This window comes from Paenibacillus oryzisoli, assembly GCF_001653565.1.
Classification (GTDB): domain Bacteria; phylum Bacillota; class Bacilli; order Paenibacillales; family NBRC-103111; genus Paenibacillus_E; species Paenibacillus_E oryzisoli.
Map to the genome: position 1 here is coordinate 1 of NZ_LYPB01000083.1, position 115,343 is coordinate 115,343.

A 115,343-nucleotide genomic window follows, 5' to 3' on the forward strand; every position below is an offset into this window, starting at 1 on the left:
CCTAGCTACAAAGGTGGCCTGGCCCCTCCCTTGGTTGGACTTTCACCAACTAGATAATGCGTGCCTCTGGGCACGCCACAACACAAAAGAGCTTGCCGCAGCAAGCTCCCTCTCATTCATATCTCTTCCACTATCTCTTCCACTATCTTCTCCGCTACCTTACCAAGGCCGTTTCCCGCCGCCGAGCTTTGTCAGAACACCATCGTACGCCGCGTCATACGCTTCGAAGATTTTCGCCGCAATCGGGGAGGCCCCGTAGCGTCCGAAACCGCCTTCCGGTACAACGACCGCTACGGCCAGCTTGGGATTTTCCACTGGTGCAAAGGCAATCAGTACGGCATTCTCAACTCTTCCGCCAGCTACATCCTGCGTGGATGTTCCTGTTTTACGGGCGACATTGAAAGGTAATTCGTCAATGCCTTGTGCACCACTTTTCATTCCGTGAATGATCGTATTCCAGTCTGCTTGTGAGAACTCTTTGGATGAATCTTCTAGAACCTCAGGCTCAACGGTTTTCACGAGATTGCCTTGATAATCCCGTATTTCTTCGACAAAGAGGGGTTTCATCCGTTTCCCGCGGCTAGCAAGCGTTGCCGTATATTGCGCAAGTTGCAAAGTAGTCGTTTTCTCATTCTGTCCCCAGGATGCATAAACCATCGCCGACTGATAACTGTCCGTCTTCGCATTGCTGATAAAGTCATTGGACCCCACGATTTCGCCGGGCAGTCCGCTTCCCGTTTTCACACCCATACCGAACTTAGCTAGATATTCTGCCCACTTGGCTGTCACATTGGGATTTTCCCTGCCGTATTTGTTCCAGAATGGAATCCCTACCATCGCGGACATATACGTATTGGAAGAATTCTCAATCGCAGATGATGCGTTTAAGCTGCCATAAGCGTGTTTGTCAGAGTTCGAAATGGCGCTCTTCCCATCCCTACCAAAGGTGAACGTACCTGAATCATAATAAGTCTGCCCTGCTGTAAACAACTTCTCTTTCAAACCTATTAATACGGATAACGGCTTAATCGTTGATCCCATGAAAACAATGGAAGATGGATGCTTTGCATTCTCTTTGGCATCGGGGTATTTGGCTTTGGCTGTCGTAATCGTGCCATTCTGTATGTAAGACTCGATTTCCTTATAAGTAGCTGTTGCCATCCCACCGGTCCATGCGTTCGCATCGTAATCCGGGTAATTTGCCATCGTGATGACACGTCCAGTGTCCACTTCCATCGCTACCGCGAAGCCTGAGGAGGCCTTCACCCCATATTTCAAGTACGCATCATTCGCATTAGACGGTGAACGGAGATATTGAATATGATCATGCAGCATTTTCTCCGTCGCCTTCTGAACGTCCTTATTTATCGACAGATACAGGTTATTCCCCTTAATTGGAGCTGTAACTTCGGCTCTTCCAATGATTTTCATCGCGGCATTCACGGGATACTTCTTACTGCCATTCTTGCCGCGCAGCTCATCCTGATACATCCGTTCGATCCCATCGAAGCCGACATTCTCATTACTTAAATATTCTTCACTATTCGGATTATCCTTATAGATTTTTTTCGCTGTCTCGGTTGAAAATGCATTCGTATACCCAACTAATTGCGTAGCAATTGTCGTCTTGTCGTCTTCCACCTCATAGGTGCGGATGCTTTCTTCCGTTACTTCCAGCCCTTTGAATTCATCCCGGTGTTCCAGTAAATACGCTATTTCTGCATTAGATAAATCCGCTTTAATACGGCGTGGTACGGAATAATAGCTCGGGTCTTTCACTGGTTTTTTATTAATGTCATAGCCCAAGTCCATTGCAAGGACAATCTCTTCCGTTGTAGGACTGACAGTATTCGGTTTCGCAAACTTGTCAAATATTTCGCTCTTAATGCGTTTAGCCAAATCAATATTCGTATCTTTATCCTGTCCTGGTTCAATACGGAAAAATAAGGACTGTACAGGAATGGTATACGCTAGAGGGGATCTTGTAGAATCATAAATATTGCCGCGAATCGGGGCGATCTTGTTCGTTGTATTCGTATTGGTATTCTCTGCGGCCTTCAGATCCTTGGCTTGAACGAATTGAAGAATCGCTAACCGCACGATTAGCACTGAAAACAATAAGAAGGTGACGAAGAAAAATATATTGATCCGAAACGAAAAGTGCCGTTTTTTAGTAATTTCTTTTTTCTTCGGATCATCCATAATGGATGACTTCATGCGGATTCATATCCTTTCTTACTCTCACTTAGGTCGTACTTCACCGGCCACCAACAGGCGCTTGAAACAATTCAAGCAAGGAGCGTATGCCTTCTCCCGTGTGATACGGGTATCGAATAATACGAATGGCATCAATGCCAACTTGATTAGGGGCCCAAATATCATTCGTCTCATGATCCCCGATATACAGTACATCACTTGCATCAACATCCGCCATCTGTAAAGCAAGCTGAAAAATAGCGGGATCAGGCTTCTCTAAACCAACTTCAGTGGATACAAGTACGGGGTCAAAATAATGCAATACCCCTTTGTCAGCGAGAATGGCTTTCAATGTAGGCGCAAAATTAGAAATAATGCCAATGCGGAAGCCTCGTGTCTTCAGCTCTTCCAGAAATGGCTTTACGTCATCAAATAAATCATAATACTCCGGTGCTGTGAAAATTTCATATAACTCATGACAGCAATTAAAGATTTCTTCCTCGGTCCAATCTTCATGAACGCCTAGCTTATGCAGAACATAGTGGTATAGGTTAACCCAGAATTCACGATCTGACTCAGGGCTGCACACCACGAAGTTATCTTTTTTTTCAACATAATAAAATAGACGAAATGCTTCTGTAAAAAGTTCATTAATATGATCTTCATCCCGATCAACTGCGCGCAGTTGCAAGTATTGTTTCAATATCGTTTGAGCTGCTGGAATCGTAACTAACGTATCTCCTGCATCTAAATAAATCATCTTATACGCATGTAACTCTCTTGGCATATTTTCTCCTTTAAACGTCCCTCACATGTGTTTGATCAAAATTCGGCGGATTGAACCAATTGGCTCCACTTGCCACCCAAGTTGAATCCAGAGGTACCCACTTATCTGTTTCTTTCAGATATACTTCATTCCAAGCATGCGGGCCATACCCACCCTGTCCATCGTAGCCTAGACCTGTGACAACCTTCACATCAAGTCCAATGGATCTAGCCATTTGCGCGTATAACCTTGAATAGTCAATACAAACGCCTTCTTTGGTATTAAACGTATCCTCTGGTGTTTGTTCCTTCCAAATACGCTGCTCTTCATATAGCTTCACTTTATTCCAATCATATTGGACTCGGGTTCCGACCCAACTGTATAGCAATTTAGCTCTCTCTTCGTCTGTGGTAGCATTCGCCGTAATTTCTTTGGCTGCATCTGAAATGTTACCTGGGATTTTTGCATCAAGGACTTCATATTTCCGTTGCAAAATATTGGTGAATTCTTGTTCAACAGCACGCGTGAATACAGGTGCCTTCTCCGCTATGAAATCACCTGTGAAGGGTGAAATCACTTCTTGAGCTCCTTTTTGATACATATGCGAGGATTCAATATAAGGGGTTAGCATCGAGTGAGGGAACAAGGAGACATATATAAATAAAATCGCGATCAGCATAAGCGCTCTAGCAAATCCAGCAACAGATCCAATAGCCCCGCCTGAAACCGAGCTCAAGACGGAATGACTCCGTTTGGGCATGGCAAACCGTTCAGCTAACCAACGCCCTAACACTAAATCAACCAAGTGATTCAACATTTGTTTGATAATCACATAGCCAAAAATAAATAAAACACCAAATCGGAGTAACGGAAAATCACGCAAGCTAGTAATGACGGTATAATAAGCTTGTTTTAACGCACTTATGTCTACCGTCGGAATCTGCACGTTCTGATCTTTCAACCATATTTGAATCCAAGGTGAAATCAATTGCACACCTTTCCATGCTATAACCATGGAAAGGATGGCAAGTACCGCTTCCACCAACATAGCCACGAAATGCCTGGCTGAACCAGAGCCGCCACGGAAAAATCCTTGCAATACAGACGTTGCAATCGTGAGAACGATCAAGATGGATATAAAATTGATTGAGGTTGTTTGAAACCACGCGTTATCCGTCATGTGTACTCACCTTCCTTTGATAGGCTAGCCCAGCTAATGACTAGGCATTTGTCTTGGCTTGCTCGATGAATGCTTTCACGGCAGCATTGGCATTCATCTTGAATGTTTTTCCTAGAAAAGTAACTTGAACCTCTTCGGAACCTGCTTTTCCTTCCACTTGCAAGCTTTTCGTCGTAATCAAAAAGGAACCGTCCGGGTTAGCCTTGAATTTCGCTTCTTTGGCTTCGGAAGTCAAGGCACTAACGGCCTTATCTTTGATGTCATCACTGACTTGCGAAATAACAGTTGTCCCAATATCTTTTATTTTATCCTTATAACTCGCTCCATAAACGATAAGTGCCCCAACGATAACAAGGACTACGAGCCATTTCACCACCGTTTTTACAATTCCAATCACAATAAATAAAACGATGATAGCTCCTACAATTAAATACCAACGATCCTGAGCAAACGAAATCCACTGATCCATCTATAACCCCTCCTCATAATCCAAAAGTCCCTTCCTATCATACTACATGGACTCCTTAATCTTCATCTCTTTTTTTCCTTAACTGTGCTAGTTTCTCCTCAATTTCTTTGGTCTTATCTATGCTTTTTCCAGTCCTGCGATACGATTGTCTTAATCGGAAAACAAGAAAAATGCCAACAGCTGCCAAAAGTATAAAAACGATAGGATCCATGGGTCCTCCCTGTTTCGAATTTGTGTCATTTGTCCCGAACGGTCATATCCTTAGGACGAGCGGCGTAAAACTTAAGAAGAGATGAAACTAAAGGATCGAGGTGGGAAAACTGTGAGAACAGCCATATGGTTGTACTTATTTATGTTTGTTGCATTTTTTGACCTACACGCGCAATACCCAATTTTGTCCCCATTCGCCTTATCGCTGGGAGCAGCTCCTTCATTTATCGGGCTCATCATGGGCGTATATTCGCTCACTCATCTTCCAGGCAATCTCATTGCAGGCTATGGTGTAGACAAATACGGCAGTAAACTGTTCATTGTCTTTAGTTTAATTGTAGCAGGGATCATCTTACTATTTCAATCCAACGTGAGAGATCCGTGGCATCTACTCTACATTCGTTCCATCAGTGGATTTGTACTAGCTTTCCTATCCCCTGCTTGTTTAACTTTATTAGCTCGCATTGCTCGTGATCGTATTCATCAAAGCAAGCTCATGGCAGGCAACGGTCTCGTTCATACCCTGGCATCTGTGGTTTCACCTGCGGCAGGCGCTGTCTTAGTGGCCAAAATAGGCTTTACAACTGCTTTCTCCGTGTTAGGCTGGATCCTGATTATCACAGGTATTCTTGCCATTTTCGGTGTCAAAGAGAAAGAAATGCTCTCTCACAAAGCGGACAAGTTGAGCTCTAAAACCGTCTTAGACTCGCACGGTCACCATGCCCCTCCGGAAATTAAAGAGGGTGATGATGAGGGTGTTTCTATTCCTTGGCTCTTCTTCCTCATTCCCATGGCCCTCTCTTGCTCCCAGGGGATTCTGTTCTTCGAACTGCCCTTAATGAAATCGGCACGGGAATCCATTCTTACTTCTGGTGTATTTTTCACCTTAGTCAGTTTAGGAGCACTACTCAGTATTTCTTTCTGGTTTTTGAATAAAATATCACCATTTCTACGGACAATCGGCGGGAGTATCGGACTTGCCGCAGTATTCTTCGGATTAGCCATCCAGTGGCCCATTCCATTAACCGTATCCCTTTTCTTAATCGGTATGGCCAAAGGTGTCATTTATCCCGCGCTTGCCGCTTTACTTGCCAGTATTACTAGCAGCTCTCGATATGGTCGTGTGTTCTCACTGCTTTCGATTTCTTATTCGGTCGGTGCCTTTATTGGTCCGATGATGGCCGGTCAACTTCGCGATCATATTTCCTCTTATTTCATTGCATTCTTCATTCTCATGTTAGCCCTGTCACTATTGCCGTTTCGTACGTTCAAATCACCTATGTTAACTTCATAATTTCGCTTCTCTAACAAAGGCTTGATGTTGTCAGGCCTTTTTTCATGTGTCACACGCTGTAAATCCTTGTCATTTCCCAGGAAATATTGCACCTTCGCATGACTTGGATCGCTGCTCCAAACGGGGTATACTACTCTAAAAGGAGTGAGGGTGATTCCATGTCCATTGCCATAATTGTTGAAGGAAAAAATGATAGAAGTCGCTTGAAGCGAGTCGTGGATGATACCGTCATCATTCATTGTACCTTCGGCACGCCAAGTTCCCTTACACTTGACTCGTTGCGCAAAAAAGTAGGCGATCTGCCTGTATACATATTCACCGATAACGATGCATCCGGCAAAAAGATCCGTTATTTGCTCCGCGATACATTTCCGGACGCCGAACACATCTATACTCGTAAGGGTTATGCAGGTGTAGAAGGAACGCCTGAAGAATATCTCATCGGGCAATTAGAAAAAGCAGGACTGGACGCATATATTGTCTACCCTGCGCCCAACCCTGCTTATGAATAATCTGATATTACTTCCCTTTGGATAGGGTAACAACATCCTTGACGATATGTGCGGCATCCAACTCTGGATTGCTTGCATCATAGTAATTTCTTAGTTGCCCTTTCGGATCCACTAACAAGATCGCATTGGAATGTGAGAAATTGCCGTCCTTCTCTTTGATCACCATGATACCGAAGTCCTCAGCAAGCTTATGTACCTTCGCTTCCTCACCTCGGAGGAATGTCCATCCGCCTGGAACCGGCTTCGATTCGAAGCGATTTCCGAAGGCCTTTAACACTTCAGCCGTATCCCTTACTGGGTCCACAGTTATCGATAGAATTTCCGCTTTGGATCCCAGTAAATCCTTTTTCTTCAATTCATCCTGTATCTGCGAAAGTAAGAAACTTGTTGGCAAGCATACATCCGGACAGAAGGAATAGAAGAAATAGACGAGTCTCACTTTACCTTCCATATCTTTCGAGGTAACCGTTTTGCCATCTAAGTCCTGAAGTTGAAACGAAGGCGCCGCCTTCATGGCTGTTAATCTTTCATCCGGCTTACTGCCGTTCGACACTAATTTATAAGCGAAGGATGCAATCATCGCAATTAAAATCGCAGCAATCGCTAGCTTAAACCAGTTTTTCTCCAAAAACGTCCCCATCGTTTTCGTCCCCCAAACTAAAATTTCGCTGTCGTATCAATGACCATCAAGAACGACAACAGCGTTAAATATAAAAGGGAGAACAAGAACATGCGCTTTGCCCATACAATTTCCGCTTCCCCAGTTGCTTTGAACCCTTTGACACTCATGAATACCCACGTTAATCCAAGTATTGTAGATACAATCAAGAAAATTGTTCCTACGTAACCATATGCCGTCAACATCACCGTAACGGGTACTAATAGAACGACATAACGAACCATACTAATTTTAGTAACGAAAGTACCTTTGACTACCGGCAGTAATGGGAAGCCCGCTGCACGATACTCTTCCATGCGGCGAATACCAAGCGCCCAGAAATGCGGTGGCTGCCATAAGAACAAGAAGAGGAAGATCAAGATTGCTCCTAAATCTACTGTACCACTAACTGCACAATATCCGATGACCGGCGGTGTCGCACCTGAGAACGCACCAACGAATGTACTCCACACGGAAGTCCTTTTGAACCATGCTGTATAGAGCCACACATATAAAAACAATCCGAGTAAACCGATCAGCGTTGCTAGTGGTGATTGCGCTCCGAAATATAGAACACCTAAACCAATAGTCCCCAATATGATGCCGTAGCCAAGTACGAAATTCGCGGTAAGTCTTCCGCTAGGGAGTGCTCTATTCTGCGTGCGCTCCATCTTGGCATCCATCTCACGGTCCAAGTAATTGTTCAATACGGTACCACCAGCCATTACCAATGCTGTTCCCAACATGGTCATAATCAGATGAATCCAGTCTACATCCCACTTCGCAGCTAACCAATATCCAGCAAAAGCTGTCATCAGATTGGAATAAATAATACCCGGTTTCACCAGTGTGTAAAACTCTTTCAGGGTCACAGGTTCTGCTGAACTTCTTTTTAAGCTGGCATCTATAGAATCTGTTCCGGCGGAATCTTGTGATGATCCTTTCGAAACGGTTTCGTAGGTGACTTGATTATCCATGTTAAATTGACCTCCTCTATGTTAAATTTCCGATTCTACATCTTAATGAACATTCCCATCATACCAACCCCTACAGCATTTGACAATGAAGCACAGGCAGTTGTCATCATATTGTCGATTCTCCCTTCCAGTATGCGTGGAAAATGCGCTTACCATTCGATGCCATTTCGGAATATGTGGAAAAATTGTAAATCGTACTCAATCAACTTATTGCAGGAATCCTCATTATCCTGGTTTCTTCGGTCAATTCAAACAATTTTTATCGATAGAGCCGGTAACCTCCATAAAGCTTTCTATCGCCATTATCCCATTGGCTCAGAATAGCAGCTTCGAGAATCCTGAGCCAATGGGATAGTGCCCATAAGCTTCAGCTTGAACATATGCCCCGGTCCCAACCCCAGCCGCACGCAATAAATAGAAAGAGGAGACAGGTCATAACCTGCCTCCTCTTTCTATTTATTCACTAGCAATGGCGTTACATCAAATAAGCTCAGCCGGATTTGATGCCACGCCTTCGTCAGAACATCTTGCAGCTCCCAAGCATGCTTGCCCATGACAGTCACCACCAGCCCATGCTTATACGTTAAACTGGCTCCCATACGAACCCGGCCATCTTCCAGTTGACTTAATTTGTCGACCAGGGTTTCAAGGTGACGTGGCACAAGCCGGTCAGAGAAAATAAACAGACTACCCATATGCGTTTCATCTTCCCAGCAACCTGGTGAAGTCAGCTTCATGATCGCGGGTTCAATTCGCTGGTTTTGGTAGAAAATCAACTCACCTTCATACCATACCTTCATCCGGTTCATATACCGCGTATAGTGAAATATTTCCCCCCGCTGCGTGCGGCCAGGGCAGAGGATATCAGAGAAAATCAATGCTGATCCTCTTGATAGATACGCTTCTGTTTCTGCGAATAAAACTGCGTCCTTATACAGCATTAAAGGTTCAGGCACATACTCTAGCAGCGCGTCGACTTCAAGTCGAAGTATCTGATGCTGCGTGCTTCCCTGAGCTTCAGTCGAAGGATGAACTTTCGTGAACGACTGGTTTGTTAGAAAAACACGTGCGCCCTCTTCAAGGCGCACGTTAATTTCATAATGATCACCGGCCATCAGGCCAGGTGAGCAATCCATCATATAGACGCCAAGTTGATCCAAGGGGGCGGCCCCTTCTGTTAACGTTTCGTTCTCGTAACGAAACGTTTTGGCTATTTTGAGCGGGGAGGCATGATATTTGTGTACGAGCCGTGTGATTCCGCTGCGCACTGCAAATTGTGCAGATATCTCCCCAGTCAGCTTAGGCATGGCTGTACTCCGTCTCCACCCAAGTCACGATATCATCTAGCCCAGTACCACCCATTAAGTTGGAGAAGATATATGGTCGTTCACCGCGCATCTTTTTCGTATCGGAATCCATGACTTCCAGAGAGGCACCGACATAAGGAGCAAGATCGATTTTGTTAATGATCAACATATCCGAACGCATGATGCCAGGACCGCCTTTGCGAGGAATTTTCTCTCCTTGGGCCACGTCTATGATATAGATGAAGCGATCCACAAGCTCTGGACTGAAAGCAGCCGCCAAATTATCGCCGCCACTTTCAATGAAAATAATATCGAGGTTCTCAAATCGCTGCTCTAGCTCCTCAATCGCTTCGAAATTCATTGAAGCATCCTCACGGATTGCTGTATGCGGACATCCACCTGTCTCTACTCCGATGATTCTCTCCTCTGGCAGAGCCTCAGAACTAATTAGAATGCGCGCATCTTCCTTCGTATAAATATCGTTAGTAATCACAGCGATACTATAGCGGTCGTTCAGCTTTCTTGCCAAGCGCTCTACAAGCGCGGTTTTACCTGAACCTACGGGACCGCCGATCCCAATTCGCATAGGACGCGTCCGATCTACAGATGGCTTCTCCCATTGATGGTGATGATGATGACCGTTACCTTGACACATTGTCATTCCTCCTCAGATATATTGAAATGTCATTAGGACATAAATAACCGTGAATATAATGTTTCATGCTGCATCATCGCAAGATCAGCCGACGGAGAATTCGTGCAGGCTTCCATAGGATCGAGCTGTGAAACACGTTGCCATTCACTTCCTGTCAGTGGAACGAGCTTCGCAAGCAACATCTGACCTTGTGTCTGTCCAATGGACATCAGTCTGAGCGCACTATTGATACACGTCATGATACAGGTATATAGATAGCCTTCAGCAGCTTGGTTCAACGGAACGCCCAGATGGTAGCTCACCCAACCATGAACAACGGGATGATTAGAGCTGCATCTCCCCGCACTAACTTCATCATCGAGCGGCTGCCAATTCAGCTCCGGATACAGCGAACGCGATAATTGGAGCAGTCTGCGCCCCATTTTCTGAACGCCGCTCCGCGACTCACTCCCTACCCGCTGCACATGCAGCATATGGTCGAGTTCCCACAGCTTCTCCAGCTCCCCTTGAGGAATGTGCAGATAAGCCGCTTTGATCACCATGGCATCCGAGGATGCCCAACTGCACGCAAGCATCGACCGAATATAGGCTTCCAGTTCAGAGATTGTCGTCAATCTCCCTTGTTGAACGAGCGTTTCCAATCCAAATGAATGTGAAAACCCACCAATCGGAAGCGCCGAATCCAACAGCTGCTGATAGGCTAACCAATGGAACGGAGGATGTTCTGCTGCCCTCAATGCCCTCACCTCGATCGGACTTTCTTCTACGCTACCTAAAATAAAAAGTACAACTGAGCCATTGGCAATTCCGTCGCAGGCTCACAAGTCACGGCTTCCCCATCAACCTTAACCTCGTAGGTTTCCGGATTCACTTCTATAGAAGGAGTTTCATGGTTATGAATCATATCTCGCTTCGAAATGCTCCTGCATCCCTTCACGGGCTCAATCCGCTTCTGCAATCCGAATCGTTCACCGATTCCATTGTCATACGCTGCCTGAGAAACGAAAGTAATCGAACTTTGCGTTACCGCTTTCCCAAATGCAGCGAACATCGGTCTACCGAAAACAGGCTGCGGTGTTGGAATAGAGGCGTTCGGGTCACCCATTTGCGCATACGCGATGCTGCCACCTTTGAGAACGAGATCCGGCTTTACACCGAAAAACATCGGACTCCAAACCACCAAATCTGCAAACTTGCCTGGCTCAATCGACCCGACAAGATGCGAAATACCGTGAGTAATGGCTGGATTGATGGTATATTTCGCGATATAGCGTTTAATTCGGAAATTATCATGTTCTTCCGTATCGGGGGCTAGCGATCCGCGTTGTTTTTTCATTTTATCCGCCGTTTGCCACGTTCGAATTATGACCTCGCCAACTCGCCCCATCGCTTGGGAATCGGAGCTCAGCATACTGAACACCCCTAGGTCATGCAAAATATCCTCTGCTGCAATCGTCTCAGGACGAATCCGAGAATCTGCGAAAGCGACATCCTCTGGAATTCGGCTATCCAAGTGATGGCACACCATCAACATATCCAAATGTTCTTCGATTGTGTTAATCGTGTACGGACGAGTCGGATTGGTCGAGGAGGGTAAGACATTCATCTCAGCGGCCGCTCGAATAATATCCGGTGCATGACCGCCGCCCGCTCCCTCGGTATGGTACGTATGAATGGTACGTCCCTTGATCGCGGCAAGCGTATCTTCAAGAAATCCCGCTTCATTTAAAGTATCCGTATGAATCGCCACTTGCACGTCATAACGATCTGCCGCTTCCAAACACATGTTGATTGCTGCAGGTGTTGTTCCCCAATCTTCATGAAGCTTTAAGCCAATAGCGCCTGCTTCAATTTGTTCCGTCAGAGGTTCCAAGAAGGAAGCGTTCCCTTTGCTGGTAAAGCCCAGATTCATCGGAAATGCTTCGGCTGCCTCCAACATCCGCTGCATGTGCCATGCACCTGGTGTACAAGTTGTGGCATTGGTCCCCGTTGCCGGCCCCGTCCCCCCGCCGATCATCGTCGTCACACCAGAGGAAAGCGCGGTTTCAATTTGCTGCGGACAAATAAAATGGATATGCGCGTCGATGCCGCCAGCCGTTACGATTTTACCCTCACCCGCGATAACTTCGGTGCTTGCACCTACGATCATATTCGGATGCACGCCATCCATAATATCCGGGTTACCTGCTTTGCCAATGGCAACAATATGACCATCCCGAATACCTATATCGCCTTTGACAATGCCCCAATGGTCAATAATGACAGCATTTGTTATTAAGGTATCTAGTATACCCTGTGCACGAGTCGCTCCGCTGGATTGCCCCATGCCGTCACGGATGACTTTCCCCCCGCCAAATTTACATTCATCCCCATATACGGTGTAGTCATGTTCAATTTGCGCCCAGAGCTCCGTATCAGCTAATCGGATGGCATCACCCGTCGTGGGGCCGAACATGAGTGCATAGTTCTTACGATCTATTCGACTCATCGAACATCCCCTCCCAGACCTGCCATCTTGCTCTCGTTTCTTCCGGCATTTTATCTTTCTCCGCCAAACCTTGACTCAAATTATTCAGCCCATAAGATAGTTTCGCTCCACCTAATTCAACAAGTTGAACGGGTTTCTGCTCACCAGGCTCGAAACGGACAGCTGTTCCCGCTGGAATGTCCAGCCGCATCCCAAAGGCTAACTCTCGTGCGAAATCCAAACCCCGATTAACTTCAAAGAAATGAAAATGCGACCCCACTTGAACTGGTCGATCTCCTGTATTCGTAACAATGATTTCTATTGTCTGTCTGTTGGCGTTCATTTCTATATACCCTTTGGCTGTTCGATATTCACCGGGAACCATGGAAGCGCCCCTCTCATGATTAATTAAGTAATTGGTTCATGCACAGTAACTAATTTGGTGCCATCAGGAAACGTTGCTTCCACTTGCACCTCATGAATCATGTGAGGTACACCCTCCATTACCTGATCTGCCCTCAATATTGTGGTACCCAACGCCATGAGCTGTGCAACCGTCAAGCCATCCCTAGCTCCCTCCATAATTTCGGAAGTCAGTAGCGCCATACTTTCTGGATAATTCAGCTTTAATCCTCTGGCGAGCCTTCGTCTAGCTAAGTCAGCAGCTACGGTGATGAGTAACTTCTCTTTCTCTCTTTCCGTTAAATGCACGAATCTCACCTCTTCGAAATCCGAATAATGGTTATCCTTTACACTCATTATATTCGTGTATTTCATGATTGTAAATCACAAATGTCATATTTACTTACATGTAAAACTAAAATTTTCACCTTATCCATCGTATTTTATGTGATTTTCACAATGCCTTTGTTTGAATTTGTGCGTTTTTACCAAAAAAATCTATTTTAGTGTCACATATATTGACATTAACTTGTATCGCCATTTATCATAAGCCGTGTAATCCAAATCTTGTAAGGCAAGGGAGTGGGACGTGAATGAGAGAGATAAGAAACAAGGGTAAGCTTACAGTTGCACTAAGTATGGCTTTGATGTTAGTAGCGGCCGGCTGTGCGAAGACAGAAACTACCACCTCAACAACGACTGCACCTGTAGCTGGGGCAACATCAGGCGACACCGTACCCGTGGGTATACTTCACTCACTAACAGGTACAATGTCCATCAGCGAGGTATCCGTACGAGATGCTGAGCTCATGGCGATTGACGAAATTAATGCAGCTGGGGGACTATTAGGCAAAAAGATTAAACCCGTGATCGAAGACGGGGCATCGGATTGGCCAACTTTTGCAGAGAAGACAAAGAAGCTCCTGCAAAAAGACAGCGTAGTAACGATTTTCGGTTGTTGGACATCGGCTAGCCGTAAAGCCGTCCTACCGGTCGTCGAGCAAAACAAAGGATTATTGTGGTATCCGGTTCAGTATGAAGGCGTAGAATCATCACCAAACATTTTCTACATCGGCGCAACAACGAATCAACAAATCATCCCCGCAGTCACATGGCTCCTGCAAAACAAAGGCAAGAAATTCTTCCTCCTTGGTTCTGATTATGTCTTCCCTAGAACAGCCAACAAGATCATTAAAGAACAGTTGAAAGCAGATGGGGGAACTTTGCTTGCGGAAGAATACACACCGCTTGGACACACTGACTACAATACAATCATCAGTAAGATCAAAAAGGAAAAGCCAGACGTTGTCTTCAACACATTGAACGGTGATAGTAACGTCGCCTTCTTCAAGCAACTGAAAGATGCAGGCATTACATCCAAAGATCTAACAACCATGTCCGTGAGTATTGCCGAAGAAGAAGTTCGCGGTATCGGTGCTTCTGTTCTTGATGGTCACTACACTGCTTGGAATTACTATCAAACAACAGATACACCTGAAAACAAAAAGTTCGTTGAGGCTTACAAAGCCAAATACGGCAAGGACCGTGTAACGGATGATCCGATTGAAGCTGGGTACACAGCTGTGTATCTGTGGGCTGAAGCTGTGAAGAAAGCTGGTTCCTTTGACGTAGAGAAAGTAAAAGCAGCAGCCAAAGGCATCGAGTGGAATTCACCTGAAGGTAAGGTCACGATTGATGGTGAGAATCAACATATTTACAAAACAGCACGTATCGGCCAAATTGCAGCAGATGGTCAAATCAAAGAAATTTGGAATTCAGGTAAAGCACTCAAACCCGATCCATTCCTCAAAACATACCCTTGGGGCGCAGAAGTAACGAAATAATTCATACCGCTGCAAGTTGGTACTCAGAAACCAGGACTGCCTCACCGCAGTCCTGGATTTCATTATTTTACTCCGGGTTCTGAAAGGAGAGGTCTTCATGAGTTTGCTGCTGCTTCAAATATTTAACGGACTCAGCTTAAGCTCCATTCTGCTTCTGATTGCTATCGGTCTCGCCATCACCTTTGGTCTCATGAACGTTATGAATATGGCGCATGGCGAATTTATTATGATTGGTGCTTATATGGCCTACCTCGTGCAGAAAGGATTCCAATCCTATTTGCCTGCCTCTGCTTTCGGCTGGTATTTCGTCGTATCACTCGGCGTAGCCTTTGTTGTCGCTTTTGCCATAGGGTGGCTGCTCGAAGTTGTGCTCATCCGCTTCATGTACGGCAGACCGTTGGACAGTTTATTAGCTACCTGGGGTGTCTCCCTTGCCTTGCAACAAATTGCGCGATCCATCTTCGGCGCTCCGAATGTCGCTGTGAAAGCACCGCAATGGTTAGAAGGCGGCTGGCATGTAACGGCAGACCTGATCCTTCCATATAAGAGACTGTTCATCATTGGACTTGTAGCCTTATGCATCTTGATCATCTATCTATATCTCTACCACTCTGCTGGTGGAAGACGTATGAGAGCCGTTATGCAGAATCGCCAAATGGCTTCATGCTTAGGAATATCCACGCGTAGAGTCGATGCGCAATCTTTTGCTTTCGGTTCCGCTATGGCAGGTATCGCTGGTTGTGCGCTCTCTTTACTTGGACCCATCGGTCCCACCATTGGGACCTACTATATTGTAGATGCCTTCATGGTCGTCGTACTTGGCGGGATCGGCAAGCTAATCGGTACCGTAGCTGGGGCACTTGGCATCGGTGTTTTCAATACGGCATTGGAGTATACAACCAGTGCTACGCTCGGTAAGGTGCTTGTGTTTACACTCATTATCGCCTTCCTACAATGGAAACCAATGGGACTTGTAACGATGCGTTCGAGATCCTTAGATTGAAGAAAGGATGTGACTTCCATCTATGCTTTTGGCCAAACAATCTAAGCTCAAATTAACGATCTATGGGATCTGTCTACTTCTTATTGCGCTTGCCCCCCTATTCTTGTCTGACTTTCGTTTATCCTTACTCGGCAAATTCCTGGCTTATGCCATTATCGCGATCGGAATAGATTTAATATGGGGATATACCGGTATTCTAAGCTTGGGCCATGGTGTTTATTTCGGGCTCGGAGCATATTGTATGGCCATGCACTTGAAGCTGGCTTCCACGCCTAATCAATTGCCTGATTTCATGTCCTGGAGTGGGGTCAAAAGCTTGCCATGGTTCTGGATGCCGTTCCACAGTCCAGCAGCCGCATTCCTATTAGCGCTCATTGTACCGATGATCGTCGCCTTCATCCTTGGCTATTTCACGTTCCGCAATCGGATCAAGGGTGCATTCTTCTCCATTTTGTCCCAAGCCTTAGTCATCATTACTGTGACACTCTTCGTTGGGCAGCAAGGGTATACAGGCGGAACGAATGGATTGACGAACTTCACGTCCTTTCTCGGTCTGAATCTGCAATTACAATCAACCAAACTGTTGTTCTTCTACCTCACCTTAGCTGTTGTACTCGTTGTATTAATCCTAAGCACCATGCTCGTTAGCAGCCGCCTCGGCAACATTCTGACTGCTATCCGCGATGGTGAGAATCGGGTTCGCTTCATCGGTTATAATCCCGTTACGTATAAGGTGTTCATCTACTGCCTATCCGCGGGGTTGGCTGGACTTGCCGGCGTACTCTTCGTACTTCAAGAGGGGATCATCTCCCCTGCACAAATGGGTATCGTACCCTCGATTGAAATGGTGCTATGGGTAGCCATCGGTGGTCGTTCAACAATTGGCGGCGCTGTTCTAGGGGCATTAGTTACGAATGCAGCTAAAACAACCTTCAGCGAAGCCTATCCGGCTTGGTGGCCCATCATGATGGGCGCCATGTTTATCATCGTCGTACTGCTGCTTCCGAAGGGAATCGTCGGCACACTGACCCCTTATTTCTCCAATTGGAAAAGAAACAGAACTCAGCATCCGAAACCCATCTCTACCACGCAAGAAGTTATAGAAACATGACCGCACTTATGCAAACCGGAAAGGGGAACATTTCAATGCTAGGACAATTAGCGAAACAACAACCGACAACTGACGAGACCATCCTGAGCGTCAAAGGACTTGAGGTGAACTTCGACGGTTTCAAAGCCTTGCGTAACCTAGACTTCTCGCTACAACAAGGTGAACTCCGCTTCCTTATCGGTCCTAATGGCGCTGGTAAAACAACGCTGCTTGATGTCATTTGCGGCAAAGTAAAGCCATCCCAAGGACACGTCATATTCAAGGATTCGATTGATCTCACCAAACACCAGGAGCACCAAATTGCCCAGCTTGGGATTGGCCGCAAATTCCAAGCGCCGACTGTTTTCTCCACGTTAACGGTGTTTGAGAATTTGGCGCTGTCCATGAAACAACAGCGCGGCCTCCTCAGCGCGCTATGGGCCAAAACTACAAATGAACAAAGAGAACGACTTCAAGTCAGGCTCGACATGATTGGTCTGACAAGCAAAGTCAAAGAACGTGCAGGCTCCCTCTCTCATGGAGAGAAGCAATGGCTTGAGATCGGCATGCTGCTGATGCAAGAGCCTGATCTCTTGCTGCTCGACGAACCTGCTGCTGGCATGACGGATAGGGAAACAGAGAAGACGGGCGAACTGCTGCATGAAATAGCAGCCAATCAAACCATTATCGTCGTCGAGCACGATATGGCCTTCGTTCGCCAATTCGCAAGAATGGTAACGGTTCTCCATGAAGGAACCGTCCTGCGCGAGGGAACCATGCAAGACATCCAGAACGACGACAAAGTAGCGGAAGTCTATCTCGGAAGGAGAGTTGAACGCGGTGCTTAAATTACAAGGCATAGAATCTGGCTATGGCGAAAGCATGGTCATCCGTAACGTCAACCTCGAAGTAAGACCTGGTCAAATCGTTTGCCTAATGGGCCGCAACGGGGTTGGGAAATCAACTCTAATGAAGAGTATTATGGGGCTCATTAAACCTCGTTCCGGTTCCATCCACTACATGGACGCAGATCTCACTTCATCTTCACCAGATCGCCGCGCCAAGTCGGGGATTGGCTATGTACCGCAAGGCAGGGAAATATTTCCCCAGCTCACTGTCGAGGAAAACCTTTTACTAGGCTTAGAAGCTTCATCCGATCGCCGCAAGAAACTACCAGACACGATCTTCGATACGTTTCCTGTCCTACGTCAAATGCTCCACCGTAAAGGTGGAGACCTCAGTGGCGGTCAGCAGCAGCAATTAGCCATCGCAAGGGCATTGGCCCCTGGACCCCAACTGTTGCTTCTAGATGAACCTATGGAGGGGATTCAGCCATCTATCGTCATGGAGATTGAGGCCATCATTGAAACGATTAAACGCAATCGAGAGATTGCCGTTCTTCTAGTAGAGCAAAGCTTAGAATTTGCTACAAGCATCGCTGATTACTACTATGTACTCGACCGCGGCACAATTGCAGCGGAAGGAAAAGATGCGCTTCTGAGCGAAGACCTCGTCCGTAAACATTTGACGGTATGATCGAACGCCTTCTTATCCTCCTAATCGAATGAAGCTGACTTCCTTGACCTAAGAACAAAGGTTCAAGTAAGAATCAGCTTCTTTCTTCTGTTTGAAAAAAAAGTTAAAACTGGACGTCACAAAATGGATAGGATAACATGTCATATAGATAGGATCGATTATTGCGGGAAGGCATATCGAGCACCTAGCCTTTTAAAGGAAAAGGAGGGGAACCTGTATGTCCAAAATATTAATCATCGAAGACGACTTAAGTATCGGTGAAATGATGTCTATTTACTTATACGAAGATGGCTATGAAGTGAAACGAGCAGAGAACGGCCGACAAGGCGAGGTCTTATTCCGGGATTTTCAACCTGATATGATTATTCTTGATCTTATGCTGCCTGATATGGACGGCATCCAACTATGCACAACCATTCGTCAAACTTCCACCATACCCATCTTGATGGTATCTGCCAAGAACGAAGTTTCGGATCGTGTGAAGGGCCTTCAGACAGGCGCAGATGATTATTTGTGCAAACCCTTTTCGATGAGAGAGCTATCAGCCAGAATACAAGCCTTGCTTCGACGTTCCAACGCCTACCCACCACTGGTCCCACCGCCATCCGATGCGCTTAATCCAGAAGGGATTCACTTAGATTTAGACAAGCGTTGTCTATATGTAAGCGGCAAGAGTATCGAGACAACCTTCTCTGAATACGAAATCATGAAGCTATTCTGGCAAAATCAAGGCAGGGTTTACAGTCGAGAAGAATTGTTAAATCGTGTTCGGGGTTTTGATTCCCAAGTAACAGAGCGTGCAATCGATGTACATATCGCCAACCTTCGCAAGAAAATCGAGGATGATCCCAAAGAACCCAAGCACGTTAAGACCGTGTGGGGTGTCGGTTATAAATTTCTACTGTGATAAAGCTCCTTCGGGAGCTTTTTTTGTTTTGCAAAAATGCCCACAAAATTCGTCACCAAATAGGCAGAAGCACAATATGATGATTATGGAAAATGACCTTTTGGATCGTTACATCACATTACATGAAGGAAGCTTTCGTATGGAAAGCTCAAGGAGGAAATTATCATTATGTTGAATAACCCTTACAAAATAGGTAATCAAGCAATGCCGCAAATGCAATATGGCACTCCCTATCCGGCTTACCCTGTTCCAACTGCAATTACGAATAAGATTGTTCCCCAAACGCCAGCCGGATCTGTCCTCACACCCCCAGGAAGTGGATTACAAACAGGCGTGAATATACCGGGAATGCCAGCACTCGAAGAATCCTATATCGAAAATATTCTTCGTTTGAACCTTGGTAAAATGGCAACCATCTACATGACATATGAAAACAACTCTGAGTGGAACGCCAAAATTTTCAAAGGAAGATTAGAAGCTGCAGGCCGTGATCATATTATTATCAGCGATCCTGTTACCGGCATGCGTTTCCTTCTACTTATGGTGAACTTGGATTACATTACATTTGATGAAGAACTTAATTATACCTACCCCTTCCGAGGCGGAGCAATCTCTAGATAATGACTGAATTGCAAACAAAAACCCGTTGCTCTGATAGAGCAGCGGTTTTTTTGTTTAAGAATACTTAATGGGCGAGAAATGCCACATGTGCAATTTTGAGATGCCGCCTTTGATCCATTGCTCCCAGTCGCCATACTGCCCATCTCGTAATCGCTCAATATTCAATCGTTCCTCCTTCATGCTCAGATAGTCTTCATACGTTACATCATGCCAAATTTCTACATAAAGTCCTTCTTGATCAGTTCCCTCCAACAGCTCCAAACGCCCTTCCCGTAGCTGTTGGCTTTGCATATAGATGAGAAAAGAAGCTCGAAATTCAGATTTTATGGCATACTCTACAAAAACTTTAGACATTTTTAGATCTCCTTCTGATTTATTTTTTGCTCTAAAATGGTAAACTAAGAGTAAGTTGTAAATTTGACCCCTCAGCTCAGATACAGAACAAACCATGTGTACAGAACACTTAGGAGGATAACCAGTTGGATACAGGCACTCATCTTGTCATTGGCTTAGGATTAGCAGGGCTTTCACAAATTGATCCTAGCATTTCCGCAAATACTGCTGCAACAACTGCTGTTTTCATTGGAACTGTCGTCGGCTCTCAAATTCCCGATATTGACGGACTGCTGCGATTCAAGGGCAATGCCCTTTATATTCGCAATCATCGCGGTCGCTCACATTCTTTGCCTGCCCTCCCCTTATGGACGTTGTTGATCACTGGTGCACTTGCGCCGTTTTTCCATGGCATATCCTTCCTTCATCTCGCGATGTGGATCGGTATCGCGGTTTGTGTTCATGTGTTCACTGACTGTTTCAACACGTATGGTACGCAGGCCATTCGACCCTTTTCGCAAAAATGGGTATCCTGGAACATCATTCACATCTTCGACCCATTCATATTCACAAGTCACATCGCCGCGATCTTCATGTGGTCCTTTGATCTAGCGAAACCGCAGCTAATTTTCCCAACCTTATACGGCTTACTTGCGCTGTATTACATCTGGCGGACGCTTGACCATGCTATCATTGAAAAAGGTCTCTATCGTAAAGATGCCACTTACCAACCGGGTGATAAATATACCCTTATTGTAACATTCAATCTCTATGTCTGGAATGTAGTGAAAGAGCGCGCAGACGGGGCCTACCAGCTAGGCGAGCTCAAAAACGGCAAGCTGAAATGGCTGGACACCGTCACCAGCTCTAACCATCCTGCCGTCGAGATTTCCAAGCAGCACGAAGACATCCAAGCTTTGCTCTATTTCTCTTCTTTCACTTGTGCTGAAGTCAAAGAGCATCGGTGGGGCTATGAAGTGAGGTGGGCAGATGTCCGTTATCGCCATCGCAAACAGTTCCCGTTCGTCGGCGTCATTCGCATGGATCGTAATTTCCAAACGCTTGATTCATATGTGGGCTGGGTGAACGATACGAAGCTTGAGAAGAAACTGAAAGTTGATCTGTATTGATAATCTTTGCGGTTTTGAAATTGGCCCTTGCTTAGCTGCAAGGGCCTTTATACTATGCTTGGCGTCACGCTCACCTGGCTGAACGCACCAAAACCCAGGAGCTATTTAGGCTCCTGGGCTTTCTTATTACATAATTCGGGTATGCTAGTACGAAGACTAGTTTCTAATTAACGGAAATTAGAACCAGATTGCCCCGCTAGCGTTTGCTCGGCGATTTGCACCAACCGGCGAGTAATTGCTCCACCGATAGACCCAGTGTCGCGAGTTGCCATGTTTCCATAGTAACCATCTTGAGGAATTTGAATGCCCAGCTCTTGAGCTACCTCATATTTCAATTGATCTAGAGCTTGAGAGGATTGAGGAACGACTAGAGAGTTGCTGTTGTTGTTACGAGATGCCATCAGGATCGAACTCCTTTCAGTCAGCTATAATCTTTGATGTATTTGCAAGCTTGCAAAGATAGTATGTGGAGGAAATGAATTTATATGCACAGCGCTCAAAAAAGTTTAATATAAGAAGATGTCATGAACTTCAAGAAAGTAGGTCGCTTATATGAGTAAACCGCTTGCACTCCTATTCGCAGTTGTTGGAACGCTGCTGCTCGCTAGTATTTCCCTATTCATTGCTCTGCGCGAGCCTTGGATGGTACTCCTCTTTACCTTCATTTCGTTAGGCTTTATCGGTTACGGTTTCGCAATGAAAGCCAAGATGCGTCGGAAAAACAAGCCTTCCGAATGAACAAAAAGCTCAAATCCCCAATCATTGGGATTTGAGCTTTTTGTATGTGTACCGCTATGCTTAGCGAACAATAAAGCCCATCCGCTTCTTTACTTCGAGCAGCGTTTGATTCGCCACTTCAGCAGCCTCATCCGCACCCCTTTTCAAAATGTCAAAAATCGCTCCAGAACTGCGAATCTCACGATAACGTTGCTGAATCGGCTCCAGAACAGAAACAATCTGTTCGGCCAGTTCCTTTTTGAAAGGACCATAACCTTGCCCCTCATATCTAGCCTCGATCTCCGCTAAACTCATCTCCGCAAAGTGGGAGTAAATCGACATTAAGTTACTGACCTCAGGTTTGTTCTGAGGGTCATACTTCACCTCACGCCCAGAATCCGTAACAGCACGACTTAACTTCTTACGAATAACATCTGGCTCGTCAAGCATTGCGATGTAACTGCCGGCATTTGGACTGCTTTTGCTCATCTTCTTGGAAGCGTCATCGAGTGACATAATGCGTGCGCCCACTTCAGGCATATACGGCTGCGGCATGACAAACATGTCACCAAAACGGTTATTAAAACGGTTAGCCAAATCACGCGTGAGCTCCAAATGCTGTTTCTGATCGTCTCCAACAGGAATAAGATCTGCGTTATATAACAAAATGTCTGCAGCCATTAGTGATGGATACGTAAATAGCCCTGCACCTACGGATTCCTTGCCATCTGACTTATCTTTGAATTGTGTCATGCGCTCAAGCTCGCCCATATGCGTCAGCGTCGTCATAATCCAGCCCAGCTCTGCATGGGCGTGAACATGCGACTGCAGGAAGACAGAAGCTTTATTCGGGTCAAGACCCGAAGCGATGTATAGCGATGCGATGGATTCGGTTTGTTCCCGTAGCGCGGCTGGGTCCTGCGGTACTGTGATCGCATGCATATCGACTACCATGAAATAACAACGATGCAGTTCTTGCAGCTTCACAAAGTTGCGAAGCGCCCCAATATAATTCCCAATCGTCAGCTGACCGCTGGATTGCATACCTGATAATACACGTTTCATTCGAAAAACCTCCAATTCGTATAAGTAAAAAAAGACAACAAAAAGGCCTCCCTCCGCAAGGGACGAGAGACCGTGGTACCACCCTAATTTGTCTACTTGCCTAACCATAAGTTAAGCGCATTGTAAACCTTCAGGCTCTGATAACGGAGAGCTACCGTTTAGCGTAATTAACTGTGGTTGCAGTCCGGCCTAGGTTCCGGTGATTGGACACAGTGTTCAGCCTCAAGCTCAAGGATCCATTCGGTTTGCTTGTTTCACCGGTTCGCACCAACCACCGGCTCTCTGAGAAACGGGAGACAAACGTACTTGTTCCTATCATCGCAATTGATTTCCTATTATTATACACCCTTAAGTATCAATGTCAATCAAGGACATTGTCCTAGATAGCCCAGCATGTACATAGGATAGTTACATACCAATTCCTTCGGCAAAGGGGTGTCATAGCATTGTCCTCGACTTTATACCGGTGGAGCCTTCCCGTCTCCACGGTGATTTGCATGTTACTCTTGTTTCTAATCGTTACAACAAGACAACTCCCCCCTATGGGGATGGTCATGGAACCTATCAGCCATATTTTCATGGCTTTCATGGACATCTTCTTAGATGCGCTTCCATTCATGATTCTCGGCGTACTGTTATCAACAATCGTTGAGAACTTCATTCCTGAAGGGGTTATTGCGCGACTGACTCCCAAACACCCGCTCGGTGGCGTCTTATTCGCCTGTGTGCTGGGAATTATGTTCCCTCTCTGTGAGTGCGGTATGATTCCTTTCGTTCGCAGGCTGATGCGCAAAGGTATGCCCGTCTACATCGCAGTCATTTTCATCCTAGTGGGGCCTATCCTTAATCCTATCGTCTTTGCTTCGACGTGGATGGCTTTCCGCGGCAACCCAGCCATGGCTTATTCTCGTATGGGTCTCACCTTCATCGTTGCGCTAGTCATCGGCTTCTTGCTCACCCGTTTCCTCAAAAGCAACCCCTTGCGGCATCCGATTGAGCCTGCAACAGCCAATTTAACACATGGCCATAAACACGCGCATGGAAGTCAACACATCGAAACGCATGATCATCATCACAACCACGATCACAAGCTCGATCATAGTCATGATCATGATCATGGCCATACTCATACGCATGATCATCATGGACATGACCATCATGGTCACAATCACGTCCACGGAGGCAGCAGGCTCATGACCATGGTCAGCCATGGCTCCTCCGAGTTGTTCGAGATGAGCAAGTATTTGATGCTAGGCGCCCTGTTGACCGCATTGATACAGACATTCGTGGCACAGGACAGCCTGAGCGCCATCGGCCAAGGCGCCTTCGTCTCCCATGTATTCATGATGGGCTTCGCCTACCTGCTCTCACTATGCTCAACCACAGATGCCTTCGTCGCAGTCTCCTTCGCCAAGTCATTCTCACCTGGCTCTCTGCTCGCCTTCCTAGTATTCGGCCCCATGATCGATGTAAAGAGCACACTGATGATGCTATCTATCTTTAAAGCACGATTTGTATTAACGCTTTCCATTGCTGTTGCGATAATAGTTCTGAGCGGCTCGCTTCTGTTTATGCACTTTTTTCTGGCTTAAACGGTGTTGATAGTCTTGGAATGAATTCTATGGCCACTATCCCTTTCGCTCAGGTTGTTGTCTCCAACGTGCTAAACTGAGCTTAGGGGATAGTGATGATAGGGTAACTCATCAGGAAACGATACCTCTCCCTCACCGCTTCTTTCTCCCCACCTACTGAACTGAGCTTAGGGGATAGTGATGATAGGGTACTCATCAGGAAACGATACCTTTCCCTCACCGCTTATCTCCCCCCACCTACTGAACTGAGCTTAGGGGATAGTGATGATAGGAAATCTTTTTTAATTGTAGCCTGTATTTGCACAAAAAGCCCTACCCGAACAAGTCGGATAGGGCTTTATCTTATGACCAATTAGATTTTCAAAATAGCGCCGGCGCTAGCGTTTGTTACCATTTTCGTATAACGAGCTAGGTAACCAGAAGTAATCTTCTGTTGGAATCCTGCCCATGACTCACGACGTTTAGCAAACTCTTCATCGCTGATTTGCAATTCGATTTTGCGTCCATCCATGTCTACGTCAATGATGTCACCATCATGTACGAAAGCAAGTGGTCCACCTTCCGCAGCTTCAGGGGACATGTGACCTAGTGAGATACCGCGGGAAGCTCCAGAGAAACGTCCATCCGTAATCAAGGCTACTTTCGCGCCTAGACCCATACCTACGATTTGGGATGTTGGTGCCAACATTTCTGGCATACCAGGTCCACCCTTCGGTCCTTCATAACGAATGACAACAACGTGTCCTTCTTTTACTTTACCGTTCGCGATACCGTATAGAGCTTCGTCTTGGGAGTCGAAACAGATCGCTGGGCCTACGTGACGTCCGCCAACGGACTTGTCAACAGCACCGACTTTTACGATACTGCCTTCTGGCGCCAAATTACCGAATAGAACAGCTAATCCGCCGCGCTCACTGTGAGGGTTCGTAAGTGGACGAATCACGTCAAAGTTCTGAATTTCACGACCAGCCACGTTCTCGCGAAGTGTTTGTGCTGTAACGGATAGACAGTCACCGTTGAAAGCACCTGGTTTTTTGAGCAACTCATTGATTACTGCACTCACACCACCAGCTAAATGCACATCTTCAATGTGGTAGTCGGAAGCTGGTGCGATTTTCGCAAGGTGAGGAACGCGCTCTGCTACTTCATTAATACGGGCAATCGGGTACTCGATACCTGCTTCTGCCGCGATAGCCAATGTGTGAAGAACCGTGTTCGTGGATCCACCCATCGCCATATCCAAAGCAAATGCGTTATCAATCGCATCAATCGTTACGATATCACGCGGCTTGATGTCTTTCTCGATCAGAACCATCAATTGCTTCGCGCAATCTTTAACGAATTGCTTGCGCTCTTCTGCAACAGCAAGAATGGTTCCGTTACCTGGCATAGCAAGTCCAAGACCTTCAGCTAAACAGTTCATGGAGTTCGCTGTGAACATACCAGAGCATGATCCACATGTAGGACAACCATATTGTTCAAGCTCTTCCAGACCCGCTTCATCCAATTTGCCCGCTTGGAAAGCTCCAACGCCTTCAAATACGGAAGAAAGGGAAATGGATTTACCATTTTTATCTTTACCAGCTTTCATCGGTCCACCACTTACTAACATCGTAGGGATGTTAACGCGGAGAGCACCCATGATCATACCCGGTGTAATTTTGTCACAGTTAGGAATACAAACCATGCCATCAAACCAGTGCGCGTTAACCACAGTTTCCAAGGAATCCGCAATAATCTCACGGCTTGGCAAGGAATAACGCATCCCGATATGACCCATGGCAATACCATCGTCAACCCCAATAGTGTTGAACTCAAAAGGAACACCGCCAGCTTCGCGGATCGCTTCTTTCACGAGCTTACCAAATTCTTGTAAATGGACATGTCCAGGAATAATGTCTATATAAGAGTTACAAACCGCAATAAACGGCTTGCCGAAATCTTCCTCTTTAACGCCGGCTGCACGTAGTAAGCTACGGTGTGGAGCGCGGTCGAAACCTTTTTTAATCATGTCACTGCGCTGTTTTGGATGTGCCATATTATATTCCTCCTAGAATTCATATCTGTTATGAAAAGAATGAAACTATCATACCACACTTCTCGCAATTTTTCTCCCTTTAGTGTGATAACGCATCAAAGTAAGTTCGGTATAGTTTTTACAATAATCAACTTGTCACATTCATCGACTTACTTCCTACCGAAGTCAGCCTTAATCTCGCCCCATTTTTTCGTGTCCCATTTGGCGATTTTATTCGTATACGAATTCGTATGCAGCCATTTCAAGGCGCGATCCACTAAAGTCCATATTTCCGCCGTAGACGCATCTCGCACTAAATTAGTAGATACTTCCTTCTTCCGAATCCAACTTAGTGCTGTAACCGAATCCGTATAAATCGTTTGTTTACTTCCTTTTTTCTGGAGGTAAGCTAGAGCATGTACGATGGCTAGGAACTCGCCAAGGTTATTCGTTCCCTTAGATATCGGTCCTTGGTAAAAAATGATTTCACCCGTCCGCGTATCAACGCCCTTGTACTCCACGATTCCTGGATTTCCCGAACAACCTACATCCACTGAAATACTGTCATAATCTACCTCAGGCGCCGACTCAGGCGTCGCTGATTTTTTAGCAGCACCTTGTGTTCCGCCGGTACCTTTTGCCGCAAAATTGAGTGACTTCTGCCACCCTTTCTCAAGTGCTTGACGAGCTTCCCCTTCGGATTCATAAGATTTGAACTTCGCTTGTGGATAGCCATTCGTTTGTGCTTGGCATTCTGCCCAGGAGCGGTACACACCTGGCTTGTGCCCAACCCAAACCACATAAAACTTCGATGCAGCCATATTATTCACTCCGTAATGTAAGTTGTAATTGCTTAACCAGCTCTTCGACGACTCTCACCGTATCCTGAAAATATGGACGGTAATCCAAATCTGCAACGAATCGCAAATAGGTTTCCCCAATGTCCACAAGTTGTTCGCGATAGACGCGAATCGGGATAACATGTGTCTCTAGTTCACGATACGAACCGTTTGTTCGTTCTTCTACAGAAGACAGCTCCAGCTGCTCCCCAGGCAAATGCCGAACAACGAAGGAGAAGCCTCTGCACTCTGGGTCACCGCATCCGCACACAAAGAAGGGCATCCGCTCCCATTGATCAGCAGGGGCAAACCGGTTTGGTGCTGTGTCATGCAGCGCACTGTGTAACAATGCAGGCAGACCAACATCAATGCATAAAGGTTCTTCAATAATCAGACTATCTTCCACAGACATATGAACATCCGCTTGAATGATTTGCAAATCTTTATCTAGGGACCAACCCTTAATTGCTAGTTCAAACATGCCCTCTCCCCGCTTTCCTGACGTCCATTTCTCCATTATAACAAAGTCGTATCAATCCTGCTTTTACCCTTTTAACAAAAGGATTAAATTTCCATAAAAAAGCATGAGTAATATTTACAAAACTGTTCATACTACCTATTACTGGAGGTGATATCAGATGGCTACAGGACAATCTCGCAGCAGTAACTCCTTAGTAGTTCCTCAAGCTTCATCAGCCCTAGACCAATTGAAGTATGAAGTTGCTCAAGAATTGGGCATCCAAATTCCTCAAGATGGCTACTACGGTTATATGACGTCTTATGACACAGGTTCTATCGGAGGCAGCATTACGCGTCGTCTCGTTCAAATTGCTGAGCAACAACTTGCTGGTTCAAGCAATAAATTCAGCAGATAATTTCGCTCCAAAATACTTAAGCAACAAAAGGGCCTTCATCCGGATAATACTCGGAGAAAGCCCTTTTTTTCAATCTATTTGATGTCGTAGATTTTGTACAAATCATCCAACATGATGTTGGCTGATCGAACGCCACCGCCTGTATTCCAAGTAGCGTCATTCACTTTAACTAATTTATTTTCTTTCACGACTTTTAAATTTTTCCAAAGCGGATCATTCATCCACTCTTGCTCTTGTTTATTTCCTTTGCCATCACCGGTTTCATACGTAAAATAGAACACACGGTCTGCGGCATCCAGCTCAGTTAAACGTTCTTTCGTAATGTCTTCGAATGATTTCTCGTTACTTTTGGCATCCGAGCGAGCGAAGCCTAGCTGTTTGAAGACAACACCTGAGAACATATCATCATAATAAAATCTCGTTTTACCACCCATAAACCGGATGACTGCTATTTTTTCTTTCAGCTTATCGCCTGCTTTGGCTTTGAAATCATTGATTCGTTTATCGAAATCAGCGATGACTTTATCGCCTTCTGCCTTCTTATTTACCGCGTCTGCATACAGACTGAAGTTGTTTTTCCATTCACCACGCAGCGTTTCGGAGAAAACGGTTGGCGCAATGGCTTTCAATTGCTCATACACTTTCTCTTGGCGGAGCTTATTACCAATAATTAAATCGGGTTTCAACGATGCAATAACTTCCAAGTTCGGCTGACCTTCAACACCAAGGGTAGTCACACCTTGCATGTCCGCTTTAAAATGATCATACCAAGGATTACCATAAAAGGATTCAACAGCGCCAACCGGCTTAATTCCTAGAGCAAGCAAAGCTTCTGTTCCTTCATTTGTTAAAATAACAACACGTTTAGGATTAGCAGGTACTGCTGTTTCTCCCATAGCGTGCTTAATTGTACGAGGTGCATCCGATTTCGCTGTTTCTTGTGGTGCTGCGGATCCAGTCGTAGTTGATTCTGATTTCGCTCCACAAGCTGTTACAACCATGCTCAATACGAATAAACATGCAATAAGAGCCCATGTTCTTCCTAATGTGCGACGTTTTTTACTTACCATTCTGTACGTGTTCCCCCTTAGTTGACTATGAACATGATAACGATTCTCACTACCTTGCACATAATACTAGATTATTAGTAGATTTGTCAATGTTTTTGATAATGATTCTCATAATCGTTGACTTCAACTTCGGTAAACTTTAAAATAAACGGAGCGAGAAAGCAGGAAGGAAGCAGACAACCATCATGCGTACATCAACAACAGAACGACTCTCTCATTTTTACAAAAGTATCGGATTACTAGCGGCCGTTTGTGTACTCATCGCATTAATTCTCAGCAGTGTCCGGTTCGGCCTCAAAACGTACTCTTGGGATCAAATAACCACCTCCTTTGATCCTTCTGATAAACCCACAAATGAATCCATTATCATTCAAACTGTGCGAATACCTAGAGCCTTGATTGCCGCTCTTGTTGGCGGAAGCTTAGCCGTCGCAGGTGCCCTGATGCAAGCCATGACTCGAAATCCACTCGCTTCACCCAGTATTTTTGGAATTAATTCTGGTGCAGCATTTGCTATTGTTATAGCTGTTAGCTTTTTCAATGTATCCAGCCTCACGCAATTCACTTGGATTGCTTTTCTAGGGGCTGCCGTGAGCGCTACCTTGGTCTATGGGCTTGGATCGCTAGGACGCGACGGTTTAACACCGATGAAAATCACACTCGCAGGTGCTGCGATGACAGCTTTTTTCGCTTCACTCACACAGGGAATATTGCTAGGTAATGGCAAAGCCTTCGAACAAGTACTCTACTGGCTTGTAGGCTCTGTCGAAGGGCGGACAATGGCTATGCTGCAATCTGTGTATCCCTATATGCTGCTTGCTTGGATCGGTGCGCTCCTGCTATCCCCCCACATCAATGTCTTATCCATGGGAGATGATATTGCCAAAGGATTAGGACAACAGACCGTGTACATCAAACTAATCACAGCACTTATCATTATTATTCTTGCTGGCGGCTCTGTAGCTGTTGCAGGCCCAATTGTGTTCGTCGGCCTTATGATCCCGCATATAGTTCGCTTTCTTGTCGGGATTGACTACCGATGGGTAATTCCATATTGTGCTGTGCTAGGTGGCATACTGCTAGTTAGCGCTGACATTGGCGCTCGCTTCATTATAATGCCGAAGGAAGTTCATGTCGGTGTCATGACCGCAATCCTAGGTGTTCCTTTCTTTATCTACATAGCACGTAAAGGAGGACTCCTAAAATGAGTACTTCTAAGCGAGATATTATGATTCGAAGTAAACGTTACTCTTTTTTAATTAGCAAAAAAGCCATTATCATTACACTATCTCTATTGCTTGCCCTCATCCTCATGATGATTATTAGCACAGGTGTTGGTAGCATTACGATCAAACCTTTGAATGTCATAAAGGCTGTATTCGGCTATGGCACAGATTCAAGTACGATGATCGTTCGTACATTGCGTTTGCCTCGTGTTATCGTAGCTGTGCTAATCGGCGCATCTTTGGGCGTAGCTGGCGCTATTCTACAAGGGATTGTGCGAAACCCGCTCACATCACCAGACACGATTGGAACAACAGGCGGTGCAACGCTTGGCGCTGTATCTTTCTTCTTTTTTTTCTCAGATAAACTCAGTATTCATTGGCTGCCAGTCGCAGCTATTCTAGGGGCATTCCTTGCAACCCTGCTGGTGTACCTCTTCTCGTGGAAAAATGGCATTACGCCACTGCGACTTGTCCTCATTGGGACGGGACTTACTGCTGCAATGAGTGCAGTATCTTATCTCATGATGCTTACTGGTCCAATTGTACTAGCTCAGCAATCTCTAACATTCATGACTGGCAGTATCTATGGCGTATCTTGGGCCAAAGCGGTTTATCCCTTGCTCCCTTGGGTTGCAGTACTAATTCCTGTTATCTTCTTTTATGCGCGGCACATCACTATCCAATCACTTGGTGAGGATATTGCACAAAGTGTAGGCAGCCAAGTACAGCGCCAACGGTTTCTATTAATCATGCTTAGTGTTGCATTAGCCGGGGCTGCTGTCGCCTTTGGCGGTGCTATTAGTTTCATTGGGCTTATGGCTCCACATATATCACGTAAACTTGTCGGTCCTAGCTTCGGCTCCTTAATTCCTGTATCTGCACTCACCGGCTCTCTGCTGTTGCTGGTCGCGGACTTATGTGGTCGTTCCCTATTCAAACCACACGATATCCCAGCAGGCGTTTTCACAGCAGCCATTGGCGCACCTATTTTCATCTACGTCCTATACCGCAGTAGAAATCGCGGATAATTAGCATTTGCACGAAAAAGGAGAACGAGCTAATGACAACCTCAGATCAAGCACTCGAAGCCCAGTTGCTTCAATTGACATATGGCGATGCAACCATTTTCCAAAGTTTAAATCTGACCATCCCTAAAGGTAAAATAACAGTATTTATCGGCAGTAATGGCTGTGGCAAATCTACGCTGCTGCGCTCACTTGCTCGGCTCATGAAGCCTACTTCAGGGAATATTTTATTGAACGGCCATGAGATCGCTAAGCTCTCTACCAAAGAAGTTGCAAGACGAATGGCGATCTTGCCTCAAGGGCCAACAGCCCCAGAAGGTCTCACCGTCAGACAACTTGTCAAACAAGGACGCTACCCTTACCAAAGCTGGTTGCAGCAATGGTCTGAGGAAGATGAGCGCAAAGTGTTAAAGGCACTCGAGCTTACCGATATGAAGGAATTTGCTGATCGCACTGTGGACTCACTTTCTGGCGGGCAACGTCAGCGCGCTTGGATTGCCATGACCCTAGCGCAAGATACGCCTACTCTTCTGCTCGATGAACCGACCACCTATCTCGATCTTACACATCAAATTGAGGTATTGGACTTATTATTTGAACTGAACGAGAGAGAACAGCGCACCATTGTCATGGTTCTGCATGACATTAATCTAGCTTGTCGCTATGCGCACCATATTGTTAGTATTCAAAAAGGCACCATTTATGCCGAAGGCAAGCCAGAGGATATCGTCAATGCATCTTTGTTACGTGACGTGTTTGCTATGGATTGCCAAGTTACAACCGACCCTATCTTTGGCACACCGATGTGCATCCCCTACGGCAAAGGTCGTAAATTGTTAAGAAAAGAACCCCAGTCACAATTGTGATCGGGGTTCTTCTTCCACGAAATATGAAGGGTATAAGTGCTAAATCGTTCTTGCGAATGTAGCCATATTGTAATTGCTTTCGAACATGATGCTAATGGAAATAACATTCTTCCTTACCGCGAAGTCGAACATGATTTCCCCATGCGTCCAGCTCTTCTTGCGCTTCAGTGACTCGATTGCCATCTGACGAAAAGTTTGAAATTGTAGTTCAGTCAACCCCGCGTTAGTAACTGCTGGCAATACACCATCTGAGCTTTCAAAAGGCAAATGTTTAATGCCAAATTTGCCAATGTCATTGTTGCGAATATGAACAAAAACTGTACCTGAGTTCACATGGGAAAGCTCATCTTTAATCTTACGAAATACCACATCAATTTGTCTCGCGAGTGTCAACTGTTCCAATTTTGTATTACTCCTCCTTAAATTACGCTTATTTACTAATTATGTTAATTTTTGTGACTGTAGACCTATTATACCTAGTCATTTTACATAATTCAACAGTTTATTTCCAATATTTTAACAATTCTCCATATTCTTTATATTCACTTAATATAATTTCCAATTTTCTTGTAAATACCGAACGATTGTTGTCGAAAAACTGTAGAATGTTTCCATGTTCGGTGATATAATTTTCAAATACACCTATTATTTTTCTCCATAAGTAAACAAATTTTGCAGAGGAGTCGGTCGGATTGGAACAAATCTCATCCTTATCGTTCAGAAAGAAACTACAACTTGGTTGTTTTGCACTAATTGGTTTAAACTCGCTTTTCATGTTAATTGTAACTTTCGCCTCAGACTGGAACCGCTTACTTGGCATAATTTTCCTGGTTATCATTCTAGCTGGAAGCTTTCCCTTCATCCGTTGGTTTGAAGGTCAACTTACAGAACCCATCGATGGTATTTCCCGGATTGCCCTTAACATCTCCAAAGGCGACTTCTCTCAAAAGGTAGAAATCACATCTGACGATTCACTCGGTCAACTGGGCCAATCCTTCAATAAGATGATTGACAAGCTCCGCGATATTTTACGTGATACAGGATCGATATCCAAACAAGTTTTCCAAACAAGCCGTGATATCTATGTGAAGAATGAAAACTTTCGCAATGTTCTTGAGCAGGTGAGTATTTCGGCCCATGAGCTTGCTGCTGGTGCGGGACAAATCTCCGAGGAGATTTCCGGTGTATCCATCACTTCCAAGGATATTGAAGTGAAAATCGTCAATTACGCTGGATCAGCTAAAGAAATGAAAAACCGTTCCGATCTAATGATGACACTTGTTGAAAAAGGCCGCACTTCGGTGGAGAGCCAAGGCGTCGGTATGAAGCGAAATGTAGAAGTAACGAAACAAGTATCTGATACCATCGACATGCTAGCTCGCCAAGCTGCTGGGATTACGAGCGTTACGCGCTCCATTTCCGAAATTGCTGAGCAAACTAACTTGTTGTCGCTTAACGCTTCCATCGAGGCTGCTAGGGCTGGTGAACATGGCCGCGGTTTCGCTGTCGTAGCACAAGAAGTTCGTAAGCTTGCCGAAGAATCCACTTCCCTCACACGCGAAGTTTTCGGATTCGTTAAGAGCATTGAACAAGGCATTCAAGATGCAATTCGCAGCATTGGCGTCAATGAAGATGTCGTTAAGAAACAAACGGTCCTCATCGATCAAACTGAAATTGTATTCGCTGAGATTGTTGGCAGCGTTGGCTTCATTTCAGAGGAAATTACTCGATTCGCAGAAGAAAGTGAAAGCATGCTTCAAAGTTCTGGGCAAATCTCTGCTGCGATGGAAAATATTTCAGCGATTACAGAAGAGTCCGCGGCTGGTACGCAAGAGGTATCCGCATCGATGAATGAGCAAATTTCAACCGTTCAGGGCATCGTCTCACAAGCGGAAGAAATGACGCGGGTCGTGACCCAGTTGCAACAAACCATTCAAATCTTTAAGCTTTAAGTTTTGATGTGGAATTGAAAAAGGACCGTCAGATGTGACGGTCCTTTTTCGTTTACGTGAAAATTGAATTACTTATATTCAATCGGGATGTCTTTGTAGGCGCCGTTCTACAGTGAGATAGTCGAATTTTTCGACTATCTCACCCTCGCTGGCGCCAACTTACGACTCATTCAATCCCTTATTTTACACACGTACCTTCGATTCAGTTAATTCCATGAATTGCTTCACATCTTGCGCGGCCATGTCGACAGCGCTTTGCCAGAAATCCGGCTGCGTGAGATCCACGCCTAGATGCTTCTGAGCGAGCTCCTCTACGTTCATGCTTCCTGTATCTCGAAGCAATGAGATGTACTTGTCTTCGAAGGATGCACCTTCCTGCACAGCTCTTGCATAGATGCCAGCACTGAACATGTACCCGAACGTATAAGGGAAATTGTAGAATGGCACATCTGTCGCATAGAAATGCAGCTTAGCCGCCCAGAAATGCGGATGATAGCTGCTCAAGGCATCCTTGTATGCGAGCTTCTGAGCATCGACCATGAGCTCATTCAAGCGCTCCACACTAACTAAGCCTTGACTGCGTTCCGCGTAGAAGTTCGTCTCAAAAATAAACCGCGCATGAATGTTCATGAAGAACGCGATCGCTCTTTGGATTTTATCCTCGAGCAACACTATGCGCTCATCATCCGTCGAAGCACTTTTCACAACTGCATCGGCAACGATCATCTCCGCAAACGTAGACGCCGTTTCTGCCACGTTCATGGCATACTCCTGCGCAAGCGCTGGCATATCCGTCATCACATGCTGATGATAACCATGTCCTAGCTCATGAGCAAGCGTAGAGACGTTATTCAGCGTCCCGCCATACGTCATGAATATACGTGTCTCACCCGCTAGCGGGAATGAGGTACAGAAGCCGCCAGGGCGCTTGCCAGGGCGATCCTCCGCTTCAATCCAGCGCTTCTCGAAAGCTTCCTCAGAGAAGGCAGCAAGCTTCGGACTAAACTGCTTGAATTGCTCTATGATTAGACTTGCACCATCGTCATAGGAGATCTTCTTAGAGGAATCCCCAAGCGGTGCGTCCACATCTACCCAAGCCAGCTTATCGACGCCAAGCAGCTTCGCTTTTCGATTTAGATACTCCACGAATAGTCCCTTATTGCGGTCAATAACGTCCCACATCACGTTCAAAGTCTTTTCTTCCATGCGGTTGATGGCTAGTGGTTCTTTATGTATGCTTTTCCAGCCTCTTGCCTTATAAACCTGAAGACGGAAGCCAGCTAGATGATTTAATGCTTCTGCACAGTATTCTTCTTTATCCGTCCATGCCTGTTCCCATTTATCAAATAGGTCTAAACGTTCTTCACGATTCTCCGTATGCAGCTTATTGAAAGCTTGACCTGCGGATAATTCTACCTGCTTACCGTCAACTTCAACAGCCATACTGAATTGACCTACGGTCGAATTATACAAATCGCTCCACCCATGATAACCGTCAACGGCCAAATCATTAATCAAAGCTTCTTGCTCTGGCGGAAGTTTCTCCTTCGCCAGTGCGCGACGTTCATCGAGTGAGAAAGCGATAGCTTGAAGCGGCTCTTGTTGTAACAAGGCTGCCCAAACCTGATCGGGAACCCCCGTCAGAATTTGATCAAAGTGAGTAAGGGAAGATAAATGCTCCGCATACAGGCTTTTGACTTGTCCGCTTAACACAGGTGCCTTCTTATCCTTCTGGTTGTCCGCTTGCAAACACCCCACGAATGAATCCGCCTCGTGAATGTGCATCACATTATGCTGAAGCAATTCAATCAATTGTGCCAGCGCCGAGGTATCCTCAACACTTTGCGGAGAAGCTGTACGACGTACTTGCTCTTGAAAAGCGGCAATCGACTCCTGAAGTTCCTTCAAGTGTGTAGCGAATGCAGGAGAATCACTTCCTCCAGGGAAAAATGTTTCAAGATTCCATGTTTGATTGAGAGGTAATGTTAACAATGTGATCACCTTTCCTTTCCACTTTTAATTAAATCATATCCCACTGCTTTCGCCAACTATCCGCATCTTCCTCATTGCTTCTCTTCACAAAGTATGATTCAATTATGTATAGTTCCTTCGGACTAAATCGGAACAGGATGGGTGATTTCTCAAATGAAACCGTTACAAATTTCTCCTGAAACAGCTGTTAAGTTAGCGGAGCAGCTTAAAGTACCATTAGAACATCTCATGCATATGCCACAACATATTCTTCTACAGAAATTAGCAGAGCTCGCGAAAAGCACATCGTCAGACACGAGCGAATCGGAATCGAAGTAACTCTTGATCCCTTTTGCCAACACTTGGCCTTACGACATTATCATGAAGGACATTTACGTGGCCCAATGTCCATTCTGTCTAAGTTCCAATGTCTTGCTGCCGCTCAGAATTCATGAGCTTGAGTCCATACACGAGGGTAAGAAGAAACTGCTTGTCTTCCCTTGTTGTCATAACAAGTTGACGCTCGTGGATACAGATCGAGATTATTTACTAGCGGACACGGCGGTACGAAATAAACATAATTCATAGTTCATTGCAAGGAGCAAACGAACCTTTATGAATGAGTACCTCATTCCTTTGACAAGCGCATGTACCTTAGTGACTTTAAATTATTTGGCCTTGAAAGTTCATAGCAAGATGTTAATTGATTCGCACGAACACTTATTCGCCTCGTTGCTTACGGGATTAGCCAGCATCACCATGATGCTGGTTCCACTCCCAGAAACATTCGGCCTGATTGATCTGCGCTCGTTACCCATCTTCATGGCTGGGTTGCGATATGGACTGCCTGTAGCCCTCTTCTCAACGCTATTGCCTGCTGGTTCTAGTCTAATCTCTCAAGAAAGCCAAGCCTGGTTCATCATCGCACAAGACCTCATTGCCCCAGCCTTCATTAGCTCCTTTTTCCATAACAAAGAATATCGAAATGGCTTCATGGACATCCCTATTCGCATTGCGCTTCAAATATGTGGATTCGTTTTCATTATGCGTATACTTACCCACAGTTTTCTCGAACGCAGTTTATCTTGGTCTTATACCCTTGATCAATTGTTCATGTTTATGATTACATCCGCCACCCTCTTCATGATTATTATTATGGTGAATGACGAGAACAATAATTGGCGACTGCAGCGCAAGCTCGAAATGCAAGCGAATCAAGATGGGTTAACGAAGCTGCCCAACTTAAGAAGCTTTATGCCCATCGCTCAGAGTACCCTACATAAGCGTAAAATATCTATCATGATGATTGATCTCGATAACTTCAAACTATATAACGATCGATTCGGACATTTAGAAGGCGATCAGTTGCTTCAAGAAATTAGCTCTGTACTACGTCAATTAATTCATGAGCAAGATTATCTAGCTAGGTATGGGGGGGAAGAATTCATCCTGCTTTGTACCGAAACAGATCCTGCTCGCGTCCTTAGCTACGGCCAAACATTATGTGCCTCCATTGCAGAATTATTTCTCTACAAAAAAAATGGCTTGGAAGCCGCTCCCATCTCCATATCTATCGGGATCTCAACTGCTGACTCTCCACGCATGGATCTTAAAACACTCATTTCGGAAGCTGATCACGCCCTATATCAATCCAAGCATACTGGCAAAAACCGTCCCACATTGTTCAAGCATCCACAGGGAATTGCACAAAAAATGAACGCTTAACCATCCCGGTCAAAAACCGTTTTATGGCTAAGCGTTCATTGGGGTGTAGTACCCATCTATTCGCAATTACGTAGCTTGCTTCATCTCATCCGGCAACTCTAGACGCATAGCCAGCATATCTTCTCGCGTTGTGACCCATTGTTCACGACTTGCCCTAATCATCCCAGCATCCATAATCTTACGATCATTAATGACCCGAGAGAACCATTTAACAGCCTCTTGGAAACGTTTTAATCTCCGGTTCAGCTCGCCTAGTAGATACATAAGCTTCGCATTATTCAGATCCATGCCTTCGGTTTCGAATACATTCACATAGGCATCTAACGCAAATGCAAGAAAACGTTCTTCTTGCTCCCAGTCGCCTTTGTCCCGGTAATGCCAAGCCAAATGATGCAATAAACCAGCAACAACACGTGACTTCTCGTTTTTAATTTGAGCGCTTAAAAGCGCCAGCTTAAAGCACTGAATCGAATCTTCCCACGTTCTCTCCCTGCAATAATCCCGCATCGACCAGTTCTGAGCTACTTTTTCGTGGAACATGGCTCGTTCTCCCGGAGTCCATCGATCCGAGAAGTTCTCCGTATGCGCATACCCGCAAAAAGGACAGATCCGCACAACGTAGAAATCAGGATTAATATCCTTATAGTAAAGACAGAAATCCGCATCTGTTCTGCTTGCCTTCTTGAAGCTAGGTCGAACCTTCTTCGTCTTAAATGTATTGGTACAGTAGGTGCATGTTACTGATATCTCATATAAGGGTTCGACCACTTGAAATCCCGCCTTTTCCCTAATTCAGGTAGTAGGAAGAACGGACTAGTCTTCCTCAGGTGTGTTGATGAAATGATACGCAGAACCTCTAAGCCGTTCTATAAGAAAAGCCTGTAAATCATCCGGCATGCCGATGTCTGCCATTGCTTCTGTCATACAAGATAACCATGCATCCGCACGCTCTCTTGTAATCGGGAAAGGCATGTGCCTAGCTCGCATCATCGGATGACCATGGCGATCGGAATACAAAGTTGGGCCACCGAAAAATTGAGTCAGGAACAACGTTTGTTTCTCTATAACTGGATCTATGTTAGCTGGAAAAAGCGGCGAAAGTAACGGGTGCTGCTGTACTTTCGGATAGAAGGCCTCTACCAAACGACTTACCGTTTCCGCCCCCCCCATTAACTCAAATATCGTTCTGTTTTTGCTCTCTGACATACAAAGAAACCTCGCAATTCGTATTCAATAGTTCTCTAAATCCTCGTCCCCTGCTTGCATGAGCGTTTCTCGAATGACAAACACGAACATACAGACAACCAATCCGGCAATGACACCTGTCATTTGAATCACTCCCGACGTATAGGATTTAAGTTTTACTAGTTCTATTTTACCATAAAAACAAGGACTGAACAGTCCATAGTTTAAAATAAACAGACACATAGTCCTACTTCAGTGTGCATGTTTATCTACTTACTATGCCAATAAATTCGGGACGGTATGTATGTCCAAGCTTATTCATATAGTTGAGTAAGAGGAGGTATCCACCGTTTATGCCGAAACAAAACTTCACCCCAGCCTTACTTCTGTCATTTGTTACAATAGCCATCCTTGTATGTTTAGTCCTATTCCCGCATGACGGGTTTGGGGCCGCTTTGCGCGGCGTTTCCATTTGGTGGGATGTACTCTTCCCAGCCCTATTCCCATTCTTCGTCATTTCCGAAATTATGCTCGGCTTCGGGATTGTTCATTTCTTCGGTACACTGCTTGATCCGATGATGCGCCCTGTCTTCCGAATCCCTGGGATTGGCGGATTCGTGATGGCGATGGGTTTTGCCGCTGGATACCCTGTAGCGGCTAAGTTAACTGCACAGCTCTGGGAACAGAAGCTGGTCAACCGGGAAGAAGGTGAACGTCTTGTCGCCTTCACAACGAGTTCAGACCCCATATTTCTGATCGGAGCCGTTTCGATCGGATTTTTCCACGACGCCACCTTAGCTTTTATTTTGGCCATTGCCCACTATGGAGGCTCGTTTATAATTGGTCTCATCATGCGATTTCACGGCAGGAAAGCCCTGCCTACGCCTGGGCCAACTAGGGAGAGGGGATCTATATGGAAACAAGCCTTCCAGACGATGCATAACGCGAGATTACAGGATGGAAGATCATTAGGTATCTTATTAAGTGAATCGATTCTCCATTCTCTCCGCTTAATGTTCGTTGTAGGTGGACTTGTTGTCTTCTTCTCTGTCGTTCTAGAGGTACTTACCTCTGCTCAGGTAATGAATGTGTTCTACCTGTTGATTACTTCCCTCTTATCCATCACAGGATTACCTCACGAGCTCTCGCAAGCGGTCATGAATGGGTTATTCGAAGTCACACTTGGCGCAAAAGCTGCAGGAGGTGCTCCCGCTTCGCTTGCCCTTTCCAGTAAAGTAGCAATAGGCGCCTTCATTCTTTCCTGGGCCGGCATGTCCGTCCATGCTCAAATTGTTAGCTTGTTAAGCCATACGAATATGCGCTATCTCCCTTTTCTATTTGCCCGCCTCCTTCATGGCATTCTCTCTGCGGCTATTGTTCTCCTGATTTGGGAGCCTATGCAGCAATTTCGAAGTCAACAGGCTGTATTCTTGCCGCAGTACGAAGCAAACTCACCCGTATTGAGCTATCTCCAACTTATTTTCCCGATAAGTGCGATGGTCTTTGTTGGTGCTTTTGCTGTCATCATGAGTCTCTATCTTGCATATTCCTTACTTAGACTGGTGTATGAAAAGGTTGGTGGAACAAGATAATATGGGAAACTACGATCATGTTTATAAAGGGAGAGAATATTCAGATATGTTAGCAGCTGACCCCCAAGAGGCCAAAGCTTTACCACAGGCGATTGAGCGACTTCGCGAGCTATCTTATAATTTATGGTTCAGTTGGAACTATGATGCGCTGCAGCTTTTTGAAAGCATGGACCCTGGCCGTTGGAAAGCCCTCGGTCACAATCCCGTTCGACTGCTCCATGAACTAGAGGCTCCTCAGCTTGAAGCATTAAGCCAGAACGCTGATTTCGTCGAGCGCTATCGCCAAGTCATGTTAAGATTCGATACGTATATGAATGAACCCGGTTGGTATTCAAACAACTATGCTGCCGGAGATGATGTGCAAATTGCTTATTTCTCTGCTGAGTTTGGTTTTCATGAATCGCTTCCGATTTATTCGGGCGGGCTTGGCATTCTTGCCGGCGATCACATCAAATCTTCGAGTGACCTAGGCATACCACTTTCAGGTGTGGGCTTACTCTATAAGAAAGGCTATTTCACGCAAAAAATCGATGCGAACGGCAGTCAGCAAAGCGAATTATTCCCCTATGATTTTGAGCAATTACCCATTCGTCCTGTACTTCAAAATAACGAGCAGCTCACCGTTTCACTTGATATCTCCGGCCGCCAAATCACCCTCTTGGTTTGGGCTGCTAAGGTAGGACGCAATCTCGTCTTTTTACTGGATACCGATCATCAAGCCAATAATGACGGAGATAAAGCTTTGACCGCGCAGCTGTATGGCGGGAATCAAGATATGCGGATTGCCCAAGAAATGGTGCTGGGCATCGGTGGAGTCAAGGTACTTCGAGCGCTCGGCATCTACCCGAATGTGTACCATATTAATGAAGGTCACGCAGCTTTCCTGACGTTAGAACGGCTGAAAGAACTGCTTCACTTGGGTCTTCCTTTTCATGTTGCGGTAGAGACTGTTCGCTCTGCCACCGTTTTTACGACCCATACGCCTGTTCCAGCGGGTCACGATACATTCTCCACTCAGATGGTGGAACACTATCTCGGTCATCTTTTGGGCGAGCTGCCTCAGCATAGACAAAGCATTCTTTCATTAGGACTTGATCATAAGTCTGGTCAATTCAATATGACTCATTTGGCGATGAATACGGCAGGACTGCGAAATGGTGTCAGCAAGCTGCATGGGCAGGTTTCACGCGAAATGTTCAAAGAATTCCATGGTCATATTGATGCCGGTGAGGTTCCCATCAGTTCGATCACGAACGGTGTTCATTTGGACACCTGGACCGCCCCTGCTTGGAAGGAACTGTTTGATCGATTCCTCCCTGGCACATGGCGTGAGGAGCAGTCTAACGAGCACCAATGGGCGCAAATCGAGGTTATTCCGAGCGAATCCATTTGGAAGGTTCATCAGCATTTAAAAGAAGATTTAGTGCGTTATGCACGGAATAATCTCATGGAGCAACGCAGGCGTAACGGTGAATCCGAAGAACGGATTGAAGAAGTTCGGCAGTATTTAAACCCTAAAGCCCTTACAATTGGGTTCGCCAGACGCTTCGCCACCTATAAACGAGCCAATCTCATTTTCAATGATTTGTATCGTCTCAAGAAGCTAGTCAACGATCCCGAGCGACCTGTGCAATTTATTTTTGCAGGCAAAGCCCACCCTGCTGATTACCCCGGCCAAGATCTCATTCGAGAGATTTACCGTATTTCTCAGTTAAAAGAGTTTCTAGGTAAAGTCGTTATTCTCGAGAATTATGATATCAACATGGCCCGCTATCTCGTTCAAGGCGTCGATGTCTGGTTAAATAATCCCCGCAGACCTCTTGAGGCAAGCGGTACCAGCGGCCAGAAAGCGGCCATGAATGGCGTTCTTAATTTCAGTGTCCTTGATGGTTGGTGGGAGGAAGGCTACGACGGCAACAACGGCTGGGCTATCGGATCCACAGGAGCCGCGGACTGGGCCGCACAAGAGAAGGAAAATACGAAAGCGATTTATCACCTTCTGGAGAATGAGATTATCCCTCTATACTACAATCAAGGTGAGATTCCTCATCAATGGATTGGACGCATGAAGCGATCCGTTCAATCGCTCAGCCCGGTCTATAACACGCACCGAATGGTGCAGGACTATACGAATCTTTCGTATGTACCAACAGCCAAACGTGCTCGTCTTTTTGTAGCAGATCATTATGATGTGGCGACCAAAGTTGCCGATTACAAGCAGTTCATCCGCAGCAACTGGCATCAGGTTCGAATTGTAAATATTGAGGACCATGCCGATAAATCGACTTCCGACCTTCCCTTAGATGAGATTCAGCCCTCTACGAAAGAAATCTCGGCGCAAATCCATTTCGGCCCTATTTGGCCGCAGGATACGGCAGTAGAAGTCATTTATTATGCAGAAAATGGCGAAACGTGGGAGCAGAAAATCGTCCTCATGGCTCCCATCGGGGAACTTATTGAGCAATCCCAGCATTTTCAAGCCACCATTCCAGCCCATCTTGTTCATGGGCCACACTTCTCAATTCGTGTACGCCCCATCTCAATCAACTTTGCGCATTCGTTTGAACTCTCACTCGTTACCAGCACCTTAACTTCATAATGAGAAAACTTCTACCGAAGCCATTTAATGATGAGCGATATAGGAAAGCGGTTTTCGGTATCGAAAACTTAACTTTCCTATGTGGAAAAATTGGATAACCTCTGTTAAAGCCCCGTTTGGGGCTTTTCTTATTGACTTAGATAAATTATGATGAGAAGAGAATTTACAGGATGTATAGGCAGATGTGAATGTAAATCTAACGACTTGGTGATGCTATGGATTGGAATAAGGTACTAGAATTGGCTTCTTTTTCGCCAAATCAGGATTGTCATATTATCATTGTTGGCGAATGTAAAGATGGACAACCTTTCTGTTTTGAAGATAACTTTGCCCTCGACAAAATAAGTGAAGATTCGATAACCGTATGTCTTGAACAATTAGGCGTTTACCCTTTCGACAAACTCGAACATGTTTCTTTCGTTGAATTTTCTTTCAAAGATGGTGCCATTTTATATTACGCTTATGTCGATTTGCTTGGGCTTGAACTCAAAAAGACAGTCTGTTTCCTGACATTATCCCTTCCTGAAGAAATCTTTCAGCATCAAAACCGCAGACATCCACGTGCTAAGCTTACACTGCGCACACCGATCACACTGCGCGTCGCTGGTATACGAAGCTTATCTGCCCAGAAGGGTGTTGCTTTTACAGGACAACTCCTCGATATTAGTGTTGGCGGATTATCATTTGTTACATCCAACCGACTCTTCTTTCCCTTGATTTTGGAGTTCAGCTTCATTCTCCCGAATGTCTCTCAACCTATGACTGTCTATGGTGAAATTGTACGAGTTACGCATTTCAGCAACGACAGCTATCGGGTTGCCGCAGAATTCCGGTATACTCCTGAATCCATTCTCCAAGAAATTGATGCTTTCTGCTCCAATTATTAAGAAATAATTGTATGAGTACTCAGACCACGCTTACGAAGAAAGTTTCGCTAATGAACAACTCTTAGGAGGAACAAGTTTGAAATATAACGTCATTGAACGAGGCGATGACATTTCCAAGGAGCTGACCGAACGCTTCCACGCTCTCGCCGCTAAGCAAGGCATGCCCAGAGATGAAGATCGTCCCGATATCGTCCTGTCCATTGGTGGGGATGGTACGATGCTCCAAGCATTTCATAAGTATGTCGACAAATTGGATCATATCGCTTTCGTTGGGATCCATACGGGGCATCTTGGATTTTTCGCAGATTGGAAGCCAAATGAGTTAGATCACCTAGCATCACTCATGTTCAATGTCGCTACACCAGAGGAGCTGCACGTCGTGCGCTATCCTGTTGTCGAAATTGAAATTACGACGGACAAAGGTGTGGAAACACATCTTGCACTTAACGAGTTTACGATTCGCGGGATCGAGGTATCACTAGTCGCAAGACTCCACGTCAACGATGAGATGTTCGAAATGTTCCGCGGTGATGGTATTTGCATCTCTTCTCCCGCAGGCAGTACCGCGTACAACAAGAGCTTGGGCGGCGCTATGGTCCATCCGTCCCTTGAAGCTATTCAAATTGCCGAGATCGCATCGATTAATAATCGCGTGTACCGCACATTGGGTTCATCGATGATTTTACCGAAGCATCACCACTGTGACATCTATCCGAAGGCCCAGCAGAATATGCTGCTGTCCTTGGATCATAAATATATGCAGCGTGCCGATGTCGTTTCCATTCGCTGCCGTGTTGCTTCTCATGTCAAAGTGAAATTTGCTCGGTTCCGCCCATTTCCATTCTGGAATCGCGTTCGCGAGGCCTTTGTTGGGCTTGAAGTCAAATAGGGCCTTGAACAACATAACGCCATCTGCGCTCCATACTTACTGGAGTTCAGATGGCGTTATTTTATTTCCTAAATTGCTTAGACTGTAGTTGAACTGATGACTTCCGCTGGTGTTTGCTGTTTAGGTGCATTTACTTTCTCGATAATAAAGTAAGCACAGCCGAAGTTGCAGTACTCGTTCAAGTAATCTTGAAGAGCTGCGATGGAGGATTCTTTGGTCGCCTTCGGGTGGATTTCTTTGAAAAAACCCCTTAGCCGCAATTGACTGTATCCCCAATCTCCTACGATATAATCGTATCGCTCCAATACTTCGCTGAAGCGTTCCTTGAACACCTCAAAATTCCAACCATTTTTGTGGTCAGTTACAAGCTCATATGTTTTATTGGCAATATGAATCATGGTGGTAGGAAGCTCTCCTTTCTATGATCCGTTCAATGAATGCTAAACGCTAGATGCTGCTTTCACCTGTTCGTGCGCATGATAGGAACTACGTACTAGCGGGCCTGATTCCACATGCTTAAAGCCCCGTTTCATGCCCTCTTCCTTCAACATGGCGAACTGTTCAGGTGTATAATATTTGGAGACAGATAAATGTGTCGTAGACGGTTGTAAATATTGGCCGATTGTCATAATATCACAATCCACTTTACGCAGGTCCTCCATCGTTTGAAGCAACTCGTCCCACTCTTCCCCTACACCAATCATGACACTAGATTTTGTTGGGATGTTAGGGGCTAACCGTTTAGAACGCTGCAATAATTCGAGTGAACGATGGTATTTCGCTTTGGAACGAACCCGATCAGACATCCGCTCGACCGTTTCCATATTGTGATTCAGAATATCTGGTTTGGCCTCAAGCACAGTAGCCAGTGATTCTTCACGACCAAGGAAGTCAGGAATTAACACCTCAACTGTACACATCGGCAGTTTACGTCGGATCGCCTTAATCGTCTCTGCGAAAATCATGGCACCGCCATCCGTTAAATCGTCGCGTGCCACCGAAGTAACAACACAATGACGAAGCCCCATTTGCAGCGCTGCGTCTGCAACACGTTCTGGCTCTTCCAAATCAAGCTCAGTAGGGAGGCCTGTTTTAACTGCACAGAAGCGGCAAGCACGCGTACAAATATCACCCAATATCATAAAAGTCGCTGTCCGGTTCGCCCAGCATTCATGAATGTTCGGACACTTGGCTTCTTCACAAACTGTATGCAACGTCTTGGAACGCATCATAGATTTAATTTCTTTGAAATTCTCATCGGTCTTAAGATTAATTTTTAACCAGTCTGGTTTTCTCTCTAATACTTTTCTAGGCACTGTAATTCCCGCCTTTTTATTTGGTTTCTCAATGATGTTATTATAACATGAATGACTGACAAAACAATCCACTTTGGGGGTCACTTGTGATACACTTGTTTAGATGGACCAAAACAGCTCAGCTTACTACATCAAGGCTGTATGGGAGGAAAGAAACATGAGCATAACTGAAGTGACGCGCGAGAAAGATCGCAAGCTTGGCGAAATTTTAAGAAACATGGGCCGTGTCATCGTCGCCTTCTCCGGAGGGGTAGACAGCACATTCGTCCTCAAACGCGCACAGCAAGAGCTTGGTGATCAAGTACTTGCCGTGACCGCAGCATCGGAAACGTTTCCCACGAGGGAGTTCGATGCCGCTGCACAACTAGCAGAGCAATTCGGCGTTCGCTTGCACAAAACAGAGGTAAAGGAATTGGAGAATGCGAATTTCGTAGCCAATAATCCTGACCGTTGTTACCACTGCAAGACGGGGCTTTATTCCCATTTGCAAGATATTGCCAAAGAACTGGGTTATCCATATATCCTAGATGGCTCCAATGTAGATGACTTAGGCGACTACAGACCAGGTCTTCAAGCGAAGAATGAGCAAGGCGTCCGCAGTACACTGCAGGAAGCTGGCTTAACCAAAGACGAGATCCGAGCGCTATCCAAAGAGCTTGGTCTAAGCACATGGAACAAACCTTCTTTCGCCTGCTTATCTTCTCGTATACCGTATGGTACACAAATCGAGAAATGGAAGATTGACCAATTGGATGAAGGAGAATACTTCTTATCCCAGCTTGGTCTCTACCAAGTTCGCGTACGCCACCACGAGAAAATTGCCCGAATTGAAGTCATGCCAGATGAAATTCACAAGGTCGTTGAACATCGTGATGCGATCTATGAAAAATTCAGCAAGCTTGGCTTTACGTATGTCACCTTAGACCTGCAAGGCTACCGTACGGGCAGTATGAATGAAGTCCTGTCCCAAGAAACCAAAGATAAGGTGAAAGAAGCTTCCTTATGATGGACTTAGAGAAGATCTTAAAACTTGTTCAGGCCGGCGATCTGGACATTGACGAAGCCAAGAAGCAAATCATCAAGGAAGGCGGCTCAGGTCCCGCCAACCTTGATCTAGGATTTGCGCAGCTCGACATCGATCGCGAGAAGCGTACAGGCTTCCCCGAGGTTATTTTCGGGGAAGGCAAGACGCCCGAGCAGATCGAGGCTATTTTCCGGCGGCTGATGGAGCACACCGACCGCGTGCTTGCCACGCGCGTCGACGCGGCCAAAGCCGCCTATGTCGTAGCCAACGTGGAAGGTGTCACCTACCACGAAACCGCACGGGCGCTCACTTGGTTTAAGCGCCCGCTGCTCAAAGTCCACGACGGCTATATCGCCGTCGTATGCGCAGGCACCTCCGACCTCCCCGTGGCGGAGGAGGCGGCCCTTACGGCAGAATGCCTGGGCAGCCACGTTGAACGCGTGTTCGACGTGGGTGTCGCTGGCATTCATCGGCTTTTCCGCCGGCTCGAGCTCATTCGCGGTGCGAATGCGATTGTGGTTGTAGCCGGCATGGAAGGTGCACTCGCCAGTGTCATGGGCGGGCTTGTGTCTAAACCCATCGTCGCGGTGCCGACGAGTATTGGATACGGAGCGCACCTTGCCGGGATCGCCCCTTTGCTGTCCATGCTGAATAGCTGCTCGCCTGGCATCTCCGTCGTTAACATCGACAATGGTTTTGGCGCTGGTTACTATGCAGGACTCATTAACAAAAATATGTCGAAACGAGCGTGAACAACGACTATGCGCATTTTATATTTGGACTGCTTCTCTGGCATTAGCGGCGATATGACCCTTGGCGCTTTGGTGGATGCGGGAGCAGACCGTGCTTATATCGAGGATGAGCTTTCCAAAATCAAACTAGAGCCATACACCTTGGAATGGAAGCGAGTTGTGAAACGCGGCATTTCTGCCCTTAAACTAGATGTCATACTCGATCCAGAATATCCTCCTAAGCAACACAGACATTATTCACAAATCGTCGATGCCATTCAAAAAGCAGCATTCAATGAGCGTGTTACAGCCCTAAGCTTAGCTATTTTTGAGAAAATTGCGATTGCTGAAGCTAAGATTCACGGAACCCCTATTGAAAAAGTACATTTTCATGAAGTTGGTGCCATTGATTCGATCGTCGACATCGTAGGTGTTGCCTTAGCCATCGATTCCTTGCAGATCGAGCGTATTTTCTCCTCTCCGGTACCTCTAGGATCAGGAACCATACATATCGATCATGGTATTTATCCAGTTCCCGCTCCTGCCACACTGGAGATGATGAAAGGCATACCTATCGCTTCAACTCCTTATAGTTTAGAAATGACAACGCCAACTGGGGCCGGTATTATTTCCGGTATTGTTGATGAGTTCTCCAAAAGCTTCCCTCCGATGGTCGTTAACCAAATCGGTTATGGTGCAGGCACAAGAGACTTGCCTAAACAGCCTAATGTTCTACGTGTTGTCGTTGGCAAAATTGATCCGCTCATTGGGAAGTGGCAAGTTAGCCACGAACACCTAGCACATGATCATAGTCATGAACATACGCATACGCACGATGATCATCATCACCACCATGACCACAATCACGATCATTCACATAGCCATAATCATGACCATCATCACGATCACTCACACAGCCATGATCATGACCATCATCACGATCACTCACACAGCCATGATCATGACCATCACCACGATCACTCGCACAGCCATGATCATGACCATCACCACGATCACTCGCACAGCCATGATCACACTCATACACACACACATCATGGCGCCGCACCTAGCTCACCTCAATAGTCGCTTACATGACAAACGCCCTTCCATTATTTTGGAAGAGCGTTTTTTTCTCTTTTTTGCCCAATAAATAACATTCTTACTTCCTCGTATACCTTCTTCAAAGGAACGTCATGTATCCGCGCCACTTGTTCACATTCTTTAAACTCAGGTGCGAATTGCACCAACTTCCCCTCATGATAACCGACTTTTACCGTTAAAGGTCCCCAAGGTGTTTCAACATGCTCAAATTCTCTTGCCAATCGATGACATGATGCATGGAGATAGCGAATGCCCAGCGTAGTTGTTTCACTAAAAATAATATCTTCAATTGAAGACAGTCGCCCTTCATCCACTAATACATTCAGCATCACACCTGGACGCCCTCGTTTCATAATAATGGGTACCATATAAACATCGTTAGCTCCTGCGTCAAACAGCTTATCCATCACATACGTCATCCACTCCGGATTCATATCATCCAAATTAGCTTGTACTAACAACATATGATCGTCAACATGCTCTTCTCTATGGTTAAAAGACACTCATCTCACCTCTTACTGGCATCATAGCAAATATCCCGGGGCAACGAAAGATCGAAGGATAAACAACAAGACATCCGTACATCCTAAGAACTAACATTTCAGGAAGGATGATAGAGATGCAAAGCAGAGCATTTTGGTCAAAGGTTCTCGTCCTTAGCCTCCTCCTATCAACAAGTGCAATACCACCTTTTTCAAATATTGACGGAACACTCGCTAGGGCTCATAACCAGATTACACCAATTCCAAGCTCCCAACCGACCAAACCATCACAAGCGGAGCGCAAAGAGCTTTTTGAGAAAATAAGCTTACTCTCTGGTATTCCTTGGACGTACCTAGCAGCTGTAGACCAATATGAGAAAACCATCAATATTGCCAAAAAAAGAACAGTTCAGCAAAGCCTCACGAACATTTATTTTTCAGAACTTGTATGGGCGGGCATACTGAATCCAGATCCACAAGACACCAATTTGAAAAGTGTTTCCTTCTTCCATGGCTTAGGCCGAGATGGATCGGGGGACGGCATTGCTGACCGGAACAACGATTTAGATGTATTAGCGGCTATGGCAGCGATCTTAGGCAACAATGGAACAAGAGTAGATACTTTACAGACGAACCTTTGGAACTATTACCACAACGCACGTAGTGTTGAACGCATACGTCAATTCACTGCGATCTATGAAACATTGGGCACATTAGAGGCAAATGCTCATGCATTTCCACTGCCTGTTACATCCAACTACTCTTACCGCAGCACTTGGGGAGATAGTCGCGGTTGGGGAGGCCATCGTACCCACGAAGGGACTGATCTTTTCGCTGGCTACGGCGTCCCAGTTAGAAGTACGTGCTACGGTATCGTTGAAATCAAAGGATGGAACCCCTACGGTGGTTGGCGAATTGGTATTCGTGACCTCAATAACATTTATCACTACTACGCCCACCTATCTGGCTTTCAAAAATCTATCAAAATAAACGATATCGTCAAACCCGGACAAACCCTCGGTTGGGTCGGCAGCTCTGGCTATGGAAAACCAGGTACATCCGGCAAATTTCCTCCGCATCTTCATTTCGGGCTATATCGCGATAACGGTACTACAGAGTGGAGTTATGATCCCTATCCATCCTTACGAAGATGGGAGCGCGAAGAACGAGGCAAGATGAAATAAACCCGCCATCTTATGGTGGGTTTATTTTTTAGAACTTTTATTTAATTACACCATCCTTAGGTGTAGCATTTGTTGCCCCTGTGTGCGGAATAGTAGGTAGTGTTATGCTCGGTGGACTGCCTTCCTTCGAACTTCCCACCGGATTTCCTTTATTATCATAATAATAAGTTGGAACATCCCCCACTACAAGCGAATAAGAAATAGGAATTTCTGTTTCTACAATTTCTGTTTCTGAATCGAAAGGAATAATAACAGATACTTCTGCAACAATGTGTACATAGACTTCAAACATCACCATATTAATGCCAACATTTTGAGTTCGCGTATTTAAATCCACTTTCACACTTCCAACAGGCAGTAATCTAATCGGGATATCTGGGCCAAAAGAGGCAAGAATCGCACTATTCATAGCCTGCCCGAGGGGAATATGATCTGCAATACTTTCCAGATTGTTCAACTCACCTTGGACCGTTTTAATAGCCTCCGAAGTAATCCTCATATGCTCATTATAATTCAACATAAAACCTGTAATCTTATTGTTTTTATCCATTTTCCAATCAATTAATTGCTCCGCATTCGTTCCCCCTGCCACATGATCGGCAATTGCACTATTTATCGCTTGAGTTGCAATCTGCTTAACCCTAACCTTCGCTAGGTTCATCAAAGGCGGTCTTAAATTTCGTTCTATAAAAATAAAAAACTGAATACAAAACAAGACTAAGATGAGCAAACCAATCCACAGTACCTTTTTACGGCTTGTTTTCACAGTTGGCCTGCTTCTCCATCGTCGCCTCTGCAGCATGCTTCTCCCCCTTCCTCTAACCTACTTATTCGTATAATTCATTAGTACTACCTTATGCGGACATGTTTTGAAAAAGACGATCCAATCCTCCACCATCCCTCACTCCATTCAAACTAACCAAAGCCCAATCACATATTCCCTACTTACTGGATTTGCCTCAACTGCTCGATCCCATTTCCTTCACACTACCTTTCCCCTATTGCAATACACTTTTTCACCCTCACAACCCCAGTTGTACTCCCCGTTTCCCCCTCTTCCATGCACTTCCTACTTGCCCTTCGCCATACACTACCCTAACTACATTACTCGGTCACCTTCGCCCCAATACTCTACCTACTTCCTCACTCGGTCCCCTTCGGCCTTCACCAATGCTCTACCTATTTCATCACTCGGTCCCCTTCGGCCTTCACCAATGCTCTACCTATTTCATCACTCGGTCACGTTCTCCAGTAAACTACTCCATCCCCCTCTGCCTGCTTTCCAGCTTTCGCCATCCCCCAGTACAATCTCTCTCAATCCGTATCTCCACTATCCCCTTCACTCAGGAAAAAGAATAACTTATTTTATCCAAATTATTGAAAACAGATCATACGTTTGGTATAATTAACATAGAGAACAAATGTTCCGTTTTGTTTTTAAGGGAGAACTTTTATGGAAATTTCTAATTTGTCTTACGAGCAGTTTCATAATTATTTTTCTTCTGAAGATACCTGCATCGACTTTCTTTTTAAAACAAAATGGCCCAATGGCTTTCAATGCCCACATTGCGATAATCGTCATGCCTACGTAACTACAACTCGACGTTTACCGTTGTATGAGTGTTCCCGTTGTCGTTTCCAAGCCTCCTTACTTTCAGGAACGATTATGGAAGGCTCTAGGACTGAACTTCGCAAGTGGTTATTGGCAATCTTCCTAATTTCGCGTACTCATGTTGGAACTACTGCCATGGAGCTTTCAAAACTTATTAGCGTCACTTACAAAACCGCCTGGTTAATCCTACATAAAATTCGCACTTCCATCCTACAGGCAGATAACCAAAATCAACTGACGGGAACAGTACAAATTAACTCCGCTATCTATGGAAAACCCTTCAACCCAAGCGTTCATAAACATCCTCAAGAACATCTCCTGCTCGTAGGCTCCTCGCTCAATGATTTAGGCGAACCTACATATATCAAAATTAAACATGTTATCCCCTTACATCCTAGAAATAAGCATATTACTAGAAGCGATATTTCAACCTTCCATGAACAACATATCGAACCAACTGTAAATGAAATTCATACGACTACTGGTTTTTATGCCCCCAAGCGGCAGCGCCCCCTACTTGAAGTTGCTAAACAAGCAAGCACTTGGATGAATACTACCTTCCATGGCATCGGTGCCCGTCATCTTCAGAATTATTTAGCCGAGTTCTGCTACCGAATAAATCTAACTTCATTGAACATGCCTATCTTCGAAAACTTAATTAAACGCTGCATATTTAATTTCACTGTACCTCCACCGACTACTACATCTTAAGCGCGCGACTCGCATTTTCCCTTTTCAACTCATTCAAACTCTTCATGTTATTTAGTTATCACCAACTACTAAAATTATGAACAAGTCGCTTAAAGTTGTGATGGTCTATTAAGTTCGTTCAGTAGTTGAGTTGTACAATAATTTGGTTGTTGGGTCTGTTCATTCCTTCTTGGTCTGTTAGTCTTATTCGGTTGTCGCCTCTGTTTCCCTCATTCTCAGTCAGTGGGCTTATTCGGTTCTCTGCTCTGTTCACTCCTTCTCGGTCAGTTGATCTTATTCGGTTGTCTCCCCTGTTTCGCTCCTTCTCAGTCAGTGGGCTATTTCAATTGTCGAGTCTGTTCACTCCTTCTCGGTCAGTTGATCTTATTCGGTTGTCTCCCCTGTTTCGCTCCTTCTCAGTCAGTGGGCTATTTCAATTGTCGAGTCTGTTCACTCCTTCTCGGTCAGTTGATCTTATTCGGTTGTCTCCCCTGTTTCGCTCCTTCTCAGTCAGTGGGCTATTTCAATTGTCGAGTCTGTTCACTCCTTCTCGGTCAGTTGATCTTATTCGGTTGTCTCCCCTGTTTCGCTCCTTCTCAGTCAGTGGGCTATTTCAATTGTCGAGTCTGTTCACTCCTTCTCGGTCAGTTGATCTTATTCGGTTGTCTCCCCTGTTTCGCTCCTTCTCAGTCAGTGGGCTATTTCAATTGTCGAGTCTGTTCACTCCTTCTCGGTCAGTTGATCTTATTCGGTTGTCTCCCCTGTTTCGCTCCTTCTCAGTCAGTGGGCTATTTCAGTTGTCGGGTCTGCTCACTCCTTCTCTGTCAGTTGATCTTATTCGGTTGTCTCCCCTGTTTCGCTCCTTCTCAGTCAGTGGGCTATTTCAGTTGTCGGGTCTGTTCACTCCTTCTCTGTCAGTGGGGCTTATTCGGTTGCTTAGATTATTCCTAAATCAAAGTACTTCTGTTTTCCTGAGCTAAGGGGATAGTGGAGATAGGTAGCTGTAGAAGATATAGTACGCTAGATAAGAACGCGAATAGCTTTTATAATGGTTCAAAAATTGGGAATTTTATAGCGGGTAACTAAGGAGCCGGCATTCAATAGTAGACTAATCGAGGGAGTATGGGAAAATTAGAAGTAGCAAGGTAGAAGAACGAAAAACTTTCGTCCCCATCACTTGGATAGTTTCGAAAGTTTGGAATGCATGAATATGTAGCGGTTAGAATGACTAGGGGCTATCGTCTGTAGCAGCTGTCCAATTTAGTAGCGATCCATAATTAATTGTGTCTTCAAAGAATCTTGGGCCAAGAACCAACCCTTGCCTTGTAGATAGGTAATTAACTCATCATGTTTGGTAGATGCTGTCGTCTGGCTTGTTGTTTTGAAAGAAGCTTCCACAACGTATTCTGTGCCTGTCCCAGCTGCATTCTTAATTGGCCAAACTTCAATGTACAACTGCAAACCACTCCATGTACCAATGGAACGTTTAGCAAGAACTGGACCGAAAACACGCGATGTGGATAGTTTACTGGTTCCCCAACCGCTGGAAACCCAGTTGTTAAATTTATCAGGAGCGTTATTGATTAACAAACTGCGAGAATCAGCTAGGTTAGGCAGATCCATACCGCTATATCCTGATTTACTTCCTTTTTTTGAGCGTGTAATACTTAGCGTTTTCTTTTGGTAACCCCACTCGATTTGCGCTTCGTAACCTGTATCTCCAGAATTAAATCCTTGTTGATTCGCCAATGTGAGCGCACCATTAATGTCACTTCCTGTAATGGCATATCTCTTTTTATAGCTAAGTTCAAAATCACTTTCGCCTTCTGTCTTACGTATGCGTGGACTCCAGCCATTGTTATAGATATCTTTGGTATTTGTATCTAGGAATTCTACGTTCATCTTGGTGACAGTCTCCGGCATGCCAAAGGCTGATCTTACACTGCTTGTCAATTTGAAATCAGTTCCAAGTACAACACTTGGGTTAAGGAGAAGCTTTACCTCGTAATCTGGAACCATGTTGCTTGCTGCACTCGCTGGCTGTGGTGCCGTACCCAGACCAGCCAGTAAACTAGTCCCTACTACGGCTGCCATAATGACCGTCATTGCATTTTTCTTAAACATCATTTCATCTCCTCTACGTTTCTGGAAAGTTTTACCCTTACAGACATGAGCATAAAGGTGAATTGTTCGAAGATTGTCATCGTTAGATGATCTTTTTGTAAATCACATTAGTAGGCACGAACGGAATCATGTAAGCAAGCAAGAAAACTATCGAAGAAAGAAGAACGGATTCGGTCCGCGTTGTAAGTGAAATAAATGTAACGTTTAAAAGGATTCTGAGGAATACTGCGGCAACTTAATTCCCCTCGCTGCAGCTCCTTTGCGATAGCAATTTTGGAGATGACGGAAACACTTTCTCCAGTTAAAACAGCTTGTTTGATCGCTTCTAAAGAATCCATTTCCATGACTGGTTTGAGCTTAACCCCCAAAGATTTGGCCCAGTTCAAGGTCATAGTTCTTGTGCTAGACTCTTGCCCATGCAAGATAAAAGGAACTTCGTTTAATAATTCAGGGTACAACGTTTCTTGTCGAGCAAAGCGGTGATTGGGATTAAAAAAGAAAACCAGTTCATCTTCACAGAGTGTTTCACCTACGAGCGGAGACCACTGAAACGGTTCTGCGGACATAATGCCAATATCAATTTCATGATTAAGCAGCATGTCTTGAATGATCGGAGTTGGCCGAACTGTTAAAGATACCGAAATTTGTGGATATAACTTTGAAAATGAGCTTAACATTTCCGGAAGCACATACGTACCAGGCACCGAACTTGCTCCAATTTTTAAATGACCACTCCCTCGCTCATCAAATTCCTTCACAACTCGTTCCGCCTCTTGTACTAATGCATTAATCTTCTTCGCGTAATGATTCAACGATTGCCCCGCTTCGGTTAAATGGACTTTTCCCCCTCTTGAATAAAATAACTGCACACCCATCTCTTGCTCCATGGATTTCATATGAAAGGATACTGTCGGCTGCTTGAGTCCTAGATGTTCAGCAACAGAGGTAATGCGTTTGTGCTTATCCAGTAGTTCAATAACTTGAAATTTTAACATATGCCAATTCATTTTTGCGTATCCCTCTTCTTCCTTGTTCTACCTAACTGGGGCCAATTATAGATAAAATCTATGGAGTTGAATAGATACACAATAAAAACTTAACAATCTATTTACCCAGGATTGATACTTAGCTGACGCTCGGCTTCTACACTAAGGGTGAGATCAAAAGCACGGAAGGAAGCATGCGATGTCTCTACAACTTAGCGGTATAAGCAAATCTTTTGGTTCCATGGCAGCATTGGAAGGCATTGGGCTCAGCCTCGCCAAAGGAAGATTTACGACGTTACTAGGCCCTTCTGGTTGCGGTAAAACAACCCTTCTTCGGATCATAGCTGGTCTGGAGACGCCTGATGCAGGTGAACTTCATTTCGGCGATGTCTGTTTATTTTCGAAAAAGAACAGAATTAATCGCCCTGTACACAAGCGTAATTTTGGTATGGTCTTTCAAGATTTCGCACTTTGGCCTCACTTAACAGTGTTGGAAAATGTAGCGTTTGGTCTGAAGGCAACAGGAGATAAAACGAATTGGCGTCATAGAACGATGGAAGCCATTGAGTTGGTGCAACTGCAAGGAAAAGAAAAGCGCTATCCACATGAGCTTTCTGGAGGTCAACAGCAACGTGTTGCACTCGCTCGTGCGATTGTAGTCCAGCCTCAGCTCGTGTTGTTCGATGAACCCATGAGTGCTTTAGATGCTCTTCTACGAGAAGAAATGCGACTCGAGCTGATGAATCTGGTTCGAAGAATTGGTTTCACAACCGTCTATGTCACGCATGATCAGACTGAAGCGATGTCAATGTCGGACGAAATTATCGTCATGAAAGATGGACGTATTTTACAAAAAGATACGCCTGAAATCATTTACAGAAAACCTTCGCATCCCTTCACGGCTCGATTCATTGGCAAAACCAATTGGTTGGAAGTGGACAAGCGACTAGTGCGACCTGAGCATGTGCGATGGGAGTCGCTTTCGGACAACGACCTGTCTTACACAGGCGTCGTACAAACGGTCAGTTACATGGGAGAACGTTATGAAGTCACTGTGCAGCTAAGCACGGGCGAGTCCTGGATGGCCTACCATCCCTTACGGTTAACCGTTGGAGATTCCGTCCAGTTGTTTGTTTCACAGCAACAGATTCATGTGCTTTAACGAGCAGTTACCATAATCATACATGAGAGAGGGCGTTTAAAAATGAAAACGAAAATGAAGAAGTCTTTGCACACGAGTACATTAGCTTTAATGACGATTTTGGTCGGAGTCGGATTAACGGGGTGTGGAACAGCTAGCCAAACAACAACTGCCGGGACAGCATCCGCTAAACCAACAGAAGCTGTGGCGACGTCATCCGCATCAACAGCTCCAACGGCAACACCAGAGGCAAAAAAGTTAAGCGGTAAAATCGTCGTGTACAGTGCAGGACCTAACCCGCTTGCCGTTAGCATTCAAAAAGGATTCACCGCAAAAACAGGTGTAGAAGTTGAAATGTTCCAAGGCACAACGGGTAAAATCATGGCACGTATGGAAGCTGAAAAGTTCAATCCTGTTGTCGATGTTGTTATTCTCGCTTCGCTTCCTTCTGCTATCGGGATGACGAAAAGTGGGTTAACGCTTCCTTATAAAGAAGCAAAAAATGGCGATATGCTGATTCCAACTTACTCGGACAAAGATGGCAACTATTTTAGCTACAGTCTATCTGCCTTAGGGATTGCTTATAATACGAAGCTTGTGACGAATCCGCCGAAAGAGTGGAGCGATCTAACGAAGCCTGAATGGAAAGATCAAATTAATATTCCAGACCCTGCTCAGTCCGGTTCCGCGCTTGATTTCATGTCTGGTTACACGAATAAGAACGGCGATGCTGCTTGGGACTTGTTCGGTAAAGTGAAAGCGAATGGCGCTATCATTGCTGGTGCTAATCAAGAAGCCATGGATCCCGTCATCTCAGGTGCCAAAAAAATCGTTATGGCAAGTGTTGATTATATGACCTACGCTTCCAAAGCCAAAGGTGAGCCTATTGACTTGATCTATCCAGCAAGTGGAACGGTTATCTCTCCACGACCTGCAATGATTATGAAAACATCCAAAAACGTAGATGCATCCAAGGCTTTCATCGATTACCTGCTGTCAGATGAAGCTCAGAAATTGGTCACTGACTCTTACTTGCTATCAGGTCGCAGCGACATTCAAATTCAAGGCCGCATAAGTGCGAAGGATATCCCTGCTTTGGATGTGAGCTGGAGCTGGATGAATGAAAACCAAGATGCCATCACACAAAAATTTACGCAATTATTTAAAAAGTAAGATGAGGTTGGGGATGACGACAAAATGATTGTTAAACGTACGGGGACGTACTTGGCATTGCTGCTTCTAGCTATGCTAGTCGTCCTTCCTCTTCTATTAGTAGCTTGGAAAAGCATTTGGACAAAGGGGACATTAGATCTCTTAGCCCCTCTACGGGTTGTGATCGAAAAAGATTTAACTGGTGTTTTCAGCAACTCGTTTATGCTGGGTATTTGGGTAGTAATGGGGAGTACGCTTCTCGCGTTGCCGCTCGCATGGATTATGGCAAAAACACCGCTTCGTCAGCATCGTTGGTTGGACATTGTGCTCCTGATCCCCTTCATGACACCTCCCTATATCGGTTCAATGGGGTGGATTCTCTTCATGCAGCCGCGAGGATATCTAGAGCAGTTCCTGCCTAGTGCGCATTGGGTAAGCAGCCATTTCTTCACCCTTTTCGGCATGATCACGATTATGAGTCTGCATTTATTCCCGTTCTTGTATCTCATACTTCGAAACGCAATTCAACAAATCGGTGGAAATAAAGAAGAAGCTGCTGCTGTACATGGAGCTAGTTATGCTTATACCATTCGACGAGTGCTTCTACCACTTGTGTTTTCGAGCTATGTGATGGGAGCCTTGCTGATATTTGTTAAAACATTGGCTGAGTTTGGCACGCCTATCACGTTCGGTAAACGTATCGGCTATTTCGTTCTCACCACGGAAATTCAAGCTTCTATTTCTAGTTGGCCTGTCGATTTCGGCAAAGCGACTTCCTTAGCTTCGCTCCTTCTAATGGCCTGTCTTGTAATCTGGTATGTCCAATCTGTCATTGTTCGCCGACATTCCTATAACCTTGTGAGTGGTAAAAGCTCGCAAGGTAAACTGATGGGTTACCGCGGCTGGCAACGCGCATTGGCTTGGCTGTATGTGGTGCTTGTGCTCGCTACGGCGATCGGCATCCCTTACTTCTCTATCATTTCCGCTTCGCTTATGAAGCTCAGAGGCAATGGACTCGCTTGGACGAATCTCACCTTCCGTCACTACGGTGAGCTGTTGACTTGGGGCTCGCCAAGCATGAAAGCCCTAACCAACAGCATGGGGCTCGCTTTGCTCGCCGCATGCTTAGCGGCGGCGCTTGGTACTTGGTTCGCCCTCACGATCGGGCGCGGCAAGCGCTTGCCGGAACGGATCACGGACATGTTCAGCCTGCTGCCGAACACGGTTCCCGATATGGTCCTCGTCGTCGGACTCATCATGCTATGGAACGCACCATGGATGCCGCTCCACCTCTACAACACGTACGGCATGGTTGTCCTCACTTACGTGGTGTTCTTCCTGCCGTACACCGTACAATACGTCAAGGCACGCAACGGCCAGCTCGACGAATCCTTGCGGCACGCCGGGCAAGTGTTCGGTGGCCAGCCGTGGTACGTGTTCCGACGTATCATCCTGCCCTTGCTCCTACCGGGTATCGTCGCCGGCTGGATGATGACCTTCACCATCTCGCTGCGCGAACTCGTCGCCTCGATGATGGTGCTGCCGCCGTCGATGCAGACGTCGGCGACGTACATTTTCGCTCAATTTGAACAAGGTCAAATTTCGCTGGGTATGGCGATGGCCGTCGTTTCAGTCGGACTTACGACAATCTTGCTCTTGATCGTCAACAACATGAATTCAAACAGAAAGTGGAATGCGCAATGATGCATGTGGAAGTATGGGGCGGCGCCGGTGAACACGGACGCTCCTGTTATTGGGTTGGCAATAAGCAGAGCAGCGTGATGCTCGATTGTGGCGTGAAGCGGGAAGGAACTGGAGAGTATCCGCTGCTGGATCCTTCTAGAGTAGCTGCACTAGATGCCGTATTTCTATCACACGCCCATGAAGATCATTCAATTGCAATCCCTTGGTTGTATAAAATGGGCTATACAGGCGTCGTGTGGGCGTCGCGCATCACGGCTGAGCAGCTTCCCGGTTATTTCACAAGCTGGGGGAATTATGTACGTCAACAAGATGGAGAACTTCCTTATGAGGATACCCATCTTGCTTCTGTCAGGTACGCGTTCATCGAAGATGCTGCTCCGGCACAGCAATGGTTTACGATCTCTCCAACGCTTCGCGTATGTTGGGGACGAAGCGGCCATATGCTTGGCTCCATCTGGCTCTTGATTGAGATGGAGGGCAAACGACTTTTCTACTCCGGAGATTATAGCGAGGATTCGATCTTGCTTGGTACAGATACGCCGCAGCTAACCGAATATGCTGCCTTGGACGGTGCTATCTTAGATGCGGCCTACAGCACGGACACGGATGAGCAAGAGACGAAGCTGGAGCATCTCAACATGGAAGCAGATCGCGTACTAGCTGCGAACGCTCTGCTATTGCTACCCGTTCCTGTTTGCGGCCGCGGACAGGAACTGATGCTCTTGATGAAGCAGCACTACCCTGAGACGCCGATCCGGGTGGAGCTCGAACTGATCCAATCCATGGAGCTTATGCTTGGGCATCCTAGCTGGCTCAAGACCGGCATGGCAGCGCTGTTAGCCGAAGCTTTAAGCAGCTCACGTTTCACCATCATCGCTTCCGATGCTGATCGAGAACGTCTCCTCCAGGAGGACATCACAGGTTCTCGCGCGGCTATTTGGTTCACGACGGATGGTATGATGCAATCCAACAAAGCACAGCGGTATTACGATGTGCTTCGTCATAACCCGAGCAATGGCATCTTGATTACGGGCCATGTAGCTAAAAGCACGTTCGCGTGGCGGCTGCTCGACCTCCCAGACGCAGCAAGCGGATGTCGCATCCGCGCCATCCGCTACAAAATCCATCAAGGACTCCCCGACGTCCGTCGGATGGTCCGATCTATGCGCAGCAACTTCAAGCTGCTCGTCCATGCACCCAAACGGGATACGGATGCGCTGCTCCAACAGCTCACCAAAGAGGGAGAGCAAGATCTGCTCTCCCTTGGGCCAGGTGCTCGAATCGTTTTGTAACGATGCGAGCATCTTCATTTTTTAACCCTTCATAAGCTCGTCCAGCTCATCCCAAGATGAAATCCGCGGCAAGGTCAGATCTCGATTATACGATCTATCCTTCACACAAATGCGTACAGGCAGATGGGCTAAAGTCTCCAGGACAGTCGGTTTGTCGTCAAAGTAATAATCGAGGCCTAGCGCCTCTATAATGTGTACTTTCTCCGAATCACTCATCCCACAGTAGAAATGCCCGTCCGCAACAGGGAATCCATGGTCAAGCAACCATTGTCGTGTGCGCTCCGTATGCTCTTTGTCTCGAGCCGTAATGTAGTACACTTCATGACCTTGCTCCACCAGTCTGTTCAAAACCTCACGCGCATGGGGGAATATCGCACAGTCCGAATAATATATCTCATCACGCAAGCTAAACCACAACTTTCCGCCATCTTCTTTGCTCAATCCAAAAGCACTGTGAATTTCCATGGATGGCAAGGCATCAAACACATCCAGCCCAATATTCTGTCCCAGCTTCTGATTATAAATATGAAACGCATGCTCTCTTAGATTAATGAGGGTATCATCAATATCAAATCCTAGCTTCACCGTCTAACCCTCCATTTCAAATTACCGCTATTCCTTTAATTTGATCCCAAAAAGACTGACAAATACCGAAGCCTGTTCTCTAGAAATAATACATCCGCGCAAATCCTCAATACTCACGCCTAAGCTTGTAAACTCACATGTGCTAAGGTCAATCCCTTCCAGTTTCGTACCTGTAAATTGGGCTTGCTCCAATTGACAACCCTCAAATTGTAGCTTTTGCAAAGTCGCTTCATAAAAATCAGAGCTGTTTAAAGAACACGTTTGAAATGTGATTTGTTTAAGATTTGCCATGCGGAATGTCACAAAGTCCCCTAAGCAATCTTGAAAAAGGATGTTTCGTAATGTGGATTCTGTCAGATCCATCCCAATAACTTTGCAATTCCGAAATTCTGTTCTATGTATCGTTGCTTCTGTAAAGTCGACATTGGATAAGTCGCATCTATCAAAAATAACATCCGTAAATTCAATTTCTTTCATCGCAATGCGTGTAAAAGTCACGTTACGAAAAATAACTTTATCAAACGCGACTTTATAGGCAGACTGATTATCAATAACACAATCACTAATGATGCCAGTATGAAAGCTATCTTCAGGCTCAAATTTCCCTTCCTGCAAAGTAATAACTGGTAATTCTTTGGGCATTTTGGGTGCATCTAATTTAGGGATACTCATGAGAAGCTCCTTATCATAAGGTAATGGGCAAAAAAATAAGCCTTACGGCTTACCTTATAAAATAATCATTGTAGATAAACTATGCAGCATGAAGAATAAGGATCCCCATTTTCTTTTGATATAATTTCGGCCACGGAAAAGCCTAGTCTTTATCGTAGAAACAGGTAGATTCACTTCTCGGCTGATGTCTTCTAGCGACATGTCCAAATAATATTTGTAAACAATGAGATCTTTATATTTATCGGGCAGATCTTGAATCATTTGTTCCACCTGGCTATATGTTTCCTGTTCAATAAGCTGAAGCTCAGGTGTCTTCTCATGACTCACCAACTTCTCAATGAGCGGTCGTTCATCCTGGGAAGGGAACCCACTCGTATCCATGGAGAGTTCTTTTTTCTTCTTCCTCATCAGATCAATCGTGACATTCTTGCCAATGCTAAAGATCCAGCTGGAGAAGTTCTTGGTAGCGTCAAATCGATGAGAATTCAAATGTGCGCGCAAAAAAGTCTCCTGAACAACATCTTCGGAATCTGACTTATTTCGAAGCATACGAAAAGCTAATCGATAAATTCTGTCCTTATACAGCTCCAGAAGTCGATTAAACGCTTTCGCATCTCCTTGACTCCACATTGTTGCAAGTTGACTATCGCTTAATTGCAGCATGTTAAATCTCCTTCGCCTAGTAAACTACCTATCTTCTATTCTACCAAATCAAAGCAAAAAAAAGAAACCTTTTCAGGCTTCAAAGATGACTATTTATCGATAAAATTGGACACATATTCCGCTTTCTCTGCACTTGCTATGACGATTAACGTTACAATAATGCCGAATAAGATAATTCCGCCTACGATCATACCGCGCACCCTCTTTGCTGATTGATACGAGTGATCATCTCTTAACAAAGATATGATGCGCAGTACTGATTATTCACCGATATTCATAATAACATATTGTTCAATATGGCTTGCCAGTAAGCCGAAGGTTGGTTTCTGGACCTCAACATGTTCGCCAAGGAGCGATTTCACTGCTAAATACGGGAAGTTAATACCCGCTAAACAAGTGACATGTAAACCGCCTGACATCCGAGGATTGATCTCTAACAGCTTCGGTACACCCTGATTGTATTTAACTTGAATATTATAATTAAAAGGAATGCGGTACGTTGCCGCTACGCGATTAGCAAGTTCAATCAGCTCTGGTACTTCCTCCAATAACCTCAGTCGTCCATCCGCTTTGCGACGCGGGACAGCCGCCAGAAGCTCGCCGGATGCGGAAGCTAAGCAATCGATGCTGTATTCATGCCCTCCTAATACTTCCATGACCATAACGTCATCAAAACGTTCTACCGTTGAGAAGTTCTGATACGCTTGCTCTTTCGTGAGATACGGCATGACGGGCCCAAACATATCACTCAGCGCGTTCCGCTTATTGCTAATAATTCGAAATCCATTACCTCCCTCGCCATTCGTTGGCTTCATGCAGACGCCATGACCAGCCGCTGTAAGCGCATCGTGAGCATTAAGAAACTGCTCAGCCGTATTCACCACATGATAATCAGGAATCGCTACGATTCCCTTAGGCCGAATAGATTCGTAGAATTTCTGCTTTTCCATGAGATTTTCTAAGAGCTCCAGATCACGACAAACCGTTACACGCGTACCGATTTTCTCAAAGTCATCAATATGCTTAGCGATCGCGTACATATGCAGCCTAGGAATAAACACATCAATTCCATGCTCTTTACAAAAGTTTAGTGCGTATTCCACATAGTCATCATCGTTAAGAACAGGCTCTGTATCAGCAAAGTCAGCTGCTTGCAGCGCCATGTGAGTTCGATCGGGATGTGTGGCGTACATCTTAAATTGAGCCCCATCCTCATTATTGCGGATGCTGTTCATGTAATGATAGGCAACAGAGAACCAGCGGTTAAACCATACTTTTTTCATGAGGGCTCCTTTATGAGCAACTTGCGATGCTCGCTGTGTGTGGAATGGACAAAGGATGTAATATCGTCCCCTGCAAAAATACCGGACTCCTCCGTGAATCTATATCTCCCTGACGGTGTCAATTGCTCTTGGCGAAATAACTCTCCGTGGCCTGGAGCAATGGCATAATCTGCGATATCTAGCAAGCTCTGATCCAGCAAGGAGTCACCGGAAGCAATGACTTTCCGGCCATCAAGCAGCTGTTTCAGATGTGTAACCGCTGCTCCCTTGCTCACAGCTTCTGGGACAATGTACACCTTCCTGCCTTGAACAGAAGTCCGCCAGCCCATCTCCTTCAGCTGTTTACTCATATCGGTTATTTCCTGTACTGGCATGCGGTCGCGCTCGACAATATGAGAGTAGAAGAGATCATCACACCAACTTGAGCTGATCACCCAGTCCTGATCTAACACGGCATTCATGACTAGGCGAATATCTTCGACTGGCGCGCTTGACTCACGAACACGCATTCTCACATGATCTTGCCACTCCAAATCCACTTTACCACCAATCAGCATATTCCCCCCGTTGCTCGTCACGGCGTATTGGGGTTTCAGGATTTGACTGATGAGATGAATTCGCTCATATTGGGCAATTGTCCGCGTTGTCACCGGGATGAAAATAAGCTCATTCATCAACGCTTGTAGACGTTGATACGTACTAGAGGACATATACGATCTCACTTTGCCATCGATGAGCTCGGCAACCATGATGCGCTCTCCCAAAAGCTCGGCTCGCTCTGCAGGTTGCGAATAAATTAAGGTCTGGTCTAAATCACTAGCGTAAATCATTCGGCATCCCCTTTCACGGATTGGATCAAACCGCAGCATGAATAGGTGAGGCCTGGATACACCTCAACTGGTACACCACGCGCCTCAGCTAGCAGCAAGATATGCCGAATATGCGGATTATCCATGCGATTTACTAATATCCGCCATGGTACTCTTCGAAGGAGGACACGCGTCGTTTCTCCCACTCCAGGCTTGATCAGATTAATATCAGCCATGGAATAGGCCATCTGAATCGCTTGAATATCCCGTAAGCCATGCCAAGTTATGGCGGGTGGATGCAGCAACATTTCCTGGGCAATCTTCTGGGCTGCCTCTGTCACTCCGCTGAAATAGGGCACGATCGCTTCAATAAAATGGGTAGACTGATCGTGTTCGAGCCATTCCTTATAATATTTGGATCCATGGAAATCATTTGGGCCAATCAAATCGTCGCGCAGTACTGTACGACTCATCAAACCAGAGACTGTCGAGTTCAGGCATGCGCTGGGAATTAGGAAGTCCTCGCGGGTTCCAAACATGTCGGTGCAATGCCCAGGATCGGCAAGAACAGCTAGATCATCCTCCAAGACGATCCCGTGCTTCCTTGCCATTTGATCACAAGCTTGGGTAAGCACTTTACGAATAGCCCCCTTGCCTGTCCACCCATCAATGAACTGCAGCCTTGCTCCTGGATGTTTCTGCAACATGTATAAGAGAGCGTTCTCATCGATTCCCTTACCACGAATAATCGAAATACTGTAATGGGGCAGCTCGAGTCCATGGGTGTCCCTGAGGTATCGCTTGATCAATATGCCCACAGGCGTGCCCGCTCTAGCCAAGGAAACGAGGACCGTATTCGGCCCTTTCTTGGTTCGTATAAGCTCCGCTACTACACCAACAGATAAGGCTACTTTCTCAGCAGACAGCTCGAGGGTTTCTTGATATAGATTCAAGTAATCAGAGGAAGGCAGATGCTCCTGCGGGAGCATTTCGGAGTAGTGTGTACCGGATTGGATAGCACGCTCTCTGGCATCTAAAGCGACTTCCAACTTGATCTTGCTAATATCCTTCAGTAGAAATGTCACATCGCTAGGTGGATAACTCCCCATTGGTTGAGGTTCATCTATGCGTCGGGATCGCCAAGCTTCCATACCTTAGCCTCCTTCCAATCAACCGTTTGAGGCGAGAAGAAGACAATATGCAAGGTATGCAGCCCCTTCGCTTGGAGAATTCGCAGAATCGGCTCCATGGATGAAGGTGACGCTTCTCTTTCCATAAAAAGAAAGAGCTCCTGATACATGCCGTGCGGGATATTGTAGAAGAAATGGACAACTTGTTCATCCTCTGGGGAAGGGAAAGCATGGCCGTATTTCACCGCATAGTCGTCGTGTTCAATGACATGGATTGGACTGCGTGTCGTCGATTGATAAGACACCCCATCCCCCATCTCTGCTGCAATCCGCATCGGGATATACATGAATTCCCCTGTCCCCACACACAATGTGTGAATCCCTGTGCGTTTGCGCTTGAGCAACTCAGCCGTTTGCGTGATGGAACGATCCAATTGTTCCGTATTGGCAGGGGTAAGTCCGAATCTCCCGCTATGCTGCAAATAAGGACGGTTACCCGCATATGGAGCGTGCGAGAATAGCTGATTGGCATAACCTATTTGTAGTTCTGTGTGCTTCTCAAACAAAGGGCTAGGCGCTTGCACGGGCAAGCTCTCACTAGAACCAACTACCTTCGTATTCCCGCGAATTAATGAGATCACGTGAATTGTAATATGTAATTCCCGTTCCAATTGGTCAAATTGAAGGATATCTTCCTCTGTACGCCAATCCAGCAGTGCTAACACGTAGTAAATCTTCTTTGGAAATTTCCCTTGCAGGTCGCGAATGATATTAAGCGATGTTCGGCCTGTCGTAATTTCATCATCGACGAGAACGAGAATCTCAGGCTGAGCAAGAATGGCAGGGTCATTGGAGTAGCCATAGTGCGCTGTAGCATGCGAATGCTCTTCTTCGAATTGAAGAATGGTTGGTGATTCCTCAATCACCTCACGAGTCGTATGCAGATAATGGCTTCCCTGTCCAAAAGCTTCGTATACTGCATGACCAATGGCTGTAGCCGTTTCCGCAAATCCAATGAAAGCAATAGGCTGCTTTAGTGGCAACCGTTCTGACATGATCGCATGATAGGCAGTTTCTGCTTTCTCAGGGCATACAAGCCCCTCAATAGCCCGTTGAACCTTCTCATCTGTATGGTTTCCTTGTAAAGCTTGCTGCAGTAATAGCGCTAATGTAGTACCACTTAGCAGTGACGTATATGGATTCACAGGGATATGCTTGCCTAGCACCTTACTTACAAACAAAAAAGATCGCTTCTTATTAATTCTAGCCGCCATGGAGAATAAAGCATCCAGCGGTATGCTGTAGGGATTTGAAGTAACGGAGACGTGCAGTTCCAAGTCACCCGCTATTTTATACGTACGCTCGGTTAGGTCCAGTGAGTAATCCATCAAAGGTTTGTTGTTCATGCAGCACCCCATAAACTTGTGATCGTAGAAGAATACGTTTCGCCCAATTATAATGGGGTTTGAATTCATTCATTTTATTACCGTATGCACTCTTCATAACACCAAGATCCCCATGATTATTTTTTAGAATACTTACAGCATCTGTATATTCTTCATGAGTGATCGCATAGCGGGTTTGGACCGGCTTAATGTGTGTAGGATGAATGATTGTTTTGCCAATTAAACCATTTTCTTTATCCAGCATCACTTCATCTAGGAGACCTTTCACTCCGAAATATTCATACACAGGTCCAGAAATGACGTTGGAGGCCTCCATCCGACCAAAAATATTAATAATATCAGCAACACAATCCCGTATCGGAGCAATATCATAAATCGTTCTGTCCGGACTTCTTCTCAACCCAAATAAGCTAGAAAAGTCAGTAGCGCCAATCCGAATATTCAAAACTAACTCTTTAAAATTCGTTATGATTTCGTTAATCGCTAGTAAAGTAAAAGTGCGGCTTTCTTTATAAATAATCGAGGCAGATTCCAGAATCGGTAGTCCATAAAGCGTTGGTGCAGATGCCGATTTCTCATCATTGTAATTTTCTAGAACTTGAAAATAATCCTCGCCGTTTTCCACTGTGAATTTCGGGAACACAATACCCGTTAGAAGAGCTACATTCTCCTCCAGTCTCTCAAGCACATAGTTCAATTGATTCACACTTCTCACACGAATGAATATCAGCGGCAGATTCTCTGCACTTACGATGCCTACTTCCATCCAATACGCGATCTGATTCATTTGCCCAATAAGCGATTCTTCAGCAGCATGCACTTCGTTATCGCCTACAGCATCTTCGAGATCTAGGACAACTGATACTAGGCCTTCAATTTTACCAAAAGCAATATCTTCTGCGAACGTACGCCGGGTCGCTGGCATATATAAAGCAGCGCCGACTGAATGAGCTAAAATGTCTTTGTGCGAATGATTATGGAAGGAATTCGGCGGTAAATAAAATAAAGCTTTCTCTTCATCTGCGGTTAAATAATTAAAATATCGCATGCCGATTCCTCCCTCTTTATTTCAAAACAATCCCTCCTTAACGGAGGGATTGCCCATGATTACACGTATGATGTGATTTAAGATCCTTTGACAGATCCAGATTTCCTCTTACGAAGTGAGCTCAAAATAATAGTTCCTCCGAACAAAGCAATAATGACAGAGAAGAAGATAACATGTGAAATGTGGAAACCGAATGCTCCAGCAATCATTTTAAGACCGATGACGATAATTAAAATAAACGCTGTTTTCTCAAGTTCTGGGATCTTGTCAATAAGCTTCAAGAACACTTGCGCCACGCCTCTCATCATAAGGACGCCTAAGATTCCGCCTAAGAACAATACCCACACCTTGTCACTCACACCAAATGCGGCAAGAACACTATCGACACTGAATGCAATGTCCATGATTTCTACGGCAAGAACAGTACGCCAGAAGGAAAGACCTTTATTCTTAACTTCCCCTCCATCATCGCCATGCTTCTTCATGAAGAGGTTACTATAAGCAATCCACAGGAGGTACAACCCACCGGCTACCTTAATCCAGGTAATCTGTACTAAGAACGTACCCACACCAATGGCGATAAATCTAAATATGTAAGCTCCTAGTAGACCATAAAATAATGCTCTCTTCTGCTGTTCCTTCGGTAAATGCTTAACCATAACAGCAAGCACGAGCGCGTTGTCTGCAGAAAGTAATCCTTCGAGAAGAACAAGTGTACCGATAATCCCCCAGTTTACGGGATCCGTTAGTGTTGCTGAGAGCACGTCCCAACTAAAGAAATTCATAAAATTGTCTACAAAACTACTGAAAAAGTCTGACATTTAGATGGACCCCCTGTTTAATTGCTATTCGTCTTTGTGCGATCTATCCTCATCTATCTCAATCACCGATTACACGAATCGTCTACTCGGATCATTGAATTCCAATCCATAACGCAACAAGCTGGTCAAGTGAACACCATTTCATGAGTTGAATTGATTAAGAAGAGTAGGGAAGGTGATGCACCCTGAAAGCATCCCGGTGGCATCACCCTACTATGTTAGACTTCCATCTTAGGAAGTTTGTAAACCATAATCACGTGCCAAGCCTGCTAGTCCGTCTCTATAACCACTACCGATTGCACTAAATTTCCACTCGCCATTATTACGGTAAAGTTCACCGATAACAACGCCTGTTTCAATGGAGAAATCCTCGCCAAGATCGAAACGAATTAATTCCGCGCCAGATCCTTCATTTATCACACGTACATAAGCATTGGAAACTTGTCCAAAGTTTTGCGCTCTTGCTTCCGCATCATGAATGGTAATGCAGAATGCGATTTTCTCTGTTTCTGCTGGAACTGCACTTAAATCAATGGAGATAACTTCGTCATCGCCATCGCCTGCGCCAGTACGGTTGTCACCTTTGTGCTCGATAGAACCATTTGCATTTTTGGTGTTGTTGTAGAAAATAAAATCGGATTCGTTGCCAACTTTACCAGCCGCATTCGCTGCAAAAATGGAAGCATCCAAATCGAAATCCTTACCGCCATCATACTTGTTCGTGTCCCATCCTAGGCCAACAAGAACTTTCGTCAAACCTGGGTTTGTTTTCGTTAAATCGACTTTCTGACCTTTAGATAATGAAATAGACATGGTAAATACCTCTCTCTTATATAGGATTTGGCTGTGCCATTATTGATATCTTTTGACCAATTGTCCAATCGTTGTATCTGTACTGCCTTCACCAATTGCACTGAATTTCCATTCGCTGCCGTGTCGGTAAATTTCACCAACAATAAGAGACGATTTGCCTGAGTAGTCATCCGATAAGTTAAACTTAACCAACTCTTGTTGATTAGAACCATTCAATACACGGATATATGCGGATTGGATGAGACCGAAATCCTGTTTTCTATTCACACAGTCATAAATGTTCACGACGAATGCAATTTTACTCACATCAGCGGGAACTTGTCCTAAATTAATAGAAATCGTCTCATCGTCACCATCGCCATCTCCGGTACGGTTGTCACCAGAGTGGACGACTGAACCATCAGGGCTTTGTAGATTAGCAAAGTAGATCACATGTTTCTGATTCGTAATTTTTCCTTTTTCATCCAAAAGAATGACGGAAGCGTCACAATCGATCTCAACTGCTGATTTCTTGGAGCCGAAGAACCCCTTCTTCTCAACAACAGCAGGATCCCAACCCAATCCAACCACAACTTTAGATAGACCTGCGTTACCTTTTGTTAAATCAATCTTCTGACCTTTGACTAAATTGATTGTCAACGAGGCCACCTCCCTTCGCTTACCTGTTTTAGTGAACTCCCTTATCTGATACGCATAAAATTCAAACACGTTTCACTTTCCTGGGTAAATTATTTGTGAATTCGACTCCAGTAGTCAAAATCCCCCAGAATTCAAAAGAAAAACAGCCACAGGACAGTCCTAGGCTGCGTTTCATCTTATTATAACATCTTATAACTTGTCGTATTCAAAAAATTTCCAATGGAGCCTTTTTCTCATCCAATGATTAACTTTTCCTCTGGATATCGGATTAGAGGCTTCTTCTTTCCGTTTCCGTTCGTAAATAAGGAATAGAACAGAAATAAGCCGATCCTTCCGATAAACATGAGTAAGATAAGCGAGATTTTGCTAACTGTGCCCAAGTCTGGGGTGATTCCCGTGGATAAACCGCAAGTTCCGAAGGCTGACGCCACCTCGAATAGGATAGCGGACACTCCCCAACGGTCGGGTTCTGCTAGTAATAGAATGAAGATTCCTCCCAGTAGCAGGGCAATACCCGTCAAGAAAAACACAAAGCTCTTGAGCGAATCCTCTTGACTGATCGTCCGGCCGAAAACTTTCGGTTCTTTTTCCCCACGCGAAAAAGCAATAAGAGCTAGTACAACTACGGCTACGGTCGTTGTTCGAACACCGCCCCCCATGCTGGATGGGCTTGCCCCAATAAACATTAGAATAGAAACAAGCAGCAAACTTGCCTCTGTAAGGGTAGATATATCGATGGTTGTAAGTCCAGCGCTGCGCGATGTGACGGATGTGAAGAGTGCAGTAAGTATTTTCCCATGCCAGCTCATTCCTGCCAAAGCATGCGTTCGCTCCGTCAACCAGAAGCCGATTGCCCCGAACAGTAACAATACAGATGTCGTAACGAGTGTCAGCTTGGTATAAAGGGAGAAACGGAAATTCTTATGTCCGCCCCACCAATACTCTCGCAACTCCGCTAGAACGGGGAAGCCAATCCCACCTAATACAATTAGAAACATAGTAAGTGCCTGCACGAAGTAGTCATTTGAATAGTTAAGCAAAGAGTTACCGAATAGATCAAAACCAGCGTTCGTGAACGCCGAGATCGTGTGAAACATCCCGTGGTATAGAGCACTCCAAATTGACCCATATTCTCCAGTCAAGTAGAAATACAACCCAAATGCCAATGTGCTGATTGCCTCTAATATCAGTGTAAAGGCCAATACGAGCTGCATTAGCTGAACCAATCCAGATAAATTGTTGCGATTCTGGTCAATCATAATCATTTTACGCTGTAGCAATCCGATTTCCTGACCGAACAATAGCCAGTAGAAGCTTCCCAAGGTCATGACGCCGATCCCACCGAATTGAAAAGCAACGATGAGCACGCCAATGCCGAAACTGCTAAGCGTATCTGTGATACTAACCGTTGTCAGCCCTGTTACACTGACAGCACTGGCTGATGTAAAGAGGGCGTCCACAAAGGATATTGTGGCGCCCGCTTTTAAACTGATAGGTAATTTAAGAAGGATGGCGATAAGAAAGATGCCAATGAAATAAGCGATAACAATAAGTCTAGATGCTGGCATTTTCTGAAGTTTAATGAGCATGAAATATACCTTCAACTGAGAGTATAAGATTAGATACTCTTATAGTGTCCTTTGAAATGTTTTCCCATCCAGAGGCATACATCCCATAAATCGGCAACAGGCTGGTTCGTGAACGGCAACGTGTGCAAATACCCTGGAGGTCCGAATTCTGGTGTATAGGTGATTGTCGTTACGCCTGCCTCCTGCTTCGCTTGGACGATACTGTCCCACCAGCTCATATGCCTTTGCAATTCATTTGCATACTCTGGGGCTCTTGGATCTGGCACTTGTGGTCCTTGGGCATAGCCTACTCGGCCGTGAATATGCTGGACATGGGAGAAAGATTTGCGCAGATTGTCCTCTTGGCTCTCTAAAGTCGTTTCCGTTACACAACACCAATGGCTGTAATCGGCTGTTAGTTTGATGCCAGGAACGGCATCTAACAGTTTTGCCGTTTCCCATGGATTATACAAGGCTCTACCGCGGTGCGTCTCATGGCCGATGGCAACCCCGTATTCGCCTTCAATTTTAACCGTTTCACGGAAGTAATCGATTTGCTCTTCAAAGGGCATCGAATCCTTCGCACTATGTGACGTAATGCTTACTGGTCGAAATGAAACCGCGCGTGCCACTTGCTCAGCAAAAGAAGCTACATGATCCGGCCCCTGTGTAAATACCATCGGGATATAGTCCAGTTGGTGCGTTTCCAGTAACTTGCGGAACTGATCTTCTTCCGCTAGTGCCGGCATCGGTGCTTCAACTCCGACATAACCCGCTCCAGCAATACGTTCAAACTGAGACTCAAGCGATCCTTCCATGCCCCACAATGCTTTAAATAATTTGATTTCCAATGCAAAAGCCCTCCTCATCACATCAATGAGTCAAGCTTAAATCATCAGCCATTATTTGACCAGTGCAAATATTGAACCTAATCTACATTTACTTCAGCTGATTCGACTGGCTCTGCCGACTCATAAACCATAGCGTCAACCAGATGAGAATAAACCCGAGCAACTGGCCTAGCGTTAATGTTTGACCAAATACAAGCCAATTCACACAGACACCCACCGCAGGGAAGGCAAGTTCTGCTAGCGTGGCAAAGAACGCCTTGGTGGAGGACAAACCTTTATAATATAGCAGCATGCTAATTAGGCCAGGGAAAAAGGCTTGGAATAGCAAATTTACCGCGATAATTGCCAGTTCACTGCTCGAACCGTTCAATCGCCAATGGTCACCACTTGCCAATAGCACGATCGTTAATAGTGGAAGTGCAAGCAAGAACCGAAGTGAAGTCACGACAGGGAATTCCAACTTTTTCTGAAGCAAGTATTTCCCCATCACGGTGGAACCGCCCCATAGCACAGCTGCTAATATTGAAAATAAACAGCTAATTGTGCCTAAATCCTTCATACCCATGCCTGGCAAACCAAAACCAAAGGTCAATAGATACGTGCCTAACAGCGCCACCCCGATATAGTTGAAAAACTTCGACGGCAATGTTTCTTTAAGCAACACACGAGCTAGAATGATAGCGAATAATGGCTGTAATTTCTGTAGAAGCAAGATCGCATTAGCATTACCATGAGAGAAGGCCGCGGTGAATAAAATAGTTGCAACTGCCGATCCTCCCCAGGATATGAAGAGCAGCGCACCAATGACGCCAAGGGTAAGCTTACCTAATAGCGTTCGGCGATACTTCAACAACACAGGCACAGCATAAATAGCCAGGAGCACATGTTCAATAAATACGATTTGCGCTGAGGTAAAACTTTTCAATAACAAGATTCGAAATAGCGGATCCAGTCCCCACAGGGTTGCGCCAAGTGCGACATACCAGATCCCACTCATCCCATTCGTACGAGAGCCTAAGCCTTGAGAGGCCGCTCCCTTACTATTAAACTTCACTGCATTTTCCAATTCAAAAACCTCCTAGAGAACGTTCTGAATTGAACCTTCTCGAAGAACAATGCCCCCGCTCAAATGAATGACGGGGGCATTGACAAACAAACCTAATGAATTGTCGCAAGCGCAATTCAACAGGCTGTTCTTCACCTTCTCTCATCCGGACTATACCGTCGGCCTTGGAATCACACCAAGTCAGTCCCAACCATTGCTGGCTGGGAGTCGCGGGCTTAGATACACCGGGTATCCTCACCGCCGGTAGGGAATTGCACCCTGCCCCGAAGGTTCATATTCGATTAAGTGTATACTAACAGGTTACAGTTCAATTGGCAACCCTTGATTTAAAGTCGATCCGCTATTCGGTGTAAATTGGTTAAGCTCAGCTTGACGCAATCCATGGGATTACCTTGACACACATCCTGCTCTACAACATACCACTCCACGCCATTCTGCTCTCCCCATAGCAGAATAGGATCGAAATCAATCACACCTGTGCCAATTTCAGCATACGCCCGCTGCTCATCGTCAGTCATATCCTTAACATGCATCGTTGGCATCCGATGGCTATATGGACGAATGAAAGCAGCTGGATCTTTCCCTGCTTTCTTCACCCAATAGACGTCAATTTCCGCCAATATGGCATTATCCGCAGAAGGCTCCATCAAATATTCCAGAGCATTTGTTCCGTTAACACTTGTTTCAAACTCAAAAGCATGATTGTGAAAGCTGAGTGTAAAGCCGTCCTGATTTATTTCCCTCGCAATGTCATTTAATTGGTTCTTAAATTGACGGTAGCCTTCCTCATTTCGAAGCTCATGGGGGACGGACGGACAGATTAATACTGTCGTCTTGAGAAGTCGTGCTTCCTTAAGGACAATCTCCAGCTCACTGATTAAACGCTGAAAAGAAACATGCATACCTGCCGTTTGTAAGCCTGTTTCCTGCAGCACGTCGGAAATTTCTTCTGCCGAGTAACTGTGCAGACCCGCCAGTTCAACCCCTGCCCAGCCCATCTGCTTCAGTTCTCTTAGCACGTTTGGGAAATCTTGTTCGCATTCGTTTCGCAAGGTATACAGTTGTACTGCAAACTTCTGTTTCATTTTATATGCCGCCTTCGCTATTATTTAGTGTGATCAATCGAGGTACGATTCGTTCTAATGGGTGGGCAAGTGCCCCACCTTGTACCAACCGTGCTCCGCGAAGCCGTGGAGGCAGACCACTTCTGCCATCTAAATGTAATTGTTCTTTAATCTCATGTACACTTTAATATAAGTCGTTTACTACAAATACGGTAGTACTCTACTCATTCATTGGAATAACTTGGAGCCAATCCATGTGCACAATGTTTTCCGTGGATTTAAGTACAATGCGATGTAATCCAGGACTAAGCTTAAATTCTTCATTCAAACGTAGTGTACGCCAAGATTTCCCAACAATCTCTACCGTCTCAATTAATTTATCATCGACTGAAACAGCCATCTGTGCTCTTTCATTGGGTGCAAAAGCACGCAAATCAACCGTATAAAGCGAGGTTTTGGTATCATGACCCACTGTGAATTCATAAGCTAGCCAGTCTTCAGCTGCTAGTTGAACACATAATCGTTCATCCGCCTGCCAAAGCTCCCCTTTGCCATGTTGAAAGTTAGGTATCGTTCTGGTTGATTCTATAAAGCGGATATCTGTTCTGTCATTTATTCGAAATCCAATGTTTTCAACCCTATGATGCTTGGTCCCGTAACTAACCCCTTCTCCCTTGTAACCATAGAAAATCGCGGGTATACGAGTCGAAGGTCTGCGGAAAAGGGAATCCGTTACTTCTTTTTGATACAAACAATGCTCAAAAGAAATGTTGTGCAGGTATTCCCATAAAATGTGCTCGGCCGATGCCTTATCTGGCTTAATTCCGCCTTCTAAGTAGTCAATCAACTGCTGCCAGCCCGCTGGCTGGATCACAGAGCATGGTGAATTATTTTTACTCATTTTTTTCCAAGTCCAAAAGTTCCACGATATGTCATGGTCCTCGAATAATCGAAATGCACCCGCATACCATTCCTTATTGTTCTCACCGCCTTCGCCCATAAAGATCGGTACATTCCATTCTTCACGCTTATCCAGAAATATCTGAATACTCTCTGTATCCGGGTTGTTCCAGTATTTATGAAATTGAAGCATAAGATTATCATCGAACTTTTCATCAAAAATAGACCAATCTGTGGCCCAATGCACACCTTCCAGAATGATCATATGACGATTATCGACTTCGCGAATAGCTTTCGTAATTTTCTTATAAAGCGGCATGACTTCATCATGATAGGCTGAAAACCATTCTGGCAACGGCTCGTTCAAAAGATCATAACCCGCTACAATCCACTCATCTTTATACCGTTCAGCCAGCATTCGCCATAAAGCGACTGTGATTTCTTGATTCCGTTCGTTCATAAACAGCTCAGGTTGATCGAATTCCGAATCATCGATATTCGTTCCTGTCTGTCCTCCTGTAGCACCGTGCAGATCAAGAATCACATAAAGTCGATGCTCACGACACCAATCAATGACGTTGTCCATGATTTTTAAATGGGCTTGATTATATCGAACACCCTCACCCTCACTATCCTCTATCAAAAACCTGGCAAGAATCGGTACACGAACAGAATTGTAACCATCCGCAGAGATTTGCCGAATATCCGACTCAGACGTATATCTATTATAATACATCTCCCAGAATTGCTCAGCCTTCTCTTCGCCAATCAAATCCCTAACCATCTGTTCGATTCGTCTAGGTCGATCGCCTTGATCAGGAAAAAGCCACATGTACCCTTCTGGGAGCATCCAACTTCCAAATCCAACGCCGCGAAGCAAAATCTCCTGTCCTTCACCATTTATTAGCTTTTTGCCTTTGGCCTTTAAAAAACCAGTTACTTCATGCACGCTTGTTGTCACAATACGGTTCCCCCTCTCTAATCCAAGTAATGGCCTTATCCTTTGATCGCACCTTCGGCAATCCCATTAAGAATATATTTCTGTAGAAATAGATAAAAGATAATGACAGGCAGCATAGCCAGCAATAGTGCAGCTAAAATATTGGACCAGTCATTGCTGTATTCACCAAATAACATATTCGTTGATAGTAGCAGCGTATATCGTTCTGAATCGGTCAATATTAACAGCGGCAACAGAAAATCATTCCAAATCCACAGTAAATTCAAGATCGCAATGGTAGCTGTGACGGGTAGAAGCAGTGGGAAAATCACAGTAAAAAACAATTTAAACTCTCCACAGCCGTCGATAACGGCAGCCTCATCCAGATCTCGAGGTATTGATTTTACAAAACCATGATATAGAAAAATAGCCATGGACACACCTAACCCGATATAGATGACGCCAAGTCCATAAATTGAACCTTGGATGTGTAGTTCTCTAGATATTTTCACAAGCGTTATCATGACCGAATGAAAAGGGATTAACATGGAAAGAATGAAAAGTCCAAACAAACAAGCACTCAATTTCCCTTTCGTTCTGGACAGCTTGTATCCAGCCAAGGAAGCACAAACAATGATCCCTAATAAACCAACAACAGCAATCTGAATCGTATTCGATAAGCTTCTTAAGAAATGTATTTTTTCAAAGGCGCTCGCATAATTGGAGAATTGAATATCAGCAGGAAAGGATAGAATATTCGTCAGCATCTCGCTTTGCGTTTTCACGGAATTCAATAACCCCATATAGATTGGAAATAACATCACAACCGTTCCGACGAGCAAGAAGAGAAAAATAAGAGATGAGCCAGCACGACGACCTATCAGGCTAAGACCAACGCGTGCATCTTGACTACTCATGCTTCCACCTCTCTTCTTTTCATGACCCACAGTTGAACGAGCGTGATGATCAAAACAATCAAGAACAGAATCATGGCCTTAGCGCTAGCATAACCATAACGACTACTCAGACTAAATGCTTCTTCATAAATATTAAGTGCAATAACCTGAGTAGCTCGGCCTGGTCCACCGCCAGTCAAAGCAAATACTGCATCAAACACTTTAAAGGAACCGTTTAACGTAACGAATAGGCCAATGGTCAAAGCCGGATATATCATAGGAAGCGTAACATTGCGAAACGTTTGCATCGCATTCGCCCCATCTATAGCAGCAGCTTCTTTCATCTGTTGCGGCACGCCTTGAAGTGCTGCAATATAAATAACCATCAAGTATCCTACCCCACTCCAGAGAGAGAGAATCAAGAGTGTATAAAAGGAGAATCTTGGATCCCCAATCCACGATTGGTCTAAAAAGTGAAAGATCGTATGTTCAGCTATATAAGGTAAAACTTTCGTGAAAATAAACATCCACATAAACCCGCCGATTATTAAGCTAATCATATTTGGCATAAAGAAGATCGTCCGAAACCAAACCTTACTTCGTTGTTGTGATTCGATGAAGACTGCCAAAAGAATAGCCAAAAAATTGGAGAATACGACCATGCATATAACGTATTTGAGTGTAAACCAAATGGCATCCAGAAAGTATGGATCATCTGTGAGCGCTTCGATATAATTGCTCAATCCCACCCTATTATAGGTGGGATTGAGCCCATTCCAATCCGTTAAGCTGTACCAGATCCCCCCTAAAGAGGGAGCGAGTACAAAAACGGAATAGAATAATAGTGCGGGAAAAACGAAGGCTAACAGGATGATGTTTTGCTTCCTATTCCTAGTAAAAATCATTTCCTATCACTCCTAGTTAACCATTGCTCAGCCTTTATTTAGTAGCTTTAACTGCTGCTGCCCATGTTTTATCCATTGTTTTAATAAACTGCTCTTTGGTAACGGTTTTAGCATAATAGCTTTGCAACAATTTAGCTTGCTCGTCTGTAACACCGTTTGGCAGCTTCAAATCCTGATACGCTTTCCCACTTTCTACATAGGCGGAGGATTCCTTTACCCACGGATTTACTTCAAATTTATGAACAGTAGAGATAGGATTGAATTTCAACTGTTTAAATAGCGCGGAAGAATCCTTCTCATCCAGGATATAGTTCAGCAAATCAAGTGCCACTTCTTTGTTTTTGGTTGTTGGCGATACCGCTAAAGAAGTAGAGGTTGAAAGATTAATCATGGTATCTTTGGGATCATTGCTTACAGGCAGTGCTGCAACGCCCATTTCAAAGCTTGGATTTACTTTCAGAATGGCATCCGCGTTCCAAGGGCCTTGCACCCACATAGCGGATTTTCCATTGGCAAATTCAGCGGCACCAGCTTCATTACCAACTTCGAAAGGTTTCTTTGTACCGTTTGCGTTGATGAGATCGATAATGTCAAAAATAGCTGCTACATCATTATAGGAAGCTTGACCCGCGCTCATCTTTTCGATCCAATCTGGATGCTTGGAGGAAACAATACCACCAAGCGATTGTGCAGTCATAAGTTGTGGAACCCATGATTCTTGAAAAGCCAGTTCAAATGGTGCAATATTCGCTGCCGTTATTTTTGCGATAACAGCTTTCATTTCATCCAATGTGTTTGGAGGTGTAAGGCCCAAATCCTTGAATATTTTTTTATTGTACAAGTAACCCCATGTTGTGCTTTCAAAAGGCAGCACGACGATTTTACCGTCGATCGTAACGGTTTTCTTCACGGGTTCATACAAGCTTTTAATGGCTGCTTGACTAGATAGATCACTTAGATAACCTGCTTTGTAATAAGCCGGAATATCATTAGCATGAATAGTAAACAAATCCGGTGCGTCATTCGATGCAAGACGCGTTTGTAGGATCTGCTTGGATTGATCCGAATTAGGCATTTCCGTTTTAATCGTGACATCTACATTTTTCTCGGCTAATTCTTTTGCTTTAAATTGCTCGAAGTATTTTTCAAATTGTTCTTTATACTGGGGATAGCTCATAAATACATTGAGTTCTACTTTTTTCGGAGTTGCAGGAGCCTTTGTACTGACTGCTGCGCTTGCAGGTGCTGAACTACTAGTGTCTGTATTCGTCTTACTTGTACTAGTGCCGCATCCTGCAGCTAATATTAAGCCTAGGATAATACTTAGATTAAGCGTTTTCTTCATGGATCGTTCCCCCCTCTGATTTAACTGCTCCTTCAGTATAGTGGAAGCGCTTTCCGTATTCATTTCAGAATATTAACATCTTCTATTGCACAATATTGATGTGACTCCGAATAACAATCCACTTATTTCCGCAACTCTCCTGGGGCAAATCCATAATGTTTTTTGAACACCCTATAGAAATAGGCAAGGTCTGGGTACCCTGTCATTTCAGCAACGTGCTTAATAGATAACTTATGATCCACAATGAGTTCTTTGGCCTTTTCCATGCGTTTGAGATGAATATAATCGGTAATCGTTTCACCAGTGAATGTTTTGAATGCCCGACTTAAGTGCTCTTTACTGATATAGAAATAAGCGGCGAGTGACTCCAATGTAATCGATTCGTTATAATGTCTGTTAATGTAAGCAGCCACTTCTCGCAAATCCAGCTTGTTTCTATTTTTCCGTGCCTCCAGGAGTAAAGTAATAGCTTGGATATACATGCGCTCAATCTGTCCAATGATCTCTGTCACAGAATTCCACCCCATTTGATCGGATGGCAGTTGTTCCAATTGGGCTATAATATGGTTCCATGCCAGCTCACTTGTCGAAACAAACTCTTCAAGCATGAAAGTAAAGTCGTGACCGATTTTATTCAGCATACTACCATCGAATTGTTCAGCCTGGAACGGCTCCATAAAAGCCCCTAATGACCTCAACGTTTGGATGACCCCTGATGCATTTAAATCCAACAAATAACCGTAGATCAACTGACGATATTCCAAATACTTGTCGAGTGAAGCCGCATCACCAAATACAAGCGGTGTTTTCCAGGATACTTCTGAAATTTGCTTGGCTTGCTGCAGCTCACGAACGCATTGCGCTAGGGCAGCATTGAGCTCTTCTGGGTTCACTGGTTTTAATAAGTATTCCTTCGCTTGAGATCGAATAGCTTGCTTTAAATAAACAAAATCATCATAACCACTCATCACAATGATCTTAAGCAAAGGATGTTTATCATTCAGCGCCTTTAAGAGCTCGACACCATCAATACCCGGCATTCTCATATCTGTTACTACGATATCAGGTGCTAGTTCTGCGACCATTCGCAATCCTTGTGTTCCGTCCTCTGCCTCGCCTATTATCGTTAATTGGAGCTTATCCCATTCTCCAAGCTGCTTGATGACTTTTCTAGACCAAGGTTCATCGTCCACAATCATCACTTTATACATTTTCAAGCTCCTCCTTTTCCAGTACCGGCAATACGAATAAAACGATCGTTCCCTTTCCTGGCTTGCTGAAAATACGTATACCGTATCTTTCGCCAAAATGCAGCTTCAATCGAGCATCGACATTTTTCAAACCAATGCCTCTTCTTTTCCCGCTTTGCTCATCCTCAGAGATTTTAGGTATACTCTCATGACCAGAGCGCAACCCTATTCGTATATGTCCAAGGTTCTCTTCGTCCAAACCTACGCCATCATCTTGAACAGCAACTAGAATTTGATTACGGATTCGTTTGACCCTTACCTCAACGAGCCAGCTGCCTTCTTTTTTATGCAGTCCATGTTCGAATGCATTTTCTACGATAGGCTGAAGTGTAAATTTGGGAAGCTGGCATGCCGAAGGCAAATCATCTTTCTCTACCAACACTTGACATCGCCCAGTAAACCGCTGCTCCTGAATAAAAATATAGTTCTGCATATGCTTGAGCTCATCTCTAAACGTAACTAAGTCGCTGCCCGTACTGATTGAATATCTTAATAGGTCTCCGATCACCCATGTGACTCGATATATCTCAGGCGCATCCTTCTCTAGTGCCATCCCTCCGATTAGATGTAAGGTATTGTTGAGAAAATGCGGATTGATTTGAGCTTGCAGTGTCCTCAGCTGCGCAGTCTTAATGTCTATTTTTCCTTGGTATTCTACTTCAATTAACTCTTTAATGCGCTGCATCATAGAGTTGTAGCCATGCTCTAGCAGACCAAGTTCATCACTATGTTTGACAGATTTTAATTCAAAGCTTTGAATTTCCGCTCTTCTCATGGTCCTTGCTAGACTTATAATCGGCTTACTAATACGAAGCGAAAAAAGGATAGAAAGAATGATCGAGGCCCCGACAAATAAGCTCCCAGTAACAATACCGGCATTAATTGTAGCTTGAGCGCTGCGATTAATCGTTTCGAGCGGTATGGCTTTTATCAGCGTTAATTTACCATTGCTAACTTTTTGCATAAACAAATAATATTCATTGGTTTTCTGAATGCCAAGACCGCTATCAGGTACATCAAGACTTTTTAACAGCATAGGAATATCTCCTAATACCTGTTCATTCTTAGACCCCGATAATAACTCCCCTTCGTCGTTACTCAATAAAATGGAGCTGTCTGGTTCAGACCCCAGGATACTGCCGACCTCGTCCCACACCTTGCGGTTGATCTTAACGGAGAGCCCACCTATCAGCTTGCGATCCTCAAACCGATTCATACTGTGAAACGCATAAACCCCATTTGGTTCCTGTTTAAAATAAATATTAGTTGGTGTATCCAGCATCCTGCTCCATGGCCCAGTCCGGATATCCATAAAAGAAAAGAATCGGCCGACATAACTTACGGATAGCGCCTGTTTGTTTTCATGAATATAAAGCGTAAAATCATCAATTTTACGGGAATTGCCATGTAATAATGAGGTCAGGGTATCACCCACATATTTTTGCGTTAGATATTGTACATTTAAATTTGAATTCGCTACCTGTTGAAGATTTCCCATTAATTCGGAATTAATCTGAACCGTATAAAATAAAATATTCATCTGCTCAATAAGCTCATTCAAATATTGATTAGCCCATTCCATACGTGAGTTATTGGCACTAATCATTTCTTGTTCCACCGAATGCCGTGTATTGTTGCTTGCAAGCCAGGTTACTGTCACAACAGGTAATGTCGTTAAACAAATCATCAAGACCATCAATCTAAAGCGGATTCCTATTTTTCTTTTCAGTAGTATCTCCCTCTTTTCAATATTACGATCGCTAAGAAACTATTCGTGTAAGATACAGCGAATCCTCTTACAAACAAAAGATGCCCACTCTCGGAATACTATTTCAAAGCTTCCAGACTTGGGGGACCCGTGTAAGTATTCCGATGAATAGCCAAAAAGACCGAAACCACCCATTCTCCCTGGTGATTTCAGCCTCTCTAAAGCTTAGAAACTTAGATAACAAATTCAATAAATTCCGGTGAGCGCAGTCTCCCACTATGCGTCCAGCTCTTGGTCTTGATCCTGGCCATAATGCGAGGTTCCATATAAGCGAAGTTCTTGTCTTCCTTGAAGACCAAACGCCTCTTCACACCTTCTATAGCCTTCATATGAAGAGGAGAGACGCCTGATTCAATAATGCCTACTGGCAGCTTGGATCCATCTGCCCCATCAATGGAGGCTAATAAAGCAAAATTATTTTTTCTATAACCAGAAATGTACACATCCGCATACGTCCAATTAATGACCTTTTGCCAACGAATGGAGCGTTTGTTTATTTCATATATGGAATTTTCTTTGCTGGATTTGATGATAATACCCTCAAGCCCTCTGCCGCGAACTTCTTCAAAGTAATCGATTGCGTTTCCTTCATTCATCTCTATCTTTGTATAATTTTCCGTTTCCTTAAAAGCCTGATCCAATAGCTCTTTGCGCTTAAGCAAGCTTAAACCTGTAACGTCAATCCCTTTATAACGCATAATGTCAAATGCGCAAAAAACCACAGGTTTCTTATTCTTCTTAGATAGAAACCTCGCGGACATCGCTTCAAAGTCAGGTTTCCCTTGATCATCCAGCACGACTAATTCACCATCAAGAATAGTGCCTTCTGGTACAGGGCATCTTAATAACTCGGGAAATTTATGTGTAATTAAGTCATTGTGTCTCGTGTATACATACAGTTTATCCATATTAGAAAGAATACATCGTAAACCATCTAATTTGAGTTCCGAAATATGATTCTTGCTGTTGAATGGTTGATTATTCTTGGCATTGTACAGCATCATAGGAGAAATGAACATATGATTATCACCCTGTATTAAATGATACTTCACTAAGCACCTTCTGCCTATTGGTAACTGTTTCCCACGGGAAACATCCGATTGGATGTCACACATTCGTGCCCTCAGTTGTCTTATAAGTGTCAAAACAAATAGGAGGCAATCACTTATGACACAACGTTTAAATTATATGCAGCAATCACCTGAGCTTTTCAAAAAAATGCTGGAATTCAGTACCGCCGAGCAGGATAGTGCAATTGAAGAGAAGATTCTTGATTTGGTTCACATCCGAGCTTCACAGATGAATGGCTGCGGATTCTGTCTCGACATGCACGTCAAGCAAGCTAAGATCCATGGGGAAGGCGAGCTTCGCCTCTACCACATCGCAATATGGCGTGAATCCACGCTGTTTGCGCCACGTGAACGGGCTGCATTGGCTTGGACAGAGATTCTTACTAAACTTCCTGAACATGGTGTGCCTGACGAATTGTACGATCGTGTGCGTGGTCAATTCTCCGAAAAAGAAATCTCAGATCTGACTTTCTCCGTCATGGCTATCAATGCCTGGAATCGCATCAACGTCGCTTTCAAGAACGTACCAGGATCGGCAGATGTGGCATTTGGACTAACGAAAGCTGGTTTGAGCTAATCTCATACACAGCCATGAAGAACCCTGTGAAGGGTTCTTTTTCTATTTCCCGAAGTCACCATCCGCATTCATGCCAAATTCTGCATAAGCGCTTTCGGCTCTGTTCATACTATCTCTGAGATCGTAAACACGGGAGGGGATCATTTTTGGACGCCATTAGCACATGTATGGAAGAGAATAAAGACTATCTCAGCGAACAATTCCAAGATTGCTCCGATATTGTGTTACGATCCTTTACGTTAGTGGATGAAACCCAACTTTTACTCGTCTATCTGGATGGTATGACTCGACTGCAAAGCATAGAAGATAACGTTCTGAAACCGTTAATCTTCAGCGGCTTACCCCAAGGCATTGATCGTATACAGTCGCTTGCTGAGCTGTTCCGACGCGAATGGCTGCCATTAACAGACATCAAGACTGCCAAATCGATCCCGGATGTCGTCAACCATATCCTTCACGGCAGCTTAGCTATATTCGTAGACGGTGAAGCTTCTGCCCTCATTGCTCATGTCCAAGGATATGAGACAAGGGGCATACAAGAGCCGATGAAGGAAGCAACCTTGCGTGGTTCCAAGGAAGGCTTCGTGGAACATATACGCACGAATACCACATTAATTAGACGCAGGATTATTCACCCGCTTCTCAAAATGGAATCTTTTACAATAGGCAAATACACACAAACTGATGTGATCCTTGCTTATATGAAGGGGCTTGCAGATGAGAAAGTTTTAACAGAAGTCAGAGATAAACTCGGTAAAATCGAAATGGACGGCATCATTGATTCCGCGTATATCGAAGAATGGCTTGAGAATAGTTCCTTCTCCATCTTCTCGGAAATCCAGAACACGGAGAGGCCCGATATCGCAGCGGCAAGTTTAATTGAGGGAAAGGTCGCTCTTATCACGAACGGAACCCCCTTTGTTCTCATTCTTCCTGTTACGCTATGGTCAGGTCTTCAATCCGCAGACGACTATTTCGAGCGGTTTATCTTTGTCATCATCACCCGTGTGATCCGATACATCATGACGTTCATTTCATTTGCCTTACCTGCTATCTACGTCGCACTCTCCACATTCCATCCCGAAATGGTCCCGAGTTACCTCATGATTGGTATCGCAACAGCAAGAGAAAACACACCATTTCCTACCGTCATAGAGGTGTTCCTCATGATGTTTATATTCGATGGTTTACAAGAGGCTGGCGTACATCTACCTAATCAACTCGGGCCAGTCGTCAGCATTATCGGTGCTTTGGTCATCGGACAAGCGGCTGTTGAGGCCGGTATCATCTCCACGCCGATCATCATCGTCATTTCATTAACAGGGGTTGCTGCATATACAATTCCCAGATACAGCGCCACACTCCCCTTTCGCTTAATCCGATATCTGATGCTGTTCATTTCAGGGTTCTTAGGCTTTGTCGGCTTTGCTTTCGGTATTATCCTCTTGTTGATCCATTTGGTATCACTGGAGTCCTTCGGCACACCGTACTTAAGCCCAGTAGCCCCATTCGATGGGAAACGAATTAGAGATCTCCTTATTCGCTACCCCTTCTGGATCAAGAATGGCCGCAACAAGAAAGGACGTTCCACATGATCCGTGTTGTCCTTCACTTATGTGTGTCATTGTTTCTCCTTATGTTATTGACCAGCTGCACAGATTTCGTAGAACCGAATCAATTAGCTTTCGTTATGGGGACAGCGATTGATCATGCTGAGAACGGAAATATGGAAGTTAGTTACCAGATCGCGATCCCCTCTAAAATGAATTCATTTAAAAACGGATCCAGTGATTCCGATAGCTTTATCGTCATGTCGGCCAAAGGGAAAGATGTTTATGAAGCCACGCAAAAAGTACAAAAGGAGATGTCACGTCGATTAATGACGAGCCATCGCATCCTGATTGCAATTAGCGAAGAGTTTATGAACAAGAATGACGTTAGCCAATTATTTGATAAACTGGGACGGGATCCAGCTAACAATCAACGTGATGTTACCTTCATGATCAAAGGGAACAATGCCAAAGAGTTCCTTATGATTAAACATCCTATGGAAAACCTCTCAAGTATCGCGGCTGGCAAGGAACTACATATTAACGGCTTGAAGAATTTCTCTACTAGGCAATTTATTATTGATAGCGTAACACAGGAAACCTCCTCGCTTGTACCGGTTCTCCAGATCAAAAACGTGAAAGTGAACACCCAAAAAGCGGATCCGTTAGCTGCCTTATCCGGGTACGCTGTTGTCAACAAGAAGCTGAAAGTAGCTGGCTTGCTGGATCATTTTGAAGGCGAAGATGTTGTTTGGTTGTCTGGGAAAGGAAGCTCAATAGGCATGACTATTCCATGGAAGAACGGCAATGGCGTCCTCTCGTTTCGACTAACTCATATTAGGCGTCATATTCAATCTGTCCATGGTCACGATCCGCGTCAGGTAGTCATAAAGGTCAAGGCGCAAGCCTATCTACTGGAAAACACAACCTCCCTAGATATGTCTGAAGTAACGAACATGGAAGAGGTTAAGAAGTACCTTAATGAACAGATACAGGCTAGATTACAACTTGCATTTGACAAAGTTCAGCAATGGGGACCCGATGTATTTGGTATCGGTGCCTATCTTCATCGCAAATATCCTTACTGGTGGAGATCGCAAAAGGACGACTGGAACGAGAATTTCAAAAAAGTCGAAGCCAATGTCCAAGCCAATATACAACTCAGGTCAGTCGGAGTGCTTGGTGCCCAATTGGAATAAGGATGGAAAGGGGGACACGAGGGGTATGAAAGTAAGCGGTTATCAAATGTTCTGGTTGGTTAGTATCTCTTCCATCATCGTGGTTTCCTACCTCCCCATCCAATTAGCCGCAGAACAGTCACGTCAGGACTGTTGGATTTCTATTCTACTCGGCGGCCTCCTCATGATGGCTACAACGTGGATGATGCTCCGAGTTTGCATGCAGAACAAGAATAAAACATTGGTCAATTTCATCAAAGACCTACTTGGCACTATACTTGGGAAAAGCATCGTCACGGTGTATTTCCTACTATGGTTTATGCAAATGGCGACAATCTTGAGAGGTACAGCAGAATTCGTCAATTTAGTACTCGTTCATAACACACCGATGACCGTCATCGTCATGTGTATGATATTTCTACTTGCCTTCGCGATTTATAAAGGTGGGATTACAACAATTAGCCGTTGTGCCGAAATGATAGGACCCTTCTTCGTTAGCATGTTGTTCATCCAACTATTCTTGAATCCTCAGGATATGGAGGTAAATCGTATTCTGCCCATTTATGCAGATTCAGGGTGGGCTGCCATTCTGGAGGGCACGTTTCGTTCTTATAATTATATGATGGATCCTTCGATCATTCTCATGCTGTTCTTTTTCGCTGAGAATAAGCGCACCGCTGCAAGAGCCATCCTATGGGGAACAGGCGTAGCGATGATATGGGGCGTACTAACCACGCTAGTTCTTCTATTTGTAACCGGACCTAACGTGGCTGCCAAATTAATTGCCCCCGTTTATTCACTAACCAAGTTCATATCCATTCTTAATTTCGTTCAAAATATCGATGCTTTATTCATCCCACTATGGCTGCTTGGTGCTTTCATTAAATTATCCGTCTGCTTATTTATCCTTAGTTATGGACTATCGGAGTGGACAGGAATACGCAATTGGAAGGTTATTTCGTATGTTCTGGCTTTCGTCTTGTTGGTATACGTCATCTATAGCACACACCATCTACGGCTTTCGTTTACACTTAAAAATATGTTTCTGATTAGCATCTTTTACCCTGCTGTTTACATTGTTATCCCCTTGATTTTATGGGCAATTGGCGGTATACGACTGCGTCATAAACCCTCAAATGGCTAGATGTTGTAGTTTATCTGGATTCACAATAATATAAATTCGTTCGATGGCCGTGGTTTGGTCATCCCATGCAAAACAAATGACGCCCGTTGGCACACCATCTTGCGATAACAGAACCCCAGGCTGATGATTGACTTTAACAAGCTGTGCTTGCGATGCAGGGAATCGGCTGTCTGAGAGCGCGCGCAGCAATTTCAACACCCGTTCTTTCATATATATAGGTTGAACTGCTGCGGATACTTTCCCTCCACCATCTGCAATCAGTGTGACCTCTTCAGTCAACATATCCACCAAGGACTCAATGTTGCCATTCGTAATGGCTGAAATGAAACGGGCCACAAGTTCCTTTTCTTCCACCAAACGGGTAGATGGATTTTCCTGATTTTCTATAGATATATCTACCTTCTTCTTCACACGACTGAATATTTTGCGGCAATTCACTTCCGTTTTATTAAACATGTCACCAATTTCACTATGTTCATAGGCAAACACTTCGCGAAGAATAAACACGGCTCTCTCCAAAGGAGTCAGTTTCTCCATCAGAATAAGGAAAGCATAAGAAATAGTATCGTGACGCTCTGCGCTCTCCAACGGACTATCGTCAATGCCCCCCACCATCGGCTCTGGCAGCCAATTCCCCACATAGCTCATTCTTTTTCTCCGTGCTGACTTTAACTCATTCAAGCATCGGTTTATCATCATTTTGCTTAAGTAAGACTTAATATTATGGATATTCTCATGGATATGACCATGAATACTAAGGAACAAATCTTGTACCATATCCTCTGCATCTGATCTAGAACCAAGCATCCGATAAGCAATGGAAAACAAATGAGGTTGGTAGGATGTATACATATCCTCTATGTTCGTTGCAGGTTGATCCATCGTGAAACTTTGCATAATAACGCCCCTTCTTTCCTAAGAGAAACCTCGGCCATTCTGACACAAATAAGTCTTCTTTGATAAGACAAATGAGGGTGCTCATCTGTGACATAAAAGTTAAGAAAAACATTAAAAAGTTCGTAGGTGGAGGGACTTGCCCTATACAACTTGTACTAACTGTAAAATGTACAGCTATTTATTCATCCGCAATAAGATTGCGACATTCACTACATTACCGCTCTAACGACTCCGCAATCACTTTTATACAATCAAGTGCTGAAGCCGCACGAGGCCATCCTGCATAGAAAGCCAAATGCGTAATCGCTTCTACCAATTCTTCTGTGCTTAAACCGTTCTCTTGAGCCAACCGCAAATGATACGGAAGTTGTCCTATCCCCCCACCCGCTACCAGCACCGCAATCGTAACTAAACTGCGATCTCGCAGCGAAAGCTGCTCTCTTCGCCACAAATCCCCGAAAAGCACGTCTTCCGAGTAGTCCACGAATGCTGGTGCCAATTCACCGTAGGCTTTCCTTGCGGTAGACACTATTGCCCGATGCTTCATACGTCACAACCATTCTTGAGCATTTGAGCTTCTCCGTTGCCAAACGACCAATCCTCAAACTCGTTATCCACCAGTACCACGAACACATCTTCTTGCCGCATGGGAAGCTCGGTGGATAGTTGTTGCGCCAACGCTCTATAGAAACGGCGCTTCTGCGTCGTTGTCCTCCCCGATTTAAGAGAGATTTGAATATAAAGCAGCCCATCACTTCTTTTTACCCCTAAATAACTTGGACTATAATAAAACTCCCCCTCCTTATGAGAATGAAATACTTGAAACCTATCCTCCTCTGGCACATTGAAGTAATCCACTAGCGAATTTCCAATTATTCGGCTGATCTGACCTAACTTATTACGATCATACTGGTGCTCATAATAGCTGACTCTTATGAATGGCATACCCTGATCACTCCCTCAATGAGATAGCTACATTGTACTCCGCATATCTCAATCTATATAATGGAATAAATAAATGATCTTAATCGATTTTGTAGATGGAGGTAGAGGAGATTGGATTTAAAAGAACTAATTACGTTCCAAACCATCCTTCAAGAGGGAACCTTCTCACGAGCCGCGGAGAAATTGAATTATGCGCAATCCACGATATCGAACCAAATGCAAAGATTAGAGAAGGAAATCAGTGTGCAGCTTTTCAACAGAGGATGGGATGTCGAACTGACGAGCGCGGGGGAAAGATTCGCGTTGGAGATTGATAAACTTATTCAACATTGGAACGATGTAACCCAACTTGCCAAAGCGTTGCAGGATGATGAGATCGGCAACTTGCACATTGGTGGAATCGAATCTGCTATGCAGTCACTACTCCCAGCTACTATGCGGCTATTCAACGAACGCAAGCCACGGATCTCCTGCCAATTGACGCTAGGAAATACGGATGCCTTATCACAGTTGATTATCCAAAAAAATCTCGATTACGCCATTTGCGGTGAACCTTCCGATTCGTCACCATTCTTGTTTGAACCACTGTATCAAGAGAAAATAACGGTTATCGTTGATCGAAGTCATCCACTACTAGAACGCAATCAGGTTACTTTCCGTGAGCTTCTTCAGTATCCTCTTATCTCTGGAGGACCCACATGTCTCTATTACTCACAAATAACCAAATTGCTATCGCATTACGAGGTAACGCCTCCCAATCTACATACTATCAGCCAAATATCAGCCATCCCCCACTTTGCAAAAGAAACGCTAGCAATTGGTCTCGTATTGGATTCGACTCCTTTGATCCCAGAAGTGGTGCGCCTGGATGTTGCCTGGGATGAACCTGTCATCCCCATTGGGATCCTACAGCTTCGTGGACTACATACGGTCCCCTTCTCACATAAGCAGCTGTTCCTACAACTGTTGAGGAAGGTGATAGCCGATTGAGCGATTGTCGATCAAAAGATAGACTGAGCAAAATCACGGCGGGGCGATTGGGCATTCCACCATCATATGAACGGCAAAAAATGCACCTGCGGAAGCAGAGGCTGTTGGGAAATGTACGCCTCCATCAAGGCGTTGTATGAACTGCTTGACACTGCACCTCAAGAGCTGTCTTTTGCGGAAATCGTAGAGGGCATCAAGCGCGGCGATTCCAGAATGACCATCGCGGTGTACGAGCTTGGCCATTACCAAATCATAGGTCTCGGCAACGTGTTCAATGCCTACAATCCGAAAGTCATCTGTATCGGAGGGTAGCAACCGAAAGAATGAGAATATGCTGTGCATGAAGGGTTTACTCTCCATGCACAGCATATTCGATATAACCGAATTTTAGAGGTAAACCACTAGGTACAAAATAAGGGAGAATTTTAATCCAACCGCGTTGAAGCATCAGTGTCCTTCCTGAATCATAAACTCTGATAATCGTTTTGCTTGAACATCGCACTGTTCCTTACTATCGGTGTGCGTTTGCCTCAACTCATTATCCATGGTTGTATTCAACCCTACATGCAGAGGAGACTTAGGTTCTTCATTAGAAATTGTTTTCATTACATCAACAACTGCTTCAAGGATATCTGTCACGTTCCCCACCTCGTTTTGTTTTTGTTTATTATGTAAATATCTTCCATAATCTATGCATTATTGCAACGAACCCGGCTCACTTACTTCCAAATTACCCCCGTGCGCCTACTCTTCTATTAAAAGCATGGCTTACCCTACTCGCGTGATATCAGATTTATGGGATAGCGTTATGCAATCACTCTATTCCATCGAAAACTCCGAAATTGATGCGAATAACGTTATGGCAGCACAGCGCTATTTCTACGAGTCACCCTTCTTTGCGACACATTCACGCAAGCAATGCGAGAGATTACCACAAAGTGCTTAATCCATGGTGTTACTTACAACTTGGAACGTTTAATTGCCAGCTATCTATTACCCCATAACCATTATGGGGGTTTCTTTGGCAGTCGCATTTCCCACTGGACAATCGCCAATTTCCTCTAGCTTAGGTAGTTGCATAGTAATACAATGTTTACGGCTCATAGTATATGCATAAAAAGAAGTACTGAAAGAAGTGAAGGTAGCATGCAGATAATCTCAAGTTTTACTCTGATTCGGAAAAGAAAAAAATATCGAAAGCGATTCGGTAAGCTAAACATTGTTAAAAAAAGAAAACGCTCTCTTCGTAAGGCTAAACCGAGAAAAATAAGTGCTTCAAAAAACAAAAAACGTACGTTCAAAAAGCGTCCACTAATCAAGAAAAACAAAAGAATTCTTCAGAAATTTATTCACGTACAGCCCCAGCTCCAGCTCCAACCCCTCCACTCTACTGAACCTATTAAGGCCCAACTGCAGCAGGAGAGATCTCTCGTCGAACCTCACGCGGAATTACCTCCCCCACATCTAGAGTCCGGTGTAAATTTGATTGGCTATACTCGAACAGAAATTGGCTTAGGTGAAGCTTCCAGATTACTAGCTGCGTCATTTGAAGCGGTTCAGCTGCCTTTTGCCATCTTAAATTACAACGATCCCGGTACCCTAAGCGCGAGAAATAATGATACGACTTGGGCCCATAAAGAAATGAATCATGCCCCCTATAACGTAAATCTATTTCATATGAATGCGCCTAACTTACGCTGGGCATATGACCTCAATGCGCTGCCATTGGGGAGAGAACTTTTACATTATCGATATAATATTGGATATTGGGCTTGGGAATTGCCCGATTTTCCCGACGAATGGCGCAACAGTTTTGACCTTGTACACGAGGTTTGGGCACCATCCACATTCATTGTAGAATCTCTCCAACAGAAATCCACCGTACCTGTCATTCGAATTCCACATGCGATTGAAGTTCGAGGTCAGGTAAGAAACAGGTCTATTTTCGGTTTGCCAGAGAAACAATTCCTGTTCCTAACTATGTATGATACGCACAGTCTTAAGGAAAGGAAAAATCCACAAGGCGCTATCGAGGCGTTCAAAAGAGCATTCCCTTCTACAAACACCTCTGTCGGCTTAGTTGTTAAGGTTAACAATTCTCATACGAACCCCGCAGAGTTGGAAATTCTGAAAGATCTTATCCAAGGCTACTCAAATATTTACTTGATTCAGGAAATTTTGGATCGAAACAAAGTTGATCTATTACTAAACGCCATTGATTGTTTCATATCCCTTCACAGATCCGAAGGGTTCGGCCTCGTTCTGGCGGAAGCCATGTATCTCGGAAAACCGGTGATCGGCACCAATTGGTCAGGAAACACTGATTTTATGAAATCAGACAATTCCTGTTTGGTGAATTATTCATTGGCCCACGTGGGAAGGGATATAGGGCCTTACAAAGCGTATCAGCTATGGGCGGAACCAGATCTCGAACACGCGGCACATGGTATGCGCAAATTGGTGAGGGATACCAACTATCGACATTCCATAGCGCGGAGAGGACAGACGACCATTCGAGAAGGTTATTCTCCTAAGGTCATTGGTGAGATGATCCACAAACGACTGATCGAAATAGGTATTAAGTTAACATAGAAACGCTGAACAGGATGCCTGTAATTAAATCCTATACTATTTAGAAGAGTCCTTTGTTCCTGTTACATGGCAGGGAGCAAAGGGCATCTTTCTATTCATTTTATACACGCAAAATCCGATAAACTTAGTATAATCACAAGAGTAACGCAGGGTGGAGGAATGATAGTGAAACGCGAAAATAGGAATAAGCTGCGATGGATTGGCGCAGTTCTTTTGGTTGCCCTCTTGGTTAACTCCTATCTACCGGCAGCTTATGCACTTACGACAGTTGGACAAGTAATTACGGGCCAGACCTCGTCCACTTATGGCGAGTCGGTGCAACTTACTTCTGTTGTGACAGATGGTAGCTTAGGCGGGGCAACACCAACTGGGAGCATCACGTTCTATGATGGGGGCGCAGTGATAGGAGAACCGCAGGAGCTCGTTGCTTCGGAACCAGAGGTTGTTTTTAAGAGCTCAGGTCTTGCTCCAACGCCTGCTGGAAAAAAACTCACTTGCTCGAACTGTCCTGTTATTCAGTGGGGCGGAATCAGTTATTGGGCATTCAGCGATACGGATAATAATACAATTACTTATTTGTATGGGTATGATGCGAGTAACACGTTGGTAAAATCTTGGGAATTTCCAGGGAATCGTTACGTTACGGATATCATTGTAAATAACATCGCTAAGACAGTTACACTTGTAGGACAGAGCAATGCGCAAACGATACGTACTTGGGAGCAGCTTGAAAATTTCAATGCTCACGCCTCTATGTCTTTCCCTGGCCTAGCTGTCGGTACACATACGATAACAGCTAGTTATACAAGCGGAGATGGTATACATAGTGCACAGTCGTCTACCTTTGTACATACGGTTAATGCCATTCAAACCAATACCACGCTTACCTCAAATGCTGGACTCCTATATGTTGGCGAGCCAATTACATTCACAGCAACAGTAACCAATATGGATGGCAGTCAGGTTATGCCGGGGGGAACGGTCACCTTCCGGGAAGGTAACAATGTATTGGACTCTACGAGTGTTAACGGAAGCGGAGTCGCAACTTTCACGACTTCGTCGCTGCCAGTAAGTGGTTATTCCGTCACTGCGACGTATGATGGCGATGCTCAGCATCTAGCTAGTACCTCTAGTAGTCTATCGCAATCCGTTCTAGGAATTCCGACTGTCGTCGCGGTCAGCGCTAGTCCCGAAAGCACGACAATCGGGAACTCCGTGACGTTGACGGCAACTGTAACCAATGGCATGACAAGTATCCTGGAACCGGCAGGAACCGTCACGTTCAAGGAAGGCTCGATTGTACTTGGCACAGGAACGTTGAGTTCAGGGACAGCAACATGGACTGCACCTACATTAGAATTGGGAACCCATTCGATCACAGCACATTACGGTGGAAGTCTTACACATGTTGCCAATAGCTCAAGCTCTATTCCCGTGGTCGTCAATCTGATCCCTACGTCAACAACTTTGATGGTCAAAGGAGCGATAGACGCAGCTTCCACCTACGGAACTTCATTGACGCTACGTGCATCTGTAGCAAATACGATTGGCAACTCCATTCCACCCGATGGTATCGTAACTTTCAAAAATGGTTCAACCACATTAGGGACTGCTCCACTTATTTCAGGTAGTGCTGAATGGACGATGCCCGATAGTTTATCAGCTGGAGCCTACTCTTTTAAAGCGGAATACAGCGGAGACAGCAACCATGCGGCGAGTCCATCAACTGCGGTCGGGCATACCGTAAACAAAGCAAGTACATCAACAACCCTATCATCATCGGGTGCGGTTACTGTCGGTGAAACGACGACTTTAACAGCACAGGTAACACATACACTAAATCCTAGCATCAAGCCTACAGGTACAGTTACTTTCAAAAATAACGGTGTCGTCTTGCAAGCGCCAATCTCACTAGATAACAGTGGCACTGCGGTGCTTGCCACTCACGATCTTCCGGTCGGCGATCTCGTCATTACGGCGGAATATAACGGTGATGGCAATCATAACACGAGTGCTTCGCAGCCAATTACCCAGCCCGTATCCAAAGCACCGGTTAGTGTTCATCTGTCTGTGACACCACAATCAGGGGAAAGCATATACGGACACACAGTAAGCGTCATGGTGCAGGTAGTTAACACAGAGAGTGGTGGGTCCGTTCCAACGGGGACGGTCACCCTTTCAGGTACAGGCAGCTTCCCTAATTGGCCTGATGCTTTGACGCTGACGAACGGAACAGCGACTTGGGAGACCGAGCAGCTTGCTGTTGGCACGCATACGATCGTCGCAAGTTACTCAGGGGACAACGAACACCTGAATGGGGTGTCAATCAGCAGCAGTCTACAGATCAAACCAATCCCTATTACTGTCGTGGTTACCGCTTCAGTAACGGAGGCAGTTTATTATGGGACTTCCCTTACCTTTACCGCTCATGTGACCAATACGAATGGAGAGTCGCATATTCCTGCTGGCCATATTGTCTTTAATGGCGGCAACTTACTGAACACGCCCATACTTCTTGACTCGGCAGGAACTGCTTCTATTACTTCAGCAGCACTGCTGCCTGGAACTTACCCCATTCGGGTTGCGTACGTTCCTGACCAGCTGCACGAAGCACAGACGTCAGCCCCAATTACCCAAGTCATCAAACCGAATACTCAGGGGACAGTTCTCATTTTGAATCATCCGAATGGAACTTTCCAGTTTGGAGAACTTATTCAATTCTCCGTATCCGTAGGGGACTTAATCGGCGATTTGACGCAGCCCGGCTACATTTCGTTGAGAGAGAATGGGGTTGAACGGGCCAGGGTAACGACCGATGTGTATGGGAATGCGGAAATCAGCTTAACAGACGTAAGCTCTGGCACGCATCATTATACAGCGCTGTACGAGAGAAGCGGCCTCACAGATGGCACGGAGTCCCCATCGGTAACAGTTGTTGTGCAGCCTGCTTTAGCGCAGCTTGTGATCACAGGTGATGCCGATGACAAAGTATTGCCAACATCCACACCGTGGATCTCGGCTGTTGTTCATGGCGCTAACTCATCATTTATTTTGCGAGCGGCTTCTTTGGAAGCTGGTACTAGCATCGAGTTGAAGCGGATGGATCCGCAGACCGTCCAGCTAGGCACAGCCATCGAGGTGACCAACGGACAGAGTGAAGTTGTTTCGTTCGTGGAAGGCTTGAACCGATTCCAAGTAAGAGTAGTCAGCGTGGACGGAACAGCATCGACCACACAGATCTTATCGCTCTTTTATCAAAAAGGAGATGGGTTGTGGGACATGACCAATGTTCTCGCAGTAACGCGATTGGGGTATGATATGGATGGAAACAGTACGTTTGATAAATTGGACATCCTTGAATTATTGAAGTTAATTGAGCCGGTTTCCGCGGAATAGCTGTGACCTTAGACTAAACAGTATGGGAAAAGGTATTTCCTTTGTAGTTAACTACTACAGGAAATGCCTTTTTTCGTATTTTCATAATAAATTCTCTCATATTCTTTCCCCCCTAGATTACTTCAGCCAGTTATTCAACATTACACTGATCGGTTTGTATACGAACGTAATCCAATCCAGTGGGTTAGGAATGTTGGCATGCCAAGTGAGTGCGAGGCAGAGTCCTGCTCCAAAAAGAAGCAATACCGTAAATACCGATAATTCCTTTATTCGTTTTTTTCTCAATAGTGAAGGAACCTCAATCATCCCAATCGCGGCAGTTACAATAAGAATACTAGTTATTGTCCACATCTGATCTACTCCTTTAACTCTTCCAATTGTTCCATTATTTCCACAATAATGATTCATAAACTTACTCTAGCCATGCTCATAACGAAGAAAAGACTGGAGATTGATCAGGTTAATTACCTGATTAATTCCAGTCTTTTGTAGATGATGATTGATTGATTGTGGGTTATAGGATCGTTTGAGACCCAAATAGCCCGTTTCAGCCTGTTTTTATCTAATCCATTGAAGAATGTCTATAACATCCGGTAGGACAAACTAACAATTTTCATATGATTTGTTAGGACAAAAGTTACTTACTATTAATAGGTTGAGTAGCAGACTGTTGTTCTTCGTTGCTACGAAGATTTTCTTGTTGGTCAATCAGCATATTGGAGAACATTTCCGATTTTTTTCAAGAAACGTTCGATCATTTTATCTTTCATAACAATCACATCAATTACATTATACCCGACTTGGAACGAAATGTTATCACTTAGAATTACACCAGCAATTCCAAGGCTAACTCGTATTAGTTGGTCTGCCATATTTTGTACACCAAGTAATACTTTTCTCGACATACGATCACAGCCTTTATCTTTAGTATAACCTATTTAGCTTGGTGGTCGCTATGTTTCAACTTGAGATTCGCCGCTGGATATCTCTAAAACACTTACACATCGAACTACTTTATTACCATGACCACAAGTAGATTTAATAATAACACCTCATGAAAGACACCTTATTATGTTTAGAAAAGATTGTTGACTTAACATTTCCCCCTTTATAAGTTGCTCTGTACAACATGTAAAAGCAGGTCGAATCATAGATCCTACTGGTCCGTTGACAGTGCCTGGTGGACATACCACGGAATCACGTAAAGCCATGTCCGAATTTATTAGAAAGTGCAATAACGGTGAAATTGGAATGAAAACTCTTGAAATTTAAGATAAGATGAGATGCACTAACGGATGTTGGCTCTTCTTTATTTGCTGTTTGATTTTATTAAGTTATTAAGACTTTATCGTCCATGCTTAAGTGAATTGGAACCGACAGCAGCACTTTTTTGCTCTAATTATTAATATTTAGATGATATAAAAAAGCCAGGCTAGTTGCACTGACATAGTTAATGAACTAATGATGGTTTCCGATCAGTTACTTTTCCACTTAAAACCTTAATGTATTCTTTATCATCTGGTCCAATAATAACTTCTTATGATAAAGAACGGCCACCATCTTCACGGTCTCTTCTGTGAATTTTCACAAGCAGATTAACAATGTGCTTTTCAAAGTATTGAAGTTCCTGATAAGTACAGATCTTAGATTATACTAAATTGATTTAAATTAGGGACTCGTGCTTGTTATGTTCCCTTTGTAGCAATTTCAAGCATTTAAAGAAATAATCTAGACACATCCCAGATCTAATTCTATTTATGAACTAGTGAAGTATTTCTCTAATATTTACTTTAAAGAGATTACATATGGGGTTATTTTTTTTTAAGAATCAATATAATTTGAGTCAAAAATTATTTTATAGCTTTAATTGGTTTGTAATACTTATTTCTGATACACCGTCAATAGTTATTTGCGAATTTCCAAATTTGTAGTTAAATTGAGAGGTTCTTTCTTTATTAAAATCAATATCAAATCTCGAAAAAAAGATTTTCGAATTATCTGTGGATTCAGTTGTAGTGAGAACCATTGAAAAAGTTCCAACACTAGGCAATGAATTATTTTCTAGATTTTTCTCCCAACCCAATCCAGAAAATATCGACGTTATAGGAAACTCTTCATACTTATCAACCGTATGAATCCCTCCTGTATGTGAATTCGATTTAATTGCATCGCTACCGTTAAAAGCTAGAGAAAATCCCAGTAAAGGTGCTGCACTTGAATTCGGAATTAAATTGGAATCAAAGGACCCAATAACTAGCAGTTCTTTGTTACTAATGTCCTTTTTCTCGCTAACTATTGTATAAATTGTGATAATTATGGCATCCTTGTTTTTATTTTCTCTATCAAAATTCACGGGGGTATATCTATTTTGTTTATTATCCCAAATATAATTTCGAGTGGTTGTTGAAGCACCGACTATTTTCGACCCTTTAAGTATCCCATTCCAGTCTTCAACTAACCTAACTGATGCATTTGGGAATATTTCTGTAAGTGATTTTCCATCTAAATTATTATAGTTATGATGTACTTCAGAATTATCTATGATAGTATTTTCTTGTGTTTTATCCTGGCATCCAACCATTAAGACAACTATAGCAATGACGATTATCTTAATTTTAATCATAGCGGGCTCTCCCTTATTAATTATATTGATGATAAAAACAGACGGTAATTTTTTTGATTACCGTCTGCTTTATTTTGTTTTTTAGTAAGTAAATGTGGTGTAAGCCGGTATAGTACTTACTTTTGTAGTTGTAGCCCAACCAATACTAAAGCCACCACCTGATGAACTTAACGAAAGACCTAAACTTGTAAGAGTCTTTGTGTCATAAGATTGATTATATTGACCAATTGAGTTAGCAATATTACCTGAATTTGAAGTACTTTTAATGATAGTTACAGAAAATGAACCGCTGGATGCATACCAATTATTTGCTGGAAAAGTTTTATCAATTGCTTCTGAGAACTCCCAACCTACACCAGCGTTCGGATTAACAGTCACAACAGCAGGATTTGTGTCACCTTCATCATAATGTACTACCCCACTGGTAGAACCTTGTTTGATAGCTAATCCACCAGCCCAACCAATAACAAATGCATCCACGCTATTACCTGTATCAAGTGAAGGTGTTACATTCCATTGGAATGAGCCTCCTAAGAGCCACTCAGTAGGATATGAACATGCCCCTGAACAAGATGCAGTTGTATGATAAACAGTAATTCCATAATTGGTATTAGATCCAACCCCATTTGTCCCAACACCACTTGTTTTGGATTGTTGCTCAAATTCCTTGACTGTTATTGGGACTAACTTGTTGTTTTCATCTTTTCTATAAAACATTTTCGTTTCAGATACTTTTACGATCTTGTATCCTTCATACATCTTTTCCCAGTCAGCTTTTAATTCATCTTTTGCATCAGGAAACAATGTTGCCATATTAATGCCTGATTGATCTTCATATACCTGCTCTTCTTTGTAGTTATTTTCGGGACTTGTAGCTGCGTTTGCGGATAAAGTGAATAACATAGATATCAAGAGAACAATACTTACAAGCCTCATCTGTTTGATAATCAAAACTGTCACACTCCTAGTAAAAATATAATTTGACGAGCTTTATTAAATTCAATGTAAATTATCCAATTATTAAAACTCATCGTTTTGCAAGCTGTCACTATTCTTATTACTGTAGAGACGTTTGATCAATCGAAATTGTTCCACTTTTTGTAAAATTATTACTAATTGTATGTTTTGGAACAGTTTTTACTCATCCGTGCACGGTGAAGTAATGAACAACCCAATTTAACCATGTATTCCCATTTTTTCCTATAGGTATATAATACCAATTAAAATTCACATATTGAAAATATTATGTCGTTTATTATTTTAATAGATTCAACTGCACTTCAGTCTAATTCTTCATCCACTTATCGAGTCTAGGCTAATTGAACATTTTAAGTGTCGCCTGCGCTAAGCTTGAACAAACACTTGCCAGATAGGATGCTGCTCTATCCTTATTATTACCGAAAGTATAGGAATCCGATGAGCTTGGAACACCGGTCTAAAAGCGTTTTTTCATTGAATTGGATATGCTCCGAATCCACACCACCAAAAAACATACCACTAATGTATTCGCTTCCAAAAAAATAAATGCAATCGCTTTTTTATTTACAGGCTTTGTTAAATCCTGTTGTTGATAATTGAATACTCCGAACAAACCTGGGCATAGTAGAAGATATAGTTAGTGTTTATAGTGTTTATATTCTTAATACCCTCGCCTATGACATTAAGCAATTCCTCCAAATTTTTCACCTCCCTATGTTTTATAGTTTGAAGCTTCAAGAGACTCCAATCTTAATTTCGAAAGTAACCCCGGTCCATACATTGGAAACCATTATTTTCTAGTATAAAGTTACGCTAGACTTCTATTTTTCTTATTTACATCCCTGATCGATTTCAACTTTTGAATACTACTAAAGTATTTTCTCAGCTTGGAACTTGAGATTTCATCGAAATGTATTACATTGCACCTAAACCAATTCTGGTTTCCAGAGTAAACATGTACGGACATCAGGTCATCAGGGTTGTAAACAGTTACTAACTGCCATTCTCCCATAGTCCGTGCCAACTCAAAGCATCTTTGCGATACTGCCTCTGAACAAGAATAATAATTGAATTTCAAAAATATTCCTTTTTCTGTTACTGTTGCTAACTCTATGTCTACCTCTACCAAACACCTATTTCATAGTTTTATAGTTTCCAGTAAATCCGCATATCTATATTTTATAACTAAGCGGATATTAATTTGGGAAATTATCTTACTTAAACCCTAACTTTTAAGGAAATAGAAAAAAGCGGATAGCATTTGCTTCCACCTCAACCAATGACTTCAAATAACTATTCGCTTAAACGAACTATGCAGAGCAATGGTTCAGACCATTGCTCCTCTTTACTCTCCTCCCAACAATGGTAGAAGTGACTCGTATTCAAAAAGTTATTGACCGTTTTTTAAGTAACAACCTACAAATCATTTTTCTTTCAGCACTACAAGGAAAATAAGATAGCCTAAGTTGCCGCGGCAAACTGAACACCAATGGCCAACTTATCTTCGTTCTAAAAATTTACGTTCTCTTTCCGAAATTCCATATCGTAGCCAAGAATCAATCTGATCATTTATAGCCTTTTTGATAGGAATTAATTTCATACCTAAGTCTACCCTGTTAACAATTGATAAAATATTACTCCAATCAGCTGCATGAAGATCCCCGAATACTTCTTTCGCGGAATAAGTCCCTTCATTATCTGACCACATAATCTTAATAAAATCATTTGGATCATGATTAAGCGAAATATAAGTAAAAAAAACTTCTTCATAAAGATGATTTAAAGCATTTCTGACTATATCAACAATAATATTCATTTTGTGAGTATCTGAATAATTACTCTTTACAAACTCTAAAGCAAAGTTCTCTGCCTTTGACAGATGTTCAGCAGAAATATTCTTAAAAAAATGTTACAAATATGATCAAGAATACCGTAATAATATAGTTCGTTTTCGATGCTAACGTTAATTACTTTAATAATCTCTTCTTCAATTCCATCAATTTCCCACACAAACCCAAACTCGCTGTGAGTTATTAAAGAAATATCTCTAGTATTACGACGTAAGTACATTTCTTTAATGAACTCAACTAATAATTTGGAATCTTTCTTTAGGATCTCAAAAAAACCTAACCCACCGTAATCAAAATGTTGTTGTATGATATATTGTTGGAGGTATGACTTTTTAATAAGCTGAATATTTCCACCGAGAAGACTTAGATGTTCTTTATATAGGTCTCTAAAAACCATAATTTGCGAGTTATTATTAGAATTCTTATCAGTTATAATTTCGAGAATTCTTTGAAACAAATCAGGCTTCAGAGGTAAATATCTATCCAATCCATTAAAGTATAAATAAAAAGACTCTTCTGTTTCATCCATTGACTTTAATAATTCATCAATATTTGGGATTGAAACATCTACAAATTCATACCATGAAAGTATCCATTGTATTCTTAAATCGAAATGATATTGTTGTATTAGTCCCCATATTAATTTAGCTCTTTCTGAATCTTTAAGTTGATTTTTAAATAATATTCTAGGTATATAACATATTCTATTTTTTTCCTTCATAATCATTGTGAGCATGTACATACCCATATGAAAATTTCTGTTGCAATTTTCTTCTATAATAATATCCAGGACTCTTATATAGTTGTAGTTATTTTTTGAAAGTTGTTTTATAAATATAAATTTTTCATAGAAAAGATTTACATTTTTAATTGTGTCAAAAATGAATGAACTTCTTATATCAACATCTTTCAATCTTTCATATTCCTCGTAATTGTCAAACTCGTATATCTCTTTATCTCGATAACGATCCCATTCTATTATAATAAACATCTCATAAGTTGAATTTGTGTAATTTTGAGCAACCTTAATTAGATCCAGATGTTGTACCTCATTCCGTCTGCACCATCTAGCTAGATCTTGAACGTAACGGCAATGTAGGAAGGAATCACAACTAAAATGTCTTTCTATTATGTTACAAATGTAAGTGATATCACAATGTGCTATTTCTTTTACAGGAGCTAACCCGTGGTTTATATATGAATCTAAAAGTTCCCGTGACTCATCAGGGAAATCAGAGAAAAGGTTGTTTACTGCTTCCCAAATATGTTGCCGTAGAACTTGTATATAAATATTATCCGGCAACTCGTAATCATACCAATAAATCATATTATTTCTTTCAGCTTTTGTATGATGAAATTTAAAACCAAGAAAATCTTTTGCTATCTCTAAGAATACAACGGTCAGTAACTTATCTTTTAATTTGACTCCGTACCACTGAAAGAGCTTGATGTTTCTAACCTCTCAGCTGAATCTCATAATCTGTAACAATCTTTCCATCGTACTGAATAATTTGACCATTTTGATTCTTATCAGACAGGATAATGTCGGTACTTATCTGCCCAGCGGCTTCGGGAGACTTGACTAATCCGCCGTGCGCACCAGCTTCCATGCCGTTCAAGTCGGTTGCGGCAGCGCCAGGCATGATGCCGAAAATCTGGCGATGGCTGCCCATTTTTTCAAACTCGTAAGCGTAAGTCAGTGTCATCACGTTGAGTGCAACTTTGCTCGTAATGTAAGCGAGCGGGTGCCAAAAGTCGGTCGGCGAAATCGGAACGGTGATATTGATGATTTTCGCGTTGTCTGTCAGAGATAACAGCAGACTTTTGATGAGCTCATGTGTGCCGAGAAAATTCGTTTCCATAGCCGTACGTAAATCCTCAGTAGTATAGTCAAATGTGTGCTTTGCGAGGTCGAGCGCCGCGCGCCCGGGCTTAACACTATCGGGAATTCCAGCATTATTGACCAAAATATCGAGCGAGTTAACCATTTTAGCCGCAGCGTGCAAGCTGTCAAGATTATTCAAATCAATCTTGATGAACGTTGCTGATATGCCTTCTGCGGAAAGTTTTTCGACTGCTGCCTGTCCACGGGCTTCATCACGCGCTCCAACAAGAATGTCATAGCCACGCTTGCCAAGACTTCGAGCGATTTCGAAACCGATTCCTTTATTTGCTCCAGTGACGAGTGCTTTCATAGTGATCTCCTTTTCGTTTTTTTACTTGATACAAGAATATTATAGCTTAACGATAGAATCATCAGCATCCTCCAAAACGTCTCAATTCCACTGAACGATGCGTTTCTGCGTGGGATGGGTTATTAAATCATAAAGCAGATTGTTACTCCGCCCCATTCCCTTTGCTAACTCATTACCACGAAACACATCTCCAATTCCAATTACATAGACCCATATAACATCTGCCGAACTAAATCAGATACTATGCAATATGGAATTAAAATCATTCATTTATCATCTTTTTTTCCAATATCCATTTTCCTGGTTCGGAAATGTATCCAAGCGCTTGATTAATTGCTAGCATCGGGGCATTGGTTGAACGGTTATTCGTCCTCAGCTTTAAGACACCTATATCACGTGAAAAACGAATTGATAGCAGTTTTAAAGCTCGAGCAATGCCCTTCCCTCGAAAGTCTCTTGACACTCCAGTAAAAATGGTATGCATGGCTTCTCTTTGTGGTTTGAGCAACGTGATTCCTATAATTTCTTTTTCCTTCATAGCAAAAAAAACTGACTTCGGATTTATTTTCTCTATAATACTTAAAAATATTTCATATGGCATATTAAGCGCATCTTGAGCATCAGGCGTATCGCTTGTCAATCGACTCATAACTTCGTAATTGAAACGCTCGTTCGTGACCATATTGCGAATTTGGAGCTCCTTTTTCTCTGCATTTATTTCAACTACTTCATGCAACATGAACATATTTACACCAAGAGAACTCAATTCTTCAGGGGACGAATAAAACAAATCCTCCGCCTGCTTCACTACACCTCCGATGTTAAGAGCGATTCCGCAGGAAAGAAAAGAAACATTATCGTTTCTTTCGTACACGTTAATTTTCGCATCCGGATACAAACGCGCAAGATTCTTCGTCGCTTCCGTTCCGGCATGTGTGCACCCAACAACAACAATTTTCATTTCATTTCCTCCTATATTGTGAAATAAATCACAAGTTGGTGTTTAATGAAAACCCCGTCACTTAAAACAGGGTTTTCAATGTCATAAATATTATAAATTATCTAAAGCGGAAGGCGCTGTTGAACGACTTTTATTTCTTCTTCCCGCGACTAGAAATGCGACTGCAGCCACGACCAATGCAATAGCTACTGCCATGAACACGTCTCGAGTTGATTGAGAATGAAGTAGTACTTCTAGCCCTCTAACGAACAATGGACTAAGGAACTGGCAAATATACACGCATGCGAGAAGAAGTGATATTCCCGTTGTTAAAATTAATTTAGGCACGACTTCCGAAGTTTTTATGAATGAGAGAGGGAATAATACCCCCTCGGCCAAACCGATCATGAATACCGACAGGGCAACCGTCCACTCCGAATGCGCAGAAGAGATCAGTATGAAACCTCCCGCCATCAATCCTAAAACTATCGGAACGAGTTTCTTCTTAAATGCGCCGGTCAAACGTGTCACTGAAAGTCCACCGATAAAAACTCCGATTAACGAAAAGGCAATCAAATACCCAGCCGATGCAACACTCCCGATGCCATTATTAGCTATGAATAGGGAAAGATTCGTAGGAAGCAATGCAAACAGCATAGTATGAAACCCACCTGCAATTGCTACGGCAAAGAAAAATTTAGGCATCTTTTCAGAAGACTTTGTCAACGATTGACTGACTTGGAGCGGCGGAAATTTAGGAAGAAAAATAACAACTACAAGTAATAAAACGACCGCGTAGAAATATGTCATAAAGACGTCTCTCCACCCTAGCGATGCGATAAATCCACCGATAGAGAGGAATATTGCCCCACCAATGCCATTAATAGAAGTTTGAAGTCCATTCATCCGAGAACGTTCATTTCCATGAAAGTTTTCCGCGATTAAGGAATTAAACGTTGGCGAGATGAGACCGATACTTAACCCTAAGATAGCTCTGCATACCAAAATCATATTAAACGAATGCATGAATGCCGGTCCTACGCCTCCGATTAAATACAAGATTAAAGCAGTAATCAGGATTGTTTTCCGGTTAAATCTTCTTCCTAGCGGTCCCGACAAAAATAGAGTTGGTAAAATGAACAAGGAAGACAACGTAACTACCCACTGAACCAAAAGAGCGTCCGTATTCGGGAAAGCCACAGCCAGCGGTTTAACCGCTGGCGCAGCCATCATCGTTCCGAAGGTAGTAGTAACAGCCATCGACAATAATGCAATTCTTGCACTTACTTTCAATGACGCACCTACTTTCTGTTATGCATGTGATGAACGCCAAGAAAAACGATTCATGCCATCCATGCAAACTTAATATTTTTTATCTTTCTTCAGTCATAAGTAAGTCAAATTTACAATATCGATTAAAAGTCGGTCGAGAGGCTAATCTTTTCCCAACGTTTCGTTTCTTCTAGTTTGCCTTTATCCATCGCGTTTGCAAGTTCAACCGCGTCACTTCCTAGTAGCAAGCGAAGCGGCGGTTTTTCTTCGCCCACGATCGTAATGATCGCTTGAGCAGCTTTTGCCGGATCCCCTTTCTCTTTCCCAGTGTTATCGCGGAAATGCTTCATCATGTAGCCGACAGTGTTTTTATACTCATCTCGTGGCTGGAGTTGCTGCATTGAGGAGCCTGCCCAATCGGTACGGAAACCGCCTGGCTCGATTAAAGTAACCTTGATTCCCAACGGTTCGACTTCTTTGATTAGTACCTCAGAGAAACCCTCGACAGCCCATTTAGCCGCTTGATAAGGTGCAAGTCCCGGCGCGCCAATTCGGCCTCCAATGGAAGAAAATTGAATGATATGACCGCGTCCCTGTTCTCTTAGTAACGGCAGCGCAGCTTTCGTTACGTTAATTACTCCCCAAAGATTCGTCTCAATTTGTGCGCGGAAATCTTCCATTGATGTTTCTTCAATTGAGGAAACATTACCGTAGCCAGCGTTATTTACTAGGACATCCAATTGTCCAAACGTATCAAATGCGACTTTGATAGCTGCTTCGGCCTGATCGTACTTAGTTACGTCTAACTGTACAATACGAACTTGGCTGCCGTATTTATCTGCAAGATCAGCAAGCTGCTCTGTTTTACGAGCAGTTGCAACGAGACGATCCCCATTTGCGAGTACCGCCTCCGCGAGGCTTCGTCCAAAACCTCTGGAACTTCCTGTAATTAGCCATACCTTTTGCATATCCATATCCCCCTTACATAATTTCGATAACTTGATTAGATGTTAATTGCTTTATGTTCTACATATGCACCCAGGCCAACAACGCCAAACTCGCGACCGATGCCGCTCGATTTATACCCTCCAAATGGACCTTCGTACGATGCCATTGCGCCATTTACGATGAAATATCCTGTGCGGATTTGACGAGCGATTTCGAGACCGTGCTCAAGAGTTCCAGCCCAAACACCACCGCCAAGGCCAAAAGGAGAATCGTTTGCGATCCGCACGGCATCCGCTTCATCTTCATAAGGAATTACGACAAGAACTGGTCCAAATATTTCTTCTTGGGCAATTCGCATGCTGTTGTCTACATCCGCGAATACAGTTGGTTTAACGTAGAACCCCCCTTCCAAACCAGCGGGAACTTCCGTTCCACCGGTGACCAATCGCGCGCCTTCTTGGATACCCAGTTCAATGTAAGATTGAACGCGTTTTTGTTGGTCTGCTCTGACCATTGGCCCAATGAAAGTTTCAGGGTCTGCAGGATTGCCTACAACGAGGCTTTCTGTCATGGTTTTAATTAAATTCACTGCTTCTTCATACCTCTTTTTGGATACAAGCACACGCGTATGCGCCACACAGCTTTCCCCGTTATTAACAAACGACGCATACTTCAAACCTTGAACAGCTGCTTCAAGATCTGCATCGTCCAGAATGATCGTTGCGGACTTGCCTCCAAGTTCCAAGCTTACGCGCTTAAGTTGTTCGCCAGCGATCGAAGCGATGCGACGCCCAGCTCCTGTTGAACCCGTAAATGCGATTTTATCGACACCAGGATGTGATACAAGATATTCACTTGTTTCTCGACCAGCTGGAACAATACTAACTACACCTTTAGGAAAGCCTGCTTGTTCGAAAATTTCACCTAGTAACAAAGCATTAAGGGAAGTTTCAGGTGATGCCTTTAAGATAACTGGGCAACCTGCAAGTAATGCTGGAATCATTTTCGCTAAAGCCGATTGATTCGGAGCGTTCCAAGGTATGATGGCTGCGACAACGCCGACCGGTTCGCGGCGAATTATTGGACCTTTGCCGTCATTTAACGTTTCTTCCCAACCAAAGGATTTGGATGCGCGAAGATAAGCATTTGTTTGCTCAGCTAGGGAGTGTTGAATACCATTTGTAAACCAATTAGGCGTGCCGTTTTCAGATGTAATCAAGGCAGCAATTTCGTCAGCACGCGCAGCATGTAGTTCATTGAATCGTGCGACGAATTCTTGCCGTTCACTAGGTGTCAGCCTTGGCCACGGGCCGTTATCGAATGCGTTTCTAGCTGAAGCAACGGCCAAATCGATATCTGCCGGGGAAGCTTGTGCCGCATTCCCTACAATAGATTGGTCATGGGGGGAACGGATTTCTAGTACTTCCTGGTTAACGGGTGCTTGCCATGTACCACCAATAAAGAGCTTGTCATATATTCTCATTTGTCGTTTCTCCTTTATATTGTTATTTATTATAAATTGGCCTTGCGACTTTGCGATAATTATGCATGTTCCATGACTTCGCTGTAAGCAATGCGCCTCCCTCATATATGTTTGGAATGTTTGTTCCACATGAAATAGTATACTTGATTGTTTATTTCATTGCAAGAAATTTCGGAATAAATATTCCATGTTATTATTGGAATATTTGGTTTTATTGACGTTAATTCAAGAATTTAATCAGTTAATCTTTATTTCATGTTTCTTAATTGGAATATTAATTCTAATATGACAAAAAAAATCTCTGAACTTTGAAGTCCAAAGAGATCTTTTCTGTTATTAATGGTTAGGATTATCTTTACTTACTAAACATGATTGAAAGTTTTTATTACTTCATAAGAGCCCGGATCGAACTTTGCCATCGTTAGAGCTTCCTGGAAGAATGGAAGAGGTCTAGGATCTTCCCGCATGGCTTGATAATCCTCCATGCTTTTCCATTGGGCATACATAGTCACTTTAGTTCCGTCCAAGCTTCGATGCAGGCTGCAAGAGATAAACCCAGGTGCCTCTGTAACGGACCCCTCCGTCGCTTGGGTAAGTAATTCAACTACCCGGTCTTGATTTGTCGGGTCTACTGTAAAAACATTGATAAAGGTTAGGATGTTTTTCCCTGCAGAGATTTGTGTCATAAATACACTCCTTGTTCTTATATTTCGTTGCTTTTTTATACAATGTCCAAATACCTACTAATTATTCTAAACAGTCAACCCCAAAGACTGTATCGAGATCTCTGTTTACTAGCCGAGTTCTATACGCTCATACAAGGATACTTCGCGATCACGAATAATACGCCTTAATTGTGCTGCCAGTCCACGATCAATTTTCCCTTGCTCGTATAAGTTCTGAACTTCGTACCTTTCGGCTTGTACCGCAAGCCAGTGAAGTTCTTTACGAGTTTCATCAAAATCTTGATCTCTTTGTTTTTTCTGAACTTGAAGATTTTTCAAATGATTCAAAATCTGGTTATAGTAAGCGACTACACACTGGGAGGGGTCATTTTTACTTTCAGGCGTGCAAAGCTTCCCCATTTGATCAATCACCTTTTGTCCTGATTGAATGCGAAGGCCCCTTAATACACTGACATCTTGCTCAGTAAATAGTAAATCCCCTGAATTTGATGACAAGAGGAATGATGCTTGTAGCCTTGCCAGGAGGCTTTTAAACATCAATAACCACATACGAATACTACTCGTTAACATGATTTCAACCTGGTCTAGCATCTTATAATAATATTGTGCAAGATTCTTCGTAATATCTCCGTTCTCAAGTCTCTCACGAATATAGTTTCGTTCAATACCGATTGCTTCAATTCGCATTGCAACTTCCCTTTGATTTATTCGAGATATACGGTTATTGGAATTACCTTTTAGTCCAAGTTGATGGATGAGTCTGTTATACTCCGCAATAACTGTTTCCACCGCTTCTTCATTACTCTGATTGCTCTCTTGTTGCAAATGCCTTACTGCGACTTGCAAGATATGTTTGTGCCATTCATTCTCAACTGTAACCATTTCTGTTTCATCAAATGGAAGGCTCTTTTTCGCAATTAGCGGAAGCAAGATACTAGCAGCTAACAAAGACAAAAGGATTACACAGGTAGAGAGAAAAATAATAAGGTGCCTTTGTGGGAACAACTCTCCGTTATGCAACATTAAAGGCATTGAAAAAGCACCTGCTAAGGTTACTGCACCACGAACACCAGATAAGGTCGTCATAACATTCTCTTTAATACTTGTTACCTCTTCACTTGAAGTACCGAATACCCTCGAGCCACGTGTAAATAAAAATGTCCAAATAAAACGCAATACTAGCAGAATCGCAAAAAGAACAATAGCGTAACCAATAACGACAACGTCGTTAAATCCCGGATCCTTAAAAATAACGGAGGAAACATCCGGAATCTGTGTTCCGAGAATAACAAATACAAGTCCATTTAATATAAACAAATAAGCGGCCCACGTATTATTAGACACTACTTTTATGTTTGAGATTTCACACTCTATCCGATCATTTTCAATTGCATGTACAATCCCACCAGCGACCGCGGCCAAAATACCAGACACATTTAGTTGCTCAGCAATTAAATAAAGTAAAAATGGAGTAAGCAATTGAATTAATATATGCATTGTTGCGTCTTCTAATCCCGTACGACGCAATAGTTGGCGTATACCAATAATTAAAAATGCGATTGCAGCACCTACAATAAGGCCACCTATTGAGATGATCAGAAAACTCAAAGATGCCTTCTGTAGTGAAAATACACCGGTCACAGCTGCCGCGATAGCGAACTTGAAGGCAACGAGACCAGAAGCATCGTTCATCAACCCTTCACCTTCGAGGAGACGAATTAAGCTTTTCGGGAGATTGATCCGCCCTGCCAAAGAATTTACAGCAACGCTATCGGTCGGGGACAGGATAGCAGCAAAGGCAAAAGCAACAAATAACGGTATAGACGGAATCATCCAATGGATTGTATAACCAACGACGAATACCGTTGCGAAAACAAGTCCCACGGAAAGAAGTAATATTGGTGTTCTAAGCCTCCAAAGCTCTGCACGCGGCGCATGCTTTCCGTCATTATATAATAGTGGGGCGATAAACAAGATGAAAAACAACTCAGGCTGAAGCATCAAATGAATCCCCTGTGGAATCACAGAAATGCAGGCGCCAAGAATAATTTGGATTAACGGTACTGGCACAAACGGGACAAAGCGGTAAATGACATTAGAGACCCCGATTAGTATAAGTAATATGAGCACGCTTAGAAACACTTCCAAATTTGGTTCCCCCAATGTACGCCTAAAATCAGTACTTCCACGTCATTTGATTTTTTCAGTATCCCAACATTAATGATGTATATCCATTTAATTTAGTTCGGATGGTGCGCGTTGTCGTCACAGTGATTATCAGACCCTGAACTTTTCTATCTTATTAGAAAGTAGGTATTCTACGTATTTCTTCGCACTTTGCTCCAACTCGTCATCACTCTTATCATCCGTTTTATAGAGCGTAAACGGTTTTAGAAAGTCCGTTTCGATTAAGTTACTTGTAGCGTGAAAGGGACTTATCAAATCATCAATTGTATAGAGATCGCCCCCCTCTTTACTATAATCGCTTTCCGCTCCTCCAATTGAAATTGCGAGTCCAAGCTCTTTTCCACGTAATTTACTTCCTTTTGATGTGAAAGCCCAGCCGTATGTCAATACATCATCCTGCCACTTTTTTAACAGAGGTGGCGAACTATACCAGTAAAATGGGAATTGAAATATGATGCGATTGTGTTGTTCAACAAGTTGTTGCTCCTTGGTTACGTTTATTTGCCAATGGGGATAATTTGCATATAGATCTTGAATTGCAATTGATTCTGGGTATTTTTTTAATTCCTCTAGCCAAATTTTGTTCACACGTGATTCTTTCATATTTGGGTGAGCGATTAACACTAAGTTCTTTGTCATTCCTTGCACCTTCTAATACATATTGTCTTTTGATTCTGAACCTTGCCTTAAGAATCTTCATGTTTATTATTAAATAAGGCTGATTGGACTATACAATTGATTTGGTTTATTTTTGAATCATCTAAGGATTTTAATATTTTCTTATAATAAATACACCCCGTTGATCTCACTGATAAAATTCATTCAATGACAATCCAATGGGGTGTATTGTTTCCTCCAATTTTAAAAAAAACTACTATAAAGACCCTAACAGATTAAATTAAACTGTATAAAGTTTAAATGTTGATTGCTTTATGTTCTACGTATGCTCCAAGACCGACCACGCCAAACTCGCGACCAATGCCGCTGGCTTTGTATCCTCCGAATGGCCCTTCGTATGAGGCCATTGCACCATTGACTACGAAGTAGCCTGTACGGATTTGACGAGCGATTTCGAGACCATGTTCGAGAGTGCCTGACCAAACGCCACCGCCAAGGCCATATGGCGAATCATTTGCGATGCGCACAGCATCCGCTTCATCCTCGTAAGGAATCACAACAAGTACCGGCCCAAATATTTCTTCTTGGGCAATTCGCATGCTGTTGTTAACATC

112 protein-coding genes, 1 pseudogene, 1 riboswitch and 1 other annotated feature (1 of these 115 running past the window's edge) are annotated in these 115,343 nt (G+C 44.0%); of the genes and pseudogenes, 41 read left to right on the forward strand and 72 right to left on the reverse strand.

Annotated features, from left to right (window positions below):
* Positions 1 to 159 precede the first annotated feature (159 nt).
* Genes A8708_RS25135 through A8708_RS35630 form a run of 5 tightly spaced genes read right to left on the reverse strand, consistent with a single transcriptional unit; the run spans position 160 to position 4,822 of the window.
* Positions 160 to 2,217, reverse strand: coding sequence for a peptidoglycan D,D-transpeptidase FtsI family protein (locus A8708_RS25135; RefSeq protein ID WP_068668113.1), 2,058 nt, complete (start codon positions 2,215 to 2,217; stop codon positions 160 to 162).
* Between the two features lie 40 nt (positions 2,218 to 2,257).
* Positions 2,258 to 2,983, reverse strand: coding sequence for an HAD-IA family hydrolase (locus A8708_RS25140; protein WP_068668115.1), 726 nt, complete (start codon positions 2,981 to 2,983; stop codon positions 2,258 to 2,260).
* Positions 2,984 to 2,993: 10 nt separating this feature from the next.
* A complete protein-coding gene (locus tag A8708_RS25145; RefSeq protein WP_068668117.1) occupies positions 2,994 to 4,142 on the reverse strand; it encodes a transglutaminase domain-containing protein in 1,149 nt (382 codons plus the stop codon).
* A gap of 40 nt (positions 4,143 to 4,182) precedes the next feature.
* A complete protein-coding gene (locus A8708_RS25150) occupies positions 4,183 to 4,611 on the reverse strand; it encodes a hypothetical protein (RefSeq protein WP_068668118.1) in 429 nt (142 codons plus the stop codon).
* A gap of 55 nt (positions 4,612 to 4,666) precedes the next feature.
* Positions 4,667 to 4,822, reverse strand: coding sequence for a hypothetical protein (locus A8708_RS35630; protein ID WP_157265029.1), 156 nt, complete (start codon positions 4,820 to 4,822; stop codon positions 4,667 to 4,669).
* A gap of 111 nt (positions 4,823 to 4,933) precedes the next feature.
* Between A8708_RS35630 and A8708_RS25155 the strand changes: the two genes are divergently transcribed.
* Both A8708_RS25155 and A8708_RS25160 read left to right on the forward strand, forming a co-directional pair.
* A complete protein-coding gene (locus A8708_RS25155; RefSeq protein ID WP_068668120.1) occupies positions 4,934 to 6,115 on the forward strand; it encodes an MFS transporter in 1,182 nt (393 codons plus the stop codon).
* A 158-nt stretch (positions 6,116 to 6,273) separates the two neighbouring features.
* Entirely contained in the window at positions 6,274 to 6,627 is a 354-nt protein-coding gene (locus A8708_RS25160) for a toprim domain-containing protein (protein ID WP_068668122.1), read from the forward strand.
* 7 nt (positions 6,628 to 6,634) lie between these two features.
* On the opposite strand, the gene A8708_RS25165 is transcribed toward A8708_RS25160, so the two are convergent.
* The 8 genes from A8708_RS25165 to A8708_RS25200 all read right to left on the reverse strand — a co-directional run bounded on the left by A8708_RS25165 (position 6,635) and on the right by A8708_RS25200 (position 13,402).
* Positions 6,635 to 7,267: an SCO family protein gene (locus A8708_RS25165; protein WP_068668124.1), complete on the reverse strand. Its 633-nt coding sequence runs from the start codon at positions 7,265 to 7,267 to the stop codon at positions 6,635 to 6,637.
* Positions 7,268 to 7,284: 17 nt separating this feature from the next.
* Complete coding sequence (gene cyoE / locus A8708_RS25170) at positions 7,285 to 8,262, reverse strand: heme o synthase (protein ID WP_068668126.1); 978 nt, start codon at positions 8,260 to 8,262, stop codon at positions 7,285 to 7,287.
* A 452-nt stretch (positions 8,263 to 8,714) separates the two neighbouring features.
* Positions 8,715 to 9,569, reverse strand: a complete 855-nt coding sequence (locus A8708_RS25175) for an urease accessory protein UreD (protein ID WP_068668128.1) — start codon at positions 9,567 to 9,569, stop codon at positions 8,715 to 8,717.
* Positions 9,562 to 10,224: an urease accessory protein UreG gene (gene ureG / locus A8708_RS25180; protein WP_068668130.1), complete on the reverse strand. Its 663-nt coding sequence runs from the start codon at positions 10,222 to 10,224 to the stop codon at positions 9,562 to 9,564. The genes A8708_RS25175 and ureG overlap by 8 nt, the downstream gene beginning before the upstream one ends.
* 32 nt (positions 10,225 to 10,256) lie before the next feature.
* The gene (locus A8708_RS25185) at positions 10,257 to 10,970 is read right to left on the reverse strand and encodes an urease accessory protein UreF (RefSeq protein ID WP_420848608.1); all 714 of its coding nucleotides are present in this window, start codon (positions 10,968 to 10,970) and stop codon (positions 10,257 to 10,259) included.
* Between the two features lie 26 nt (positions 10,971 to 10,996).
* On the reverse strand, positions 10,997 to 12,712 hold the full coding sequence (gene ureC, locus A8708_RS25190) for an urease subunit alpha (RefSeq protein WP_068668134.1): 1,716 nt from the start codon (positions 12,710 to 12,712) through the stop codon (positions 10,997 to 10,999).
* Positions 12,693 to 13,076, reverse strand: a complete 384-nt coding sequence (locus A8708_RS25195) for an urease subunit beta (RefSeq protein WP_068668136.1) — start codon at positions 13,074 to 13,076, stop codon at positions 12,693 to 12,695. Before A8708_RS25195 ends, ureC begins: the two co-directional genes overlap by 20 nt.
* 23 nt (positions 13,077 to 13,099) lie before the next feature.
* Positions 13,100 to 13,402 (reverse strand): urease subunit gamma, encoded by a 303-nt coding sequence (locus A8708_RS25200; RefSeq protein WP_068668137.1) that lies wholly within the window; start codon positions 13,400 to 13,402, stop codon positions 13,100 to 13,102.
* Positions 13,403 to 13,686: 284 nt separating this feature from the next.
* Between A8708_RS25200 and urtA the strand changes: the two genes are divergently transcribed.
* The 7 genes from urtA to gerQ all read left to right on the forward strand — a co-directional run bounded on the left by urtA (position 13,687) and on the right by gerQ (position 20,094).
* The gene (gene urtA / locus A8708_RS25205) at positions 13,687 to 14,937 is read left to right on the forward strand and encodes an urea ABC transporter substrate-binding protein (protein WP_068668139.1); all 1,251 of its coding nucleotides are present in this window, start codon (positions 13,687 to 13,689) and stop codon (positions 14,935 to 14,937) included.
* Between the two features lie 97 nt (positions 14,938 to 15,034).
* Positions 15,035 to 15,940, forward strand: a complete 906-nt coding sequence (urtB, locus tag A8708_RS25210) for an urea ABC transporter permease subunit UrtB (protein WP_068668140.1) — start codon at positions 15,035 to 15,037, stop codon at positions 15,938 to 15,940.
* A 22-nt stretch (positions 15,941 to 15,962) separates the two neighbouring features.
* Complete coding sequence (gene urtC / locus A8708_RS25215) at positions 15,963 to 17,051, forward strand: urea ABC transporter permease subunit UrtC (RefSeq protein ID WP_068668142.1); 1,089 nt, start codon at positions 15,963 to 15,965, stop codon at positions 17,049 to 17,051.
* Positions 17,052 to 17,086: 35 nt separating this feature from the next.
* On the forward strand, positions 17,087 to 17,878 hold the full coding sequence (urtD, locus tag A8708_RS25220; RefSeq protein ID WP_068668359.1) for an urea ABC transporter ATP-binding protein UrtD: 792 nt from the start codon (positions 17,087 to 17,089) through the stop codon (positions 17,876 to 17,878).
* A gap of 34 nt (positions 17,879 to 17,912) precedes the next feature.
* Entirely contained in the window at positions 17,913 to 18,566 is a 654-nt protein-coding gene (gene urtE / locus A8708_RS25225) for an urea ABC transporter ATP-binding subunit UrtE (RefSeq protein WP_420848613.1), read from the forward strand.
* A gap of 217 nt (positions 18,567 to 18,783) precedes the next feature.
* On the forward strand, positions 18,784 to 19,473 hold the full coding sequence (locus A8708_RS25230) for a response regulator transcription factor (protein ID WP_068668147.1): 690 nt from the start codon (positions 18,784 to 18,786) through the stop codon (positions 19,471 to 19,473).
* Between the two features lie 168 nt (positions 19,474 to 19,641).
* Positions 19,642 to 20,094: a spore coat protein GerQ gene (gerQ, locus tag A8708_RS25235; RefSeq protein WP_068668149.1), complete on the forward strand. Its 453-nt coding sequence runs from the start codon at positions 19,642 to 19,644 to the stop codon at positions 20,092 to 20,094.
* A 54-nt stretch (positions 20,095 to 20,148) separates the two neighbouring features.
* On the opposite strand, the gene A8708_RS25240 is transcribed toward gerQ, so the two are convergent.
* Positions 20,149 to 20,448 (reverse strand): hypothetical protein, encoded by a 300-nt coding sequence (locus tag A8708_RS25240; RefSeq protein ID WP_068668151.1) that lies wholly within the window; start codon positions 20,446 to 20,448, stop codon positions 20,149 to 20,151.
* A gap of 125 nt (positions 20,449 to 20,573) precedes the next feature.
* Here A8708_RS25240 and A8708_RS25245 point away from each other — a divergent pair, with 125 nt between their 5' ends.
* A complete protein-coding gene (locus A8708_RS25245) occupies positions 20,574 to 21,557 on the forward strand; it encodes a metal-dependent hydrolase (RefSeq protein ID WP_068668153.1) in 984 nt (327 codons plus the stop codon).
* A 167-nt stretch (positions 21,558 to 21,724) separates the two neighbouring features.
* On the opposite strand, the gene A8708_RS25250 is transcribed toward A8708_RS25245, so the two are convergent.
* Entirely contained in the window at positions 21,725 to 21,958 is a 234-nt protein-coding gene (locus A8708_RS25250; protein ID WP_204787635.1) for a small, acid-soluble spore protein, alpha/beta type, read from the reverse strand.
* Between the two features lie 151 nt (positions 21,959 to 22,109).
* Between A8708_RS25250 and A8708_RS25255 the strand changes: the two genes are divergently transcribed.
* Complete coding sequence (locus A8708_RS25255) at positions 22,110 to 22,295, forward strand: DUF5325 family protein (RefSeq protein ID WP_068668157.1); 186 nt, start codon at positions 22,110 to 22,112, stop codon at positions 22,293 to 22,295.
* A 60-nt stretch (positions 22,296 to 22,355) separates the two neighbouring features.
* On the opposite strand, the gene trpS is transcribed toward A8708_RS25255, so the two are convergent.
* Positions 22,356 to 23,339: a tryptophan--tRNA ligase gene (gene trpS, locus A8708_RS25260; protein WP_068668158.1), complete on the reverse strand. Its 984-nt coding sequence runs from the start codon at positions 23,337 to 23,339 to the stop codon at positions 22,356 to 22,358.
* A gap of 55 nt (positions 23,340 to 23,394) precedes the next feature.
* Positions 23,395 to 23,667 (reverse strand) — a binding site (T-box leader).
* Between the two features lie 118 nt (positions 23,668 to 23,785).
* On the opposite strand from trpS, the gene A8708_RS25265 reads away from it, so the two are divergent.
* Positions 23,786 to 24,931: a permease gene (locus tag A8708_RS25265; protein ID WP_275667934.1), complete on the forward strand. Its 1,146-nt coding sequence runs from the start codon at positions 23,786 to 23,788 to the stop codon at positions 24,929 to 24,931.
* 352 nt (positions 24,932 to 25,283) lie between these two features.
* Here the strand turns inward: A8708_RS25265 and ilvD are convergent, their stop codons facing one another.
* From ilvD to A8708_RS25280, 3 genes are all read right to left on the reverse strand, one after another.
* Positions 25,284 to 26,969: a dihydroxy-acid dehydratase gene (gene ilvD, locus A8708_RS25270; RefSeq protein WP_068668162.1), complete on the reverse strand. Its 1,686-nt coding sequence runs from the start codon at positions 26,967 to 26,969 to the stop codon at positions 25,284 to 25,286.
* Positions 26,970 to 27,118: 149 nt separating this feature from the next.
* Positions 27,119 to 27,769 carry a ribonuclease H gene (rnhA, locus tag A8708_RS25275; RefSeq protein WP_068668164.1) on the reverse strand — a complete coding sequence of 217 codons (651 nt, stop codon included), beginning with the start codon at positions 27,767 to 27,769 and terminating at the stop codon, positions 27,119 to 27,121.
* A 1-nt stretch (position 27,770) separates the two neighbouring features.
* On the reverse strand, positions 27,771 to 28,268 hold the full coding sequence (locus tag A8708_RS25280) for a hypothetical protein (RefSeq protein WP_068668166.1): 498 nt from the start codon (positions 28,266 to 28,268) through the stop codon (positions 27,771 to 27,773).
* Positions 28,269 to 28,425: 157 nt separating this feature from the next.
* Here A8708_RS25280 and A8708_RS25285 point away from each other — a divergent pair, with 157 nt between their 5' ends.
* Positions 28,426 to 28,662 (forward strand): alpha/beta-type small acid-soluble spore protein, encoded by a 237-nt coding sequence (locus A8708_RS25285; protein WP_068668168.1) that lies wholly within the window; start codon positions 28,426 to 28,428, stop codon positions 28,660 to 28,662.
* A 74-nt stretch (positions 28,663 to 28,736) separates the two neighbouring features.
* On the opposite strand, the gene A8708_RS25290 is transcribed toward A8708_RS25285, so the two are convergent.
* Positions 28,737 to 29,732, reverse strand: coding sequence for an ABC transporter substrate-binding protein (locus tag A8708_RS25290; protein WP_068668170.1), 996 nt, complete (start codon positions 29,730 to 29,732; stop codon positions 28,737 to 28,739).
* A gap of 185 nt (positions 29,733 to 29,917) precedes the next feature.
* On the opposite strand from A8708_RS25290, the gene A8708_RS25295 reads away from it, so the two are divergent.
* Genes A8708_RS25295 through A8708_RS25305 form a run of 3 tightly spaced genes read left to right on the forward strand, consistent with a single transcriptional unit; the run spans position 29,918 to position 32,849 of the window.
* Complete coding sequence (locus A8708_RS25295; RefSeq protein ID WP_068668172.1) at positions 29,918 to 30,940, forward strand: FecCD family ABC transporter permease; 1,023 nt, start codon at positions 29,918 to 29,920, stop codon at positions 30,938 to 30,940.
* Positions 30,937 to 31,986: a FecCD family ABC transporter permease gene (locus A8708_RS25300; protein WP_068668174.1), complete on the forward strand. Its 1,050-nt coding sequence runs from the start codon at positions 30,937 to 30,939 to the stop codon at positions 31,984 to 31,986. Before A8708_RS25295 ends, A8708_RS25300 begins: the two co-directional genes overlap by 4 nt.
* 32 nt (positions 31,987 to 32,018) lie before the next feature.
* Complete coding sequence (locus A8708_RS25305; RefSeq protein WP_068668176.1) at positions 32,019 to 32,849, forward strand: ABC transporter ATP-binding protein; 831 nt, start codon at positions 32,019 to 32,021, stop codon at positions 32,847 to 32,849.
* A 39-nt stretch (positions 32,850 to 32,888) separates the two neighbouring features.
* Here A8708_RS25305 and A8708_RS25310 read toward each other — a convergent pair whose 3' ends face one another.
* On the reverse strand, positions 32,889 to 33,251 hold the full coding sequence (locus A8708_RS25310; protein WP_068668178.1) for an O-methyltransferase: 363 nt from the start codon (positions 33,249 to 33,251) through the stop codon (positions 32,889 to 32,891).
* A gap of 371 nt (positions 33,252 to 33,622) precedes the next feature.
* Between A8708_RS25310 and A8708_RS25315 the strand changes: the two genes are divergently transcribed.
* Positions 33,623 to 34,801 carry a methyl-accepting chemotaxis protein gene (locus A8708_RS25315; protein WP_338044235.1) on the forward strand — a complete coding sequence of 393 codons (1,179 nt, stop codon included), beginning with the start codon at positions 33,623 to 33,625 and terminating at the stop codon, positions 34,799 to 34,801.
* A 183-nt stretch (positions 34,802 to 34,984) separates the two neighbouring features.
* Here A8708_RS25315 and A8708_RS25320 read toward each other — a convergent pair whose 3' ends face one another.
* A complete protein-coding gene (locus A8708_RS25320; RefSeq protein ID WP_239696840.1) occupies positions 34,985 to 36,802 on the reverse strand; it encodes a M3 family oligoendopeptidase in 1,818 nt (605 codons plus the stop codon).
* 144 nt (positions 36,803 to 36,946) lie between these two features.
* Here A8708_RS25320 and A8708_RS25325 point away from each other — a divergent pair, with 144 nt between their 5' ends.
* Genes A8708_RS25325 through A8708_RS25330 form a run of 3 tightly spaced genes read left to right on the forward strand, consistent with a single transcriptional unit; the run spans position 36,947 to position 38,497 of the window.
* Positions 36,947 to 37,111 carry a YycC family protein gene (locus A8708_RS25325; protein WP_068668182.1) on the forward strand — a complete coding sequence of 55 codons (165 nt, stop codon included), beginning with the start codon at positions 36,947 to 36,949 and terminating at the stop codon, positions 37,109 to 37,111.
* A gap of 3 nt (positions 37,112 to 37,114) precedes the next feature.
* On the forward strand, positions 37,115 to 37,360 hold the full coding sequence (locus tag A8708_RS35015; RefSeq protein WP_082927790.1) for a hypothetical protein: 246 nt from the start codon (positions 37,115 to 37,117) through the stop codon (positions 37,358 to 37,360).
* Between the two features lie 27 nt (positions 37,361 to 37,387).
* Positions 37,388 to 38,497 carry a GGDEF domain-containing protein gene (locus A8708_RS25330; protein WP_068668184.1) on the forward strand — a complete coding sequence of 370 codons (1,110 nt, stop codon included), beginning with the start codon at positions 37,388 to 37,390 and terminating at the stop codon, positions 38,495 to 38,497.
* Between the two features lie 66 nt (positions 38,498 to 38,563).
* Here A8708_RS25330 and A8708_RS25335 read toward each other — a convergent pair whose 3' ends face one another.
* Together A8708_RS25335 and A8708_RS25340 are read right to left on the reverse strand one after the other, a co-directional pair.
* Complete coding sequence (locus A8708_RS25335) at positions 38,564 to 39,265, reverse strand: DUF2225 domain-containing protein (protein WP_068668186.1); 702 nt, start codon at positions 39,263 to 39,265, stop codon at positions 38,564 to 38,566.
* Between the two features lie 45 nt (positions 39,266 to 39,310).
* Positions 39,311 to 39,703, reverse strand: a complete 393-nt coding sequence (locus A8708_RS25340; RefSeq protein ID WP_068668189.1) for a globin domain-containing protein — start codon at positions 39,701 to 39,703, stop codon at positions 39,311 to 39,313.
* 332 nt (positions 39,704 to 40,035) lie between these two features.
* On the opposite strand from A8708_RS25340, the gene ylbJ reads away from it, so the two are divergent.
* The 4 genes from ylbJ (at position 40,036) to A8708_RS25360 (ending at position 45,649) form a co-directional block, all read left to right on the forward strand.
* The gene (gene ylbJ / locus A8708_RS25345) at positions 40,036 to 41,274 is read left to right on the forward strand and encodes a sporulation integral membrane protein YlbJ (RefSeq protein ID WP_068668190.1); all 1,239 of its coding nucleotides are present in this window, start codon (positions 40,036 to 40,038) and stop codon (positions 41,272 to 41,274) included.
* Position 41,275: 1 nt separating this feature from the next.
* Complete coding sequence (gene glgP / locus A8708_RS25350; protein ID WP_239696841.1) at positions 41,276 to 43,873, forward strand: alpha-glucan family phosphorylase; 2,598 nt, start codon at positions 41,276 to 41,278, stop codon at positions 43,871 to 43,873.
* A 215-nt stretch (positions 43,874 to 44,088) separates the two neighbouring features.
* Entirely contained in the window at positions 44,089 to 44,760 is a 672-nt protein-coding gene (locus tag A8708_RS25355; protein ID WP_068668192.1) for a flagellar brake protein, read from the forward strand.
* Between the two features lie 76 nt (positions 44,761 to 44,836).
* Positions 44,837 to 45,649, forward strand: coding sequence for an NAD kinase (locus A8708_RS25360; protein ID WP_068668194.1), 813 nt, complete (start codon positions 44,837 to 44,839; stop codon positions 45,647 to 45,649).
* Between the two features lie 77 nt (positions 45,650 to 45,726).
* Here A8708_RS25360 and A8708_RS25365 read toward each other — a convergent pair whose 3' ends face one another.
* Both A8708_RS25365 and lipA read right to left on the reverse strand, forming a co-directional pair.
* Positions 45,727 to 46,047, reverse strand: a complete 321-nt coding sequence (locus A8708_RS25365) for a YutD family protein (RefSeq protein ID WP_065850742.1) — start codon at positions 46,045 to 46,047, stop codon at positions 45,727 to 45,729.
* A 42-nt stretch (positions 46,048 to 46,089) separates the two neighbouring features.
* Positions 46,090 to 47,049: a lipoyl synthase gene (lipA, locus tag A8708_RS25370; protein ID WP_338044236.1), complete on the reverse strand. Its 960-nt coding sequence runs from the start codon at positions 47,047 to 47,049 to the stop codon at positions 46,090 to 46,092.
* 73 nt (positions 47,050 to 47,122) lie between these two features.
* Here lipA and larE point away from each other — a divergent pair, with 73 nt between their 5' ends.
* Genes larE through larC form a run of 3 tightly spaced genes read left to right on the forward strand, consistent with a single transcriptional unit; the run spans position 47,123 to position 49,803 of the window.
* Positions 47,123 to 47,971, forward strand: coding sequence for an ATP-dependent sacrificial sulfur transferase LarE (gene larE, locus A8708_RS25375; protein WP_068668198.1), 849 nt, complete (start codon positions 47,123 to 47,125; stop codon positions 47,969 to 47,971).
* Positions 47,968 to 48,741 carry a nickel pincer cofactor biosynthesis protein LarB gene (gene larB / locus A8708_RS25380; protein ID WP_068668200.1) on the forward strand — a complete coding sequence of 258 codons (774 nt, stop codon included), beginning with the start codon at positions 47,968 to 47,970 and terminating at the stop codon, positions 48,739 to 48,741. Before larE ends, larB begins: the two co-directional genes overlap by 4 nt.
* Positions 48,742 to 48,750: 9 nt before the next feature.
* On the forward strand, positions 48,751 to 49,803 hold the full coding sequence (gene larC, locus A8708_RS25385) for a nickel pincer cofactor biosynthesis protein LarC (protein WP_068668202.1): 1,053 nt from the start codon (positions 48,751 to 48,753) through the stop codon (positions 49,801 to 49,803).
* 26 nt (positions 49,804 to 49,829) lie between these two features.
* On the opposite strand, the gene larC2 is transcribed toward larC, so the two are convergent.
* Positions 49,830 to 50,324 (reverse strand): nickel pincer cofactor biosynthesis protein LarC2, encoded by a 495-nt coding sequence (gene larC2 / locus A8708_RS25390; RefSeq protein WP_068668204.1) that lies wholly within the window; start codon positions 50,322 to 50,324, stop codon positions 49,830 to 49,832.
* 116 nt (positions 50,325 to 50,440) lie between these two features.
* Between larC2 and A8708_RS25395 the strand changes: the two genes are divergently transcribed.
* Complete coding sequence (locus A8708_RS25395) at positions 50,441 to 51,487, forward strand: M23 family metallopeptidase (protein ID WP_082927792.1); 1,047 nt, start codon at positions 50,441 to 50,443, stop codon at positions 51,485 to 51,487.
* A 37-nt stretch (positions 51,488 to 51,524) separates the two neighbouring features.
* Here the strand turns inward: A8708_RS25395 and yunB are convergent, their stop codons facing one another.
* A complete protein-coding gene (yunB, locus tag A8708_RS25400) occupies positions 51,525 to 52,253 on the reverse strand; it encodes a sporulation protein YunB (RefSeq protein WP_239696842.1) in 729 nt (242 codons plus the stop codon).
* A 687-nt stretch (positions 52,254 to 52,940) separates the two neighbouring features.
* Between yunB and A8708_RS25405 the strand changes: the two genes are divergently transcribed.
* Positions 52,941 to 53,810: a transposase gene (locus A8708_RS25405; RefSeq protein ID WP_068668208.1), complete on the forward strand. Its 870-nt coding sequence runs from the start codon at positions 52,941 to 52,943 to the stop codon at positions 53,808 to 53,810.
* Positions 53,811 to 55,049: 1,239 nt separating this feature from the next.
* Here the strand turns inward: A8708_RS25405 and A8708_RS25410 are convergent.
* Positions 55,050 to 55,913, reverse strand: a complete 864-nt coding sequence (locus A8708_RS25410) for a hypothetical protein (protein WP_068668210.1) — start codon at positions 55,911 to 55,913, stop codon at positions 55,050 to 55,052.
* 107 nt (positions 55,914 to 56,020) lie between these two features.
* Positions 56,021 to 56,908 (reverse strand): LysR family transcriptional regulator, encoded by an 888-nt coding sequence (locus A8708_RS25415; RefSeq protein WP_338044238.1) that lies wholly within the window; start codon positions 56,906 to 56,908, stop codon positions 56,021 to 56,023.
* A 190-nt stretch (positions 56,909 to 57,098) separates the two neighbouring features.
* Between A8708_RS25415 and A8708_RS25420 the strand changes: the two genes are divergently transcribed.
* Genes A8708_RS25420 through A8708_RS25435 form a run of 4 tightly spaced genes read left to right on the forward strand, consistent with a single transcriptional unit; the run spans position 57,099 to position 62,188 of the window.
* Positions 57,099 to 58,061 (forward strand): ABC transporter ATP-binding protein, encoded by a 963-nt coding sequence (locus A8708_RS25420; protein ID WP_068668214.1) that lies wholly within the window; start codon positions 57,099 to 57,101, stop codon positions 58,059 to 58,061.
* 42 nt (positions 58,062 to 58,103) lie between these two features.
* A complete protein-coding gene (locus A8708_RS25425; RefSeq protein ID WP_068668216.1) occupies positions 58,104 to 59,213 on the forward strand; it encodes an ABC transporter substrate-binding protein in 1,110 nt (369 codons plus the stop codon).
* Between the two features lie 24 nt (positions 59,214 to 59,237).
* Complete coding sequence (locus tag A8708_RS25430; RefSeq protein WP_068668218.1) at positions 59,238 to 60,896, forward strand: ABC transporter permease; 1,659 nt, start codon at positions 59,238 to 59,240, stop codon at positions 60,894 to 60,896.
* Entirely contained in the window at positions 60,893 to 62,188 is a 1,296-nt protein-coding gene (locus A8708_RS25435; RefSeq protein WP_068668220.1) for an MBL fold metallo-hydrolase, read from the forward strand. The genes A8708_RS25430 and A8708_RS25435 overlap by 4 nt, the downstream gene beginning before the upstream one ends.
* A 21-nt stretch (positions 62,189 to 62,209) precedes the next feature.
* Here the strand turns inward: A8708_RS25435 and A8708_RS25440 are convergent, their stop codons facing one another.
* From A8708_RS25440 to A8708_RS25545, 22 genes are all read right to left on the reverse strand, one after another.
* Positions 62,210 to 62,773, reverse strand: a complete 564-nt coding sequence (locus tag A8708_RS25440; RefSeq protein ID WP_068668222.1) for a 5' nucleotidase, NT5C type — start codon at positions 62,771 to 62,773, stop codon at positions 62,210 to 62,212.
* 27 nt (positions 62,774 to 62,800) lie between these two features.
* Positions 62,801 to 63,445: a pentapeptide repeat-containing protein gene (locus A8708_RS25445; RefSeq protein WP_068668224.1), complete on the reverse strand. Its 645-nt coding sequence runs from the start codon at positions 63,443 to 63,445 to the stop codon at positions 62,801 to 62,803.
* A 54-nt stretch (positions 63,446 to 63,499) separates the two neighbouring features.
* Positions 63,500 to 64,108 (reverse strand): sigma-70 family RNA polymerase sigma factor, encoded by a 609-nt coding sequence (locus tag A8708_RS25450; protein WP_068668226.1) that lies wholly within the window; start codon positions 64,106 to 64,108, stop codon positions 63,500 to 63,502.
* A 260-nt stretch (positions 64,109 to 64,368) separates the two neighbouring features.
* The gene (locus tag A8708_RS25455; protein WP_068668228.1) at positions 64,369 to 65,391 is read right to left on the reverse strand and encodes an ATP-grasp domain-containing protein; all 1,023 of its coding nucleotides are present in this window, start codon (positions 65,389 to 65,391) and stop codon (positions 64,369 to 64,371) included.
* Complete coding sequence (locus A8708_RS25460) at positions 65,388 to 66,221, reverse strand: HAD family hydrolase (RefSeq protein ID WP_068668230.1); 834 nt, start codon at positions 66,219 to 66,221, stop codon at positions 65,388 to 65,390. The genes A8708_RS25455 and A8708_RS25460 overlap by 4 nt, the downstream gene beginning before the upstream one ends.
* Positions 66,218 to 67,351, reverse strand: a complete 1,134-nt coding sequence (locus A8708_RS25465) for a cysteine protease StiP family protein (RefSeq protein ID WP_068668232.1) — start codon at positions 67,349 to 67,351, stop codon at positions 66,218 to 66,220. Before A8708_RS25465 ends, A8708_RS25460 begins: the two co-directional genes overlap by 4 nt.
* Positions 67,324 to 68,736, reverse strand: coding sequence for a phosphoribosyltransferase family protein (locus A8708_RS25470; protein ID WP_068668234.1), 1,413 nt, complete (start codon positions 68,734 to 68,736; stop codon positions 67,324 to 67,326). Before A8708_RS25470 ends, A8708_RS25465 begins: the two co-directional genes overlap by 28 nt.
* On the reverse strand, positions 68,681 to 69,784 hold the full coding sequence (locus A8708_RS25475; RefSeq protein WP_068668236.1) for an HpcH/HpaI aldolase/citrate lyase family protein: 1,104 nt from the start codon (positions 69,782 to 69,784) through the stop codon (positions 68,681 to 68,683). Before A8708_RS25475 ends, A8708_RS25470 begins: the two co-directional genes overlap by 56 nt.
* Before the next feature lie 77 nt (positions 69,785 to 69,861).
* Positions 69,862 to 70,605: a TerC family protein gene (locus tag A8708_RS25480; protein WP_068668238.1), complete on the reverse strand. Its 744-nt coding sequence runs from the start codon at positions 70,603 to 70,605 to the stop codon at positions 69,862 to 69,864.
* A 231-nt stretch (positions 70,606 to 70,836) separates the two neighbouring features.
* Positions 70,837 to 71,418: a TerD family protein gene (locus tag A8708_RS25485; RefSeq protein WP_068668240.1), complete on the reverse strand. Its 582-nt coding sequence runs from the start codon at positions 71,416 to 71,418 to the stop codon at positions 70,837 to 70,839.
* Positions 71,419 to 71,457: 39 nt separating this feature from the next.
* A complete protein-coding gene (locus tag A8708_RS25490; protein WP_068668242.1) occupies positions 71,458 to 72,057 on the reverse strand; it encodes a TerD family protein in 600 nt (199 codons plus the stop codon).
* Between the two features lie 233 nt (positions 72,058 to 72,290).
* On the reverse strand, positions 72,291 to 73,646 hold the full coding sequence (locus A8708_RS25495; protein WP_068668244.1) for a TrkH family potassium uptake protein: 1,356 nt from the start codon (positions 73,644 to 73,646) through the stop codon (positions 72,291 to 72,293).
* Positions 73,647 to 73,675: 29 nt separating this feature from the next.
* Positions 73,676 to 74,476, reverse strand: coding sequence for a sugar phosphate isomerase/epimerase family protein (locus A8708_RS25500; protein ID WP_068668246.1), 801 nt, complete (start codon positions 74,474 to 74,476; stop codon positions 73,676 to 73,678).
* A gap of 88 nt (positions 74,477 to 74,564) precedes the next feature.
* Positions 74,565 to 75,473 carry a DMT family transporter gene (locus A8708_RS25505; RefSeq protein ID WP_157265037.1) on the reverse strand — a complete coding sequence of 303 codons (909 nt, stop codon included), beginning with the start codon at positions 75,471 to 75,473 and terminating at the stop codon, positions 74,565 to 74,567.
* Positions 75,474 to 75,671: 198 nt separating this feature from the next.
* Positions 75,672 to 75,817: riboswitch (FMN riboswitch) on the reverse strand.
* A 51-nt stretch (positions 75,818 to 75,868) separates the two neighbouring features.
* Complete coding sequence (locus tag A8708_RS25510) at positions 75,869 to 76,627, reverse strand: sugar phosphate isomerase/epimerase family protein (protein WP_068668250.1); 759 nt, start codon at positions 76,625 to 76,627, stop codon at positions 75,869 to 75,871.
* A gap of 199 nt (positions 76,628 to 76,826) precedes the next feature.
* Positions 76,827 to 78,467, reverse strand: coding sequence for a cellulase family glycosylhydrolase (locus A8708_RS25515; RefSeq protein ID WP_068668252.1), 1,641 nt, complete (start codon positions 78,465 to 78,467; stop codon positions 76,827 to 76,829).
* Positions 78,468 to 78,502: 35 nt separating this feature from the next.
* The gene (locus tag A8708_RS25520; protein ID WP_068668254.1) at positions 78,503 to 79,363 is read right to left on the reverse strand and encodes a carbohydrate ABC transporter permease; all 861 of its coding nucleotides are present in this window, start codon (positions 79,361 to 79,363) and stop codon (positions 78,503 to 78,505) included.
* Positions 79,360 to 80,247, reverse strand: coding sequence for a carbohydrate ABC transporter permease (locus tag A8708_RS25525; protein ID WP_068668256.1), 888 nt, complete (start codon positions 80,245 to 80,247; stop codon positions 79,360 to 79,362). The genes A8708_RS25520 and A8708_RS25525 overlap by 4 nt, the downstream gene beginning before the upstream one ends.
* Before the next feature lie 34 nt (positions 80,248 to 80,281).
* Positions 80,282 to 81,592, reverse strand: coding sequence for an ABC transporter substrate-binding protein (locus tag A8708_RS25530; RefSeq protein WP_068668258.1), 1,311 nt, complete (start codon positions 81,590 to 81,592; stop codon positions 80,282 to 80,284).
* A 122-nt stretch (positions 81,593 to 81,714) separates the two neighbouring features.
* On the reverse strand, positions 81,715 to 82,803 hold the full coding sequence (locus tag A8708_RS25535; protein WP_068668260.1) for a response regulator: 1,089 nt from the start codon (positions 82,801 to 82,803) through the stop codon (positions 81,715 to 81,717).
* Complete coding sequence (locus A8708_RS25540; RefSeq protein ID WP_068668262.1) at positions 82,796 to 84,538, reverse strand: sensor histidine kinase; 1,743 nt, start codon at positions 84,536 to 84,538, stop codon at positions 82,796 to 82,798. The genes A8708_RS25535 and A8708_RS25540 overlap by 8 nt, the downstream gene beginning before the upstream one ends.
* 245 nt (positions 84,539 to 84,783) lie before the next feature.
* Positions 84,784 to 85,662, reverse strand: a complete 879-nt coding sequence (locus A8708_RS25545; protein WP_239696843.1) for an ATP-dependent DNA ligase — start codon at positions 85,660 to 85,662, stop codon at positions 84,784 to 84,786.
* Positions 85,663 to 85,777: 115 nt separating this feature from the next.
* Here A8708_RS25545 and A8708_RS25550 point away from each other — a divergent pair, with 115 nt between their 5' ends.
* The 4 genes from A8708_RS25550 to A8708_RS25565 all read left to right on the forward strand — a co-directional run bounded on the left by A8708_RS25550 (position 85,778) and on the right by A8708_RS25565 (position 90,129).
* Positions 85,778 to 86,257, forward strand: coding sequence for a carboxymuconolactone decarboxylase family protein (locus A8708_RS25550; RefSeq protein ID WP_068668263.1), 480 nt, complete (start codon positions 85,778 to 85,780; stop codon positions 86,255 to 86,257).
* 167 nt (positions 86,258 to 86,424) lie between these two features.
* Positions 86,425 to 87,852 (forward strand): spore germination protein, encoded by a 1,428-nt coding sequence (locus A8708_RS25555; protein WP_068668369.1) that lies wholly within the window; start codon positions 86,425 to 86,427, stop codon positions 87,850 to 87,852.
* Positions 87,849 to 89,006: a Ger(x)C family spore germination protein gene (locus tag A8708_RS25560; RefSeq protein WP_068668265.1), complete on the forward strand. Its 1,158-nt coding sequence runs from the start codon at positions 87,849 to 87,851 to the stop codon at positions 89,004 to 89,006. The genes A8708_RS25555 and A8708_RS25560 overlap by 4 nt, the downstream gene beginning before the upstream one ends.
* 25 nt (positions 89,007 to 89,031) lie before the next feature.
* Positions 89,032 to 90,129 carry a GerAB/ArcD/ProY family transporter gene (locus A8708_RS25565; RefSeq protein ID WP_068668267.1) on the forward strand — a complete coding sequence of 366 codons (1,098 nt, stop codon included), beginning with the start codon at positions 89,032 to 89,034 and terminating at the stop codon, positions 90,127 to 90,129.
* Here the strand turns inward: A8708_RS25565 and A8708_RS25570 are convergent.
* From A8708_RS25570 to A8708_RS25580, 3 genes are all read right to left on the reverse strand, one after another.
* Positions 90,118 to 91,011 (reverse strand): RNA polymerase sigma-70 factor, encoded by an 894-nt coding sequence (locus A8708_RS25570; protein WP_068668371.1) that lies wholly within the window; start codon positions 91,009 to 91,011, stop codon positions 90,118 to 90,120. The genes A8708_RS25565 and A8708_RS25570 overlap by 12 nt on opposite strands.
* A gap of 229 nt (positions 91,012 to 91,240) precedes the next feature.
* Positions 91,241 to 91,573: a carboxymuconolactone decarboxylase family protein gene (locus A8708_RS25575; RefSeq protein ID WP_068668269.1), complete on the reverse strand. Its 333-nt coding sequence runs from the start codon at positions 91,571 to 91,573 to the stop codon at positions 91,241 to 91,243.
* Positions 91,570 to 91,971, reverse strand: a complete 402-nt coding sequence (locus tag A8708_RS25580) for a tautomerase family protein (protein WP_068668270.1) — start codon at positions 91,969 to 91,971, stop codon at positions 91,570 to 91,572. The genes A8708_RS25575 and A8708_RS25580 overlap by 4 nt, the downstream gene beginning before the upstream one ends.
* 111 nt (positions 91,972 to 92,082) lie before the next feature.
* On the opposite strand from A8708_RS25580, the gene A8708_RS25585 reads away from it, so the two are divergent.
* Positions 92,083 to 92,961 (forward strand): LysR family transcriptional regulator, encoded by an 879-nt coding sequence (locus A8708_RS25585; RefSeq protein WP_068668272.1) that lies wholly within the window; start codon positions 92,083 to 92,085, stop codon positions 92,959 to 92,961.
* Positions 92,962 to 93,072: 111 nt separating this feature from the next.
* Entirely contained in the window at positions 93,073 to 93,273 is a 201-nt protein-coding gene (locus A8708_RS25590) for an acetate and sugar kinases/Hsc70/actin family protein (RefSeq protein ID WP_068668274.1), read from the forward strand.
* 135 nt (positions 93,274 to 93,408) lie between these two features.
* Here A8708_RS25590 and A8708_RS25595 read toward each other — a convergent pair whose 3' ends face one another.
* Entirely contained in the window at positions 93,409 to 93,600 is a 192-nt protein-coding gene (locus A8708_RS25595) for a hypothetical protein (protein ID WP_068668276.1), read from the reverse strand.
* A gap of 843 nt (positions 93,601 to 94,443) precedes the next feature.
* On the opposite strand from A8708_RS25595, the gene A8708_RS25600 reads away from it, so the two are divergent.
* Together A8708_RS25600 and A8708_RS25605 are read left to right on the forward strand one after the other, a co-directional pair.
* Positions 94,444 to 95,553: a glycosyltransferase family 4 protein gene (locus A8708_RS25600; protein WP_239696844.1), complete on the forward strand. Its 1,110-nt coding sequence runs from the start codon at positions 94,444 to 94,446 to the stop codon at positions 95,551 to 95,553.
* A 165-nt stretch (positions 95,554 to 95,718) separates the two neighbouring features.
* On the forward strand, positions 95,719 to 98,949 hold the full coding sequence (locus A8708_RS25605; protein ID WP_068668277.1) for an Ig-like domain-containing protein: 3,231 nt from the start codon (positions 95,719 to 95,721) through the stop codon (positions 98,947 to 98,949).
* 117 nt (positions 98,950 to 99,066) lie between these two features.
* Here the strand turns inward: A8708_RS25605 and A8708_RS25610 are convergent, their stop codons facing one another.
* The 16 genes and pseudogenes from A8708_RS25610 to A8708_RS25680 all read right to left on the reverse strand — a co-directional run.
* Positions 99,067 to 99,300: a hypothetical protein gene (locus tag A8708_RS25610; protein ID WP_068668279.1), complete on the reverse strand. Its 234-nt coding sequence runs from the start codon at positions 99,298 to 99,300 to the stop codon at positions 99,067 to 99,069.
* Positions 99,301 to 99,653: 353 nt separating this feature from the next.
* Entirely contained in the window at positions 99,654 to 99,854 is a 201-nt protein-coding gene (locus A8708_RS25615; protein ID WP_068668281.1) for a hypothetical protein, read from the reverse strand.
* A 950-nt stretch (positions 99,855 to 100,804) separates the two neighbouring features.
* Positions 100,805 to 101,572 carry a hypothetical protein gene (locus A8708_RS25620; protein WP_068668283.1) on the reverse strand — a complete coding sequence of 256 codons (768 nt, stop codon included), beginning with the start codon at positions 101,570 to 101,572 and terminating at the stop codon, positions 100,805 to 100,807.
* A gap of 81 nt (positions 101,573 to 101,653) precedes the next feature.
* Entirely contained in the window at positions 101,654 to 102,523 is an 870-nt protein-coding gene (locus A8708_RS25625; RefSeq protein WP_068668285.1) for a hypothetical protein, read from the reverse strand.
* Positions 102,524 to 104,048: 1,525 nt separating this feature from the next.
* The gene (locus A8708_RS25630; protein ID WP_068668287.1) at positions 104,049 to 104,366 is read right to left on the reverse strand and encodes a hypothetical protein; all 318 of its coding nucleotides are present in this window, start codon (positions 104,364 to 104,366) and stop codon (positions 104,049 to 104,051) included.
* Positions 104,367 to 104,401: 35 nt separating this feature from the next.
* Positions 104,402 to 105,727 (reverse strand): hypothetical protein, encoded by a 1,326-nt coding sequence (locus tag A8708_RS25635; RefSeq protein ID WP_068668289.1) that lies wholly within the window; start codon positions 105,725 to 105,727, stop codon positions 104,402 to 104,404.
* A 127-nt stretch (positions 105,728 to 105,854) separates the two neighbouring features.
* On the reverse strand, positions 105,855 to 106,595 hold the full coding sequence (locus A8708_RS25640) for an SDR family NAD(P)-dependent oxidoreductase (RefSeq protein ID WP_068668291.1): 741 nt from the start codon (positions 106,593 to 106,595) through the stop codon (positions 105,855 to 105,857).
* A gap of 262 nt (positions 106,596 to 106,857) precedes the next feature.
* Positions 106,858 to 107,277 carry a GNAT family N-acetyltransferase gene (locus A8708_RS36635; RefSeq protein ID WP_338044239.1) on the reverse strand — a complete coding sequence of 140 codons (420 nt, stop codon included), beginning with the start codon at positions 107,275 to 107,277 and terminating at the stop codon, positions 106,858 to 106,860.
* A pseudogene (locus tag A8708_RS36640) lies at positions 107,257 to 107,556 on the reverse strand (FAD-dependent oxidoreductase); the annotation flags it as partial. The pseudogene A8708_RS36640 and the gene A8708_RS36635, both read right to left, overlap by 21 nt.
* Positions 107,557 to 107,646: 90 nt before the next feature.
* A complete protein-coding gene (locus A8708_RS25650) occupies positions 107,647 to 108,795 on the reverse strand; it encodes an MFS transporter (protein WP_204787636.1) in 1,149 nt (382 codons plus the stop codon).
* A 155-nt stretch (positions 108,796 to 108,950) separates the two neighbouring features.
* Positions 108,951 to 109,775, reverse strand: coding sequence for an oxidoreductase (locus tag A8708_RS25655; RefSeq protein WP_068668297.1), 825 nt, complete (start codon positions 109,773 to 109,775; stop codon positions 108,951 to 108,953).
* 35 nt (positions 109,776 to 109,810) lie between these two features.
* On the reverse strand, positions 109,811 to 111,238 hold the full coding sequence (locus A8708_RS25660; RefSeq protein WP_068668299.1) for an aldehyde dehydrogenase: 1,428 nt from the start codon (positions 111,236 to 111,238) through the stop codon (positions 109,811 to 109,813).
* Positions 111,239 to 111,600: 362 nt separating this feature from the next.
* Positions 111,601 to 111,924 (reverse strand): antibiotic biosynthesis monooxygenase family protein, encoded by a 324-nt coding sequence (locus tag A8708_RS25665; protein WP_204787637.1) that lies wholly within the window; start codon positions 111,922 to 111,924, stop codon positions 111,601 to 111,603.
* A 108-nt stretch (positions 111,925 to 112,032) separates the two neighbouring features.
* The gene (locus tag A8708_RS25670) at positions 112,033 to 114,066 is read right to left on the reverse strand and encodes a Na+/H+ antiporter (protein WP_239696851.1); all 2,034 of its coding nucleotides are present in this window, start codon (positions 114,064 to 114,066) and stop codon (positions 112,033 to 112,035) included.
* Positions 114,067 to 114,201: 135 nt separating this feature from the next.
* Entirely contained in the window at positions 114,202 to 114,750 is a 549-nt protein-coding gene (locus A8708_RS25675) for an NAD(P)H-dependent oxidoreductase (protein WP_068668303.1), read from the reverse strand.
* Between the two features lie 275 nt (positions 114,751 to 115,025).
* Positions 115,026 to 115,343, reverse strand: partial view of an aldehyde dehydrogenase gene (locus A8708_RS25680; RefSeq protein ID WP_068668305.1) — the final stretch only. The gene runs 1,110 nt beyond the window's last position; only the last 318 of its 1,428 coding nucleotides appear in the window; its start codon lies beyond the right edge, outside the window — the gene reads right to left on this strand; the stop codon is at positions 115,026 to 115,028.

What these genes read in the sequence shown, in the direction of transcription:
- A8708_RS25255 (WP_068668157.1), top strand. Translation starts at nt 22,110, where the DNA reads ATGAGTAAACCGCTTGCACTCCTATTCGCAGTTGTTGGAACGCTGCTG.
- cyoE (WP_068668126.1), bottom strand. Translation starts at nt 8,262, where the DNA reads ATGGATAATCAAGTCACCTACGAAACCGTTTCGAAAGGATCATCACAA.
- rnhA (WP_068668164.1), bottom strand. Translation starts at nt 27,769, where the DNA reads ATGGCTGCATCGAAGTTTTATGTGGTTTGGGTTGGGCACAAGCCAGGT.
- A8708_RS25630 (WP_068668287.1), bottom strand. Translation starts at nt 104,366, where the DNA reads ATGAATATTATTGTTGATATAGTCAGAAATGCTTTAAATCATCTTTAT.
- ureG (WP_068668130.1), bottom strand. Translation starts at nt 10,224, where the DNA reads ATGTGTCAAGGTAACGGTCATCATCATCACCATCAATGGGAGAAGCCA.
- A8708_RS25425 (WP_068668216.1), top strand. Translation starts at nt 58,104, where the DNA reads ATGAAAACGAAAATGAAGAAGTCTTTGCACACGAGTACATTAGCTTTA.
- A8708_RS25430 (WP_068668218.1), top strand. Translation starts at nt 59,238, where the DNA reads ATGATTGTTAAACGTACGGGGACGTACTTGGCATTGCTGCTTCTAGCT.
- A8708_RS25160 (WP_068668122.1), top strand. Translation starts at nt 6,274, where the DNA reads ATGTCCATTGCCATAATTGTTGAAGGAAAAAATGATAGAAGTCGCTTG.
- A8708_RS25640 (WP_068668291.1), bottom strand. Translation starts at nt 106,595, where the DNA reads ATGAAAGCACTCGTCACTGGAGCAAATAAAGGAATCGGTTTCGAAATC.
- A8708_RS25675 (WP_068668303.1), bottom strand. Translation starts at nt 114,750, where the DNA reads ATGACAAAGAACTTAGTGTTAATCGCTCACCCAAATATGAAAGAATCA.
- A8708_RS25655 (WP_068668297.1), bottom strand. Translation starts at nt 109,775, where the DNA reads ATGCAAAAGGTATGGCTAATTACAGGAAGTTCCAGAGGTTTTGGACGA.
- A8708_RS25620 (WP_068668283.1), bottom strand. Translation starts at nt 101,572, where the DNA reads ATGATTAAAATTAAGATAATCGTCATTGCTATAGTTGTCTTAATGGTT.
- A8708_RS25150 (WP_068668118.1), bottom strand. Translation starts at nt 4,611, where the DNA reads ATGGATCAGTGGATTTCGTTTGCTCAGGATCGTTGGTATTTAATTGTA.
- A8708_RS25650 (WP_204787636.1), bottom strand. Translation starts at nt 108,795, where the DNA reads ATGGCTGTTACTACTACCTTCGGAACGATGATGGCTGCGCCAGCGGTT.
- glgP (WP_239696841.1), top strand. Translation starts at nt 41,276, where the DNA reads ATGGGAAACTACGATCATGTTTATAAAGGGAGAGAATATTCAGATATG.
- A8708_RS25580 (WP_068668270.1), bottom strand. Translation starts at nt 91,971, where the DNA reads ATGCCATTCATAAGAGTCAGCTATTATGAGCACCAGTATGATCGTAAT.
- A8708_RS25340 (WP_068668189.1), bottom strand. Translation starts at nt 39,703, where the DNA reads ATGTCAGAGAGCAAAAACAGAACGATATTTGAGTTAATGGGGGGGGCG.
- A8708_RS25420 (WP_068668214.1), top strand. Translation starts at nt 57,099, where the DNA reads ATGTCTCTACAACTTAGCGGTATAAGCAAATCTTTTGGTTCCATGGCA.
- urtB (WP_068668140.1), top strand. Translation starts at nt 15,035, where the DNA reads ATGAGTTTGCTGCTGCTTCAAATATTTAACGGACTCAGCTTAAGCTCC.
- A8708_RS25285 (WP_068668168.1), top strand. Translation starts at nt 28,426, where the DNA reads ATGGCTACAGGACAATCTCGCAGCAGTAACTCCTTAGTAGTTCCTCAA.
- A8708_RS35630 (WP_157265029.1), bottom strand. Translation starts at nt 4,822, where the DNA reads ATGGATCCTATCGTTTTTATACTTTTGGCAGCTGTTGGCATTTTTCTT.
- larE (WP_068668198.1), top strand. Translation starts at nt 47,123, where the DNA reads ATGAGCATAACTGAAGTGACGCGCGAGAAAGATCGCAAGCTTGGCGAA.
- ylbJ (WP_068668190.1), top strand. Translation starts at nt 40,036, where the DNA reads ATGCCGAAACAAAACTTCACCCCAGCCTTACTTCTGTCATTTGTTACA.
- A8708_RS25450 (WP_068668226.1), bottom strand. Translation starts at nt 64,108, where the DNA reads ATGCTGCAATTAAGCGATAGTCAACTTGCAACAATGTGGAGTCAAGGA.
- A8708_RS25510 (WP_068668250.1), bottom strand. Translation starts at nt 76,627, where the DNA reads ATGAAACAGAAGTTTGCAGTACAACTGTATACCTTGCGAAACGAATGC.
- urtE (WP_420848613.1), top strand. Translation starts at nt 17,913, where the DNA reads ATGGTCATCCGTAACGTCAACCTCGAAGTAAGACCTGGTCAAATCGTT.
- A8708_RS25230 (WP_068668147.1), top strand. Translation starts at nt 18,784, where the DNA reads ATGTCCAAAATATTAATCATCGAAGACGACTTAAGTATCGGTGAAATG.
- A8708_RS36635 (WP_338044239.1), bottom strand. Translation starts at nt 107,277, where the DNA reads ATGGTCACGAACGAGCGTTTCAATTACGAAGTTATGAGTCGATTGACA.
- gerQ (WP_068668149.1), top strand. Translation starts at nt 19,642, where the DNA reads ATGTTGAATAACCCTTACAAAATAGGTAATCAAGCAATGCCGCAAATG.
- A8708_RS25665 (WP_204787637.1), bottom strand. Translation starts at nt 111,924, where the DNA reads ATGACACAAATCTCTGCAGGGAAAAACATCCTAACCTTTATCAATGTT.
- A8708_RS25455 (WP_068668228.1), bottom strand. Translation starts at nt 65,391, where the DNA reads ATGAAAAAAGTATGGTTTAACCGCTGGTTCTCTGTTGCCTATCATTAC.
- A8708_RS25535 (WP_068668260.1), bottom strand. Translation starts at nt 82,803, where the DNA reads ATGTATAAAGTGATGATTGTGGACGATGAACCTTGGTCTAGAAAAGTC.
- A8708_RS25565 (WP_068668267.1), top strand. Translation starts at nt 89,032, where the DNA reads ATGAAAGTAAGCGGTTATCAAATGTTCTGGTTGGTTAGTATCTCTTCC.
- A8708_RS25240 (WP_068668151.1), bottom strand. Translation starts at nt 20,448, where the DNA reads ATGTCTAAAGTTTTTGTAGAGTATGCCATAAAATCTGAATTTCGAGCT.
- A8708_RS25165 (WP_068668124.1), bottom strand. Translation starts at nt 7,267, where the DNA reads ATGGGGACGTTTTTGGAGAAAAACTGGTTTAAGCTAGCGATTGCTGCG.
- A8708_RS25550 (WP_068668263.1), top strand. Translation starts at nt 85,778, where the DNA reads ATGACACAACGTTTAAATTATATGCAGCAATCACCTGAGCTTTTCAAA.
- urtC (WP_068668142.1), top strand. Translation starts at nt 15,963, where the DNA reads ATGCTTTTGGCCAAACAATCTAAGCTCAAATTAACGATCTATGGGATC.
- A8708_RS25635 (WP_068668289.1), bottom strand. Translation starts at nt 105,727, where the DNA reads ATGATTTATTGGTATGATTACGAGTTGCCGGATAATATTTATATACAA.
- A8708_RS25315 (WP_338044235.1), top strand. Translation starts at nt 33,623, where the DNA reads ATGTTAATTGTAACTTTCGCCTCAGACTGGAACCGCTTACTTGGCATA.
- A8708_RS25250 (WP_204787635.1), bottom strand. Translation starts at nt 21,958, where the DNA reads ATGGCATCTCGTAACAACAACAGCAACTCTCTAGTCGTTCCTCAATCC.
- A8708_RS25135 (WP_068668113.1), bottom strand. Translation starts at nt 2,217, where the DNA reads ATGAAGTCATCCATTATGGATGATCCGAAGAAAAAAGAAATTACTAAA.
- A8708_RS25435 (WP_068668220.1), top strand. Translation starts at nt 60,893, where the DNA reads ATGATGCATGTGGAAGTATGGGGCGGCGCCGGTGAACACGGACGCTCC.
- A8708_RS25555 (WP_068668369.1), top strand. Translation starts at nt 86,425, where the DNA reads ATGGAAGAGAATAAAGACTATCTCAGCGAACAATTCCAAGATTGCTCC.
- A8708_RS25540 (WP_068668262.1), bottom strand. Translation starts at nt 84,538, where the DNA reads ATGGTCTTGATGATTTGTTTAACGACATTACCTGTTGTGACAGTAACC.
- A8708_RS25140 (WP_068668115.1), bottom strand. Translation starts at nt 2,983, where the DNA reads ATGCCAAGAGAGTTACATGCGTATAAGATGATTTATTTAGATGCAGGA.
- A8708_RS25525 (WP_068668256.1), bottom strand. Translation starts at nt 80,247, where the DNA reads ATGATTTTTACTAGGAATAGGAAGCAAAACATCATCCTGTTAGCCTTC.
- A8708_RS25290 (WP_068668170.1), bottom strand. Translation starts at nt 29,732, where the DNA reads ATGGTAAGTAAAAAACGTCGCACATTAGGAAGAACATGGGCTCTTATT.
- A8708_RS25495 (WP_068668244.1), bottom strand. Translation starts at nt 73,646, where the DNA reads ATGCTCATTAAACTTCAGAAAATGCCAGCATCTAGACTTATTGTTATC.
- A8708_RS25395 (WP_082927792.1), top strand. Translation starts at nt 50,441, where the DNA reads ATGCAAAGCAGAGCATTTTGGTCAAAGGTTCTCGTCCTTAGCCTCCTC.
- A8708_RS25485 (WP_068668240.1), bottom strand. Translation starts at nt 71,418, where the DNA reads ATGTCTATTTCATTATCTAAAGGTCAGAAAGTCGATTTAACGAAAACA.
- A8708_RS25410 (WP_068668210.1), bottom strand. Translation starts at nt 55,913, where the DNA reads ATGTTTAAGAAAAATGCAATGACGGTCATTATGGCAGCCGTAGTAGGG.
- A8708_RS25145 (WP_068668117.1), bottom strand. Translation starts at nt 4,142, where the DNA reads ATGACGGATAACGCGTGGTTTCAAACAACCTCAATCAATTTTATATCC.
- ureC (WP_068668134.1), bottom strand. Translation starts at nt 12,712, where the DNA reads ATGAGTCGAATAGATCGTAAGAACTATGCACTCATGTTCGGCCCCACG.
- A8708_RS25280 (WP_068668166.1), bottom strand. Translation starts at nt 28,268, where the DNA reads ATGTTTGAACTAGCAATTAAGGGTTGGTCCCTAGATAAAGATTTGCAA.
- A8708_RS25445 (WP_068668224.1), bottom strand. Translation starts at nt 63,445, where the DNA reads ATGAGTATCCCTAAATTAGATGCACCCAAAATGCCCAAAGAATTACCA.
- A8708_RS25520 (WP_068668254.1), bottom strand. Translation starts at nt 79,363, where the DNA reads ATGAGTAGTCAAGATGCACGCGTTGGTCTTAGCCTGATAGGTCGTCGT.
- trpS (WP_068668158.1), bottom strand. Translation starts at nt 23,339, where the DNA reads ATGAAACGTGTATTATCAGGTATGCAATCCAGCGGTCAGCTGACGATT.
- A8708_RS25365 (WP_065850742.1), bottom strand. Translation starts at nt 46,047, where the DNA reads ATGATTCATATTGCCAATAAAACATATGAGCTTGTAACTGACCACAAA.
- A8708_RS25465 (WP_068668232.1), bottom strand. Translation starts at nt 67,351, where the DNA reads ATGGAAGCTTGGCGATCCCGACGCATAGATGAACCTCAACCAATGGGG.
- A8708_RS25505 (WP_157265037.1), bottom strand. Translation starts at nt 75,473, where the DNA reads ATGAGTGGGATCTGGTATGTCGCACTTGGCGCAACCCTGTGGGGACTG.
- A8708_RS25475 (WP_068668236.1), bottom strand. Translation starts at nt 69,784, where the DNA reads ATGCGATATTTTAATTATTTAACCGCAGATGAAGAGAAAGCTTTATTT.
- A8708_RS25615 (WP_068668281.1), bottom strand. Translation starts at nt 99,854, where the DNA reads ATGTCGAGAAAAGTATTACTTGGTGTACAAAATATGGCAGACCAACTA.
- A8708_RS25295 (WP_068668172.1), top strand. Translation starts at nt 29,918, where the DNA reads ATGCGTACATCAACAACAGAACGACTCTCTCATTTTTACAAAAGTATC.
- urtA (WP_068668139.1), top strand. Translation starts at nt 13,687, where the DNA reads ATGAGAGAGATAAGAAACAAGGGTAAGCTTACAGTTGCACTAAGTATG.
- ilvD (WP_068668162.1), bottom strand. Translation starts at nt 26,969, where the DNA reads ATGGCACATCCAAAACAGCGCAGTGACATGATTAAAAAAGGTTTCGAC.
- A8708_RS25305 (WP_068668176.1), top strand. Translation starts at nt 32,019, where the DNA reads ATGACAACCTCAGATCAAGCACTCGAAGCCCAGTTGCTTCAATTGACA.
- A8708_RS25195 (WP_068668136.1), bottom strand. Translation starts at nt 13,076, where the DNA reads ATGGTTCCCGGTGAATATCGAACAGCCAAAGGGTATATAGAAATGAAC.
- larC (WP_068668202.1), top strand. Translation starts at nt 48,751, where the DNA reads ATGCGCATTTTATATTTGGACTGCTTCTCTGGCATTAGCGGCGATATG.
- A8708_RS25480 (WP_068668238.1), bottom strand. Translation starts at nt 70,605, where the DNA reads ATGTCAGACTTTTTCAGTAGTTTTGTAGACAATTTTATGAATTTCTTT.
- A8708_RS25590 (WP_068668274.1), top strand. Translation starts at nt 93,073, where the DNA reads ATGTACGCCTCCATCAAGGCGTTGTATGAACTGCTTGACACTGCACCT.
- A8708_RS25355 (WP_068668192.1), top strand. Translation starts at nt 44,089, where the DNA reads ATGGATTGGAATAAGGTACTAGAATTGGCTTCTTTTTCGCCAAATCAG.
- A8708_RS25575 (WP_068668269.1), bottom strand. Translation starts at nt 91,573, where the DNA reads ATGAAGCATCGGGCAATAGTGTCTACCGCAAGGAAAGCCTACGGTGAA.
- urtD (WP_068668359.1), top strand. Translation starts at nt 17,087, where the DNA reads ATGCTAGGACAATTAGCGAAACAACAACCGACAACTGACGAGACCATC.
- A8708_RS25460 (WP_068668230.1), bottom strand. Translation starts at nt 66,221, where the DNA reads ATGATTTACGCTAGTGATTTAGACCAGACCTTAATTTATTCGCAACCT.
- A8708_RS25330 (WP_068668184.1), top strand. Translation starts at nt 37,388, where the DNA reads ATGAATGAGTACCTCATTCCTTTGACAAGCGCATGTACCTTAGTGACT.
- A8708_RS25610 (WP_068668279.1), bottom strand. Translation starts at nt 99,300, where the DNA reads ATGTGGACAATAACTAGTATTCTTATTGTAACTGCCGCGATTGGGATG.
- A8708_RS25570 (WP_068668371.1), bottom strand. Translation starts at nt 91,011, where the DNA reads ATGGATCAACCTGCAACGAACATAGAGGATATGTATACATCCTACCAA.
- A8708_RS25175 (WP_068668128.1), bottom strand. Translation starts at nt 9,569, where the DNA reads ATGCCTAAGCTGACTGGGGAGATATCTGCACAATTTGCAGTGCGCAGC.
- A8708_RS25325 (WP_068668182.1), top strand. Translation starts at nt 36,947, where the DNA reads ATGAAACCGTTACAAATTTCTCCTGAAACAGCTGTTAAGTTAGCGGAG.
- larB (WP_068668200.1), top strand. Translation starts at nt 47,968, where the DNA reads ATGATGGACTTAGAGAAGATCTTAAAACTTGTTCAGGCCGGCGATCTG.
- A8708_RS25405 (WP_068668208.1), top strand. Translation starts at nt 52,941, where the DNA reads ATGGAAATTTCTAATTTGTCTTACGAGCAGTTTCATAATTATTTTTCT.
- A8708_RS25530 (WP_068668258.1), bottom strand. Translation starts at nt 81,592, where the DNA reads ATGAAGAAAACGCTTAATCTAAGTATTATCCTAGGCTTAATATTAGCT.
- A8708_RS25300 (WP_068668174.1), top strand. Translation starts at nt 30,937, where the DNA reads ATGAGTACTTCTAAGCGAGATATTATGATTCGAAGTAAACGTTACTCT.
- A8708_RS25660 (WP_068668299.1), bottom strand. Translation starts at nt 111,238, where the DNA reads ATGAGAATATATGACAAGCTCTTTATTGGTGGTACATGGCAAGCACCC.
- A8708_RS25470 (WP_068668234.1), bottom strand. Translation starts at nt 68,736, where the DNA reads ATGAACAACAAACCTTTGATGGATTACTCACTGGACCTAACCGAGCGT.
- A8708_RS25415 (WP_338044238.1), bottom strand. Translation starts at nt 56,908, where the DNA reads ATGTTAAAATTTCAAGTTATTGAACTACTGGATAAGCACAAACGCATT.
- A8708_RS25560 (WP_068668265.1), top strand. Translation starts at nt 87,849, where the DNA reads ATGATCCGTGTTGTCCTTCACTTATGTGTGTCATTGTTTCTCCTTATG.